Here is a 99613-nt window from a genome sequence, read left to right as displayed (position 1 = left end):
TCTTCAAATCCGATTGTTTTTTGGAGTAAAGTAATAATCGTTGCAATAGACATTAAAATAACAGGAAGCATTGCAGTAAATACACTGATACCAAATCCAGGTGTATCTTCTAATTTAAATTCTTTTTGTTCACCTAAAGAGGCAATATTACCCGTTTTCGTAAATGATGCAGGTACGAGTTTTTTGGCAAGCTTAGTAAATATAGGTCCAGCCAAAATAACTGTTGGAATTGCAATAATGAAACCGTAAAGTAAAACCTCACCAATGTCCGCGCCATATTCACCTGCAATAACTGTAGGTCCTGGGTGAGGAGGTAAGAACCCGTGTGTTACGGATAAGGCTGCAGCCATCGGAATACCGAGATAAAGAATAGAAACCTTCAATTGTCTTGAGATGGCGAATACAATTGGAATTAATAATACTAATCCTACTTCGAAAAATAACGCCACACCGATAATGAATGAAGCAGCTACGACCGCCCATTGAATATTTTTTTCACCAAATTTATGAACGAGAGTCATGGCAATTCTTTGAGCGCCACCTGAATCAGCGATCAACTTGCCTAACATCGCTCCAAGACCAAAGATTAACGCTAAGTGGCCAAGTGTTCCGCCTAATCCGGCTTCAATGGTTTTGACAATTTCATTCAAGGGCATTCCAAGTGCTAAAGCGACACCGAACGATACAATGATTAATGAAATAAAGGTGTTTAATTTCAAACCCATTATTAAACCTAATAATGCTAAAATTCCAATTGCTACAATAACTAATGGCATTGTAATTTCCCCCTGCTGTTTATCTTGTTAGTGTTTGATTAAGCTTCTTTGATAATTGGCAATCCGTTTATAATCATCTTCTAATACTCTAGATATGTTAATGAAGATCGGCAGTAATTTCCTATATTCTTTCGTTGCTTCTTCGTTTGGTGTGTGTTTGTAGGTACTGCCAACCATTTCAGAAACGACTTCAAATGATTCGATCTTTCCGGTGGCATATAAGCCTAAAATACAAGCACCTAGACAAGAACTTTCGTAGCTTTCTGGAACGGTTACTTCAGAGTCGAATATGTCTGACATCATTTGCCGCCAAACCTCTGATCTTGCGAAGCCCCCGGTAGCTTGAATTCGGGTCACAGGACCTTCCATGCATTCGGTTAATGCTAAGAATACGGTGTATAAATTGTAAATGACTCCTTCTAGGGCTGCGCGAATCATATGTTCCTTCTTATGTGACATCGTTAAACCGAAGAATGAGCCACGTACGTCTGGATTCCATAAAGGCGCACGTTCACCAGCGAGGTATGGATGGAATAACAATCCATCTGCTCCTGGTCTTACACGTTCAGCAATCTTAGTTAATACATCATATGGATCAATTCCTAGTCTTTTTGCTGTTTCTACTTCTGATGAGGCAAGTTCATCACGGATCCAGCGAAGGACCATCCCGCCATTGTTTACGGGCCCGCCAATGACCCAGTGCTTTTCCGTTAAGGAATAACAGAATATTCTTCCCTTTTCGTCTGTTTGCGGCTTGTCAATAATGGTTCGAATGGCACCGCTTGTCCCAATTGTGACGGCAATTTCGCCTTTTTTTATCGCATTTACACCTAGATTAGAAAGGACTCCGTCGCTGGCACCAATGACAAATGCTGTTTGTGGATCGATACCCATCTGTTTTGCTAAATCTGAATCACAGTTGGTAAATATCTTGGTAGTTGGAACGAGTTCAGATAATTGAGCAGGTGTTATACCAGCAATTTGTAATGCTTCTTCATCCCAATCTAGTGTTTTGAGATTCATCATGCCCATGGCTGAAGCCAGAGAATGATCAACAACATAGTGATTAAAGAACTTTTTGAAAATATATTCTTTAATTCCTATATATATTTTAACTTTGGAAGCGATTTCGGGAAGGTCATTCACAATCCAAGCTATTTTAGTTAATGGTGACATGGGGTGAATCGGTGTTCCCGTGCGTTTATAGACTTCATGGCCATTCAACTCATCTTTTATTTTATGTGCCCATGCTTCACTTCGGTTATCTGCCCAAGTAATACAAGGCGTCAGCGGCTGGTCATTTTCATCCATAGCAATGACACTATGCATGGCACTGCTAAATGAAACAAACGATAGCTTTTTGTGTGAATGATGTTTCATTATATTCGAAATGGCTTGTAGGACTGCCTGAAAAATCTCTTCGGGGTCTTGTTCAGCTGTCGACATATCCGGTGTATAAAGCGGATACCCCATATTTTCTTGTTGGATGACTTCGCCTTTTTCACTAAATAAAACTGCTTTCGTACTTGTGGTTCCGATATCTATACCTAACATATAGTTAGTCATTTTGCTGCACTACTCCTTTCGAGAGCATTTGTTGCGATATCCATAGGTCTTCTACTTTTCCTTGAACATCATCAAAATTGTCATGCAAGGACTTACTCATGAGGTCTCTATCTTTTGTGTGGATCGCTTCAATATAAAGCTCATGATTTTTTATAATCCGTGTAAAGTCTTCATATTTTTCTTTGAAACGCATGCGCATCGACAAAAGGATGAAGCTTTCCATAACGGGTTTTAAATTATTCCAGATCATCAGGATGTATGAATGATTAGCTGCACGAATAATCGTTTCATGAAACAAGACATCTTGATAGGAAAATTCATCAGCATCACTATATTTGATTGCGACCTTCATCATTTCTAGAATTTTACTAAGTTCCTTTATTAATTCATTAGTGTCTATCTTTACAATCCGTTCAAATACAAACGATTCTATGAGTAAACGGACATCATAAATCTCTTCTATTTCTTTTTCTGATAAACCAATCACAACGGCACCCATTCTTTCTAAACGGATGATATTTTCGGATGCCAGTATTTTTAACGCTTCACGGATCGGTGAGCGACTTACAGCAAAATCTGCAGCTAATCTATTTTCTGATAATATGGCACCGCTTTCAATCTCGCCGGAAATAATACGCATTCTAAGCTCGCAGGATACACGATCACCAGCAGAGGCTTTTGAAAGCCATTTGGAGGGATATAGAAATTCCCGTGATTCGGTCATAAATTCACCTTCTCAATCTAGTATACTTGTATACAAGTATTATAACTGATACTTTTGATTTTGCAAGCGCTTTTATTAGATTGGTGCCTGTCACTTCCAGATAGTTCTCAGAGCTTGATAGGTATTTAATTAGTTGCACTTAAAGGGCAAAGATAATGGGAATCAAGAGCATCTGCGGTGATAGTCTGAGTGTGGATTTTTTACTTGTTTGATTATTTCAGAACCAAAACAGAGCCAAGCCATTTGTTAAGATGGCTTGACTCTGTTTTGGTTTATACGAACAAGCACAACCGACTTTGGAAAGAGCGTTCGCTTTTTAGGTCTATTATTTTTAGCTGAGCAGTTCGATCATCTCTTCTTCTTGCCTTGCCCTTGCAATATCCAGCGGGGTTTGTCCATCGTTATCCTTAATGCTTTTGTCCGCCCCCTTGGCAAGAAGCATTCCAACTACGTCTAAACGTTCTTCACCGTCTGCGATTTGCGTATGTAAAGGCGTGCTTCCGTCTGAGGACTTTTTGTTGATCTCGGCTCCGCGATTCAGCAAGCATGTGACCACATCGGGATACAGAGCAATATGAATTGGGGTAATGCCTTCATCATTTAGAGCATTCACATCCGCACCCTGATCTAGCAGAAACTCAACCATCTTTGTATTTTCCGTCATAACTGCACCATGAAGCACGCTAAATTCATAATCATCTTTTCCAGTAATTAGCGTGGGATCCGCTTGTAGAATCTTTTTAACTTTTTTGAATTCATCCTCTTCAACTGCTTCATATAAATCGTCGAATGTATAGGCCATTGTTGATCCATCCCTCTCTTGAGTAGTCTCTAATATTATATTTTTATTCAGTAAAGTTTGAAACAGAGTTTTGATAAGATCGATCGAGAATGCCTCCAAAGAGCAAGAAAGATGTCGGTAAGCGCGAGGCCACTGAAAAAGTCAACTTTCTTAAAAACAACAAAATAGCTAAAGAAAAACGAGCCTCTAGAATCGCTTCTAAGGATCGCTTTTCACGTAGGACAGTGGTCAGGAGAGGAAACTTGAAGAATTCAACAAATCACTCCGATTGAAATGCTAAACCGTACCACAAATGACTTCGAAAAATTCTATTGGGAAAGTTCGGGGAGTGATGAATGTAATTTGAAATGGTGGGATTAATGAACTCTATCTATCGTTACAATTGATTTGTTTTACTCTCGTATATATGAGGATAATTGTGGTAAGGTAGGCAATCCAATATACTTATGTCTTGTCACATAAAACTGAAATGTACAGTATCGATAATGCATAAGTAGGGTATACGAACCTTGCCATGTATATGCCCATCAAGGATGCCAGCGGGCTGTCCTAATACAGGCCAAAGACCGAAATAATATTACATAAGAAGAGGCGCAGAGGCTTATGATTCTAAAAAAAATTGAGATCAACAAGTTTGATCCTAACGAGTAATCTGTTGTTGGCAATCATATTTATCGGTATCATCAGCTTAAACGTTGTATTCTCCTACCAAGGGTTGAGTGCCTGCGCTAAAGAAGAGGACGATGGAAGGGGACTTTAATTTAAAAAGAACCCTAAACTTTAGGTCTTAGGGTTCTAATTATGAACTACAAACGTAATCTATTTAGTCGCTTTTCGTCCTACGAATAACCAGTACAGAGATAAACTGAAAAGGGTAATGAATACGAGAATGAATAGGATATTACTAAACATCGAAGCATCCGAATTGCTCGTAATTCCTAGGAAGCTTCTTCGCATGGCGGAATGGTCCATCATAGCTGCTGTATAGGCAATTCCGATTGACATCGCGACATTCAGTGTTAAATTGAAAAATCCGACGGCTGTACCTGTTTTTTCTTTTTCAATCGTACGAATGCAAGAATCAAGTATTGGTGCATACATAAATGCAAATGAGCTAGAGAATAACACCATGGAGATCACGAATACAACAACCGAAGTTTGTATAAAGAATGCGCCTAATAATAAGCTTACCACAATACAAGACATCGCGATTGTAATGCATTGCTTGCTTCCTAAGAACTTCGCAAATTTTCCAGAAAGAGCCCCGACTAGAGTAGCTCCTATATAGCCTGGAATCAATAATAGTGAAATGGTATCTAGCTTCAGACCATAAATCTTTTCAAGCAAGAATGGAAATAAGAAAATATATGCTAACTGCACAGAGTAAATTACAAAAGCAACGCCAAGCAATGAGATAAACTGTTTATTTTTAAAGAATGATATTCCGATAAACGCTTTGGAGTTCTTACTGATATAAGTAAGGAATAATGTAATTGCAACAATAAACAAGAGAAGGTACATCCAATTGAAATCGGTAATATACAGTAGGAGGGATGCTGAAATGGTTCCCACTAGAAATAATCCTAATACATCAACATGACTATTCTTCGCTTCTTCCTTAGGAAGATATTTTAAAAGAAATGGAAGGGTGAGAAGTGTTACTAAAGAAACTAAAAACAGCATTGTCCAATGGAAATACGTAGAAATATAGCCTCCAGTTAATGCACCAATAAGTTGTGAAAGAGCAAAACTGCTTGTACTTAATCCCAGAAATTTCTTTTGTTCATTTGCAGGTAAATGTTTGGTTACAAATATAACATATAATGTTTCAGCTGATGCTAAACCTGCCGTTTGGATCATTCGTGAGATAACAACGAGTAAAAACGAATGTTGGAAAACATATCCCATGACTGAACCGACACATATTAAAATGATACCAGCGGTAAAAAGTTTTCTGAAACTAATGGAATCTGCCAAAGCTGCGTAAACAACCGCCCCAATCCCAATCACAAGGCCAGCTAGGGTTGCTTGCCAGCTGACTGTTGTCGCTGAAATGTTAAAATCCTTTGCCATATCAACAGAAATAATCTTAAACGAATTATCAATGATCAAGCATAGTAGAAATAATAGCAAGGTAATAGGTACTGCTTTCTTAAAATTATATTCCTGCGGTTTCTTCATGCACACATCTGCAGTTGTAGTAGACATAGGTATATTCTTCTCCTTTGTTGTTTCCTTCTAAATTGTTTAACAAGGTAGCGCTTCCATGAATAACCCAAAAATAATTACTCTTTGATTGCGATTTCATAGTCATGCATGATAAATATTTGAATCATACAACATTGTATAGTTGTCTAACAACTTGTATATTCTTTGACAATTAGAATATTACCACAGCTTAATCTCACTGACAACCTTTCGGAATTTGTCTTTTTTGTTACAGAAAGGGGTTTCCCCAAAAGTTGGTTTTTTTACGAATGAGTCAGCCTTGTCTTCATTCTAATGCTTCTAAAATTAAAAAAAATGGCAAGCCTCCGGTTTATTGAAGGCTTGCCATTTGACGTTTTCGGTCCATTGTGGCTTGCTTTAAAAGATGATGGGCAGTGCATGCCCTTCATTCGGTTATTTAGATGTTTTAATCCTAATTTGACTAAATTCTATGGGTATATAGTATTTATTATAAACAACAGGGTACTTGTCGCTGATATATACACTTTCTAAAATCAAATCACATTCCTCTCCGTAGGAAAGTTGGTATTTTAATGACGGAGTATTGACGGAATCAGAACGTTTAATTTCAATGGTGGAGGAATTAGCTAGTTCATATACCTTCTCTTCCAACATGTCCAGTACTTGCTTTTCGTTTTGTAAGTCAAGATTTAATTGAGAAACGGCTTCGATTGGCATCATCGTAAAAGCAAAAGCTACGATCTTATCGTTACTTTTATACCAGCGTTCCAACGCAACAACTGCAGTCATTTCTCGATTTAATACTTGCATGGCATAGTCCGTTAATAGGTCAATTCGGAAAATAAGTTCGATATCATCTATGTTTCCCGTATAGCATTTATATAGGGGATTCCCCAACTTCTCCAAGCCATCCATACTTTGATTCTGATGAAATTTGGTAATGAAATTTCCTTTTCCCTGGATATTTTTAACCAATCCATCTTCCTTCAAAAGTGCCAAAGCATGTCTCAATGTCATTCTGCTTACACCTAATTTTTTGGCCAATTCGGGTTCTGTTGGAAGCTGGCTGTCGGGAGGAAATATTCCTTCCATGATTAATTTATACAATTGGTCATACACAATGACGGATAGTGGTTTTTTTTGTTTATTGTGTTCATGAAGTTTATTGATCATTGTCTTTTACCCCTATAGTTTTTTATTCATGACTATAAATTCCATTATAAACTAGTATAGTGGAATTAAGAAGGGTGGTGGGCTCACCGATAATGGCAACCCAAAGCCGTAACCCTTGCAAGAAGCTGGGGTAAGGCCTTGTTAACAGAGTTGTCTCTCTATAATAGGCCCCTGAAAGCAGCCCGATATGGCTTTCGAGGTCTAGTTTCATTGGTGTTAATCCCTTTCTCCTCCAAAGTGGAGACGAGAGAGTAGCCATATTGCGGTTCGGATAGTTGACTGAGCAAGCCGATAATGATCGTTCCGCGGCGCATCTCCTGCGTCAATCCAGTGACTATCTCTTTTATATCCATGAAACATCAGCTCCTGACTCGCTATACTGTATGACACAGACTATTGTAAATAATACATTAAAAATTATTTTCAACTATATAATAATACCGCACAAAGGAGTCTATCCGTAAATGAGATAGAATTTAGTAATAAAGAGTAGTACTCTCTGGTACATCATAGTATTCTTACTTTGAAGCAGTGCAAATAAAGGGGTAAATCATGAAAGTTTTTGAAGAAGGTTATGCGAAAAAGTTGACTTATTTGATGTTAATTACGATTGTTATAGCCTTTGTCCTAACGGGAAACATTGTATTGTTACAAACAAACAAGATAATAAAGGATGAAATTGAGAGCAAGCTAACATTACAAAGTAAAGCTCTGGCAGATCAAATAAATGCTTTTTTTATGCAAAAGGGAGCTATGGTTCGGCAAATGAGTACGAACCAAACGATGATTAATTATTTGAAAACGGTACAATCAAGAAATGACGCGCTTACCAGTCCTTATTATGGGGAGGTATCTTCAGAATTGGATGCAATTAAGGCGCAGGATAAAACGGTGGAGTTTGTATGGGTTGTGAGCAAAAGAGCAAATTTTTATATTGGAAGTGAAGGTGCAAAGACAAGATCGGACTGGAACATTCAAGAACGTCCATGGTTTAAAGATGATCTAAGTTCAGAAGAGGTCATTTTTACTGAGCCGTACATAGATTATTTAACGGGAAAGCTTGTGACAAGTGGTGTTTTAGAAGTAGTAGAAAACGAAGCTGTACTTGGCGTAATTGCTGTTGATATATTACTGGATGACATTCCTGGCATCATGGAAACCTACGTGATGGGTCACACAGGTTATCCAATTTTACTTTCAAGAAATGGCACAATTATGTATCACCCCAGACCAGAGCTTATTGGCAAGGAAAAACTTTCGGAGCAACCAGGTGGTGTGGGCAGTATTGGAAAAAAGATGATTGCTGGCGAGAAGGGGTTAGAAATTGCATCTGTTAACGGTCACAAGGAATACATAGGGTATGCACCTATATCTTACTCAGGCTGGTCGGTTGCAACTGTACTTCTTACTAGCGAAGCTTTGGAACAATTGAAGTATGCCAAAAGGCTATCTCTTATCATAAATGTAATCTCTATATGCATTCTTGTAAGCATGCTGTATTTTTTACTAAATTACATGTTGAGGGGGCAAAGACGGATACAGGCTGAGCTGGTACAAGCAAAAGAAGAAGCTGAAGAGGCTAACAAGGCAAAGACGCATTTTCTTGCCAGGATGAGTCACGAGATTCGGACGCCAATGAATGGTATTATCGGCTTGTCAGAATTGATGCAAAAAACAAAAATGACGGTTAAGCAACAAGACTATCAAGGGAAAATTTTGACTTCGTCCCATGTATTATTGCGATTAATTAATGAATTATTGGACTTTTCCAAGATAGAAGCAGGCAAATTGGATATAGAGAAAGTAGCCTTTCATCCCGAGGAGATCGTACGACGGCTATCTGATATGCTAGGAATTTATTTGGGGACAAAGCAGTTGGAAATCATTATCGAGACTGAGTCTGAAATACCCATGGAATTAATTGGGGACCCACATCGTCTTGAGCAAGTATTGCTAAATTTGTGCAGCAACGCGATCAAGTTTACGGAGCGTGGATTTGTTTCTCTAAGCATAACGGTGGACTATCAACTACAGCATGAGATTTTTTTGCACTTTGTTGTTGAAGATACAGGGGTTGGATTGACGGCAGAACAGATGCTCACTCTATTTGAACCCTTTACTCAAGCAGATGGTTCAACGAGTAGAAGATATGGCGGAACAGGGCTTGGGCTGGTGATCTCACAAAATCTGATTAAGATGATGGGTGGTAGATTAGATGCTTCTAGTCGATTAGGCAAGGGAAGTGTTTTTTCATGTACTCTACCTTTTGAAATATCATCAAATCAGAGAGGAAATAACCTCTATCTGAGTCAAGGATATGAAGATATGCCAGTCTTGATCGTAGAGGACCATGAGAGGATGCGGAAAAATCTAGCTAATATGGTGAAATCCTTAGACCTATCTCCGACATGCTTGACTGGTTGGCAGGAGGCAATCCATCACTTGGAGCAGCAAGCGGGAGAAATTGCATATAGCATTATTTTTCTTGATATGGAAGCAGAGGATATGTATGGAGTAGAGACCTTAAGTCGTCTGGCAGCACTTGTGCGGGGGAGCCATAGTATAACTATTGCAATGACGACAGAATACGGAAGGGATGAATTAGCGAAGATTGAAGAGGCAGTACAGCCTAATGCGGTCCTGATAAAACCGATCAATCGAATTGATTTATTTAGGTCTCTTCAAGCGGCTTTTGAGCAAAAAAAAGAGTCATATTTTGTAACTAACCAGCTTGTCCACAAGGATGATTTTCTTATCCGTGGTTATAAAGGAAAGATACTCTTAGCAGAGGATCATGAGATTAATCAACAAGTAGCAGTGGAATTGTTACAAGACCATGGATTTTCGGCCACGATTGCTAGAAATGGGCATGAAGTATTGAAAAATCTGGACGGAACAAGATGGGATCTCATCTTAATGGACGTTCATATGCCAGAGATGGATGGTTATGAGGCGACTTTGCTTGTTCGCCAGGATAAACGGTATAAAAGCCTACCCATCGTGGCGATGACAGCAAGCGTCGTCAAAGAGGAGCACAACAATTGCTATCGCGTAGGGATGAATGGTGTGCTTACGAAGCCAATTGATCCTAAAGTACTGAAAGATATGCTAAGCGAATATGTCCCACTACCCTATCTAGATATTCTCAAGGCTATGGAGCGACTCGATGGGAAAATACCAATTTATCACCATATGCTCAAAACATTTGCATGGGAATATGTAAGTTTTGTTGATCGACTTCAGGAAACGATACGAACGGGGGATTACTCTACAGCTAAACGAATGATTCATACACTAAGCGGAGTTGCGGGGAATCTTTCAGCGGAAAGACTATTTATAGTTTCTAAACAGTTTGAAGAAAAGTTTAACAACTCAATAGATTTGAAAAGGTATCAAGAATGTATGAAGGAGCTTCGGCAACAATTAAATGATGTGTTAGCTCTAGTTCATGAAATTTATGATTAACATAGAAAATGCCTAACATTTTCCTGAATTAATGCTTATAATAGAGTATAAATATCTTATCATTCGACAAAACATGAGAAAAAATGCTAGAAAAGTATTAGGAAATATTTTCTGACAAATCGTTTATTAATATTTTTTCTCTGGGAAGAGAGGGGTTTATGTACAAAATATTAATAATAGAAGACGATCAGATCATGGGTGAAATGTTAGCGATGTATTTGTCTGAAGAGGGGTTTAATGTACAGACGGCAGACAACGGCTTCAAAGGAATGGACATTGCCAAGAAGTTCTCTCCTGATGTTATCCTATTGGATATGATGTTACCAGATACAACTGGAACTGAATTATGCAAAAAATTACGTGATTTTTCAACCGTACCAATTTTGGTCGTTTCAATGAAAACAGAGGTATCCGAACGTGTGGATGCTTTATTAGCAGGTGCAGATGATTATATTTGCAAACCATTCAGTATGAGAGAATTAACAGCAAAAATCGTTGCGATGATTAGACGAGCTACTCTTTATCAGTATTCGATATCGGAGAAGGAAGAGGCTGCAGCGGCGCTAAGTTGTAACGGCGATGTGATCATACTTGATGTCGATAGAAGAGCAATCTACGTGAATAGTTTCTTTGTGGAAACGACTTTTTCCGAATTTGAGATTATGCGATTGTTTATTACTAATGAAGAAAAGGTATTTAGTAGAGAAGAGCTACTCAATGAATTGAGGGGGGTTGATTCGTTTGTTACTGAGAGGGCGATGGATGTTCATATTGCCAATCTGCGCAAAAAAGTCGAGATTAACCCTAAAGAACCAAGATATATTAGGACCGTTTGGGGCGTAGGATATAAATTTGTCTCCAAGGGGTAGAAGAACGCGAAGAAAGTATCATTTCATGAGATGATGCTTTTTTTTTTCGTTTTTTCTGGTTGAAATTCATACTTTTCTGAAATTTACTCGCCAATTCTTTTAATGTCTTCTAGCTATAATGTAGCAAATAAAGTGGTAAAAGATTGGGTGGATAAAAATGTCATAAAAGATAGTGCGATTGAACAGAATCAGGGATATCTATTAAGTAAGCCGCTTTGTGAACAAGATATACCATCTTTTTTAGCAAATTTAAATGAAGAAAGGAGAAGAAAATTTATGTTTAAGTGGTTGAGTAGGTTAAGAGGAACGTTAAGGGTAAAGTTAATTGGTTCGTTTGCTATTGTTCTGCTAATGCCAAGTATATTAATTGGCGTACTTTCCTATCAAAGTGCGAAAGGGCAAGTGGAGGGGGAAATCCTTAGTAGTGCGAAGGATACGGTTCATTTTCTAAACAATACGATTGATCAGCAGGTTAGTCCTAAAATTCATCATATAACGTATCTCTCGAAAAGCCTGAAGGCACGGGAGGAGACAACAAGTGAACTGGAGCTAGTACAACTCCAGCTTGAGCAATATAAAAATCTTCAAACAGATGTTTTGTTCACCTATTTTGGATCGAAAACGGGTAGGTATATCGCGACTCCAGCTAGTCAACTGCCTGAGGGATTCGACCCGAGGGAACGAGACTGGTATCAACAAGCAATGGCTAGTAAAGGCCAAGTTGTCATTACGAATCCTTATGAAGATGCCAGTTCGAAAGAGGTTGTCGTTACTATCACAGCGGCATTAGCTGATGGATCGGGTGTTATTGGAATGGATCTTAGCCTTGAGAAGCTTCGTGAAGTGACTGGGAAATATACGATTGGCAAACAGGGATTTCCTTATATCGTAGACAAGACGGGTAAAATTATTGTTCATCCGCAATTAAGTAATGGTGTAGAAGCGAAAGGTAGTCTTTATGATCCTTTATTTAAGCAGGACACAGGTCAGTTTAAATATACAGAGAATGGAGAGGAGAAGCGAACCATTTTTGAAACAAGTAAACTAACAGGTTGGAAGCTAGCGGGTACAATGATGTACTCAGAAATAGAAGAAAAAGTCCAACCTATCTTTAACACAACACTATTGGTCGTCGTGATTTCCTTATTGTTAGGAGCAGCTCTGATCATATTTATAATTGCTTCCATTATGAAGCCGCTTCACGCTTTGATGGGAGTCACAGAAAAGATCAGTACAGGTAATCTGTCTGAGCGGGTCATCATTAAAACTAAAGATGAATTTGGGCAACTGGGTATTCGATTTAATCAGATGATAGATTCACTTTCCACTCTAATTATGGGGGTTTATCAAACGGTAGACCACTTAGCTTCATCCTCGGAAGAGCTCACGACCGGTGCGAAGCAAACGAGCCAGGCAGCCGAGCATATTGCTGAATCCATACAGGAAGTAGCTATAAGTGCAGAAACACAAGTTAAAAGTGTTCTGGAGAGTGAGCAATCCATCGAGCAATTCTCTGTGGGAGTCGGGCAAGTATCCAACAATGCTCAGAATGTAGCATCTACTGTTGCTCATACGTCTGAGTTAGCAGAACAAGGAAGCGTATCCCTGGAAACTGCTGTTCAACAGATGGGCAGAATTCATAATACGATCACTCATGTTTCCGAAGTGATACAAGTATTAGGGGTTAGTTCAGAGGAGATTGGTGAAATTGTAGGGGACATTACAAACATTGCTCAACAAACGAATCTACTTGCCTTAAATGCGGCAATTGAGGCTGCTAGAGCAGGGGAACATGGCCAAGGATTTGCCGTTGTTGCAGATGAAGTGAGAAAGTTGGCCGAGCAAACAGCTCATTCCACAGCCAAAGTTATTAAGCTGATTGATACGATTCAAGATGAGACCAATCAAGCGGTGGTCTCTATTGATCTGGGGACAAAGGAAGTCATGACGGGGATGGAAGTTGTGCATGCGGCAGAGGAGTCCTTTGATAGAATTAAACATTCTATCCAAGATGTGAATGGACAAATACAGGAAGTGTCTGCAGCTTCTCAACAAATGTCAGCTAGTACTGAACAATTGTTAAGCACTTCAATCCTGATTAAGGAAGCTTCCGTGAAGACAGCGGCTGGAGCAGAAGAAATTTCTGGGGCTAGTCAGCAGCAGTTGGCTTCAATGGAGGAGATTGCTGCATCTGCTACCTCACTCTCTACTGTGGCAGAAGAGTTGAAAGAAATGGTTAGCAAATTTCAATTGTAGAAAGATGATATAAGAGCTAGATTAAGCCTATATGCATAGTTTAGATCAATGATATGGGACCACTCAAAACTGACATGTAAAATAAAGAAACCACTCTGGTATCGGAGTGGTTTCTTGCCTTTGGAATGGAGCGAGATAAAAAGTCGGCCCATTTACTAATCGAAGTCAGGGTAAATACAACACCAGCTATAAAGACGGCAGCAGTGCTTGCTACCACGTAAGCCCAAAGGAGAATACCATTTCTGTTAAAAAAAGCTGGAGGTCCTAGACAAGCCAGCCCTGTACTATTACTTCTTGCTTTATCGCCAGTATAAAAGCGATCAAACACCGGAAAACTACTGCTTAATCCCGTCAACTGCGAAGGCCCCGCTTCTATTTTTGATTTTTTTGTAGTAAGCTCTATTATTATGTTTATTCCAGTAAAGAGAAGGCTTGAAGAGGCTGAGTCTGATTATGGAACGGTTCAGTTCAGGTTGATAAACTAATCATTAAATAATGGGGAGAATCCCTGCTCTTATATCTCACTAAAACATGATGGAAGCAGGGGAATCTGATGAATAATAGGCAAAAAGAGATTTTTCGCATTTTATTAACAGAATCGAACCGATTATTGTTAGTGCAGAATCTAGCTGATGAGATTAACTGCTCAGAGAAAACCATTCGGAGCGATCTGAAAATTATAGAAGAATATATAAGAAGGTACTCAAATACAAGCTTGGTGAAAAGGCCGGGACGGGGCATTTATCTGGAGATTGACGAAGCCGATCAGGCTGATTTATTCCACCGTCTTTATGCGGGAGAAAGTTCGGCTAGAAATGAATCCGACGAGGAAAGAGTTCTGCATCTCGCTTACCGGCTGCTGATGGATGCCAAGCCCGTAGCCATTCAGGAATTAGCGTCGCAGTATTTTGTGAACAAAGTGGTTATTCGTAAAGATGTAGAGAAAATTGAGGCGTGGTTGCAACCCTTTAATCTAGCCTTAATCTCTAAGCAGAGAGTTGGCCTTGCAATTGAAGGCTCCGAAAAAAACAAAAGATCGGCTTTGGTACGCTTGGACCAGTTGATAGACAGCCCGGAGTTGACGGGACAGATGATGATGAAACAGTTTGAGCAGCACGAGATTGATGGCGTATACAATGAATTAAGGGCACTGCAAAAGCGGCATTCGCTTTATTACACAGATGAAGCTTTTGAAAGTCTAATGCTACATATTTTGCTGATGGTCAAACGAACCAAACTTAAACAGCCGATCTCTCTCTCCGATCAAGAAATTGCTTTTTTGCAGAAAAAAGCGGAATTTACATGGGCCGAGGATTTTTTGCTGCGGTTGAAACGGCTGTTTGCCGTGTCTTTCCCCAGTAAAGAAGCGGCTTATTTAGCATTGCGCCTACTTGGCGGGAAATTCCGCTATCGTCAGGAGAGTGAGGGTTCTAGTGGGGACGATTTGGCGGACAGGCAGCCTCTCTTACAGGGTATTGTCGAGCAGCTGACGCACAGGATGTCGGTGCTTAACATGATTCAGTTTTCCCAAGATCAGGTACTGATGAATGGTTTGAAAGTTCATTTATATACTACCCTGAACCGTCTTGATTATGGTCTGGCCGTGTCCAATCCGATGCTGGCCGAGATCAAGAAAATGTATCCCTATATGTTCGACCGGGTCATTGTGGCGCTGGAAGAGATGGGCGAATCGCTTCATTTATCCATTCCCGAGGAAGAAGCGGCCTATTTGACGCTGCATTTCCAGGCATCTGTTGAAAGGCTTCATCAAGGCCAAAGTAATCCCAAAAAGGTGATTATCATATGTCACATGGGCATTGGCATGTCCCAACTTCTCCGAACGAAAATTGAACGTAAATTTCCGTCTGTGCATGTGGAAGCATCGATGGCCAAAGCAGAAGTCCATGACTATTTAGCTACCCATAAAGTGGATCTTGTCATTTCTACCGTCGCTCTTTCGGGGCTGAAGATCCCTCATATACATGTCTCCCCCTTGCTGGAGGTTAGAGACGAGCGAAAGCTGGAACATGAAATTAAACAGCTTGATGAGCCAAACAACAGACAAGAATCCATTTTTTTAAAGTACACAACGCCATTTCTGGTCTTTCTCCAGCAGGACGTGCAGCAGCCAGACCAGATTATAGCTAAGCTGGGGCAAGTATTGATGGACAAGGGATATGCGGAGGCAGGTTATTCGGAAAGCGCTCTGGGGAGAGAAATAATGTCGTCTACGACTATAGGGGGAGGGATTGCCATTCCGCATGGTAGCCCTCAATTGATCAAACAATCGGTGATTGCAATCGCCACCTTAAAGCAGCCACTCCTCTGGGGAACTGAAAAAGTGGAGCTCGTGTTTATGCTTGCGTTAAAAAGTGAAGAACGGGAAGAAGCGAGGCAAATGTTTAAGGAATTGTCCCTGATCAGTGAGCGTCCGGCTTTTGTCAGTGCTTTGTCCAAGGAAACTGACGTGATGAAATTTCTGAGTAGGCTGAAAGAGTAAATTAAAATTAAGCTATACACACGATAAAGAGTGACCTTTTAATATCGTTTTATTTGTTTGACAAGAATAAATTTAGTTTTTCCGGAAGTTTCGGTAAAATTTCAATAAGATAAGGGCATGGTTGGCGTTTATACTATGAATGTAAGCGGAAACATTTATAGCGAAGGAGAATGACCATGAAAATATTGGCGATTACCTCATGTCCTAATGGAATAGCACATACGTATATGGCCGCCGAAAATCTTCAAAAGGCGGCAGCTAAACTAGGCATCAAGATGAAGGTTGAAACTCAGGGTTCTATTGGAGTGGAGAATCAGTTAACCGAGCAGGATATCCGTGAAGCGGACGGCATAATTATCGCGGCGGACAAAACGGTGGTAAAGGATCGGTTTGTCGGCAAAAAGCTGCTTGTAGTTGGCGTACAGGAAGGCATCCGTCATCCGGAAGAGCTGATCAGACGGGTGATGAGCGATGATGTGAAGGTCTACCGAGCACAATTGCGGTCGGCTGAAGATATCAAGCAGGAGAAAAAATCGAAGCAAAATCCGATTTACCGCCATTTGATGAACGGGGTGTCCTATATGGTGCCGTTTATCGTTGTCGGCGGCTTACTGGTCGCAATAGCGCTGACCCTAGGTGGCGTGAAAACCCCGGGAGGTCTGGTCGTACCGGATGATTCATTCTGGAAGACGATATTGGATATCGGATCAGCCGCGTTTACCTTCATGGTGCCCATATTAGCCGGTTTTATCGCGATGAGTATTGCGGACAGGCCAGGTCTTGTTCCGGGTATGGTCGGCGGATTCATCGCCGCAAACGGAAGTTTTTACGGGAGTGAAGCGGGAGCCGGATTCATCGGCGGAATTATCGCCGGTTTCCTAGCGGGTTATGTAGCGCTTGGAATCAAGAAAATGAAGGTTCCTAAGGCGCTAAAACCTATCATGCCAATCATCATTATTCCAATATTGACCTCCCTGATTGTAGGTTTGATTTTTGTATTCTTGATTGGTTCTCCAATCGCGCAGCTGTTTGAATCCTTGACGGGGTGGCTCGCAGGTATGCAGGGTACAAGTTCGATTCTGCTAGCCCTGATCCTGGGTGCGATGATTTCTTTCGATATGGGCGGTCCAGTGAACAAGGTTGCATTCCTATTCGGTTCGGCCATGATCGGAGAAGGAAACTATGAAATTATGGGCCCAATCGCCGCCGCTATTTGTATCCCTCCAATTGGAATGGGACTTGCAACGATGATTAGCAAACGTAAATTTGAACCGGCGGAACGAGAGGCCGGCAAAGCATCATTTACAATGGGACTGTTTGGTATCACCGAAGGTGCAATCCCGTTTGCGGCACAAGATCCTCTGCGTGTCATTCCAAGTATCATGGTCGGTTCGATGGTCGGTTCGGTGATAGCGATGCTTGGCCATGTTGGAGACAGAGTAGCCCATGGCGGACCGATTGTAGCCGTGCTTGGCGCCGTTGACAATGTGCTGATGTTTTTTGTCGCCGTCATTGTCGGTTCGGCGGTAACGGCTGTCATGATCAGGCTGCTGAAAAAGGATGTTACAGCTGCAACCCAGGCTGTCCTGGGAGAAGCGGATCTTGAATATTCTGTCGTAGTAGCTGAGACAACTACCACAGACGTGTCGGCATCGGAACAGGCAAATGACCGGACCGCGACGGAAGCGCCAGCCATTCACATTGAGAAATTAACCGATATTCTTACGCCGGATTTGATTAACCTGGATCTGAATGGAGATACTAAGGACGCTATTATTAACGAAATGATTGGAGCGCTGGATAGAGCCGGAGCGGTAAGCTCTGCCGGTGATTTCAAAGAGGCTATATTGGCCCGGGAAGAAGAAAGCTCGACAGGCATCGGTCTGAATATAGCCATTCCCCACGGCAAATCGGACGCCGTACTAAAGCCAAGCATTGTATTTGGCATCAAGCAGAATGGAGTAGATTGGAAGAGCCTAGACGGAAGCGAAGCTAAACTGATCTTTATGATTGCGGTGCCGCGCAGCAGTAAGGGAAACGCCCATCTTAAAGTGCTGCAAATGTTGTCTCGCAAGCTGATGGATGATGATTTCAGGGAAAAGCTCTTGGTGGTTAAAACCAAGGAAGAAGCATACCAGTTGCTAGGTCAGGTGTATTGATCCATTACGCTGAGTTTAAAGTAAAATGACAAAAGAGGCTTTCTCGCTGTTACAGCGGAGAGCCTCTTTTTTGATTTCAGGGTAGGTCAAGGGGGAGGCAAAGAGCGAGCCGTTAGAATCGCATCGCTCTTTTGCAGTTTGCGATAGCTTTAAGCTATTTTGCAAAGCTGAGAAAATCTATTGATCTTGTACATATTTCTCTCCTTCTTAGAGTGATGGTATGCTTTAAAATTACAGTCTAATACGTATGGTACGACTGTGTAAAATTTATCTTTTCATTCCGAGCATAGGTTTAGGTAGGGATGTGATACATCGCGGAGAGCGGTATTATTAACAGAGCAAGTTTTTAGTCATAAAGAAACCCGAAAAGCAGCACTTGTCGAGCGTGTTTTCTCTCGGGTCATTTCGTCATATCAAGGACGATTCGACCATTGATTTTGCCTTCTAACATAAGATCGTAGATCTCATTAATATCTTCTAGTTTACGTGTCTCAATAATGGTTTTTATTTTTCCTTCTGCAGCGAATTGTAAAGTTTCTTGCAAATCTTTGCGAGTGCCGACAATTGAACCGACTACCTTTGTTCCGTTTAATACTGTATCAAAGATCGGAACATCCATGGATTCAGGAGGCAGCCCAACCATGACGCAGGTACCGCCGCGGCGAATGGCCCGGTAGGCTTGGTCGAATGCTTTTTTCGCAACCGCCGTACAAACGACACCATGCACTCCACCGATTTCTTTTTGAATCCAGTCTGCGGCATCTTCTTTTAATGCGTTTACGGTTTTGTCTGCACCAAGCTGTTTGGCAAGCTCCATCTTTTCATCCGACGTGTCGATGGCCACTACGTTCATTCCCATCACTTTTGCATATTGTACGCCAAGATGACCCAATCCTCCGATGCCGAAAATGGCTACCCACTCACCTGGTTTTACACCCGATACTTTCAAAGCTTTATAGGTCGTAACGCCAGCGCAAAATAAAGGTGCCGCTTCGATGAAGCTTAAATTATCAGGAACCTTCACTACATAATCGGCAGCTGCCACACAATATTCTGCATATCCGCCATCTACGGAATATCCAGAATTTTGCTGATCGAGACAAAGAGTCTCTCTTCCTGTAAGACAATACTCACAATGACCGCAGGCTGAGTACAGCCATGGAATTCCTACTCGGTCACCTACTTTTAAGTGTGTAACTCCTTCACCTATTTCTTCAATAATCCCAACGCCTTCATGCCCGGGAATAAGAGGGAGTTTCGGTTTGACGGGCCAATCCCCATGAGCAGCATGCAAATCAGTATGACACACTCCGCACGCCTGAATATGGACAAGGATTTCTTTGTGTCCGGGTTTTGGTTTAGGTACGTCTTGTAGTTCTAACTTTTCTTTAAATTGTTTTACTACAGCGGCTTTCATTAGCATACTCCTTTAGCTTTTTGTTTTTCAAAAAGTAGTATGTTCATGAGGCTTGCTTTAAATTCTTGAGACTTTTATCACTGATTAACACTCACATCACAAGTAATATGTTAGAATATCAGAACAGCTTTACTGCGTTACCGCTTTATCAACTTCATAATTCACGAGCTATGATGGCTAAGGATTACACTTTAGCTGGAGCAGCTTCTGGAGAGACCGCGGAAATTCCGCGGCGCCGAAGGGTTCACAATCTCAGGCAAAAGGACAGAAGAGTACTGAATATATATTTGTCATGCTGATCGACATCAGTAGGCAAATATTATTTGATATTCTTACGATCTGGGAGATTGGATGACATCCAATCTCTCTTTTTTTATTCCAATTTATTGTACTCACAAGGGGGAACTAGGTATGGCACAACCAGAATTAAAGAGAGAGCTAGCCAATCGGCATGTTCAACTTATTGCTATTGGCGGCACCATCGGTACAGGATTATTCTTGGGATCAGGCAAGGCGATAGAGAAGGCAGGCCCATCCATCATGATCACGTATCTAATCGTGGGTATTGCTGTGTTTTTTGTGATGAGAGCACTGGGAGAGCTCCTATTATCTAAAGCGGGCTATCAATCGTTTACGGATATTGCTGAAGACTACCTTGGATCACGAGTCGCGTTCATTACCGGTTGGACCTATTGGTTTTGCTGGATCATGACGGCTATGGCTGATGTCATCGCTGTTGGCGTATATGTACAATATTGGTTTGATATCCCGCAGTGGGTCCCTGCCATCGCCTGTCTAGTCGTGTTATTAGGACTTAATTTATTAACTGTAAAGAGCTTTGGGGAACTCGAATTTTGGTTTGCTTTAATTAAGGTAATTACGATTCTTGCCTTGATTGGTCTTGGAGTCATTTTGCTGATCATTGGGTTTAAGACGGATGCAGGATCGGTGACGGTACGAAACCTATGGGAGCATGGGGGATTTTTTCCGAACGGCATATCAGGCTTCTTATTTTCTTTTCAAATGGTTGTATTTGCTTACGTGGGTGTGGAATTGGTCGGGGTGTCGGCAGCGGAAACAGCGGATCCGGAGAAAAATATCCCATCGGCGATTAATAAAATTCCTTTACGGATTCTATTTTTCTATGTCGGTGCGCTTTTCGTCCTGCTATGCATTAACCCTTGGACGGAGCTCAGCCCGGCAGAGAGTCCTTTTGTAAAAACCTTTACTTTAGTAGGGATTCCAATTGCCGCAGGGATTATTAATTTTGTCGTATTAACTTCAGCCGCTTCCGCTTGTAATAGTGGGATGTTCTCGACCAGCCGAATTCTCTATAATTTGAGTAGAAATAACCAGGCATCACCTCATTTGGGCAAACTGAATAAAAACCATGTACCAGGTAACTCGTTATTCATTTCTACAATTGTTATATCTGTGGGTGCTCTTTTGAGTAAACTTATTCCGGAGCAGGCTTTTGGAATCGTGACAACGATTAGCGCCATTTGTTTTATATGGGTGTGGGGCATTGTTCTTATCTGCCATATTAAGTATAAGAAAACCCGGCCAGACTTACAGGCGAAATCCAAATTCAAAGCACCGTTCACACCGGCTATTAATTATATTGTCTTAACCTTGTTCGCTGGAATACTGATCATCATGCTGTTCGCTGGAGAAACACGCCCGGCTTTATTGTGTACTCCGTTATGGTTTATTTTATTATTTATCTTGTATTCGATTAGAAGTAAAAAGGGGAGAAGTAATCAAGCTTGAGTGAGGTCAACATCAACTAGCGGTAAGCCTAGTGTTAACTGCAACTTGGGGTTGCGGGGCTGCAACTAAAGCGTTCTTTACTTCTGCATACGATTAATCCAATATAGGCTTATGAATTGCAGAAAGGTAGTTGTTTGCTGCTATGATCTTTGGGGAGAAGTTAAAAGCGGAAAGAAATAAAAAAAGTTGGTCACAAGAAGAACTGGCCGAGAAGCTGTTTGTAAGCCGACAGTCGGTTTCGAAATGGGAGAATGGTCAAAACTACCCAAGCATTGAAATCATTATTAAAATAAGCGATCTTTTTGGGGTAACTATCGATGAGTTACTAAGAAGTGACGAGGAGTTGACCAAAAAGGTGATAGAAGAAGGAAAGAAATTGGCTCACCCGAAATTAAAGTTTGTATTTGATGTCTTCGTAATAGCAGGCATTGTGCTGTTAGTGATTAAACTCTGTGTTCTCTTTCTGAACAAAGTAACGGCGCTAGGGATTACCTTGAATGGCGGGTCATTCTTTTGGAACTTCGGTTCTTTGATTTTAATGGTTGTCGGGGGAATCGGCTCCAGCATCCTGAAAGAAAAATATAAACAAGAGTAAGCCGATGAGCCGGGAATAGCTATTAATAATGTAAAAGGACAGCTGATCGCTGTCCTTTTTACATTCCACTTTATGAGGTTATTTCTTGCTAACTAGGTTTGTTTTCTTTTCAATCGTGATCTTGCTCTTCATCGGCATAAATAATGTTATAACAAACGCGGCGACGGATAAAATCATCATAAAGTAATAGGCGTCACTTGCCCCAAGAATGGATGCAAGGGATTTAAGGATCTCAGGAGTAGTAGAGGGGTTGTTCTGCATCACTGTGGCCGCATGACTTGTTGCCTGTACTGTATAAATCGTAATTACGACAGCAGTACCGATGGCTCCGGCAATTTGGCGAACGGTATTGTTCACAGCTGTACCATGCGTGCCGAGTTGTTTGGGCAGTGCATTTAGTCCAGCCGTATTGAGAGGCATAGTGATGAAGCTTAATCCAATTCGCAGGCCTATGGTACGAATCATTAGATACGTATACGTTGTAGATTCAGATAGATCAGTTACCGCCCACATAGATGGAATAATAAACAGTAAACCAATAATGAACAGTGGTTTAGCACCAAAACGGTCATATAATTTACCGGTGACGGGTGACATGAACGCATTTACGAGAGCCCCCGGCAACAAGAGTAGTCCTGCATCAAATGCTGTAAAACCACGGCCATTCTGCAGATAAATAGGCAATAAAATCATATCTGCGTACATCATCATGGTAATTAACACGTTAATCAGAGAAGTCATCGTAAAAACTTTATTTTTGAAGACAGACAGGTTTAACAGTGGATCATCAGACTTGATTTGTCGAATACAAAATACGGCCGTTACAGCGATTCCAACTCCTAAGGATAGGATCACTATTAGATCGCCCCAGCCTTTACTGCCTGCACTGCTGAAGCCGTATAAAATTAAGCCAAATCCAACGGTCGATAAAAGAACACTTACTACATCAAGCTTAGACTTAGACGTCTCGGATACATTCACTAAATACTTGAATGCCAACGCTATAACAATGATGACGAGTGGAATGAGGCCGATAAATAACCAGCGCCAAGAGTGATATTCAACAATAAATCCCGCAAGCGTCGGCCCAATAGCAGGAGCAAATATCATCGCCAGTCCAAGCAGTCCCATAGCACTGCCGCGTTTTTCAACAGGGAAAATAGCGAGCACAACGCTCATCATGAGCGGCATTATAATACCGGCACCTGCAGCTTGAATCATCCGTCCGACTAAGAGTAGACTAAAGCTCGGCGCTGCTGCACAAATGATTGAGCCAATTAATAAAAATGACATGGCACTTAGAAATAATTGACGTGTTGTAAAACGTTTCATTAAATAGGCTGTAATCGGAATCAATATCCCGTTGACCAGCATAAAACCCGTTGAAATCCATTGTACAGTTGTTGCCGTGACATCAAATACATCCATCAGACTACTTAAGGCGACATTTAAAAGCGTCTGATTGAGTGTAGATAAGAAACAACCAAAAATTAGAATGGTTAGTAGGATTCCTTTATTTATTTTCTTAATATCTTCTTGCATGGTGCAGGCCTCTCTTCATTGCTTTTTCGACATAGTGTCGATAAAATAAATCATATCAGCATTTAAAAGGTATTCCTATTTGCAATTTTATTGAAAATGTCGACTAATCGACAGAATGGGTAAATTAGTTGATGAAATACTATATAAACGATAATAGAGGGATGAAATGTCCGAACATAAAAGAGTTGATCCACGAGCCATTCGATCAAAAAAGATGCTGAAAAATGCTGTTTTTTCATTATTGGCCGAGAATGTGGAGATTTCTCAATTGACTGTCCAAAAAATCGCCAACCGTGCTGAGCTGAATCGTGCAACGTTTTATTTGCATTATGAGGATATTAACGATTTATTGCGCCAGATCGTACATGAAATCTTTGATGACCTGTCCATGAAGGTTGAACCGTTATTACAAGTGAAGAGCAGTATCGAACAGGAGCAGTTGGTCATATTTTTAAGTTATTTTTATGAATACCGGCAAATCTTTGCTGTATTGGTAGAGCACAAAGGCTTCAAAAACCAATTAACCAACCTATTAAAAAATACTATCGAAAAACGAAGAAAAGTGAGAAACATTGATTCCACTAAGGAGGTTGTCTCCCTTGATATTATTGCAGCATCACTATTAGGGATTATTATGTGGTGGATTAAGGATGGCAGCCAATATAGTGCGGAATACATAGCGGGGCAAATTACCTTGATGTATAAAAGAAAGTATTTATAAGTGCTAGACTGCGCTACAGGAGGACATGGGTAAAAACCGCTGTATGATGTAGAGAGACAAATTTCAAGATAACGGATATTCTCCGCACCAACCTTAGGTAAAACTATAAAAAGCGGCAGTCTAGGACGCTAATTCTCGTCCAGAGGCTGTCCGCTTTTTTAAAAATCATATCATTTAAAATCAACCTTGATCTGGGCTATCTCACTATTCGTACCAATGCGTAATGGCGGTCCCCAGGTACCCACACCTGATGTAACAATAACTTGAGGACTGTCTAAATTCTTCTGATAGTGTCCGTAATCTACTGTGAACATAGCATTGGTGATTAGATTTGCAGGGAATACTTGTCCTTGATGCGTATGTCCGCTAAGTATTAAATCGACATCATCTCCGTACTGAATCATATTCGTGGGTTGATGATCCATTACGATAACGGGCATAGTTGTATCAATGTTACCCATCACTTCAGAAGTAACTGCTCTAGCATTTCCTTGATCACCAATCGGTGATGAATCTCTCCTGCCAACTACAACGAATTGATTATCAATAACGACATGCTCATCATTTAGAAGTTTAATATTACTCTTATCTATAAAGTTCACAATCTCATCGTATGATCGTCCTGCATCATGGTTACCTAAACAAGCATAAACCCCATAGGTGGACTGAATAGTATTTAATAACTCTATTCCTTTGGAAGGATTAGAGAGCGCATAGTAGTTACCATTAAATATATCTCCTGACATCAACACAATATCCGGTTGCATGTTATTAATACGATCAACAACGTCTTCAATAAACTTTACATCATTTACGTAGCCTAAATGTAAGTCGCTGATCAGAACAATATTTAAATGATCTAACGACGTGCTTTTATGTATTTGGATCGGATAAGTAACTTCTTTTATCTGATTCGCATTATAAATCCCATAGGACACCAACCCTATGACTAGAATTAATACTACTGACCTTGTATGAAAAATAACACGTTTTGGCGCAGGGGAGGGGATGATTTTGATCCATTTACTAATAAGTAAGATTACATCGGAAAGGAGTAACAGCAAGAACAAATAGAAGTAGATCCCCATCCAATAGTCCCCGAATTGACCAATAAAATTAACAATACTTGAATCGGTCGTCATAGCTGAAGAGGACAATAGTAAATTAATAATGATTGTTACCGCACACAAGCTGTAGATGACTCCGTATATAATCCCATTAATATTTGGAAATACATGTTGTAACCATTTAAAAATTTTTCTCGCGATGTAATAGTTACTTGCCGCGTACATAGCGAATATAAACAGAAATGCAAATACCATATGATGCACCGTCCTATTTTTTTAGATTTCAGAGAGCAATCGTTTATAATCAATAATAATGAACACATGGTCAGGTACTCATTAACAGTAACATATTTTTTCATGTTGGAAGAGGAGATTGTTGATTTTGAATAAGAAGAAAAATGGATCAGATCAAATCGTACTGGCCGCAATCGAAACGATTGAGGAAGTGGATTTTCTACTTATGACGGAGTTAACGGCATGGTTTGTTCTTTCTGGTTATCTGGAAATTATGCGAAACGGTTCGGATATTTTGATTCGGACAGGCGATATTTTCGTTTTTAATAAAGGTGATATTGTTCGTGTAATTGGCAGTGAAGAGAATGCGACGCTCTCGGTAAAGTTTCTAACCAATGAGTATCAAGAGGAGTTTCCAGCATTTAAGCTTAACATTCCACTATCGATGGTGTACAAAAAAGATGGATATGAGCTTGTGAAGAATTGTATGGCGTACTTGTACGTCGAAAGGATATATCCGGGAGCCGGTTCTGATTATATCATCGAAGGGTATTCGAAACGTTTAATCGGATTGCTGTATCGTTATCTTGGGCCAGAAGATGAAAAGAAGCAAGTTCATACTGCTTCGGATAAGGTAAAAGAAATTGTATCATATATTAATGTTAATTATGCGGACAAACTTAGCCTGGATGAGATTGCTGAAAAGTCTTATAGTAGCAAATACTACTTGGCGCATTCCTTTAAAAATCAGCTAGGGATTTCAATCGGAAATTACATCAAAGAAGTGCGATTGTTTCATAGCTTACGTATGCTGGAAAATACGAATGATAAGATTGTCACGATTGCTTTAGCCAACGGCTTTCCCAATGTACGATCATTTAACGAGGCATTTAAAATAAGGTATGAGCTTTCACCTGCTGAATTTCGTGAACAGCGTCAAATAAGAGCGGTGCAGAATCGTGTCGATGCGGAGCTGTCCCAAGATGTATTAGCTCTACTATCGCCGTATGTGCCGTTAGGTGAATTACCGGCTGGCCCGTCTATTTCCCCCGATCGCATCGAGGTTCAATTAGATTTGCATAAAACGATCGGCCAGTACTCAAAGGTCAATCATGTTCTTAAAGTAAAAGGTGAACTTATGGATAGCCGTTTGCTCGAAGTACGTCAACGCCTTAGGGTGAAGTGGGTAGCGGTCACTCGTATTTTTAAAACAGTAGATGTACGTTTGAGCGAAGGGAAGCTGTTTTGTTCATTTCGTGAGTTGGATCGAATGTTGCAGCAGATCGTGTCTGTTGGCATGTTTCCCTACCTTCAATTTCAATCTATAGATTTGGATGATTGGGAGGAGCGGGGATTTCATAACAATGAATGGTTTCAAACGGTAATGACTGAATTAAATCTTCATCTGCAACAAAATTATATGACAAGTCAGGATTGGATGTACGAGTTCCGCTGCTTCTATGAAATGAAAAATAGCAGGGAATTACGTTTGCCGTTAGTGAATACCATTTCAATCTTTAAAAACTATAAGAACGTGGTCATTCATTTTCCTATCCCGCCAGAAGATGCGGTGTTGCTCGATATGACTTGCCATAATGCCGTTTATTGCATTGATGACTGGACCCGTATGCGCAAGATTCCACTTGAAACTGCGCTTAATTATCTATTTGATGAAGAATACATTCGGGTCATTGGTGAGAACACAAACATGCAAGACCAAAACCGTATTTTGGATCGAATGCTGGTTTACGATCAGGATGATTATCTACACGCATATTCAGATCTAGCGCAAGCAAATGCAAGCATTTGGCAATATATAAACCTAATGAATCAAAACGAAATTGCAGGTCACTATTTTCCCCCATTATCACTCGATTCAGCGAAGCTGTTTGAGTATTTTCCAGATGAGCTGGCAAGTAAGCTTTCATTACTTACACCGGATGGTCGTTACAAGGACAATTGGTATGCGACAGAGTTTGTGAGTCGCTTGTTTGATGAGATTGTGTTCAAAAACAACTCAAGTATCGTGACAAAACAGCAAGATAATTACCGCATTTTAACTGTTTATCCAGAAGAAGAGCAACATCTGTTTATCAATGAAAATAAGGAAAAACTAGAATTAGCTTGGCATAAGGCAAAAAGTCCCTATGTTTTTATAAAGATGGAACTTACAAACCTTGAAGGGACATACCGATTGATCAAGCAACGATTAACTACTGAGCAAATAGATCAGCGATTAGACCTTGCTGATTTAAGGAAATGCAAAAAGTTGTCTTTCGAAGATATTGCGTATTGGAATGCAATTAATCGACCTTCGAGAAGCGTAGAACAACTGAAAATAAAGGGGAATCATACACTTGAGTTCGAAGTTCCGCTATTCGGGATTGTTATGATCGACTTAGAAAAAACCAACGATTAATGCTAAATGTTGCTCACTCGATTTCTTGATAAATCAAATGAACGCAATATTTAGCTTTTTTTTCGACAAGATCCTGATAGTTAAAATGTAAGCGCTATATTATGATTGTGAAAAAGAAAGACGATACCGGAGGGGGTCGCCGTGGTGGACAATTTTAATACTAAACGCGTTAAGAAAAGTGAAATCGTGCAAAAGGTGAAGGAAGATAAAGCTAAGCTGCGAGCGCGAAAGCAAGAAATTAAAGCGCTACCGGAAGCGGAACGAACAGCAGCGATTGAACAGGACAAACAATTACGAAAAGAGCAAAAGCAACAAATAAAAATGGAGTTGAAAGCTCTAAGTCGCAAAGATCGTAGAGCGATGAAAAAAGAAGCGAAACGCTACAAGAAAATTAAAAATAGACCAAGACGTTTCACCGGCTGGTCGATCGTAGCGCTTGTTGTCATATTATTGTTCGTACAATTCGGTGCAACCGCTTCTAGCATCATCGATGCGCTGACAGGAAAACACATTACAGCCGTAACCGATTCACCTGAGGCGCTTGCAGCACGTGAACAAGGTGGGAAAATAGCTGAAGAAATTGCGAATGAAGGCATTGTTCTATTGAAGAATGATGATAAACAGCTGCCTTTGAAAGATAAAAAGGTTAACGTCTTTGGATTAGCTGCATTTGAGCTACGTTATGGCGGTGGAGGATCTGGTGCGGGGGATACTTCCCGTGCGGTTAATTTATTTAAAGGTCTAGAAAATGCAGGTATTTCGTACAATACCGAGCTTCATGACTTGTATCAAGAGGTTGGTGCAAAAGCAGGAGTGGGCAGCAAGGCGAGTACCGGAGTCATTCAAGTTGTAAAAGGCATGTTAGGCGGAAACTCTAGCGATGAACCTAAAATCGATTATTTATCGGACGAAGCAATAGCACAAGCGAAATCTTATTCGGAAAATGCAATTATTGTCATTGCTAGTGAGAGTACAGAAGCTAGTGATGCGACCGCTGAACAGTTGAAATTGACAGCAAATAAACGCGCTTTGATTGAAAAGGTTGCACAGTCATTTGAAAATGTCACAATCGTTGTAAATGCGGGGAATGCCTTAGAGCTTGGTTTCGTAAATGAATTTAAATCCATTAAATCTGTATTGTGGATAGGAACACCTGGCCCTTACGGTGCCAACGCATTAGGAAATATTCTTGCAGGAAATATCAATCCATCAGGCCGTATCACGGATACGTACGTGTATGACAATTCATCGGCTCCAGCAAGTGAGAACTTTGGAGACTACAAATACGATAATTTGAAGTATTCATTCCTCAATTATCAAGAAGGGATCTATGTCGGCTACCGTTTCTATGAAACCTTCTTTTTAAATGATGAAGCAGGCTATCGAGATACCGTGTTATATCCTTACGGACATGGATTAAGCTACACGGATTTCGAGTGGAAGGTTCTGAATCAGTCATTGTCGGAAGACAAGATTGAACTACAAGTCGAAGTGAAAAATGTTGGCGACAGAGCCGGGAAAGATGTTGTTCAAGTTTATTATTCAGCTCCGTATATTGCAGGCGGCATTGAAAAATCGGCCATCGAACTGGCGACTTATGCAAAGACGTCTCTGCTGGAAGCAGGTCAATCCGAGGTGCTTACTCTTTCGTTTGCTACCGAAGAGATGGCTTCTTATGATATGAACGTAGAGGAAGCGTATGTATTAGACCCAGGCACATATACGATTAAAGTGGCTCGCAACGTCCATGATATCGTAGCAAGTTATAACCTTGAGCTCGCTGAGAAAAAGATTTTCAAAGAGGATAAGGATACTGGAACACCTTACGAGAATCGCTTTGAGCTAGCAAATGGCGATTTAACGTATTTGTCCCGGAATGATTGGGAGAAGACATACCCTTCGGATGAAAATATTAGTCATAAAGCACCGCAAAATGTGGTCGACGCATTCTCAAAAGAGCCGGAAGCTTCAAAGATGGAAATGCCAACGGTTGGCGCTGATAATGGCTTAGTACTGGAGGATTTGAAAGGTTTAGCCTTTGATGATCCGAAATGGAATGAATTCATGGATCAGTTTACATTGGACGAAATGATTGATTATGTAGCAAACGGCGCCTATAGAACAATGGCGGTAGAACGTTTGGGTGTTCCTAAAACGTTGTTGATGGATGGACCTGCTGGATTTAGTTTCTTCTTTAAGCATATTGAAGCAGCGTCATATCCGTCTGAAATCGTCATTGCTGCAACATGGAACAATGATCTAGCCTATCAAATGGGAGAAGCGGTTGGTAAAGAAGCGCGTGCGTATGGCATTCAAGGCTGGTATGCACCGGGGATGAATATTCACCGTACAGCACAAGGCGGCCGTAACTTCGAATACTTCTCAGAAGATCCTGTGCTTTCAGGAAAAATGGCGGCATCTATGATAAATGGCGCAGAAGACCAAGGCATTATTGCCTTTATGAAGCACTTCGCGTTAAACGATCAAGAAACCAATGCTCGTTCAGGAAATCTGATCTGGGCCAACGAGCAAGCGATTCGCGAAATCTACTTGAAGCCGTTTGAGATTACGGTTAAAGAAAGCAGCCCTCTAGGCGCAATGTCTAGCTTTTCGATCATCGGGACAAAGTGGGCAGGAGCGAATTCCGTCTTGTTAAATGATGTTCTGCGTAAGGAATGGGGCTTTGATGGATTTGTTTCCAGCGATGCAGTCTTTGGGTTTATGAAAGCGCCGGATGCGGTTGTAGCTGGCAATGACCTCATGCTCGATATTATGACACCAAGTAAAAACGAGAAATTATTAAAACAAGCATACAAGAAGGATCCTGCAGGAATCACAAACGGAGTTCGCACAAGTGTTCAGCATGTGTTGTACACGATCCTGCAAACCTACTTATTCGAAAAATAGGCGTAAGCATGCGGGGTGAAGAGATTGAAGTATAGAGCGTTAATCGAAAGTATGACCGTAGAAGAAAAGGCATCTTTAATGTCTGGCGCAAACTTTTGGAATACAAAAGCAATCGACCGAGTGAAGATTCCCAGCATTATGCTGACAGATGGACCGCATGGTTTGAGGAAGCAAGGCGGAAAGGCAGACCACTTAGGCTTAAATAAAAGTCTGCCTGCCACTTGTTTCCCGACGGCGGCAACCTTGGCTAATAGCTGGGACAGACAATTGATCTATGAGGTTGGTCAAACGATTGGAAAAGAAGCAGCTAGCGAAAAAGTGAGCGTGTTGCTTGGTCCTGGATTGAACATTAAGCGGAATCCGTTATGTGGACGAAATTTTGAGTATTTTTCCGAGGACCCTTATTTAACGGGAGAATTAGCGAGTGAGATGGTCAAAGGCATTCAGGTGAACGGCATCTCTGCATGTCCTAAACACTTTGCGGTCAATAGCCAAGAACATATGCGAATGACGATTGACGAAGTCGTGGATGAACGCTCGTTAAGAGAATTGTATTTAGAAGGATTTAGACGTGTAGTTGAGAAGGGTCAACCGAAAACCATCATGACCTCTTACAACAAAGTCAACGGCACGTTCGCCAATGAAAATAACGATTTGTTACAGGATATTCTGTACGGTGAATGGGATTTTAATGGCGTAGTCGTTACGGATTGGGGCGGGAATAATGACCGTGTTGCAGGATTGAAAGCAGGCAATCAATTGGAGATGCCTTCAACCAATGGAATTACGGATCAAGAAATCGTGCAAGCCATTAAAAACAATGAGCTAGACGAAGAAGTGTTGGATGACGCCGTCGATCGTCTGCTCGGATTAGTCTTTACTACCCAGCTGCATGATCAAGACACACCGCGCATTGATTATGAGGAGCACCACAATAAAGCGATAGAAGCTGCCAAACGTTCGATTGTGTTATTGAAAAATGACGATAAGATATTACCGCTTAAACACGGCAATAAAGTTGCGATTATTGGTGATTTCGCCAGTAATCCTCGCTACCAGGGTGCTGGAAGCTCGCTTATTAATCCTGCCAAGCTATCCAATGCCTGCGATGTGCTGGGTCAATCTGGCTTATCGATTGTGGGATATGCGAAAGGCTTCAAGCGAATGGGTGGAAAAAATGACCGTCTACTAAAGGAAGCTGTTACGTTAGCTCAGAAAGCAGATACCATTTTGCTGTTCTTGGGGCTGGACGAAGGCAGCGAAGCCGAAGGTGTTGACCGCGTAAACCTTAGCTTACGTGACAACCAGCTCGAACTGCTTCGTTCATTAACAGAAGTCAATTCCAATATTGTGGTGATTCTCGCTGGCGGTGGTGCCATTGAAATGCCGTTTATAAAGAATGTCAAAGCTATCGTTCATACCTATTTATCTGGACAAGGAAGCGCTGAAGCGTTAAAGAGTGTTTTGCTTGGAGAGTACAACCCAAGTGGTAAGCTCAGCGAGACATTCCCGATCAAGTATAGTGATGTCTCTTCTGCTCCTTATTATCCAGGTAAGGAGGCAACCGCAGAACATATCGAAGGCATTTTTATCGGTTACCGTTATTTTGATACCGTGAATAAACCTGTGTTATTTCCGTTTGGTTATGGGCTGTCCTATACAACCTTTGCATATACGGATTTAACGGTTGATCAGCATCAGGTTTCATTTACCATCACCAATACAGGGGCAGTCGCAGGGGAAGAAGTTGCGCAGCTCTACATCCAGAAACAAGATTCATCGATATTTAGAGCCAAACGAGAATTAAAAGGTTTTGAAAAGGTGAGCTTAGAGCCGGGTGAAAGCAAATGTGTCACAATGATTCTGGAGGAACGTGATTTTTCGTATTATAATCCGACGATTCACGATTGGGCGGTCGAGCCTGGCGCTTACGACATTCAAATCGGAAGTTCAATCCAGTCTATTCTTTTGCAGGAACGTGTTATGCTTACGGGCGATTCCGTTTCTTGTGAACATACAGAGGAGCAATTCCCACATTATTTTAGCGGACATGTTCATGAAGTAACGGCAGCGGAATATAAGGGGCTCTTGGGTTATGAACCTCCTTCTCCTTATTGGGATCCAAAGCAGGACTTGGGGTTAAACGACACCATTGCTCAAGCTAAATATAAGAACGCACTTGGAAAAACAATCTATCATATTGTCCTTTTCTTTAACAAGTTTTTTGAAGCAGTCAATAAACCTCTGCTAGCGAATAATGTCTACTTTGTTCTGAATATGCCTTTTCGTCAAATCGACCGTTTTACTGGCGGGAAAATTAGTCGAAAGCAAATCTTGAAGGTATTGAAATGGATAAACCGATAGGAAAATAGTAAGCGAGGAAAAGGGGATACTACGGTATCTCCTTTTTCTAGGCTTCAAAGGAGAAATAGAAGAGTATGAGCGAAGTGAATATCGAGAAAAATACAGGAATAATGGGTGTTTGGAATAAATTCAAGGGACAACATCCGAATATTGCACAATTCATAGTATTTTTTATACTGAGTGCTGGAATGACGGTATTACAACTTGTTCTAATGCCTTTATTTAAACTCATATTTGCACAGACATCATTACTATCTACAAGCTTTCAAGTTTTTCAGTTGGGACATAACTTTGATGGAAGTGCTTATTATGTATTCGATTATGCCGCTGGTTCACTTGCATCAGGAGGTGGAGGAGGACTTGGCTATTTTCTTGCTGTTCAAATCACGCTCGGCATTGCACAGATCATTAACTTTTTTGCACAGAGAAGCATTACATTTAAATCAAACAGTAACGTTTGGAAGGCTGCTTTCTGGTATGTATTAGCGTATATTCTTATAACCGTTGGTGCTGCCGCGGCGCAAGGATTTTACAAGGCTCCTATCTATAACTTATTAATTAACACATGGGGAATGGGTTCAATGGGGGAGACAACAGCGGATATTATTACAATGATTATCAATAGTACAATTTCGTTCTTGATATTCTACCCTATTTTTAAAATCATTTTTAAACAGGAGCCTGCAAAATAAGCCTAGTAAAGGCACACCTTTCCTGATTTACGGGGGAGGTGTTTTTTTTATTTAAAACGTTTATTTATCTGAAAGCTTTATAAAAATGTAAACAATAACATTTTACGACAATATTCACCTTACTTTTACATGGGAGGTATGATATATTCTGGTGGAAAATGGATAATAGGAAAAATGAAAGGAAGAATGCGTATGGAAGCGCTGGTGTGGACATCCAATGATAAGCTAGAGCTCTGCGAATGGGAAGAGCCACAGATTGTAACCCCGGATGAAGTTAAGATTCGGATTGAGATGACAGGCATTTGTGGAACAGATCTAGCGGTCATAACCGGTAAAGAGGAAGGAGTTCCAGGAATCATTCGCGGTCATGAGGCTGTAGGGACCGTAATCGAAATTGGCAGTAATGTTGACCGTGTTAAGGTGGGGGACCGTGTAGTTATCGATCCGAATCAAAGCTGCAATGAGTGTTATTTTTGCTTGAAAGAACAGCCGCACTTATGTATAGGCTCCGATGGAAATGGGATGCCTATTGCTGGTTTGAATCGAAATGGGACATTCACTTTTTTTTTCTCAACTGTACAAACGTTTGCACACCCTTTACCTGATCATATGAGCTGGGAGACGGGGGTATTAATCGAGCCGCTTGCCTGTGTGCTGCACAGTTTCAAAGAAGCTAATGTCACGGCTGACGATAAGGTGCTCATTCTTGGATCGGGTCCAATGGGACTGTTAAGTCAGATGGTGAGTAAATCAAAAGCTGCGCTCACGGTAGCGACGGAAATTAATCCCTATCGGCTGGCATTTGCCAGAGAAATCTCGGATTTTGCTCTAACACCATCCCAATTAAATCAAGCTACCGTAGATGAAATCTGCGCGGGACATAAGTTTGATGTGATTATCGATACGGTGGGCACTCAGCTCGAAGTAGCGGAGGAATGGATTGAGCGTGGAGGGCGCATCGTTCCTTTTGGAATTAATGCGAAGTATCGGTACACCTTTTCCCCTACCAAATTCGTACAGCATGCAATCAAAATTATCGCAGCAGGCGAATACCGCTACATGTTCGAGGAAGCTTTGCGTTTTGGCGCTGAGACACCTGAACTGGAGAAATTGGTGACCAGAAAAGTTAAGCTCAATCAGCACGAGGCAGCAATAAACGAGTTGATCGGCTATGAATTGAACTCTTTGAAGGTGGTTGGGAGTGACACCGTAAAGACGGTTTTTGTTCCCTAAACGTAGAACTGCATCAACGAGAGGTGGATCTGTTAATGAGCAAAGAAAGCAAATTTAGACTTGTTCAGGATTACTTGTCTACACACAAAGATAAAGACGTCGCGCCAATTTGGATTCCTGCTGTGTGGAATGAGTGCAAATATGAGCGTGTTCTTTTCGAAAAAGACGGTGAAATTTGTGTACATCCGTATGATTTTTTGACAGAGCATTTGAAGTATGTAGACAAGCTATCGTGGAGATATTCGCTCAAGGAACGCACGAATTTAGACGACAGCGCGATCTATTCTTCATTAATTCGTTATTCGACGGCTTGGGATTACAACCATGATGGAACAATTGAATCCGGCACTTTTTTAAGATTCCTTATTCTTCTGCCGCTGTTAAAAAAAATGGGCATCAATATTCTGTATATGCTTCCAGTGAACCAGTACAGCAAGTTGAATCTGAAAGGAGATATCGGGTCACCTTACGCTGTGCAATCGTTATTCCACTTGGATCAGAACCTACACGACAGCCTGCTGGATGGTATGGAGGAGTTTACGATCCACGATGAGCTCAGCGCTTTGGTAGAAGCTTGTCATTTGCTTGATATTAAGACTGTTGTTGATTTCATTCCCCGTGTAACGGCGAAAAACAGTGCGTTCATTACCGACCATCCCGAATGGGTGTATTGGATCAAAATGCAGGAATTAGAAGGCTTTGCACCGCCATCGATTCCTGAGCTTGGATTCTTTGAGGAGTGTACGCCTGACAAATTGGAGACGATCTACCACAGCCAGGAAACCGCAGCATTTCTGCGGAAGTTCTCGCCGCCGCCCAATGAACTTCATCCAATCCTTTGGCAGCAGTTAAAAGAGAGAGCTGCTAAAACTGGAGATGAGCTATTAACTTTGGTGGAGCAAGAGATGGGGATAACGACTGCTCCCGCGCATTCGGATTGGATTAACGATGTACAGCCGATTTGGACAGACATTACGTTCTTGCGCCTCTACAAGGACTTTTCTCCGCAAGTGAGACATCTTATAAGTTCGGATCAGGCACCATATGTTCTTTTTGATACGATTAAATGCAATGACTACCCGGGTGAGGAGCCGAATCTGGAGCTGTGGGATGTGCTGGAGGAGGCCGTACGGTTTAATCTCGAAAAGTATGGGATTGATGGCTTCCGCATCGATATCGGACATGTACTTCCTATTCCGCTGTTGACTCGTATTTTTGACACGATTAAAGAGTTGAATCCGAATGCAATCTTGATCAGCGAAGATTTGTTCAATCGTAATCACAAGAAGGCGGCGAGCACCGGCTACAACATTATGCTTGGCAGCGGATGGAATGTCATGACGCAAATCAATAAGGACAATCTCGTTTCATTCTTAGAGGAGCTGCCTGAGTTAAACATTCATGTGTTCGCCTGTGCAGAAACAGCAGATACGCCTCGGATCACGAGCCGTGGCGGTGTTGAGGTGGCTCGGATGATTGCGGTATTTAATCAATTTCTTCCGAATGCAATTCCATACGTGACGACTGGCTATGAAATGAATGAGGAGCAGCCCCTCAACTGTGGTCTTGGCGACAACACGAACGGAGAGGAGATTTGCCGCGCTTTTTTTAACGTCATGCAAATTAATTGGACTAATCCTGCACCGATGCTGCCGCTGCTGACGGAGCTGAGTGAATTCAAAAAAGATTGGCCTCAGCTAGTGAAGCCAGAAAACTTTTTCGTGGCTCAATCACCGGAAGGTACAGTTCTTTACGGGTATATGCATGGCGAACAGACGCTGCTCTGCTGCTTTAACTTGAGTGCTGATGCTTCCTGCCAAGTTGATTTGAAGGCTGCGGTACCTGGGCGGTGCCCAATGACCGTGACGCTGGATAGTTCCTTAACGGGGAGCATCGTAGGTCAGAAGTTAGACAGCTTACTACTTGCACCTAATCAGGCTTTAGTGCTCGTAAACAATCATAGACAAGTTAGTTAAGGGAGAGAGGCAGCGATGGAAAAGAAGAACAAAGAAATTGTGTTATGGCATGAGTTTAACGGTCCGGGAGATACCTCGATTGAGGTGTTGGAGGGAATTTGCAAGCTGTATACAGAGCGCTTCGGCGTACAAATTACGCCACAAGTGATGAACATTACGGAGTTGACTGCGCGCCTGAACCAAATTAAGGACACCCATCAAGGTCCGCATCTGGCGATGGTTCCTGCGGATATGTCCTCCTATGTTGAGAATGGTCTTTACTCTGAGGTACCGGGCTGGCTATTTGATGATGCATTGACTGAAGGGGCACTTTCAACGATGCAACTGGATGGTGTTCAGTATGGTATTCCGGTATTACGGGGCAATCATCTGGTGGTGTATTACAATCCGGAGATTTACGCCAGTGCGCCGACGACATGGGAAGTGTTCGAAGAGGCAGCAGAGAGGTTGTCCGCTCAAGGCATCATACCGATTGGAGCAGATTTACAGCAGGGTTATTGGTTTATTCCGTTTCTTACAGCTTTCGGTGGTTGGCCTGTTCAGGATGGAAAGCCGAATATCGTAACCCCTGAAATGAAGCGAGCACTTGAGTTCATCCATGACAAGATGGATCAAGGCGTGCTCGTCAGTCTCGACGGTTCCACAGGACTGCTAGAGCAGTTTATTGACGGTAAGATTGGCGCCATTATTTGTGGAGAGTGGATTTATAACCATCTGGACAAGCAGATGAACAACAGGCTTGCGGTCTGCCAGCTTCCGGTCATAGAAGGCCAGCAATCGCTATCCATGTCTTCTTCTATCGGCCTGATTTACCCGAATCATTCGTTAACGTCGGAGGAACGGGAAGATATCTTGTCGTTCACGCATTTTATGCTGAGTGATGAATGCCAGACCATGTGGACGCTGGGTGTGCAGCGGATTCCAGCTCAGGAAGAGGTGCTGAACCGTCTAGCTGCCTCTGCTACGCCTAACAAACAGATGATTATATCGCTGTTGGAGCACGCACGGCCGATGCCGACTTACCCCTTCATGATTCATGTATGGGAGGCGCTAAATGCGGGTCTAACCGAGCTGCCCTTAAGCAATCCTGAACAAGCATTAAAAAAAATAGAACAGACTATCCAAGCATTCTGGGGCGCATATAAAAGCTAAAAAGAGACGGGGAGAAGAAACATGAAAACAACGATATTCAGCCAAATTTCGATTGACGGTAAGCTTACTATGGGAGCTGGTAATTCGAGTAAGGAGCTTTTTTCTTTGTTTTCCAGTGAGGATATGGAATTTATTCATCTATTCCGGGGGAATGTGCAGGGCATTATGGTCGGCAAAAATACAATTTTGACGGACAATCCCTTTCTTACTAATCGGTATGAGGAGAACAAAAATCCAATCCGGATCATTCCGACGACCACCTTGGATATTCCGCTGGATAGCAATGTGCTCTCGGATGAGGGGAGGACGATTATTGTCACAACCGAGAAAGGACGGGATGAATATAAAATCAAGCAGATCCGGGAAAGAGGGAAGGAGTGCCTCATCTGCGGTGAGGATAAAGTCGATTTCGTGGAGCTTGAACGTCAGTTGGAAGACAACTTCGGGATTACCAGCTTGATGGTCGAGGGCGGCGGCTTTTTGAACTGGCATATCTTCGATCAGGACATCGTCGATGAAATTATTCTGATGCAGCTTCCGATCATCATAGGCGGTTCCACGAACATTACTTTAGTGGATGGAGACGGATATCAGCAATTGTGCTTTGCGAAAAAGTTCAAGGTTGTAGAAATTCAGCCAAAAGATAATTATACGCTCATGCGCTACAAAAAAGTGATATAACCTCACACGAAGTCATAGACTGCGAATGGCTATGGACGCGGTAAAATCGAGAATATGGGGGTTGTGAATGATCCATGTCAGAGAAAGAGAACTTCTACAAAAGTGTGTATAAAATCGCTGTACCCGTTACGCTTCAAAGCTTACTGATGGCATTGCTCAATTTGACGGATCAGTTGATGGTCGGGCAGCTTGGAGATGTGGCGATTGCCTCGGTGGGGATGTCCACCAAAATATATGGGATCATCGCGGTTGTCTTGGCTGGTTTATCGACGGGTGTGTCTATTTATGCAGCCCAGTTTTGGGGGAACAAAGATTCCAAAAGCGTCTCCCAGGTGCTGGGCCTTGGACTAATCGTCGGCTTCGCGTTCTCGTTCTTATTTTCTGCGGCTGTCTTCATCGATTCGCCGCTTTTCCTGAGCATGTTCACGACAGATGCGAATGTAATAGATAATGGGTATATTTTTCTGCAGATCATGTCGATCGGCTTTGTACCTGTCATGCTCACGATGATGTATTCCGCCATTTTGCGTAGTACGGGCCATGCCAAATGGCCGATGTATGTAAGCTTAATTGCTGTTGTGTTGAATATTATACTGAATTACGTACTTATTTACGGGAACTTCGGCGCTCCAGCGCTTGGTCTGAAGGGTGCGGCTATTGCTACCCTTATTTCCAGGGTAATAGAATGTTTGTTGATCATTGGTGCCGTGTACCGATATCGTTTACCGGGCGCTGTTGGGTTAAAGAACTTGTTCATCATTCCTAAACCGCTCATCCGCAAGTTTTTTGGAACGACGTATCCGCTGCTGCTGACTGAGTTGATTTGGGTATTGGGTGAAACGGCATATGCGATCATCTATAGCCGTATGGGGACGATGGAGATGACGGCGATGACCATTACCTTCCCATTGCAAGGGCTTTGCATTGGCTTATTGTCCGGTCTGGCTAGTGCAGCTGGGGTTTTGGTTGGCAACCGTTTGGGCGCGAACGAAACGGATATCGCACTCGATCATGCGAAAAAGTTCATTCGTCTTGGCATTATCATCTCTCTAATTGTCGGGGTTATCATTGCGGCAGGCTCGAAGCTGTATGTCTCCGCGTTCAATATCTCCGAGGATGCTAAACAGATGAGCATATATATCGTTATCGTATTCGCTGGATTTCTTTGGGCCAAAGTTTCCAATATGATTATAGCAGGCGGCATTCTAAACAGTGGGGGAGACAGCAAGTTCGTGTTCAGCATGGAATCGACCGCGACATGGCTGATCGGTGTACCCTCCGGACTGTTGCTGTCATACGTCTGGAAGCAGCCAGTCTACCTTGTATATCTCGTCATATCACTTGAGGAGGTTGTCCGTTTTGGCTTCGGTTACGCCCGGATTTACTCGCGGAAGTGGATGAGGAATTTAGTTAACGATTTGGCTGAAAAAGCGATGTAAGGGCTGATTGGATCGCTCAAGGCTCCCGTGTATTTCCGCTTAAGGGAATGTCACGGGAGTCTTTTTATAACTAATGATATGATTGTCGTATGGGGTGGCTTTGAACGGGTGATAATTAATTAAATATGTCTAGTCAGAAAGGAACTGCTATGCAAGAAACTTCTAGAAACCATAGGTTCAATTATTTTTTTGAAATGATTCTCTACCTCATTTGCGGAGTATCAATTGTTTATTTTGGCCTGAATGGAAATGATGATAAAACATTTCAAGCGGCCCTTATCATTCTAGTCCTGTTACTCTTTAAGGGCTTAATCACAAGGACCAACAGCGAACTGCCTCCCGCACTTCAATTTTCGGTGCTGGTCTTTATCACAATCACGATGATGCTCGCCAATTTATTCAATTTGTATGGTGTCATCCCTTATTTAGATAAGATTGAACATCTGCTGTCTGGAATTATTTTATTCTTCGTAGGACGATTCATCTTGATCAAGATGGCTAAGCGTAAAGGGCTGGGCGGTCTGCCTTCCAACATCATCATTTGGTTCGCGTTCCTGTTTGCTGTTGCAATGGCTGGAATGTGGGAGATTTATGAGTTTACGGTGGATCATCTCTTTGAGCTTCATTCGCAAAATGGTAGTTTGACCGACACGATGATGGATATGATTTGCGGAACATTGGGCGCTCTCGTCGCCTCCTTCTATTTATTCGTAGAAGCACGCAGAAAAACGTAGCTTTGATCGACGTTAATTTTCATGTTCACTAGTAGACTTCTTAGGAATTCTAATCTGAAAAATGGTTTCCGTCACAGCTTCGTCCAGCAAACGCACGCTGCCATGGTGCAATTCCGCGATTTCCTTGACGATCGAGAGCCCGATGCCAAGTCCCTCGCCTTTTCTTCCACCGTCGGCGCGGTAGAAACGCTCGAAGATACGCTCGCGATCCTCTCGTGCGATCCCTTTACCCCGGTTTTTGACCGTGAGAACCACTTCCTCTTGTTCCTCCGTCAATCCAATTCCCAGATAATGTCCTTCTTCACCGTAACGAACGGCATTGTCCAGCAAGTTGCGCAAAGCACGTTCGATCAGCGGTGCGTCGATCATAACCTCGATATCTGTATCTTGGATGTCTGCCTCCAACACGATGTTCTTATCGTCCAGGAATAAGAGGTACTCGGCTGCAATCTTTCGCATTAATTCCGACAGGTTATGTGGAGCGAGCTGAAGCCGAAGTAGATGCTCTTCTTGACGGGTAATGTCGAGTAACTGATCAAGCAGCTTATCCATGTAGCGAGAGCGCTGCAGGATGATTTTGGCCCCGGACTGAAGCTCATTCTCATTCTTGTACGCGCCGGTACGGATCAACTCGGCATAACCCAAAATCATAGTTAACGGCGTTCGCAAATCGTGGGACAGGTCCGATAAGAGCAGTCTTCGCCGATGTTCTAACTGTTTGATTTGGGCAGACTGGCTCTGGATACGCATTGCCATTGAATTGTAGTGATGGGTCAGCTGAGCGATCTCGTCCCTCGACGTATCTTCCAGCACGATGACATCGCTTCGGATTCCGACTTGGTTCAGCGCGTTGTTCAGTTTTGTAATGCGACGATCGGTGGAAGAGAAGAACCATAAGGAAAGGAGATAGGGAAGCAACAACGCCAGTAACAGAGGTAAAATAAATGTTAGTAAAGCCTTATACGTTCGGAGAAAAAAATATATTTGTCCAGATGTCATGTCTTCGCTGGATAAACTCAATAACATGTAATAGGATCGATGATCATGGGCAACGGAATAAGTAAGAGTGATCGGAGTATTTTCACCCCAAAGATTATTTGGCATATGGTCAACACGGTCGGCTAATTTGCGGAAGTCGTAGGAATTATTCTCGCCGGCGGAATCATACAGCGTCGAACCGTCCTCAGCGAGCCACTCTAGGCGGATCTTGGAATGCGGGCGTAGTACTTCTTCCAGAATGGGTTGAACCTCTGGTCCCGAGTAGGCGTCTTGCCGTTCTATAGCCGTAAGTACTTCTTGTGAGATGGCGTTTAACGTCTTCAGATCATATCCCGGGGTCCAAGTCTTCCCGGTCATTAGGGTAATCGTAATAAACAAGACGATGCTTCCTGCGGCACTGGATAGCATCATCAGCCATAGCTTAGTTCGTCTCTTCATCGTCCGTCACCTGAGAGGCGGTAGCCGATGCCGCGAATGGTATGAAGATTAGATTGGGACCCGGGTGCGCTTTCAAGTATTTTTCGGATGCGGCTGATGAAGACGCTGAGGTTGTTGGCGTCATAGTTTTCATGCTGCCAGACTTGTTTGTAGATTTCTCCTTTTGTTAGTACGCGATCAGGATTGAGCATGAACACTTGCAGTAGATGGCATTCGACTGGAGTCAGTCCATGTTGTTGCCCATCATTATGTAGTACATAATTGTCGATATCCAGAATAAGTTTATTCAATTGAATCACATGGGGCCGGTTGGAGGTCTCAGGATGGCGCCTGCGGAAATGGGCCTGTATCCGCGCCAGCAGCTCCATTGGACTGAAGGGCTTGGTCATGTAATCGTCGGCTCCCAGTCCAAGTGCGTCGATTCTGTCTTCCACTTCTCTTCTCGCACTAAGCGCAATGACCAGCGTTTCCGGACGATGTTCCCGCAAGTAGCGTAGAACTTCGAAACCGTTACCGTCGTCCATCATGATGTCCAGAACGATCAGTGAGAAAGGCTGCGCTTGTAGCTGTAAGATCGCCTGCCGCCCAGACTCCGCTTCGGCGATGTCCCATCCGGCGCGTTCCAGATGTAAGCGAATAAGCTCACGAATGTCGGGTTCATCATCGACGATCAGAATCCGGTCCATGTTTTCATCACTCTCCATTTTTTGCTAACTATGATTTCATTATTATAGCAAAATTAGGTAAAATTAGGATTAGAATATCGGCTGGGGATTTTGATAAGTAGAAGTCGGTTCTTAGATAAACGTATAATGGGTACATTGAAAAGGACAAAAGAGGGAGCTACATACATCTTAACTTAGGTCATAACTGAGGAGTGGTAGGCATGGCACGTGTCTTATTTATTAATGCTGGATCAGAGGGACATATCAATCCAACGATTGGCGTTGTACAGGAGCTTATTTCTCGTGGAGAAGAGGTAGTGTACTTCACTATAGAAGCTTTTCGGGAGCGTATGGAGGAGACAGGTGCTATAGTACGGACATTGGACGCTCAACAATTTATAAAGGCCTTTATTTCAGGTGGGAGAGATTATCTGCTTGAAAGAATCAATGGGCTTTTACTTACGGCGGATATCGTTATACCAAGCGTTCTTGAACAGATTAAGGGGGAGCATTTCGATTACATCATCCATGATTCGATGTTTGGTTGTGGACATTTACTGGCTCAAATTCTTAATCTTCCTGCAATCAACTCTTGTACTTCTTTTGCACAGACAAAGGAATCATTTGATCAAGTCATGGAACGATTCTACACAGAAGCCCCTGCAGAAATAGTAAAAGCTGTAGACGATAGATTTCAAAGTCTGACCATAAAAATAAAGGAACAGTATGGTGTGCAGATTCACTCTCCTTACGAAGTGTTCTGTAATCCTGCACCACTTACAATCGTGTATACGACAAGGGAGTTTCAACCTTATGGAGAAGCCTTCGACCCATCGTATAAATTCGTTGGTCCTTCCATCTCTTCACGATTAACGCCAGATCATTTTGATTTTTCTGCAATCAAGGGGAAGGACCTAATTTACATTTCAATGGGTACGGTCTTCAACCAAGCAAGTGATTTCTATAAGCTTTGTTTTGAGGCATTCGGGAATACGGAGCATACGATTGTTATGTCCATTGGGAACAAAGTGCAAATCTATGATTTGGGAGAAATTCCTCCCAACTTCATAGTTAAAAACTATGTTCCACAGACGGATATATTACAGTACACAAAAATATTCATTACACATGGTGGAATGAATAGTGCGCATGAGGGTCTCTACTATGGGGTTCCGCTAATTGTAATCCCACAAAGTGCGGATCAGCCGATCATTGCGGAGCAAGTGGTCAATATTGGAGCGGGCATTAAATTACAAATGCAAGGATTAACTGCAACTGAACTGCGTGAAGCTGTAGAGCGTGTGCTCACCCTTCCGTCATTCCAAAAAGCTGTTGCAACGACTAAAGATTCCTTTCGGACATCCGGTGGACCTCATCAAGCTGTTGATGAGATTTTCGAATGGAAGTGTCAATATCTTGGTTAGTGTGCATGGCCATCCGTTGAAGGATGGCCATATTTGTTTAACTTTCGAGACAAGCCTATCGCGTACTCTCCACATAATTAAAAATAGCATCTCTCAACTCAAACTCGTACGTCAAACCATTCACAAGTCCCACCACATGATTGCTGTCATACAGATCGAGCATGAAGCCAGCCATTTCCTTTGCGGTATGGAATTTCCGCACAGCGCCGTGATATTCGAAATTCGTGACATCGAAAGCACGTTTCGCGAATTCTGTTTCTGTTGCGGCAGGTGCCAACACTTTAGCCTGCATAGGTGCACCTTGACTCTTCAACTCATGAGATAGTCCTTCAGTAAATGCACTTACATAAAACTTGCTCGCACAGTACGTTATAGCATTGCCCACAATCGTATAACCGCCACCAGATGAAACGTTAATTAATTGCGTGCCTTCAATAGTGGAGTAGTCTCGAACGAATAAAGAGGAGAGTATAGTCAACGCTTCTATGTTCAGATGTAGCATTGTAGTTATTTTATTTAAATCTTGCTCGGCCACTGAAGCAAAGTTCCCAAATCCGGCATTGTTGATCCAGGTTTCGATGGAATATCCTTGCAGGCTTTCATACAATGTATAAGCATTCTCGATAACGGATAAGTCAATCGTTTGAATGACAACCTCTACATTAGGATGAATAGCAGCGATTTTAGACTGTAATTCCTCTAGCTGTTCCTTTCTGCGGGCCACAAGGATTAAGTTTTTTCCACGAGAAGCAAAAGCTAGGGCAGTTTCATAACCTATCCCTGAACTAGCGCCGGTAATTACAGTGTACTTCATGTGATTTCCTCCTATTTTTTCTACGAGAATGTAATTCGATCTTACAGCGATTTGATTATATAGGTTAGAGTTTACTCTAAGGCAAATGTTTTTTATAATCAGGGTGACTTTCAAAATAAAATAGATTAGAGGATTTGCATGTACACGATTAGCGAGGTATCCAAGTTATTGGAGATAACCACATATACACTGAGATATTATGAAAAAGAAGGGATCGTTGCTCCGATACGCAATGCCAATGGAGAGAGGGTATATGATGATACTCATGTTGCTTGGCTGCGATTTGTACTGAGGTTGAAACAAACCCAAATGCCCATTTCACAAATCAGGCAATATGCCCAGTTATATTTAGAAGGAGAACATACAAGCCAAGCCCGCTTGAATCTTCTGGAAGATCATAGAAGCTCAGTTCAGGATCAAATCAGACATTTAACAGAGACAGAGAAGATGCTAAACGACAAAATTGCTAATTACAAGGTCTTCATTAGTAAAGGGAATACACTGGATTTGTCTATGGATGATTAATTGTAAAATTACGCTTCATCCATGAAAAAGGGGATTGCCTCAGGCCTTACGGCCAACAGGTAATCCCCTTTTCCTCATACATATGGATCTGTTGCAGCGATAACGATTATTATTTCAGAGGAATTTTGATCTCTAGTTGCTTGTTGTAATTTTTAACTACATTACCTTTGGCATCTACTTTATAAGCCCCTGCAGTGCCTTTTTCAAACACCGCTTGATAAGGTCTGATAATGAGATATTCTGCGGCCGGGCGAAGCGCCTCGAACAATAAATCTTCAGAAACAGTATTCTGGGTTGTTGCAACAGATTCCCGTGCAATATATTCTAATTCATTTCCCAGATTATCATAAATATCATATCCTAAAGCCTGTGCTTGGGTAGCAATCCCTTTAACTGCTAAAGCAATGCGCACAGAAGTCTCTCCCACAGCAACACGATTGGTTTTGATTTCAAATTGGTTGTCTTTCTTTAAAGCTGGTAGCTGAATGTTACGCGCTACTCCTGCTTGCTTAAGAGAAAATTTTAGTACATACGGATCTTCGATTCCGTTAAGCTTCACATGGATGCTCAATTCAGAGGAAGCCAGGCTTGCCTTTTGCTGCTCAGTTAGCCATCCGGTCTGCAATACAACAACCGCCTTGTTGGCATCACCATCACTGATCCAGCGTGGTGATTTAAAATCAATTCCACCTGAATTAGTGAGCTTGGCGTCTACTGCCATAATGGTTCCTTCTGCAAGGTAAGGCTCACCTTTATCGTTCAAGGTTACTCCTGCGAGCATTCCTGAGAACAGGGATCCCTCACGGCTCAGATCGATCTTAATATAATTACCGTTAAACTGTGCACTGCCCTTTAAAGTAAGCTGATCGTGTGAATCGGCGACTTTTGTTGTATTCAGGGAAGCTTCAGCGGCGGTTTGAACACTGGCTGCTTGGGTTAAAGCCGGCATTCCCAACGCTCCAAGGCATACAGCAGCACTTAAAATTACAGACAATTTAGTTGTCATTTTCTTCATGATATCATTCTCCTTAGTGTTTATTTAACTAGCACGTTTATTTCCAGACCATCGATATAATACTTCACAGGATTTCCGGAACTGTCTGTTTTGAATGCGCCACTCTTACTTTTTGGATCCTCGAACTCATAAAGATAGCCACGGATTGTGAGCATATTGGGATGTTTCTCGAACGGCTCTACAAGCAGATTCAGATCCCGTGATCTATTGGAAGAAAGGACTGATTTTTGCGATATATTTTCCAAAACCAGTCCCTGTTCATCCTTCACTTCAAAGCCCAATGTATTAAAATCTGCATAATCCCCGTTAGTCTCTTGTTCAATGTTGATTAACAGACGCGTGGTTAATGGGCTATATTCCAGCTTTTGCAGCGTCAGACTCCATCCCTCTGCTTGTGCGCGTATATCAGGTACGGCAATGCTATTTTCTGTAACCTTACGTGCAGGAATCTCCAGAATGTATGGTGTATCTATACCGTTTAAGAGAAGGGTTACAGTCAGTTCAAATTGATCAGGGAAAGGCTTGGTGATCCCCAAATTCGAAGAATCCACCAGTTGAAAAATAGCTGTACTCTGCTCCGTGCCTTCCATCCAGCTTAGAAACGGCATAGCTTTCCAGAGACCATCTGAAAATTGCTCTAGGGAAGCCCCGTCGATCAATACTTCTGCAGACATTATCGAACCTTTCCCTAGGAAAGGCTTCCCATCCTCTCCAATCGTCACTCCGGCGAGCTTACCGTCCAGCCCTTCTCCCTCACGCTTCACTGAGAATGCCAATCGGTTGCCATCAAATACAGCCTCTTCGGCAGACAAGGTGATTCCATCATGCGTATCACTGCTATTCGGTCGGGTAATCAGACCCAGACGCTGAGCAGCTTGTAATCCTATATCATCTGCCCGTTCAAAAATTCCGCCTATCCATGGAAGCTGCTTGAGCGCATTTGCCAACGTTGGCGGATATACAGCCGTTAGCATAACACTTAGCACTATCGCTGCAGATACAACAGCTACGATTTTTGGATATATCCGTTTTTTCTTTTCCTTTTCCACAGGATCCTGGACAATTGTGGCGAGTGATGCATAAATCGAATCCTGCCGCGACCGCAGTAAAGGTGGAAGCTCCTGTATATTAGCCTTTCCTAGCTCCCTGATCTGCTTTTCTAAATTGTTATTATTCATTAGCAAGACCCTCCTCCCGCACAGGATGTATCTGTTTGGACAACAATCTCCGTGCGCGATGAAGTCGTGCCCTGACCGCTCCTTCGGAGATGTCGAGCACATCTGCAATCTGCTTAATGGATAAATCGTCATAATAAAAAAGCACGATAGCAAGCCGCAGGGATTCGTCCAACTGATTAATGAAGCTTTGCAGGTCTACGTTGCCTGAATCTTCAAAATGCACATAGGAATCGACCGGTTCTTCGGGAATTTCCGCCACAGCTATAGTTCGCTCTCGCATACGAAGTAACTGATTGCATTCATTAATCAGGATGCGTATAACCCAGGTTTTAAAAAACTTAGGCTGTTTAAGGTTGGCCAACCCTTTATACACCTTCAGTGTCGTCTCCTGAAGAGCATCCGCGCAATCTTCATCTTTTAGCAGAATGGTTTTGGCTAATCTGTACAACTGGGATTCCAGTTGCCTAAAAAGACGGGTAAACGCCTCGTGGTCGCCTTTCTGCGCTTTTTTGATATCCAGTTCGTTTTCCAGCAAATGATTTTTCCTCCTTGAGGGCCCTCTGTATGATTAGATGGAGAAGGCATACAAAAAGTTATATTTGGATAAAAAAATCTGAAATCTATTTAATATCATCTATTCCAGAATAATGGAAAATGAAGATTAAAGCCTATAAAGCTTGCTTAAGCATACAAAATGTTATCTTTTCATCCGTTACTAAATATTTTAACTATTGGTATATTGATTTGTAAGTGCTTACATAACTTGGGACGCACATATGCATCTGAAAATTTAGAATGGAAGGTGATCAGAACGTGAGAGTTAATCAAAAGGGTATCTCTGCATTTTTAGCAGTGTTGTTGCTGCTAAGTTCATTCTCATTCAACATGAGGAGTGCTTTGGCTGCAGATTCGAACAGTTCTTTAATAGTAAATGGCGGTTTCGAGGACAATTTCTGGGATGATGGATCATGGAGTGTCGATACGGCAGATTGGAATCAAGTAGAAATTAAGCATTTTGCATATGCCGATGATACTTGGCTAAATCCAGATGAAGGAGCTCATGCTTTCAAATATTGGATTAACAAAGTCGCTACTGGAAACCAGACCATCTCGCTTAAGCAGACTATAACGAACCTCCCTGCGGGAAGTTATGAGCTCTCAGTCAAGTCGATGGGCGGTACTGACAAAGAAACGGGGAATGTTGAATTGTTTGCGGGTGACGAGACGGCATCCGCTGTTGCTACCACTGGCTATAATGCTTGGGGAACGCTCAGCCTGAAATTTATCTTGAAGCAGGATACCCCGAGTCTTGAGGTTGGTGCGAACATAAGCGGCGCTCCAAGCGCATATGGATTTCTGGACAGCTTTGAGTTGAAACAGTTGAGTACGGATACGACCCAGCCGGTGGCTGCGGATATTTTTGTGAAGAAGGTGGAAGGACTCCAGCCTGATTTTATTAAGGGCGTGGACATCTCCAGTATTATTTCTTTAGAGAATAGCGGAGTCGAGTTTTACAATGAAAACGGAGAGGTGCAGGATATTTTTACAACCGTACATGAAGCCGGGGTTAATTACGTTCGGGTACGGATATGGAATGATCCTTTTGATACAGCTGGAAAAGGTTATGGTGGTGGCAATAATGATCTGTCCACCGCGATTGAAATTGGGAAAAGGGCGACCGCAAACGGCATGAAGCTGCTGGTGGACTTCCATTATTCCGACTTTTGGGCCGATCCGGCCAAGCAGCATACGCCTAAGGCATGGGCCAATCTGAGTCTCGAAGATAAGAAGACCGCACTTTACGAATATACCAAAGTAAGCCTGCAAGCCCTTGTTGATGCAGGTATTGATATTGGCATGGTTCAAGTAGGCAATGAAACGAATGGACAATTCGTTGGTGAATCTAATTGGACGAAGATGAGCCAATTGTTCAATGAGGGAAGCAAAGCCATTCGGGAGATCGATCCTAATATTCTGGTTGCTCTGCATTTTACAAATCCGGAGTCGGCAGGCAGATATGCCACTATAGCGAAGAATTTGCAAGATAACAATGTAGACTATGATGTGTTTGCAAGTTCTTATTATCCGTTCTGGCACGGTACATTAAGCAATTTGACATCCGTGTTGAAGCAAGTAGCTGATACTTATGGTAAAAAAGTAATGGTAGCTGAAACCTCTTACGCATATACCGCAGAAGACGGGGATGGGCACGGAAATACAGCACCTCAGAGCTCAGGTCAAACTTTAAACTACCCTATCAGCGTTCAAGGTCAGGCTAACTCGGTTAGAGACGTGATCGAAGCGGTTGCGAATGTGGGTAAAGCGGGAATTGGCGTGTTTTATTGGGAGCCTGCTTGGCTTCCGGTAGGTCCGAAAGACAATCTGGAGCAGAATAAGTTGATATGGGAACAGTACGGTTCCGGTTGGGCATCCAGCTATGCGAAGGAATATGACCCTGATGATGCAGGGGAATGGTATGGCGGAAGTGCCGTTGATAACCAGGCTTTGTTTGATTTTAACGGACATCCGCTTGCCTCGCTGAATGTGTTCAAATATGTGAATACAGGCGCAGTGGCCCCTATTGCTGTAGATGAAATTAAGGATGTTTCGATAACGGCGATTGCTGGGGAGCCAATCCATCTGCCAACAGACGTAAGTGTTACTTACAATGATGGAAGTTCCGGCAAGATGTCAGTGGTTTGGGATCAAGTTGCGCTTGAGCAAGCCATTAGCAAGGGTGCGGGCAGCTATGTGATCGGTGGAACGGCGGAAGGCGGTCAGGTGGTAAAAGCCTTTCTAGTTATTAAAAAAGAGAACTTTATCGTCAACGCAGGCTTTGAAAATAGCGATAGAAGCATGTGGAAAATCACCTATGCTGACGTTAATGCTCCACATACAGACTACCAAAATAAAGTTACAGATGCCAAAACAGGCAACTATTCACTACATTTCTACTCTGCGAAAGCAGTGGATTTTAGAGTAGAGCAGACTATTTCTGGTCTGAAGCCGGGATATTATAATCTTTCGATGTTTATTCAAGGGGGAGATGCTGCCAACCCCAATATGAATCTATTTGCTGTAACGGATGGTAAGGAAATAAAAGTAAACACCGGTGTGAAAGGATGGGCACAGTGGAACAATCCTGAGATCCAGGATATTCTCGTTACCGATGGAACCCTTACAATCGGAGCTAATGTCAAAGCAGACGGCGGCGCATGGGGATCGATTGATGATTTCTATCTAAGCTTTGTCAAAGGTATTGAGGAACCTGCTATTGTTGTTACGGATGCAGAAGTACAAAATATCACTTCTATGACAGCTACGGTTGGAGGAAATATCACTTCGGACGGTGGCGCTAAGGTTACAGAGCGAGGAATCGTATATTCTACTAGTGCCAATCCGACAATTGAGGATGGTAAAGTTATAGCTGAATCAGGTGGAACAGGAGCCTTTTCAGTAAGTCTTGCAGGACTTCAATCTCGATCTACCTATCATGTACGTGCCTACGCAGTGAATGCAACCGGAGTAAGCTACGGACAAGAGATTACGTTTACAACATTAAGTTCTAGTGCAAGCTTGAATAGCTTGGATTTGAGCGGCATAACATTGGATCAAACAGTGAGCGGAAGTGTATACGGCTATACAGCGAGTGTACCGTATTCTTTATCTAACTTCACAGTGACGGCAACGGCCAGCGATGCTGTCTATGGTACCTTGACAGTGAGTATGTACAATAGTGCCAATACACTTGTGGCCGGTCCGATAAGTTTGGCAAGTGGGGCAACTAGCATAGAGCTTCCCCTTGAAGTAGGTAGTAACCGATTGGAGTTATTCGTAATTGCCCAAGATGGCACAGGTACGAGATACACAGCAACAATAACGAGAGCTGAGCAAGATAACGGTTCTGATGGTAATGGAAACGGTGGTAATGATGGTGGTAGTACCTCTAATGTCGTACTTCCGGTTATCTCCTCCAATGGGAAACTGACGCTTCCTGCAGGTCAAGCGGGTGAAGTCAGATTGGATAATGGGCTTGTGATTTCAATTCCAGCTAATGCTTCAGGCAAGCAGTTGGTATTAACGATTGAGAAAGTGCTCGATTCGCAGAATCTTCTCAGCAATCATGAGATTCTCGTAAGCCCGATCTATGAAGTTCTAAAAAACTTCGCGGAGAACTTTAGTAAACCAGTCACACTAACCTTTGTGTTCGATTCAGGACAAGTGAAGAGCGGCCAAACTGTAGCGATCTTTTATTATGATGAAGTGAAGAAGAGCTGGGTGAAAGTTAATGGCGGCAAAATAGATGGAAATCGCATTGCTGCAGATGTGGATCACTTTACGAAGTTTGCTGTACTCTTAGTGGATCAAGCGACTGGATTACCGGTAACCAATGCATCTACTGAACCGACAACAGAGGCTCAATTTAGCGATATCTCGGGACATTGGGCACAGGCTAATATTAAGAAAGCGGTGAGCGAAGGGATCGTCAAGGGTTATACCGACGGAACGTTCAAACCGAATGCTGCGGTGACACGCGCTGAATTTGCGGTGATGCTGATGAATGCGCTGAAGCCAACTGGAAACGGTGTGGAACTGGGCTTTACAGATACAATCCCTGCTTGGGCTGATAAGTCCATTGCACAAGCTTTAGAGGCGAAGATTATACGCGGTTATGAGGATGTTACCTTCCGTCCGGCAGCGAGCATAACACGTTCGGAGCTAGCAGTTATGATCGCTAGAGCAGCAGGGGGAGATTTAACAACGGCGGCATCAACAGGCTTTGCTGATGATAGCCAAATTCCTGCATGGGCAAAGGATGCGGTTGCAGCCGTGAAGAAATCAGGCATTGTGAGCGGGCGTAACGGCAATGTATTTGCACCAAACGAGACGGCAACAAGAGCAGAGGCAGTGACCATCATTATGAATCTGCTGCAAACTAAATAGTAAACTTACTGTAGTAAGAAAAAAGACCGTCCTAAGGACGGTCTTTTTGTCTATTCTCTATGTGCGCCCAAGCTTGGCATTCAAAAAAAGAAGAACCAGCAGAGACTGCTGGTTCTTCTAACTTATATAAATAATTTGCATGCAAAGAAAGTTCGTGATATTATAAAATAATCGCTGTTTATTTCACATATTTGAACATAAATGTAACATCTTATCTACACTATTATAATACCATGTGGATTAACAGTTTGTCAAATTTTAATTTTTGCTTCTTTATAACAAGAATGAAAAGGAGCGTGTTCGTGAAGATGGTAAACGTAATGGATTGGCAGCAAGAACAAGATCGGCTTGATTTGGTTACGGAAAAGCTGCAATCAAGAATCGCAGAACTAGAACCAGAAGTGACTGGGCTACGTGATCAAGTGGTGGACATTCGCAAGCGGTTTTGGGAAGAAGTCACGGTCAATACGAGCACAGACGAAGATTTCGAAGAGACCTTCTACAGTATAAAGCAGCAAGAAGCATTGTTGTCCGAGCGAGAGCGCAGCCACCGGCAGCGGGTGCAGCGTTTTAAGAATATGAAACGGCTACTGCCGTCTCCCTATTTTGGGCGAATGGATTTTCAAGAAGATGGTTTGGGCTTGAGTGAGGAACTTTATATCGGAGTGGCTTCTTTCGTTGATGCAGACGGTGTGGACTTTCTGGTGTATGACTGGCGAACGCCTATTGCAAGCATGTATTATGATCATTCCCCAGGGCCATCTACTTACGAAACGCCGGGAGGACAGATTACAGGTGAGATGATGCTGAAGCGGCAATATCAGATCCGTTACGGTCAGCTCCAGAACGTGTTCGATACGAGCTTAACGATCGGGGACGAATTGCTTCAGCAGGTGCTTGGTAAAGGCGCAGATTCACAAATGAAGAGCATTGTGGCGACCATCCAGAAGGAACAGAACGCCATCATCCGCAATGACAAAAGCCGTATGCTTATTGTGCAAGGAGCGGCTGGCAGCGGAAAAACGTCCGCAGCGCTGCAACGGGTAGCGTATTTATTATATAAACACCGCGATAGGCTCAAGGCAGATCAGATCGTTCTTTTTTCGCCAAATCCGATGTTTAACAGTTATGTATCGACGGTGCTCCCTGAGCTCGGCGAAGAGAATATGCAGCAAACGACCTTTCAGGAGTACCTTGCCTATTGGCTCGGATCCACGATGAATTTGGAGGACCCCTTCGAGCAGATTGAATATGTACTGACATCACAATCCTCGCAGGGGTATGAGGCACGGTTAACGGGGATGCAATATAAGGCTTCTGAGGCTTTCCTGCATGCTCTTCAAAGCTACGCGTTATGGCTAGGGAAAGAAGGTATGCTGTTCCACAGTATCCGTTTTCGGGACCGCGAGTTGATTACTGCGGAGCAGATGAAGTCGCAATTTTATAGCTATGACAGCTCTATCCGATTGGCTAATCGTGTCGCTTTACTACGTGAATGGCTGCTGCGCGAGCTGACTAAACTAGAGCGTCAGGAAATGGAGGCGCCCTGGGTTCAAGACGAGGTCGATTACCTCGACAACGATCAATATGCCGAAGCTTACAGTGAGGTGCTTAAGAAGTACCGGCGAGAAGAAGCTGTCTTCGATTTTACAGAGCAGTATCTTGAAATCTATGGCGATTTTCGTACTCAGAAGGACGGGGAAGAGAATGTCTTTGATTTTAGTTCTCAGGAAGATGAGCTGCTGCGTCGCATGATCGTGAAGGAGCACTTCAAACCGCTGAGACGAGATGCCAAACGGTTGAAGTTCATAGATATGGTTGGTTTATACGAGCAGTTATTTAGTGATGAAGTCACTTATCAGAAAATGACGGGTGAAGCCGAAGTGCCCGAGCAGTGGCAGGAAATCTGTAAGCAAACGAAGGAAAAGTTGAGCCGTACCGAGCTGTTTTATGAGGATGAGACCCCATTCCTATATTTAAAAGAGCTTATCGAGGGTTCGCGTACGAATACAATGGTGCGGCATTTATTTATTGATGAAGGACAGGATTATTCGCCGTTCCAATTCGCGTTCCTCAAGCAATTGTTTCCCCGCGCCAGCATGACAGTTCTCGGCGATTTCAGTCAAGCGATTTTCCCGCAAGCGACGAATCTGCAAGAGGTGAATTCTCCTTTGATCCGGCTTTATGGTGAAGAGGAAACGAACCTATTTCGTCTAATCCGAAGCTATCGCTCCACTCGCGAGATTGTGGAGTTTACGAAGGCGCTGCTACCTCGTGAAGAGATCGTGCCTTTTGAAAGGGGCGGCGAGAAGCCGTACCTAGTGAAGGCTAGCAATGATGTGGAGCGGGCGGTGCGGATAAAAGAGGAGCTTGCGGCGCTTATGGCCGAAGGTCTCGACTCCATCGCCGTTATTACTAAGACTGCTGAGGAAAGCCGCGAAGCCTATGAAGCATTGGCTGCACAAGGGGGCGAGAATCTGCGGCTTATTACGAAGGAGACGCTCACCTTTGAGAAGGGAACGCTAGTTATTCCCGCGTATCTTGCTAAGGGCGTAGAATTCGACGCCGTGCTAATTTACGATGCTTCTACTCAGACTTATCATCGGGAGAGCGAACGTAAACTCTTTTATACAGCTTGTACGCGCGCGATGCATCGACTTCTGCTGTACACGACAGGCAATTGGTCGCACTTTATTCAAGCCTTGGATACCTCTTTGTATGAGGAAGTGTAATTAGACATATCAAAATCAACCTCTTCAAGAAATTCGATAACTTCCCCATTGGGGCTGTGAACGATCGCGTTCTTGATCAGAAGAGGTGGTTCACCAAGAGAAATAGAATCTGGTTCTATAAAAGCCTTTGCTCCATGAGCAAGGGCTTTTTGGTACATTTCATCTACATTATCCACATAGAAGGCGAAATGTAAGAGTGCTCCGTGAGCTATATCCTCTTCAGACAAGGCTTTTTTTCCTTGGGCGGCAATGACTGCATCGTTATCAAAAATCTCTATGCAAGTTCTTTGATCAGGTGAAATAAGCATCGAAGCTTCTTTGATTTGAAAGGAGGGCAGACTCCAATGATGACCTAACTTAAATCCTAAGACGTCAATGTAAAATGAAATTGTTGCTTTATAGTCTTTGGCTTGAATCGCTATATGTGCAAGACCTTTTACGCTCATTATTAATCACTCCTATATCTAATGTACTATTTATTATAGTTGGATTAAAATAGGAGATACATATATAAGATAAGTGTTTTATCCTGACATGGTTATTGAATATAAGGTATTTTAGTTGAATGGGTTTATTTATTAAAAAGAGCTAGGAGGCGCTTGATATGGAACATCTTATGGATGATATTGATAAAAAGATTATGCAATTATTGCAGTACAATGCTCGAATGCCCATTTCACAAATCAGCAAAGAGGTTTCGATGTCACAACCATCCGTTAAAGAAAGAATCATTAAGTTGGAGGAAAGGAACATCATATCGGGGTATCATACAGCTTTTAATTTGCGGGATCTGAACCGGGGTACGACTACTTTTATTCTAATCAAAACAGAACATTGCCAAGAGCTCACCGATTTTTGCAACGATGCTATGGAAGTTACCGATTTGTTCCGCATTAGTGGAGAATATAATTATCTCATTAAGGTACAGACCTCAACGATTGAGGCGCTTGCTGAATTTCAAGATCACCTTATAAAGTTCGGACCTTCCAAATCGCATATCAGCTTAAAAAATATTTTGGAGAACAGAGTGCTACTCTAAAGCGAAGTTTCCAAATACAAGATGTAGTAACCGCTTTCTTTTCATTGTAAAATGGGTCAAAATAGCAGTCGTATTGATACGTATATAAGGGAGCATGCGCATGGAGAGGAAACTGTCTAGTAAAAAGTATATTCCATTCACATACAAGATGATGATTCCGTATCTCATTCTTGTATTGCTGACAGATGTGCTGGTTGGCTATATAGCCTATACAATGCTCGTAGAGTCCAGGACTGAAATGGCGGAAACGAATGTCCGGACCGCATTAAAGCAGACGAGGAACAACATCGAATACCAGACAGATGAAATCAAACGTATGACCAACTCGCTGTTTCTAAATACGAATTTTCAGAATGCTCTTCAGTTCAGGGGAGATCCTTTGGAAAACATGCTCAAAATGAGAGATGATATCGTTCCTTATATGAAGGCTCCTCTGCAACTGTATGGGAACAAGCTGAGACTTGCGCTTTTTACGGTCAATGAGACGATGCTTGAAATTACAGGTGATGATATGTCGACACCTATCGGTCGAAGTGATTATTATGTTCTTTCTGATCAGGTGATCGAGAATACGGAGTGGTTTAAGTCGATTGTTGCGAATAATCAAGACAGTTTGTGGCTTCAAGCGGATACCGACCGTGAGCTAGGTAATATTTCATATTTCCGCAAGCTTGTTTCTTCCAAGGCAGCACCTGCGATTATCGGATATATTCGCGTTACGGCGAGGATTGATGAGCTATTTGGTAACTTTGATACTTTTCCGATTGAACAGGGGATTGAACTTCGTCTGTTGGATAGGGCTACAGGAATGACTTTGTATGAACAAGGTGTTGCTGCTGAAGATACGAAACAAGATGATTATTTAATTATTAGTGAAGATATTCCGGTATCAAGCTATGTCATTGAGGCGCGCGTACCTCACTCTTATTTGAACAAAGATGCTAGTAGAATGCGGAAGGTGATTAGTACCGTTTGTTCCATCAGTTTTTTGGTGATGGCTATTATCGGTTTTCTAGTTGCACGTATATCTGGCAAGAAGATCAAGCGGATTGTGTATTTGGTTCGATCTTTTCAGGAGGGTAATTTTTATAAAAGAATCGGATTTCCGGGGAACGATGAATTTGTCTATATCGCTAATAGCTTCAACCAAATGGCGACCAGCATTCAGGAACTCATCCGGAACGTCTATGTGCAGGGCATTCAGAAAAAGCAAGCGGAGCTGGATGTGCTTCAAGCCCAGATCAGTCCACATTTCTTGTACAATACGCTGTCGACCATCGGCAGTCTGGCCAATTTGGGGGAAGTGGAGAAGGTTACGCAGATGGTACAAGGTCTCTCCAAATTTTATCGACTCACATTAAACGATGGACATGTATATATCTCCCTTGAAAATGAGCTGGAGCAGGTGAGGATGTATCTGGAAATTCAGAGAGTGAAGTATGCGGACGCCTTTGAGGTTTATTATGATGTCGATCCGGAAATTTTACAGGTGCCTATTATTAAGCTGATTTTACAGCCGTTTGTGGAGAATATATTCAAGCACGCCTGGTTCGGGGAGACTATTGCGATTCGTATTACTGGAAAGCGGCTGGGTGACCGCATCGAACTCAAGGTCATTGATAACGGGATCGGCATGCGGCCGGAGACACTTCAAAACATGCGATCAAGCGCATATCAACCAGGCAGCTACGGTCTGAGAAACGTGGAAGAACGAATTAAACTGCGATACGGCAGCGATTTCGGTATTCAAATCGGTAGCTATTTTGGAGCGGGAACGACAGTTCAAATTATTTTACCGGTGGAAAATGCAGAAATCAGGGAAGTGATGGGGGAGTGAGGAGTATGGCGATGGAGATCAATGTTCTGCTGGTGGATGATGAAGTAATCGATTTGGAATGGCTTAGACGGCGTGTAGCCGGCAGTGATCATTTGCCTTTGCATAGCGTGAGAACGGCAACGAGCGGGTTTGCCGCTCTGAAAATGATGGAGCAGCACCCTGTTGATATTATTCTCTCTGATATCGGTATGCCGATTATGTCAGGTGTGGAATTTGCACGGAAAGCGAAGGAGATTAACCCAGAGGTCCATATTCTATTTATTAGCGGACACCAGGATTTCAATTATGCCAAGGAAGCGATTCAATTGAACGCATACAGTTATTTGCTTAAGCCTGTGGATGATGACGAGCTGAACGAGACGCTGACCGAACTCTGCACAAAGATTGAGAAAGAGAGGACGCAGCGTACTTCCTTGTCGGAAACGCTGACGCTTGTTAATCAGGAGTTACTGCTGCGTTGGTTTAACGAGGCTGCACCGGGACAGGTTGAGACGCACATTCACAACGTTCTCACGCCATACTTACAAGGTGCATCAGCGGTTGCCATCATTGAGATCGACGACATGGCGCGAAAAATCCAAACTTGGACGGAAGAAGAGCGGAGTTTATGGAGCAGCACTGCCAATCAGTTTATCCGAAAGTTTGCTCAGGATCAAAATTTGGGCATGGTGATTACGACTTATGACTATCACTTTGTGATCCTTGCTGCGGTTCAGGAACAATATTTTACAGCTTTGCTGGAAGAGTTGATTCGGGCGTTCTATCAGGAGTTCTCCTGTTCGATTACGATCGGAAGAGGAATGTACACAACCGACCCGGTCAAGCTACATGATTCCTATCGGCAGGCACAGGCCGCTCTAAGCATTAAATGGATCGTAGGGAAGAATAGGTTGATCCAAGATGCCTCGGAATGGTCACCAAAGGAAAAGATGGCTTCGGACTTAGAGGTTATTGTGGATCGTATGCTTAAAGCTATGATCGACTACGACCTTACCACTATTGATGATTGCTTGCTTCAGCTATTTGCCGGAGACAGTCCGATCTCCCAGAAAAACGACATCTACGATATCATTATCCGGATTACCTCTAAGCTTCATGCTGATCTGCAGCAAATGAATGAGCATTTGTACGAGATTTTGAATTGGGATTCTCATCATCCTTTTGTGCTGTTTCAGTTCGAAACGGTGCATGATATCCTTTCGTGGCTGAGAAGAAGATTCTTTGAACTGTCGGAGCTGCTTTATTTGAAACGCCAAAGGCAAAAGCGCAAGTTAATTGATGAAATCACGGAGTATGTGAAAGAAAGATTAGATCAAAAAATAACGCTAAACGAGGTCGCTGCACATTTCGACTTTACCCCTAACTATCTGGGGCATCTGTTCAAGGTCGAAACCAATAGTCTCTTCAGCGATTTTCTAAGTGAATTGCGTATGAAGCGGGTATGCGAGCTACTCGAGGATCCAACGAAAAAAGTATATGAGATTGCGGAACAAGCCGGATATAAAAATATTATTTATTTCAATAGGCAGTTCAAGCAATATATGGGCATGTCGCCCGGCGAGTACCGGAAGAAAAATAAAATCTGAATCGATTACTTATTGGGGAGGCTCATGTTCTATATGGAACAGGGGCTTCTTTTTTATCGAAATTGTTTATGAATCGTTGAATTAGTATTATGTTTAGTTGTTTCGCTGAATTATCTCGCCGCCGCCGTCCTTTTATAATGAGAGATATAGAGAAGAAAGGGGTGCAAAGATGAAAGGGCATACATTTTGGAGCGATTTAAAAAACTATAGGGTTCTGTTGCTGATGCTGGCTCCGGCGGTTGCTTTTTTTCTTTTGTTTGCCTATGTCCCAATGGCGGGCATTATTATTGCCTTCAAGCATTATGATTACGCGGGCGGTATTTTTGGAAGTGCCTGGAACGGGCTCGATAACTTCCGCTTTTTCTTTGAATCAGGAGATGCCTGGCGGGTAACACGGAATACAGCATTGTACAATATTGCATTCATCGTTGTAAATAACTCTTTGCAAATTTTTGCAGCCATTATGTTGTTTGAGGTCGGTGGCAAATGGTTCCGCAAAATTACGCAATCGGCGTTGTTTCTTCCCTACTTTATTTCATGGGTAGTTGTCGGCGCGATTGCCTATAACCTGCTCAATTATGATATTGGTACTGTGAACGCACTCCTTAGAGGACTCGGGCTAGAACCTATTGATATTTATAATACGCCTGCCTACTGGCCGTATATCCTAGTTCTCGTTTCCGCCTGGAAAGGCCTTGGATACGGAACAGTAATGTACTTGGCCGCGATTACGGGCATAGATACTGAACAGTATGAGGCAGCTGAAATCGATGGCGCCAATATTTTTCAGCGGATCCGGAAAGTGACGATTCCAAATCTTTACCCGACGATTATTATTTTGGTGCTGCTGGCGGTCGGGAATATTTTCCGCGGTGATTTCGGGATGTTTTATAACATGATCGGCAATAACGGTTTGTTGTTCTCTTCGACGGACGTTATCGATACTTTCGTGTTCAGATCGCTGATTACTTCGAATGATATCGGCATGTCGGCTGCGGCTGGCGTTTTCCAGTCCGTTCTTGGCTTCGCAACGATCATGACTGTGAACTATGCTGTTCGTAAATACGATAAAGACCGCGCCTTATTCTAACCGCATCAGAGGTACAGTTTTCATAATGGAGGTAACGATATGAAGCAGCTCGATCGTAAAATATTCTCGGGTATTGGTTATGTATCCCTAATCTTTCTCGCAATTTTATGTATATTCCCGTTTATACTTGTCGTATCTTCATCGCTGACGGAAGAGTCAAAAATATTAACTGATGGCTATCAATTTATACCTACGGCCTTCTCAACAGAAGCCTACAGCATTTTGTTTAAGTATCCCGACCAGATGATTCAAGCCTATATGGTGACCATAGGCGTTACTATAATAGGCACACTGTTTGGTTTGTTTCTGACTTCGATGACGGCTTATGCGCTATCCAGAAAAGATTTTAAATGGCGTAATAAATTTTCGTTCTTCTTTTTCTTTACAACTTTATTTAACGGGGGTCTGGTTCCTTGGTATCTGCTTATGGTCAATTACCTCCATATCAAAGATACATTGCTGGCTTTAGTGATTCCGATGATGCTCAACGTCTTCTACATCATTGTTATGAAGTCGTTTATGGGCAGCATTCCGGAAGCAATCGTAGAATCAGCTAAAATTGACGGTGCAGGCGATTTTAAGATCTACGCTCGTCTAATTCTGCCTCTTTCCAAGCCGGCGCTAGCGACTATTGGTTTGTTTCTGGCTCTTGCCTATTGGAACGACTGGTACAATGCCCTTCTATTTATTTCCGATGAGAAGCTGATGCCGCTTCAATATTATTTGTACAAAATGCTTGGCAATATGGATGGCATGCGAAAAGCCATGATGGGTGCAGGAGCAGTCGTAACCACATCGATCCCAAGCGAGAGCTTGAAGATGGCAATGACGGTTGTAGCTACAGGTCCGATTCTGCTCGCTTATCCATTCGTTCAGAGATATTTCGTTCAAGGCTTGACGATTGGCGCTGTAAAAGGATGAACCCGGGGAAATCCGGTTTATCAATATAATGAATACAAGGGGGAAGGCTTGAAATGCTGAGAAAAAATAGATTCATTATGCTCGCACTCGTTTTAACCTTCGTAATGATTTTGAGCGCATGTGGTGGTGGCAACAACAACGCCAATACACCCGCTAAGGCTACCAATAATGCCGCTGAGGTAACAAGTGAGCCTACAGAAACAGCGAGTGCAACGAATGCCGCCGAAACTTCAGATACCATAGACACCTCTAAAGAAGTAAAGCTGAAAATGATCTTCGTTGGGCCTAAACCGATAGACTATGATAGTGTTTTTGCTGAAATTAATAAGAAACTGAAAGAAAAAATTAATGCGACCCTTGAGGGCGAGTTCTTGGACTGGTCTGACTGGGCTCAAAAATATCCACTGAAGCTGGCGGCAAATGAAGATTTTGATCTCATCTATTCGGCAAACTGGGCTGGTTATAATGATCAGGCGCTGAAAGGCGGATTTCTAGAATTGACCGACGAGCTGCTTACCAAATATATGCCGCAAACTAAGGAAGCTATGTCAGATGTGAGCTGGGATCAGGCAAAAGTAAACGGTAAGCTGTATATGGTTCCGCAAAACAGAGGAGAGTCTGTTGAAAAGCTGATTCTATATCGTGAAGATTTGCGTAAGAAATACAATCTTCCTGAAATCAACAGCCCGGAAGCATATGCTACCTATTTGAAGACGATAGCTGAGAAGGAAAAAGGAATTACACCTTTCACTCCGGAAACGGGAGACTGGAAGTATCATAATTTGGACCGTGTATTACTGAAGCAGCAAAACGAATGGAATATGTTTGACCTAGATCTTCCGTTTGCCTTCAAACTGACCGATGAAACAGGTAAAGTCTTTAACGTCTATGAAACGCAAGAGTTCAAGGATCTACTCGTGTATTATAAAGATCTTGCTGATAACAATGCCTGGTCGAAAAACGTTCTGAACAGTAAAAATGATCATCAGGCGGATTTTAAAGCAGGTAAAACCGCCTCAATTACGCACAATAACGGAACACTTGGGGCACTCATGGCCTTGATGCGCCAAGAAAATTCTCCTTATGAAGTAGCATTGGCTGATATTAACCAAGGGAAGAAAAAATCAGTGGCGATCTCTACACAAAACGGTACGTCGATTCATGCGACTTCCAAAAATGTAGAACGTTCCTTGATGCTGATCGATCTGATGCAGAATGATAAAGAACTGCACGACCTGATGATGTACGGAATTAGTGGCGTGCACTATGAACCGGTTGGCGACACCAAATATAAAGCACTCGACAAAAATCCGAACTTTACCGGCTTCTCTAATTGGAACTTCAACTCGCCACTCAACCTTGACAATGAAGCATTCCCTCAAGAAGCTAACGATCTGGCTAAGGGCTGGGAAGCTAACGTCTACCACTATGCCCTTGAAACCTTTGTATTCGACAATAGCAAAGTGAAGACGGAAATTGCCAATGTGGGCAATGTAATGCTCCGCTATGCCATTCCGCTGGAGTACGGCGTAATTAAAGATATCGACAAAGGCCTTGCAGATTTGAACAAACAGCTGAAATCAGCTGGCATTGATAAAATCCAGGCTGAGCTGCAAGCGCAAATCGATGCTTTCTTAGCGAACAAGTAAGATACAGGATAAGGGAGGCCCAACAGTCATGAAATGGCTGTTGGGCCTCCCTGTTTTGGGGGATCGTCCGAATATGAGGCTCACTAGTGGACACAGCTGTGCGGCGTATGAAGAGTTGAAAGGTTGGATTTGTCTTTGTATGAGCTAGTATAATAAGGCAAGAAGCTCCCTCTCGGGAGCCTAAATAGCTTCAAGCGCATCATAAGCGGGCCATTAGCTTCGGAAGATTGGAGAGATATATGAAAAAAATATTGTATAAGTATATGAGTAAATTTACATCTCTTAACGAAGAAGAACAGCAGGATATTGTTGAAGGTATCCTTATAGAGGAATTTAAAAAGGGGACAGTGCTCCTTAGACAAGGAGATGTTCCCACAAAATGTTTTTTCGTGCTAAGAGGTTGTGTTAGGCAGTACTCGATAGATGAATCGGGAAAAGAAGTCACATCTAATTTCTACACGGAAGAGCAAGCGGCTTCGATTTTTAATCGGCATCAAGAAAGCAAGCCCTCTGCGTACACCTTAATCTGCCTGGAAGATAGCACATTGGTGGTTGGTGAACTTAATGCGGAACAAGACATGCTTCACAAACACTCGCAATTGGAAACGATGATCCGCAAAATGGTAGAGGAAAACTTAGGTGAGGTACAGGACGAATTAACTTCATTTATCGCTTCCAATCCTGAAGAACGTTACAAAGCTTTGTTGCGAAAAAGACCTCACTTACTCACTCGCGTACCTCAGCATCAATTGGCCAGCTATCTGGGGATGACACCAGAGTCATTAAGTAGAATTAAGAAGCGGGTTCATTCCAGTGATAACTAAAAAGAAAGTCATACACTTTTGTGGAGTTTTCCTCCTCTAAGCAGCAGCCATATCCCAAAGCCTAGTTCTCCTACAATCATAGGAATAGTGAAAACGTAATTTAATGTTGTAATGACCCCTTCGTATTGTGGAAGAAATATTTTGCTTAGATGAATGATCATATAACCTATTGAAGCAAGCAGCAATAAGATGCCGATTACTTTAGGGATGATGTCAGACTTTAAAGCCACACAGCCCACAATTAACAGATGCCCGCCAAAAACGACTAACCCCATAGACCAAATCCATTGAAATGCTTCCAGAAATAACATCATAATTGCTTGAGTCTGTTCGATTTTTAATGAGGAAAAGTCGATTGTATTTCCCGTGAGCAGCAGCACAACGATTAAGTTTAGTATAGCGATTCCCAATATAGCGGAATAAGTTAGACGAAGCCATGCGCCGAGTAATGAAAGCTTTTGGTTAATCGGTTCTAGAAACACATAAAACGCCCAGGCGACCAGGATGTCAGTAATCATAATGATGATCCAACCCAAAATTTCACCTTTGAAAAGGTTAGTGGATGACACGAGGTTATTGAATGTAACGCTGGCATCGCCCTGAACAACAAGGTTCCCATGGACAAAGCCATACGAAAAAAATGAGGCAAGGGTCATGATAATAAGTGAGATTCCAGCAATTAAAGCGGACTTTCGCTGATTCGATAGATCTTTTTCTGAGATAGCCATAGATAGCCTCCTAAAGGACTTTTTATTTTCATTGTAATTAGGAGTAGTATGGCGGGCATTGACTTAAATCAAGAGTGCATCATCAGACAGGAACAAATGCTTGTTATCACAATAACGGAAGTTCATCCAGCCGTTCGTAAATCAACAATCCTTTCTCTTGCGCAACCTGTACCATTTCATCGGCACCCTGAGATGATCCTCCAACTCGAAGCACGGCATCACAGTAATTAAGCAGGCGAATGGAAGACGGATGGAAAATCCGGTTGAAAACGTCGTCTCCTAGATTAGTGGAACCGGCTGTAGCAATAAGAGGCAAAGCATACCACTCCCCCAGCACTGGCATATGCCCAGCCTCGTAAACTTGAAGAGCAATTTTATTCATGTATTTGACATTTTCCTCAATTAATACTTGATCATCATTGGTTCCAGAACGATACGGGCCAGCGATAAGGATATGCAGCGGTTTTGATTTTACCTTCAAGAGACCTTGGATCTGAGCGTATTGGAGCAGCATTACCGTCTTAGCATCACGAATCTCGCCGCTTTGGACCATGTCAAGCGCTTGTGCAAACGGAAGTTCCACTACTTCAATATTTTCCTGTTCCTCCTCAAGTCCCCCACCCGGACCTTTTGTCATGACATCACTATACTCAGCTACAAAGAAGTGCAGGGTTTCGGTAACAGATCCTGGTGACATATAGACCTCGCCAACTTTCTGCACTCGGTCGATACGGTACCCCGTCTCTTCCTCCGTTTCCCTCAGAATACTTTCTTCTGGTGTTTCTTTATCGAGTAGCCCCGCGCAGGTTTCGATAAGCATTCCAGTCACATTGCCGTTTAGATAAGTAGGCATTCGGAATTGTCTCGTAAGTACGATGGTTTGTTTGTGTCGATTATAGAGTAGAATGGTCGCTCCGTTGCCTCGATCATACACTTCACGGGATTGTGTCTCCCATTGTCCATTTTCTTTTTCATACTTGAATGTGATCTTCTTTAAGGTGTACCAGTTATCCGATAGAAGTTCCTCTTTTACGATCCGTACTCTTGGGTTGTAATGCTGTGCCTTCATCTCATTTCCTCCCTAGGAAAATCCCATTTTCTTTAGTCATTTCGAGGGCTCCATTCTCCTGTAGAAGCCGATTGACGTGTTTTCGAAATTCGTCTATAGCCGCACCGACAAGTCGCTCTTTTGCGTTCATCGGGGTCGATATCATATATTCAATCAGGGGTTCAGCTTCGTCGACTAACAGACGGTCGTCGTAACGTAGTAACCGAAGATCGGAGAAGCAAGAAGACAGCAGGTCTCCTCCGTTACCCAGATTAAATCGTTTAATAGCTTGATCCAATACATGAAGGTCGGGGTCAAACGAGACCGCCAAGTGTTCAATCTCTTGTAGGTGTTGAGTGCTCATTGTAGAGGTGCATATTATACCCCCTCGCTTTAGTACGCGGTGTATCTCGTAGATCGCTTTAGCGATGTCCGGCACGTGATACAGCATGTTGTTAGCGATAACCACATCGAAATGCTCATCGTGAAAGGGGATTTGTTGCGCGTCAACAGATAAGAGCTTAAACTGTGAACTTTTACTTCCTAAGCGGCAACGTGCTTCTTCTACCATCCCGCTCGAAATATCAGTAAGTGTGATGCGCCAGCTGCTTGGAATTCGTTCGGCGTTTCTTATCCAAAAGGTCCCATCGCCGCCACCTAACTCTAGAATGTGGGCTCCAGGGTGCACCTCCAGTTGTTCAAACACCCAATTATGCCAGCCTTGCGGATTTGTACTGAACTTGTCATAAAGATGTATCCGCGTTTGCAAGCGGCTCGCCGTCCGATACTGTTCCCCCCAATCTTGCTTACTCTGCAAGGTTTGAATAACATTTGCTAAGTGGTTCCAATCAGACCGATTGACCGACATTTGCATAGCATCTCGTATTGCATGAACTACATGCTCCGTATGAGTGATTTTTCTCTGTAGAACATCGAGCTGTGCTTGTAATGAATGTCTGATCTCCCCTATGGATAGCGACTCTGCATCTAAGATGTCTTTTATTTCTTGAAGTGATAGCCCTAAGTATTTCAACGTTTGAATTTGCTGCAATTTTTCTAGGTCTTTCATGTTATAAGATCTTATCGATCCCGCGTGATGATCTTCTGGAATTAGAAGCCCAATCTGATCGTAATATCGCAATGTCCTGACCGTTATTCCTGTACGCTTTGCAAGCTGCCCTGTCGTTAAATAGTTCTCTTTGTACATCCTTTCTCACATCCAATCGATTGCTCCAGCGTGTTGTTCTCAGTTAGTATAGCAGGTGACGTAACGTCACCTTCAAGCAAAATTTATGCATAAGAAACAGAGGGCAAGCACCCTGACAGCAGTTGGCCTTTCAGCGCCCTCTTGGAAATAATCGGAGCAAATCAACAGGGGTGGAGGTTCCGATTTTCGGGCATGTTACTTAAAACATGTTTAGGAGGGGATAAGGGATGTCCAGAAGAAACAGGAAATATGCCGTGCCGGGAGTCAATCGCGGCATGCAAACGTTTAAAGCCGAGGTGATGCGGCGCGAGGGTTATGATGTAGATCCGGAGCGGCCTGATGATGTGAAATATGAAGTCGCAAAAGAACTAGGTATCCCATTAGAACACGGTGAGAATGGACATTTGAGTACAGAATCAGTGGGTCAGATTGGTGGAAAAATTGGTGGATCGATGGTCCGCGAGATGATTCGTCTTGCGCAGCAGCAATTGGTGGATCAGGAAAGGGAGTAGCATTTTTTCTAAATCATAAAGTTGCAGAAAATGTAGGAGGCGGCTTTAGTCCTGAATTGCCTGGGACTGAGACCGTTTTCTTTGCGTTTTCCCAAAACAACCTAATTAATGGTAGAATTTTACCGATGTTCCACGGTATAGTGAAGAAGGTTATAACGCCATTCAATTCTGTATTGGGAGAGGAATCGTCGGATGAATCAGAGGTATCGTAAACGCAACACAGCTGCTTTCACAGGGGTATCGTATTTTGCATTGGCTGCAGGTCTTTTTCTATTCTGTTTGGGGGTGTACAACGACGATTGGGAATTGAACGTGAAAGGGTATTATTTGCTTTGCATGGTGTTAATTACGATTAGCTGTATCGTTGTGCAAAAGGTCGTTAGAGACAATTCAGAGGATAAAGAAATTAAGCTAGAAAATCCGAAACACAGGATGAGAAATACAGGGGCTTTCACAATTATGGCTTTTGCAGGCTTGGTTATTGGGTATGTAATGTTCTTTATTGGTCTGTACAATGCTCCATTTCAATTGAATGTAAAGGGGTATTATATAGCTGTTATTCTGTTGATTTCATATAGCGCCGTTGGCGTTCAGAAAGTGACGAGAGATAACGCGGAGGACAAAGAGATTCTCGCCGAGCAAGATGCCAGAAGGGACATTCAAGGGTAAAGAGGACCTAGATAAGGAGCAGTGAGATGAACTTTTTAAAAGAAAATCTTTTTTGGCAGTATCCAGTAAGCACTTTTTCTATTACAGATGAGAAGATTGAAATTGTAACTGAGCCTAATACTGATTTTTGGCAACGTACCTATTATGGATTCAGAAATGATACTGCACCTGCGCTGCTAATGAGGACTGACGAGAAATACTTTTCTTTAATAGTGAAAACTGATTTTGACAGCGCTCATAGATTTGACCAGTGTGGAGTCATTATTTATCAGGACAGTGACAATTGGTTCAAGGCATCGATTGAATATGAGAATGAAGAATATCAAAGATTGGGTAGTGTAGTTACGAATCACGGATATTCGGATTGGGCAACAACAGATATCGACGCAACAATAAAAACAATGTATTACAGATTAAGTCGGCGTGAGAGTGACTTCTGTGTTGAAAATTCTCTTGATGGGATTACATTTAAGCAGATGCGTATTTTTCATTTGTTTGAAGGGAGTGAGCATATCAACTTTGGTTTATATGCTTGTAGCCCAGAGGATTCGTCATTTAAAGCAACATTTACAGAAATAGAAATCACAGAATGTCAGTGGTTGGAACATAAATAAAGTTAAGGAACTAAGAATAAGCTAAAGGAGCCTCGTGAGTAGTGACGAAGCTCCTTTTTATTTTAAAATCTTTGTATTTAAAAAAGTTTTGAATGAACTAACTAGGTTCGCGTAGGCACTCTTTTTTTAAATAAGCAGCAAAGCTCTTGATATTCATCCGTATATGCCGATTATTGCCCTCGAGCTTACTCATCATGATGCCGCCTTCCATGATGGAAAGGGAGAAGGTAGCTAGTGCCTCAATGTCGAGATCCGCTTTGAATTCACCACTTTGTACACCTTCAGAAATGATTTTCTTTTTGGATTCCAGTGTGCCTATAAGGGCTTGCTGGGCTTTTTCACGTAAGCCTGGATGACTGTCGTCGCTTTCAATAGCCGTGTTGAGGAGCGGGCACCCCCCAATAAAGGGTGGCGCTTCAACTACTTTCTCGTACACATGTAAATAAGCTAATAGCTTGCCAGAGGCCGTTTCTTGCTGACTAATGGCATGAGCTAGTTGGGCCCCCACAATACTACCCGCATAGCTAAAGGCTTCATATGCAATCTCATCCTTACTTGAAAAATGACGATAAATGCCACCTTTCTTAATGCCTGTCAATTCAGTTATATCAGATAAGGATGAGCCCGAATATCCTTTCTGGTTAAACAGTTCAGCGGCTTTAGCTATGATGTAATTGCGAGTCTTCTCACCCTTTTCCATTGTCATCCTCCGTCCTTAATTGTATATGTACACGTAGTATATCAAATGAAATTATTCTGTTGCAAAAAAAAGCATCTATGCTATTATAAAAGATACCAATCGGTATCTTTTATAATAGACAGGGGTGGAAACCATAATGGAAACGACATGGTTTAAGGAATCCAGGTATGCATGGATTGGATTAGGATCTCTCTGGGTTATTGGATTTATTGGTGCATTGACTCGCTTCAGCTTGTCTTTTTTTCAGGTGCAAATATCGACGGATTTACAGATTAGCAGGGGATTCATCTCAATGGCATGGTCCACCAATTTATTCATCGTAGCCGTATGCGCGCCTTTGGGGGGCTGGCTCGTGGATCGTTATGGCACAAAGAAGATACTAATGTTAAGTGCAATCATGAGTACTTTGGGTACTGGTATTGTCGTGTTAGGCCACCATCCTATTGTCTTTTTTATTGGATACGGTGTTATCTCTGGTTTAGCAGGTATTGGGGCGACGACGAATTATATATTGATGTTTGAATGGTTTCGGCATCATCGGGCTAAAGCAATGGCCTTGCTGGCGAGTGCCTCTTCTGTAGGATTAGCGATTATTACACCCATTTTCGTATCCATGGACTGGCTGACTTGGAAAAACGCCTTTATGGCTTCTTTTATCCTAGGTGTTTGTGTAACACTTCCCGTAATTTGGTTAGGAATTAAGAGTTCACAACAGAAAAATACGGAGAGAGCTCCTTCGGATCGTTCAATAGAAGTCGAAGGTCAAGATACATCACCTAGAGTAACTCCACCGTCGAAGAAATTTATTTCTCTTCCTATTTTTGTCGTAGTCGCGATTGCGCTGTTCACCTGCGGTATCAATATGGGATCCGTCGAGATGAATTTGGTAGCCATACATCAGTTGGCAGTTGTATCACCAAGCATGATCGCCTTATCTATGAGCATCCTTGGTATTATGGAAATCACGGGGGCACTCATTTGCGGCTATTTTCTGGACCGATACAATAAATTAATGATGATGTCTCTATTGTATGGCATTCGTATTATAGGTTTTGCTTTCCTCTTTATGCACTTGGGAAGTTCACCTATTCTTTTTGCTATAGCGTTCGGAATTACCTACTTAAGTGCATTACCAGGTGGAATGCTTGTCATTAATGAGTTTGCAAAGGGTAAAGGAAAACATACCGGTGTTCTACTTCTCATGCACCAGGGCGGCGGTATAGTAGGTGTATTAATCGGAGGCCTATCCTTCGATTATTTTGGGAATTATCAGAACTTAATTGTAGTTGATGTTATAATCTGTATCCTCGTAACGCTAGGGTACTTCGGATTATTCACGACACATAGAAGGAATCTTCGGATTCAAAATAAGAAGGTTGCAGTAAGTGAGGCACTTTGACTTAGATATGGAGGGATGTAAATATAACTGCGTGCATAATTGGCTATCTTGTCCTTCATATTATAGAGGGTACTCATCTAAGAACAAAGGAGAATATAATTTGCAGCAGCAACCACAGTTAGGAAGTATAACGATGGGCGGACAGCAGCTAGGTCACGGCGCCCACGAAATGTTCGATGTGCACGAGGTATTGTCCTGCCAGATCAATTTACTGGACCAGTTCATGATGTTCAGAACCTTTGTACAGGATCAAGAGCTACTGTCTATCTTGGATCGGCAGTACAATTTCATGCTGGATCAGTACAACTTGACCTGCCAATGCTTTAAGACAGGGCAAAAGCCAAGCCAGGAAACGGCTACCTATCTTATCCCGAATATGACACAGCCGGTTTACGGCCTCCAACCGGCCCCGCCCAAGAAGCCTAACTCGTCACTGGCGGATGTGAAAGATGCGGGCGTCAGCGGGTATATGCTGGGTCTAATCAAATCCCATGCCTCACTGCTGGCCATGTCTTCACCGGAAGTGACGAACCCAGCGCTGCGTCGGGTGCTGGCTTCACAGGTGCAGCATTTTATTGAAATGGGATATGAGTTGTTCCTTTATCAGAACAAACATGCCTATTATCAGGTTCCGCAGCTTCAGGTTTCAGTAATACAGCAGATGCTGGATGCCTATGTTCCCGCTGTCGGATCTCCTCAGATGCCCGTAAATAACTAGGGCGCTGACCATTCTAACTGTAGAAGACCCGACTCGCTTGTTGTTGAACAGGAAGTCGGGTCTTCTTTTGCCTGCCTAAGCCTATACCAGAATAAAATAACACCCGATAACGCATAGTAACACCAGACGGAGGGGATATACATATGGGTACTCCAACTGGCAAGCTACCTTGGTGGCAGCTTACTTTATTTGGTGTAGGCTGCACGATTGGCACGGGATTCTTTCTTGGTTCCAGCATCGCTATCCGTAAGAGCGGATTATTGGTGTTGGTTATTTTTGTGTTGGCGGCTGTGGCAACTCTGTTCGTCTATGAGGCGCTGGCCCAAATGACTATACAGAATCCTCAAAAGGGCTCTTTTCGTAGTTATGCCAAAGAGGCTTTTGGCCGCTGGGCCGGGTTTGGCATGGGCTGGATCTATTGGTGTTCAGAAATTCTAATACTTGGCAGTACCTTGACTGCTTTGGGCCTGTTCTCGCGGGTCTGGTTTCCGAGTTGGCCGCTTTGGATTTTCACTGCCATTTATGCCGTGCTAGGTCTGCTGGTCATTATTCTAGGTAGCCAGGGGATTAACAAAGCGGAAAATCTATTCGCCATGATCAAAATCGCCGCGGTACTGATGTTCATCGTGGTCGCCATGGTTGCCCTTTTGAGAGGGAGGGGGAACTTGAAGCGATGGGACTACCTATTTTTGTATATGTACTGAATGGGGTAATGATCGTGGCCGGGTTCTCTATCTTAGTGGCTTCATTGTATGCGGTCTCGACTATGCTGGTAACCTTGGCCGAGGATAAAGATGCTCCTTCTTGGCTGGCGGTGACCAAAGGAAAAAGGAAGATGCCGCTCTACGCGCTTGGTATTAATATGCTGGGTCTCTGCGTGACAATTGTACTGAGCTTGTTTCTGCCAAAGCAAATTTTTGAGCATATCACCACGGCGGCCGGTCTAGTTATTTTGTACACATGGCTATTTATCCTTGCCTCTTTCCTTAAGTTATTGAGACCAAAGATGGGCGGTTGGATTAGATCCATGGTCGCTATGGCGCTGATCATTACTGCCGTGGCAGGTACACTTTTTGAAAAAGGGGGCCGTCCCGGCTTCTGGTCCAGCCTTCTGATCATCTGTGTCATTGCGTTGATTACCTGGTTTAGGGAGCACCTCTTGAAAAAACGCGGACAAACCTCATAAGCGCTTAAGAGTGAAATTTAATTCCTATTGCTTTGAACTTGTTCTTCATATAAGTATATGGACATTTAGACGGCGCACTTTCGTCATCTCGCAGAAAATATTGCTTCCATTCCAGACTGTCCTCCTGCCCATACCATTGAAGGGAAGGATGTGCGGGAACACTGTCGTAGTCAGCGAGCTTCTTGCGGATCTGCTTCTTCATATTGCGGCCAAATGCGGTAGAATCATTAATATTCTCGAACACCCAACGCGGCTGAAAAGCAATGAAAAAATAAGGGGTATGGCGGCTTCTCCGCAGCTCATGTGCCGGGGTTGCGCAGAACGCGAAATATGGGTGCCCATCAAAGCAGAACTCCCAAGAAGGATGGGAGGGATCTGTAGAAATTTCATTCGGCCAAGGCACCGTGTCTACCGCGCTGACGCGGCCCAGAATGGACCAGAATAAATTCTCATATTCCTCAATGGAGAAACCTTCCGCCAAATCTTCCGGAGTTTCAAAAAATAGAACAAGGGAAGCATATTTGCCGGTATCCCGCGAGCATTCCCCATATTGACGAAGTAATTGTGCGACCTCTATTGCAGACTCTTCACTTCGTGGATCAGCTACGAAGCCAAAACGCAAATGATTGGACAGAAATCCCTGACGTCCTGGAATACAGGGATATTTGCCTTCGGGATCTGCAATCATAGATGTAAATTGACGAAAAGCATCCTGCTGCCAGTACGGCAGCTCAGCCAGATGTTCATCCAGCCAGACCTTTGTGTTCAAATGGGCCATCCAAAAACACCCTCCTCGTTAAGTTCAAAACATCCTATGCGAAGGGAGGGGGATAGGTGAAGGCCTAGGAAAGCTCTTGCTGGTTGAACCTATTAGCCAAACAACTGTATAAATGCCTGAGAACCGAAGTAGATGCCAAAACCAAGAAGGCAAATCCCCGCGGCAAGGGAAATGAACCGGAGCATAGAAGGGCCGGTGAACCGATGAAAGAAGCTAGACAGCATCGCCATCACTACATCCCAGAGTAGGATACCGACAAAAATACCCATGCTGTTCCACAGCACCTGATCGAAATGTTGATTTTCTATGCTTTTGGCCAGAATGGAGCCGTAGATACCTAACCAGAACAGAATGCTGAGTGGGTTCATTAGTGCCATCAAAAAGCCTGAACGGAAGGCGCTAGTGCCGGTCTGTGCACCTCGTGAGGCGGATCCAGGCACGGCATTGATATTTTTCAAAGTGTCAATTCCGATATAAAGGAGAACGAAGCTGCCAAATGTCCACAGGAAGGTTTTCATAAACGGGGTATTCAGAAAGTGGGCTAGTCCAAAATAAATGAGTAGCATATACACTAAATCCGCACACATAGCCCCCAGTCCGATCATCCAGGATTGGAAGAATCCCATCCGCGCTCCCCGGTCGAGCTGGGCTGCATTGATGGGACCAATCGGTGCAGATAACGAAATGCCGAGTACTATATAGGTAATAAAGCTATTCATGGTCATCGCTCCTTGAAGGAGATGTTAACTTATACAAGTCATTCTATTCAAGAAGTAGGTAAGTTAGAAGACGAACCTCTTTGCGACATACTCTAAAGGATCTCCACGGCAATCGGTGTACATTTATACCCGTTGCAGACACTTTCGGAGCAGGGACAAGCCGATATGGCAATGATCAGATCCATCTCAGCCCGCAACTCAATATAATCCCCGGCTTTAGAAAGCGGTCGCTCCACGCTGACTTTTCCAGAAGGATCAATGACAGTATTCATAAAAAGGTTAAACGTATAATGCTGATCGGGAGCGGGCAGGCCAAACTCCTCCAGCGCCTCATTCAGGTTATTGTAGCAGCTGGCGTGATCCTTTTTGTTATACAGCACCTCATACATCTCGGGACGGCAGGCAGAGTTAATGAAATCATGGCGGCCCACAGTATCCTTAATAATCGTAAGCAGTGGTCTGTATTGGTTGGAATAGAGGATGTCCCCCGGAAGAACATTCATCTTGCCTAGAGCATCTATCGTCACACCAGGGTCGATTCGCTCATTAGGGCGAACGGCGTTATAAGCAGCGAAATCTGCTACCTGCTTTCCTTCTACATCGGTTACCCGGACGATCTGCCCTTTGTCCAACTTGAAGCCCAATCCCTTGGTTGCTGGAATCAGCCATTGTTGTTCGCTCATCAGTACTCTCCTTCGGGATAGTCATAGTCTGTGAGGGTTAGTATGGCTCTTTGCCAAAAAAGTCATACAAAGTATAGAGCTGTCTGGCGGCATCATAGAAAGAGTTCGTATTCGATTTGATGACAGTCTTTGAGGATCAGAATGACATTTATTTTGAAGGAAAACTCATTCGAAAGATAGCTCCACCCTGCTCTCCGTTATGAGCGGATATAGTACCGTCGCACCGTTCAACAATTGCACGTGAAATGGCGAGTCCAAGTCCCGTTTCTCCATTCTTACCTTTAATAAAACGCTGAAATAGCTGAGGCAGTAATTGATCAGGAATACCTTGACCATCATCAATGACATCAATCTGCACTTGTCCATCCCGCTCCGAAATTTCTATATCCACGGCTTGTGATGCATGTCTGATCGCATTGCTCATAATATTTAGTACTGCTTGTAAGAGTTTTTCTGAATCTCCATGAATATGAAGTTTTCTCGGGTTATCTACCTCGTAATTTATTTTGATGTCAACTCTCTCATTTATAGCTAATGGACGTATTCGATCGGCGGTTTTATCGATTAATTGTTCTACTGACACTTCTTCTTGATCAAAAATACCATCTTCACTTTCAAGCTTGGCTAACAAGATCATCTCTGTAACAATTCCCTTAAGTCGTTCACATTCGCTTGAGATGACATCAAGACCATTGTCAGCACGATCCCCGGTGAAAATACCATCTCGGATTCCCTCAGCATAACCTTGAATCGTCATTAGTGGGGTCTTAAGTTCATGAGAAGCATTCTGGAAAAATTGTCTTTGAGCATGATGGTATTGTTTAAGTTCTCCTGCGAGATGATGGACACTTTGGGCTACCTCACCAATTTCCCCGCCAGTTTGAATGAGCTGCACCTCATCGAATTGGCGTTTTTCAACTTTTTTGAGCTCAAGCTTTAATTTCTCAAGAGGAGTAACGAGACGTTTGGTAATAAATAAACTTAGGCCAAAGGCAATAATGCCCCCAATCACCATAATGAACATCATTCTTGTAAAAAGCTCTGATTGATATGATTTCACTTTGCTTAGCGGTGTAGACAAGACAAGGGTGGCTGCGGTTACAGCACTAGCTGGATCAAGATTCTGTGGATTAGAAGTTAAGGTCTCAACAATATATTTCTCCTGTCCATTTTCCCATAAACCCGGCTGATTGTGACTTGAGTGCTGTTCAATGAGCGGTAGCCATGTCTGTGTCTGCGCTTCAGTCATTGTACTAAATAATATATTACGATTCGGCTCTATGAGTAACGCATCGACGGATCTATTAATTTCTTGAGCCGGCTGTACGATAGCTGCTGCTGACTGAGAAGGTGTTAGGTCTTGAACAGGTAACGAATTGACCAACTCCATCATTGCACTGCCTTGTGATCTTAGCTCTTCTCTTTGATTATTGATTAGTGTGTCCATTAGTAGAGGATAAACGAATGTAGCTGTAAGCACGAGTACGCATACCAGTAATATTCCAAATGATAAATGAAGCTTATAGATTAGTTTCATGTTATGTCTTCACTCCATCCACGCGCATTCGATAACCATAGCCCCAAACGGTTTCAAGAGGCAGGTCTTCCATTTTACGACGAAGTCTTTTGACTAAATCGTCAATTGCCCGATCGCTACCGAAATAGTCATCCCCCCACACTAATGTTAACAACTCATTGCGAGAAAAAGCACGATTCGGTTGCGCTGCTAAGGTATGAAGCAATGAAAATTCCTTCACCGTCATTTCAATTTCTTTAGACCTCCAGTAAACCAGACGACTGTCTAATACTAGACGAAGCTCATCGATGATGAGGTCGTTTGATTTAGAAGAGACTATACTCTGTTCTGATCTTTCTGCAAGGGAGTTAAGCCGATGGAATAAACGATTTACTCGTGCGACCAGCTCACGTGGGCTGAAAGGCTTAGTTAAATAATCATCGCTTCCAAGCTCAAGTCCAAGTATCTTATCTACTTCCTCATCACGAGCAGAGATCATAATAATAGGAACTTCGGCTTCCTTGCGAATTTGTTTGCAGAATTCATAGCCATTCATACCTGGAAGCATGATGTCTAGAATCCACATATCCGGGCGCTCTGTGTTCCATAACATGAGCGCTTCTTCTGCTGAACCTAACGATAGGGTGCTATAGCCTTCCTTCTGTAAATAATTCTCAACGATATCTCTTATATGACAATCATCTTCAACGATTGCGATTTGATAGTTCTTCATCAACAGACCTCCTGACCAATACATCTATTATTCTAACAAAGTTGTCCTTTCAAGCGGGCTTTTCCATACTTTTTCCACAATTGCTCCAAATTAATACCGAAGCTGATCTATAGAATAGTTATTTGTACGGTAAACATGTTGCTTGTATGGAACAAGCTCGAAAGGGGGTTGAGGCTGTGAGAATTTCATATTTGGCTCGCAAGGAGATTCTTGTAGCGTTCTGCTTTCTTGCTCCCAGTTTGATCGGGTTTGCGCTATTTTATTTGATTCCGTTTGGTCAAAGTGTTGTATTTTCATTTGAGAATCCAAGTGGTGAGGCAGGGTTATCGTTTGCCAATTATCAGAGCCTATTAGCTAGCTCGTCCTTTCAAAAGGCGGCAGGGAATACATTCTGGTTCACAATAATTGGTGTTCCGATCCTTATTCTGTTGTCACTTGCTCTTGCCATGCAGCTTAACAAACGAGTCTACCTTCGGAATTGGCTGCGTACCTCTTATGTACTGCCACTGGTTGTTCCAGTAGCGTCAATTGTGCTCGTATGGCAGATCCTATTCGACTGGAATGGTTTTTTCAATCATGCATTAGAGTGGATTGGAATTGAGCGGATCGATTGGATGAAATCAGAGTGGGCGCAAGGGGTCATTATTTTTATCTATGTATGGAAAAACATTGGCTATAATGTGGTTCTATTCTTGGCTGGACTGCAAAATATCCCAGATCAATATTATGAGATAGCAAACCTGGAAGGTGCAAGCTGGGCTCGTAAGCACCAGATCACCTTGATTTATTTAATACCGACAGGATTTTTAGTGATGCTGATGTCGATTCTAAACTCATTCAAGGTATTTCGGGAAATTTATTTAGTTGCGGGTGACTATCCTCATGACAGTATCTATATGCTTCAGCACTATATGAACAATATGTTCTTATCGCTCGATATTCAGAAGCTGTCGGCTGCAGCTTTCTTAATGGTGCTCTGCATTTTAGTCATTGTCTTGATGCTCTTCCGAGTTGAACATAAGTTCCGTTCATTTATGGAGTAAAGGGAGGGGTGTAGATGAACAAGAAACCGATAAGAACACTGCTACTTACTATTTTCTTAGCCGTAATCGCGCTGGTAATGCTATTTCCAGTTGTACTCACAATGGTAAGCTCCTTGATGACGGAGAAGGAAATTATGCTGAATTACGGCATGTTAGGTAATACACAGATGAACGATTTTGTGAATTTGAAGCTGATTCCAGATTGGGTTTCGCTGGAGCAATTTTATAAGGTGCTTATTTCAACCTCGCAATTTCTTCGTATGTTTTGGAATTCTGTATTTATGGTGTTTCCAATCATTATAGGCCAGGTCGTGGTGGCAACATTAGCGGCATTTGCATTTGCCAAGCTGCGATTTCCTGGCAGAGAGCCCTTATTTATTGTGTATCTGATCACGATGCTCATGCCGTTCCAGGTCACGCTTGTGCCGAACTATATCATGTCCGATCGACTAGGGCTGATTAATAGTCCAAGCTCCATTATTTTACCAGGGATATTTGCGGCGTTTGGTGTGTTCCTGCTCAGACAATTTATGCTCCAAATTCCAACGGCATATATGGAAGCAGCCCAAATGGATGGGGCGGGTTATTTTCGATCCTTTATCAGGATTGTCCTGCCTATGGTTAAACCTGGAATGGCAGCGCTTGTTGTTCTGCTGTTTGCAGATTACTGGAATATGGTGGAGCAGCCCCTGATCTTTCTGCAGGATGCCAATTTGCAGCCCTTGTCCATTTTTCTATCTCGTCTACAGGAAGATGCGCTTGGGGTATCCTTTGCGGCTGCAGTCTTGTATATGACGCCTATGATTCTCTTGTTTCTTTTGGCGGAACGGTATTTTATTGAGGGTATAGAGCTTTCTGGAATTAAAGGATAGGGGAAATGAGATGACAAGCACATCTAAGCGACAACGATTAACGGCTGCTTTGTTTGTATTGTTCTTTGCGATATTGGCTGGCCTGACTTTCTTTAGCAGCACACTCGAAACGATGACGCTGCCCAAAGTAGTTACGGAGAAACTTACCTCGAAATCATTAGTTCATCAGTTTAAAGGGAGTGGAGTCTTAACACCTCGAAAGCAGGTGGATTTGTTGAATGAGACTGGCTCAAAAATTGTGAAGGTACATGTAAAAGAGAATGATGAGGTTAAGAAGGGGCAAAAGCTCGTGACATTTGATAGCTCTGATCTGGATGAGCAGATCTATCAAGAGGAAACGGCGCTGAAGAAACAACAGTTAAATCGGGAGATTCTGGAGGAGGATATGCTTAATGCTTTGATAGATGGTGATGAGCAGGTGATTGCCAAGGCAGAGCGAGCTCTTGAACTGGATAATATGGATCTTGAACTGGCGCAAAGAAAGATGAATAAGCTGCGCAAAGATAAAGCGGATAAACAGACACTGACAGCCCCCTTTGATGGAAAAGTCACAAAGATTACAGCAGAGGATAGTATGAATGCTTCACAAGGGGGGACAATCCTGACCTTAATGGATAGTGATAAGGGCTTCGAGTTTTCATTTGCTGTCGAGTCGGATAATACGGCATTATTCGAGATTGGATCTAAGGTTTCTGTTCGATTGCAGAAAGACAATACACTGGTTAACGGTGTAATTGAAGAGATTAAAGCTGCATCCCAAGAGAGCAGTGAAGAAGATTCATCCGATAAATCCAGTTATCAGGTTGTCGTTTCTGTCTCCGATGATGGTATTAAAGGTGGCGAACAAGTCAGTCTGGATATAAAGAAGGAGTCAAATGAAAAAGGTTATGTGTTACCAAAGAAATGGGTTCATAAAGATACAACAGGGAGCTATGTCTTTGTAATTGATGAGAAGAAAAGCTCACTCGGCAATACGTTTAATGCACGCAAGGCTTATATTGTAACGGGTGATTCAACCGAAGATGAGATTGTAGTTGTGAGCGGCTTAAGTCCTGATGATGAGATCATTATTGAATCAAGTGAACCACTTCAGGAAGGTAATCGAATCCGAGTATATTGAAGGGAATGAATGAATTTGAAAAGAAGATGGTTTTTGTCCTTATTAGCAATGATAGTCGTATTATCGGGATGCTCTAGCAGCAGCGTGGGATCAGGTACAGAAGGATCAACTAATGAACAATCAGTCCAGAATGGCAATAAGATTGAGATTGCGACCATGGCGGTAACTCCTTATTTAGATGAGGCGGTTAAGCAATATAAAAAAATTCGCCCAGATATACAAATTGAAATCAAAGAGTATCTAGCCAGACCTCAAACGGAGGAAATGACATCGAGCGAATCATTCTCAAAGAGCGATGTTGAGAAATATATACAAACGGTTAGCACACAGATGATGTCCGGCAAAGGGGCAGACATCATCGTAATGAACGATCTGCCGCAGGACAAATATGTCGCCAAAAACATGCTGACTAATTTCTATGATCTGATGGATAAGGACTCAGAATTTGATCGAAATCAGTACTATCAAAATATCTTTAAGAACTCCCAGGATGGGGACGGATTGTATGCAATGCCATTCTCATTTGTCATCGACGCGCTTACTGGGAATACAGAGTTGTTAGAAAAAGCTAATATTAAAATCGATGATAAGACCTGGACATGGGATGGATTTAAAGAAATTTCTAAGAAGCTTAAGGAACAAGTTGGTGAGGATTATGTAGCATTTGTTAATCTATTTCCGATTCAAATGTTAGCGGAGTATATAGAAGCGAATTATGATAAGCTCATTGATCAAGGTCAAGCTAATTTTGATTCCGATCTGTTTCGAGACATGATGAAGCAAATCAAATCGATGTATGATGAAGGCGTACTTAAAGAGGAGTTTTCTTACGATTATTCCAAAACTTTGTTCAGCAAAGCTAACCTTTTCGATCCAATGTCAGGCCTCTCCCAAGTCCTTGATCCAAAGCTTAAACTATATCAAAATCCAACAGTCAATGGAAAATATAATGGAACTCCATTTAAGTCATACTTTACTTTAGGCATTAACAGCAAGTCCAAGGTTCAAGAGGAAGCTTGGAACTTTATTAAGTTCATGCTTTCCGAAGATATGCAATCTTCACCAGTGGTACAAGGCTTTCCGCTGCATAAGGGAGTTGTGGAGAAACAGCTTAATGATGCTAAGCAGCAGGCAGTAGCGGGAACACTACCTCTTCTAGAACAGAAGTTTGATGCTGAGACTGTAGAAAGTAAAATCCAAGAATTACATCAGCTTCTAGATGGAGCAAGTAGGAATTTATCTAGTGATCATAAGGTCGTTTCAATTGCAATTGAAGAATTTGATTCATATATGAGTGGTCAGAAATCCGCTGAAGATGTCAGCAAGCTGATTCAAAATCGAGTCAACACTTACATTAACGAGTAAAGTAAGAGAGATAGAAATACAAATAAGATATGAAAAGATGAAAAGCAAATGATGCTCGAAAGTTGAGGAACAAAAGGCGTTCAATCATTCAATGGTGATTGAACGCCTTTTGTTATTTGAAGTAAGCTTGCAATCATTACTTAATTTGATGACTATATAGAAAAATAAGAAGTTTACTCTGGATGGAGTCCAGAAAGATTTCTTTTTCGTTCAGCCGGTTAAAGTTCTGACTCTCGTAAAAACCGTAATTACATCTATTATCTGTATAAACGTAGATCGAATCTACATCCAGACTTCTCATGTAATTGGACACATGATGCATCAGCGCTTTTCCCACGCCAAGACCTCTCGATTCCTCGGATACAATGAACAACTCGATATAACCTTGAAAATCGTCTTTTTTTCCTTGAATAATCTCTTTATATGTCTGTTGAACCTTCGCCAGTTCTTTAGCGGATTTTCTATTTTCTTTATTCGCCGTGATGATTTTGATGAAGGCAATCGCAAGACTTAAGTAATTATGGGTTTTGGCTAAGCGATGTTTATCTTTGTAGGCCTTGCCCAGAATAATACCAATGACCCTATTGTCTTTTACAGCGACTTTGCTGAAAGAACTGTCTAAAATGCAGCTTTGCAAATAAAGATTCAATATGACATCTAAAAATATGTTGTCTTGAATAAAGTCATGGATACCGAATGCTTCATCTATTAATTCTTTAATGCGGTCATAATCGTCTTTCATAATCTCTCTATAGATAACCTCAGGCATGTGGATACACTTTCCTTTCTTAGGGTGACTTTCTTTATAATGAGCATAAGGTCTCCCCTTAGGAGAGAGTCAAGGATGGGTATGGACCATTAACGAAGGAGGGACTTAAATGAACAAGCTGTTCTCGATCGGAGAAGTTACTGAAATAAAAGAGGTATCTATAAAAGCCCTGAGATATTATCACAAAATGGGCATTCTGATTCCAAGATATATCGATCCCGAGACAGGTTATCGGTATTACTCAATAGATCAATTTATTTATATAGACGTCATTAAAGGCTGCCGTTCTTTTGGTACCAGTATTAAAGAACTTCAGGAGATTTTTAAAGAAAGCAACACGGACAAATTAATCGAATTTCTACAACTGAAAAGACAGGAAGCGGAAGAAAAACTGAAACAAGTGACAGAGGTTATTCAAAATATTGATAATTTAAACAAGAGTGTCGAGTCCTCAAAAGAAATCTTGAATCAGGATCAGGTCGTTATTCAGTTTTTCGAGAAGCGTTATGTGTTGACGGCTCCATACAGAGAAGCGGGAAGCCTTAAGGAGCTGTTGTATTATTCAGAGTTGGAGAAGACCATACGGAATCAGCAAAAGAAAATGACCATGGAGAGAGGCATTCTGTACATGCTGAATACAGAAGGTAAACTCGAGCCCCGATATGTGTTTCATGGTTTTGAAGGGGATGAAAGCATAGGAGCAGATTCACATGTGCAAATCCTTCCGGAAGGAAGGTATGTAACTTTGGCATATCGTAAAGAAAACGAAGTGGAACGCGTAAAAAGAGTACTAGACTATATAGAAAAAAACAGTCTGAACGCTAAAAAATATATCGAGATCGAATTATATAACGATTTATTTGATTCTGAATCCTACAGTTGTCAAATCCAAATACTGATCGAAAATGATGAATGTTTGGTGTAAATAACATATAAGGCTTGCAGGCTAATAGTAGCGTTATTGCAGGAATCATTCCGTTCTTCGTTGAATATATCCCGTTAACCGTATTGCGTATTCGAGATACGCAGCCACAGGAGGGAACAACATTGAAATCGACTACCGTTCAAAGCCTTACAGAGACGTTTAAGCTGGAAGTGCTTGCAGGTGCTAGCTACATGGATCGTGAAATCACTCGTTCAAAGGCGCATAGACCTGGTCTGGAGTTCGTGGGTTACTTTGATTTTTTCCCAACGAAGCGGGTACAAGTATTGGGCTGCAAGGAAATCAATTATCTGTTAACCCTAAGCGTTGAAGAGCGCAAGTTACATATTGGTAATATCGTCAAGTATCATCCACCATGCTTTATTGTGACGACAGGTCAGCAGGAGATTCCTTATTTAACTCTATTCTGCGAAGAAGAGGGCATCCCGTTGCTTCGGACGCAGGAGACGACGACAGAGATCATCGCAAAGATTGACACCTATCTGGTGAAGGCGCTGGCGCCAGAGCTTTCAATTCATGGGGTATGTGTAAACGTGTCTGGTATAGGTGTCCTACTCAGGGGCAAGTCAGGGATTGGAAAAAGCGAAACCGCGCATACGCTTATTAGAAGAGGCCATCGGTTTGTGGCGGATGATATCGTGGTGCTGAAGAAGCTGGGACCGGCGACGCTTCTCGGCACACATAACGAGACGACCCGCGAATTCCTAGCGCTGCGCAGTATTGGTCTGATCAATGTTGTACGCCAGTACGGGCGTAGAGCTTTTCAGGATGAGACGCGAATTGTACTCGACATCGAGTTGTCTCCTTGGCGAGAAAATTCCTTGAATAATGAGCTCGAAGTGGAGCCGAAGTTCACAGACTATCTCGGTGTCCTAATTCCGCATATTGAAATCCAGCTTCAGCCCGGCCGTGACGTAGCCGGCCTAATCGAAGCTGCCGCCAACAACTGGTATCTGAAGCAGCTTGGCTATAGCGCCGTAGAAGAGTTTATGCAGAGGATTGAAAACAAGCAATGAGGGGTGCTCATGAATTTGTGTATACGTAACAGACCGCAGAAGAGCTATGTGGTCTGTTTTTTTAACTAAATTTCGCCTTTAATGCGTGATTGGCTGGGCATAGGCTATAAATGGTATAATTTCTAATAGGTATTTTGAGTGATCGTTACTAGGAGGTATTAATGATGAGTGATGAGCTATTGGAAAAATTGGATACTTGGCATGAAGAGGATGAATTTCAAGAAATCGTGGATGCAATAACGGAAATTCCTGAAGAGGAAAGAGATTATGTTCTAACTAGTCATTTGGGCAGAGCGCTTAATAATCTCGGGCAATATGAAGAAGCTTTAGAGCAGTATTTGAGCATTGAAGAAGAGGGTGAAGGTGACCCGCTTTGGCATTACCGTATCGGAGTTTCCTATTATTATCTGAAGCGGTACGACGAAGCTTTAAAAGCATTTACAATTGCAGACGAGCTAGAGCCTGATGATGAGGACACCTTGGAGTTTTTGGGATGGATCAAAAGAAAATTGGCTAAGAAAGCTACGAAAAAGCCTGTGAATAAACCTGCAAAGAAGCCTGTAGTAGCGATCGACACCACCAACTTTTGGGATGACAGCGAGTATGCGTTCTCAGAATATATCTCTGAATCGCCTACAGATGCATTGATTGCTTCAGTAGAAGAAGAGCTGGTTTTTAAGCTGCCAAAATACTACGTTGAAATGATGAAGCTACATAATGGGGGAATTCCTCATAACAATCGGTACCCAATTCCGGGATCAGAAGAATTTATTACGATTTCAGGGATCCTTGGAATTGGACGAGATAAGAATAAGTCGCTGTGTGGAGCTTCAGGCAGCCGGACTGTGATTGAAAATGGACGTTATCCTGAGGTTGGTGTGGTGATTTGTGATTGTCCTTCTGAGAATGAAGTAATCATGCTGGATTACCGTGAGTTTGGAAATGATGGCGAACCCGAGGTTATTCATGTTGATCGTGATAACAAATACAAGATTACTCGCTTGGCTGATAATTTCGAGTCCTTTATCGGCGGACTGGTGAAATAGTGGATTTGCTGATTTAGCTGAATGTGGGGCTAATAAATCAGCCAAATAAACGACCGAAAAAAACAGAGCAACGGTTCTCCTATAATGGAGGCAGCTGCTCTGTTTTTTAATCTGCTCAATTGTCGCTATTAAACACCTTGGACTGAAGCACATCGAGTGCTCGGTTGATTTCTTCTAGTTCTTCAGTAGAAGAATCCTTGATCCGGTCCAGGAAACGTTCGCCGATCTGCCCAAAAGCTTTGTTCATCATCGCTTGTCCAGCGTCAGACAACCGAATCATTTGCTTACGCCGATCTTCTGCGACATCCAGCTTTTCGCAAAGATTCTTTTCTGTTAATTTCTTGAGCTCACGGCTCGTGTTCGGCATAGAGATATTCTTACAATCACTAATTTGACTGAGAGTAACAGGCTGGCTGACCGCAATATACTCCAGAATACTATATTGAACGGGTGTAATACCTTCCGGTCTAACATCTTTGGTTAAGTCGAATGTTACTTCATGGACTGCCGTCGTAAAGGTCACTAATTTATGAAAAAACGCTTCTTTGTCCATAACGATCACCTCTTAGTGTAAACTTTAACAAAATAATTATCATAATACAATTATCATTTGACAACTAAATAAAGGTTGTGATACGATTTTGTTATCAAATGATAATTAAAGAGGTGGACCAATGAACGTTCTAGTCATCTATACTCATCCGAATCATAAAAGTTTAAGTTATGCTTTTCTCAATAAGGTCATTCAAGGAAGTAATGAAAATCGAAAGATCACGAACATCGAGGTGCTTGATCTATATGAGGAGCAATTTGATCCGGTGCTGGTCTTTAACGAAAATAAACGTAGAAGAGATATGCATATCGATCCCAAGTTTGAGAAATATCGTGAGCAGATTCGTCAGGCTGACAAAATTGTGTTTGTGTATCCGATCTGGTGGGGCCGGCCTCCCGCCATGCTACTCGGTTATATTGATCAAATGTTTGCCTCTAATTTTGCTTATAGAGAAAAGGGCGGTCTTATCCCGGAGGGGCTGCTGAAAGGGAAGTCAGTAGTTTGTATTTCCAGCATGAAGGGGCCAACCCTTTATCCTTTATATTGGTTAAACAATTCCCATAAGGTACTGATGAGAAAAGCATTATTTCAATATTGCGGTATGAAAAAAGTGAAGTTTTTCGAGTTTGGGAATATGGAGAGTCCAAAAGGTAAACATGACAAAAAGCTAAATCAGGTCTACCAATATTTTAAATCTGTAGCTAATTGATGCCTCAAAGATAATAGCTCGATGATCATTTGGACTCGTTATAAAGATAGGCAACATAATCCTGCAGCACTGAGGTGTGGTCCATTTGTCGCAGCATAGTCCCGATATTTCCACGGTGATAGCTGCCATGGTTTACGATGTGGAAGATAGCCCCGGAAATGGATGTCTCAAGTGATCCCATAGTTGGATGATCTAACACAACGGTGGGGTCCTTATCTATTTGACTAGCCAGCACCATCTTATTTTTGCTGGTTAGCTCACGATAGAGGACATCCATTTCTTCAATATCTTTTATAGCTAATAAGGGCTCTAATTGGGCAGCTGATGCTTTAGCTTCATTCCTAGTTCGCCCTTCAATCAAGTCAAACCAAATGTTCTCCACGACATAAATATGCGTCACAACCTTCGCTACCGAAGAAAAACCGCTCTGGATATCCTTATGATAAATGTCTTTAGGCAGCTCCTTTAAGCGATGGATGATCGTTTGATTAGCCCATACATTGTAGTCATACATTTCTAACGTTGGATGTTTCTCCATGAGTTTCTCCCCCTAAGATTATAGATGCTTTAATTATACCCATTCCAAAAATGTTCGGTACAATTTAGAGATGTTTATTATAGGATCCTTTGCCCAAGATAAACCAAAATACAGACGACAGCGATAAAGCAGAGGAGTAACCAATTCGCTAGCTTCATTCCCATCTAAACCTTACCTACCTTAATCATTGTTAAATCCTCGCCGCTTACTTGTTTGATTAAATTCATTACCTTATAGGCTCCTCTGCCGTTCTCATAAGGCTTCATCTTATCTTTGTAAGTAGAGCGGTGCTCGTATAGCGTCATAATCGAATGAACAAAGGTTTGATTAGTCATCTCTTCTTCAAGTAATATTTCAGCGAGTCCAGTTTGTTGAAAATACTGCGCTTGGGCAAGTTGACCAGAGCGGCTGCCACCATTCGTGTGAGGAATTAATAACATTGGCTTTTGCATAGAAAGAAGCTCCATCATAGAATTTGAGCCTGCACGGGATACGACAACATCTGCCATAGCTAATAAATGCGGCAGCTCACAGTTTGTAATGAATTCATAAGATTTGTAGCCTGACATCGAGAGGTGATAATCAACTTTTCCCTCCCCGCAAATATGAACCACTTGAAATTTATCTATCAACTCAGCGAGAACATTGTTCACCATTTGGTTAATGCTGTGTGCCCCTTGGCTTCCTCCCATAATAAGAAGAACGGGCTTAGCAGAGGTGAATCCGCAAAAGGCTAAACCACGCTGTTTATCAGCTAATTTGAATTGCTCCTTCAAGAGCGGTCCCGCATGAACGGCCTTGAGAGAAGCAGATTTGGTTACAGTATCCAGAAAATTTGTACACAGATGAGTGGCAAACGGAAGTGAGATTTTATTAGCTAGTCCAAGATTTAAGTCTGGTTCATAAATAATGATGGGCACTTTGTTAAGTTTGGCTCCAATCACGACCGGTACAGAAACAAATCCACCTTTAGAAAAAATCACACTTGGTTTGATGGTTCGTAGGAGTCGGTAAGATTGAAAGATACCCTTCATGATTTTGAATACATCAGTTACATTCTTCCAATCGAAGTAGCGTCTCAATTTCCCTGTGGAAATGGGATGGTAGGTCACTTCCTCCTTGTAGTCAGACAAAAGCTTACGCTCAATCCCTTGTTCGGAGCCTATATAATGGACGTCCCAGTCCTCTGCTAAACACTTAGGGATCAACACGAGGTTGCCGGATACATGCCCTGCGGAGCCCCCACCTGTAAATACGATCGAGGTACTCATGCTAGAAACCCACCTTGTTGTAACATTTCTTTTATCGCAGGTTTGCTCATCAACACATGATTCGAATCATAGCTCTGGAAGTCCACAGGCGGGCAAGAGGCATAGGCTTCTTGTAAACCTTCTATAGGAAAAGGAGGGAGAATCACATAATAGTGATCATCCAGATGAATAGAAGAAGCACTCTCAAATTCCGATATCAGGGCCTCACTTAAGCTTTCACCGGGACGTATCCCCGTTTCCTTGATTTGGATCGTGCTAGTTGATAAGTCGTCAATTAAGACCTGGGCAAGATCCTTAATGCTGCAAGCAGGCATTTTGGTCACAAAGACTTCTCCGCCTCTGCTTTCTTCTGTTGCTTTAAGGAGTAGGGTAATTGCATCATCTATGGTTAAGAAAAAACGAGTCATTCTAGCATCTGTAAGGGAAATGTCTACTCCATCCACAATACTTTGTTTGAAAATAGGCACCACGCTACCCGTTGAGCCAAGTACATTGCCACTTCTCACACATACAAACTGAGTTTTGGTTTGTCTGAGGTTGGCATGGACCATTAGCTTTTCACCGAGTGATTTTGTCATTCCGTAGGTGCTCGATGGTTGCGCTGCTTTATCGGTTGAGACATAGACTACTTTTTTTACGCCATGTTTAATAGCGGCTTGAATCACATGCTGAGTTCCGAGTACGTTAGTCTTCATCGCACTGTCAGGTTGTTGTTCGCAGATCGGAACATGCTTCAAGGCCGCTAAATGATAGATATAATCTACCTGATGGCAAGCTTGCATCAGTTCTTGCTTATCACGTATATCACCGATGATGAACGTTAGTTTGGGATTATGATGATATTCCTGTTGTAGTTCTACTTGAAGTGACTCATTGCGGGAAAATATTCTGATTTCTTTTGGGTCTCTTTCCAATAACCGTTTCACGAGTTGTCGTCCCCAAGATCCGGTTCCACCGGTAATTAATATGGTTGTATTTTGCACGGTTTGTTCCTCCTATGATCTTAGCTACACAATCATCATAGTGTTCATATGTTACGTGAATATGGCAAAGCGAAAGCTCTTAAAATCAAAAAAAGGTTAAAGAACCCTTATAACAGGTCCCTTAACCCTTCATTTAACTTCTAATAGCCATCGGTTTGTTTACCGGATTGCTCCGCAATTTCCGCGCCGTCTCGATTCTCTGAAGTACCTAGATGATTGTGGTCGGCTTTGGCTTGAGCAAGACCTTCAGCCACTCGGCGACCATAGTCTGGATCAGCTTTTGTAAAATGTTCAATCATATTGTTTTGAATCACAGGCGCACATATTTTTAGGGCATCGACCAGGTTATGAATCAATTCATCCCGTTCCCAATCCTCGAACTTGCGATAGGTATCACCAGCTTGCCCGAAGTCATTTGTCCGACTAATTTTGTCGCGAACTAGTCGATCATTATACATCGGTTGATGTTCTTTGCCAGAAGGAGCTGCCTCCTTTAACCCGCCAAGCGAGGAAGGTTCGTAATTCACATGTGGGTTTTGCTCAGGAGCCTTATCCACATGATAAGTCATTTGCCCATCCCGCTGATTCGTCGCTACCCTTGTCTTTGGAGCATTGATCGGTAATTGAATGTAGTTGGCGCCCACCCGGTGCCGCTGAGTATCCGAATAGGAGAACGTCCGGCCTTGCAGCAGCTTGTCATCCGAGAAATCCAGACCGTCTACTAGAACTCCAGTCCCGAAAGCGACCTGTTCGACCTCGGCAAAATAATTGTCTGGGTTTCGATCCAGAACCATCTTCCCTACAGGTAAAAATGGAAAACGTTCATGATCCCAAAGCTTAGTAGGATCGAGTGGATCAAAATCGAGCTCAGGATGCTCATCGTCACTTAGGATTTGCACACAAAGCTCCCATTCAGGGTAATCCTTACGCGCAATAGCCTCATATAGATCCTGCGTAGCATGGCTGACGTTATTGGCTTGTATATCCTCAGCGGCTTGCTGAGTTAGATTCTTAATGCCATGTTTCAGCGGCTCCCAATGGTATTTGATTAAGACGGCTTCGCCGTTTTCATTCACCCATTTATAAGTATTAACTCCAGACCCCTGCATCTGCCGATAGTTGGCTGGAATCCCCCAAGGAGAGAACAGGAATGTAATCATATGAGTAGCTTCAGGAGAGTTCGATACGAAATCAAACATCCGCTCTGGGTTTTGCAGATTGGTCACGGGATCTGGTTTGAAAGCATGCACCATGTCAGGAAATTTCAGCGGATCACGGATAAAGAAAATCTTCAGATTGTTGCCGACCAAGTCCCAGTTGCCATCCTCTGTATAGAACTTTGTGGCGAAGCCACGTGGATCACGAAAGGTCTCCGGAGAGTACATGCCATGAACCACTGTTGAAAACCTTACGAATACAGGTGTTTTTTTGCCTGCTTCTTGAAAAAGCTTAGCACGCGTATACTTCGAGACGGGTTCATCGCCTACTTTTCCATAAGCTTCAAAATACCCGTGGGCTCCTGCACCCCTAGCATGCACAACACGTTCCGGAATACGCTCTCGATCAAAATGAGATATTTTCTCGATAAAGTGGTAGTTTTCGAGCGTCGACGGTCCGCGATTCCCTACCGTTCGTATATTTTGATTATCTGTAATGGGATGACCTTGTCGATCCGTTAAAATCATATCTTCTTTTTCCTTATCCATATGACAAAGCTCCACCTCTTTTCAGATATGAATAGTATTTTCTACCAGAATTCTGAAAAGTATGCGAAACCCACTGACAAGAGATGTTATGAAAGTTACAATTTTTATTGGCATTTGAAATAATGACTGTTATATTTGAAAATACTATGTGTTATAAGCTTAGCAACTTGGTATCGACAGAATGGAGAGGCGGAATTACATGCAACAATTTTTAGATAGTATGATTAGCGTAACAAATGATTTTTTGTGGTCGAAAATATTGGTGATCCTTCTTATTGCTTGTGGACTTTATTTCACCGTAAGATCGAAATTTGTACAGTTTGGTATGTTCAAAGAAATGTTTCGGGTTCTTAAAGGATCCAATGAAAGGTCAAAAGATAGTATTTCATCCTTCCAGGCCTTCTGCATCAGTATGGCGGCGAGGGTAGGGACAGGTAATATAACGGGAATCGCAATTGCTATTGCCATAGGTGGTCCAGGGGCTATTTTCTGGATGTGGGTGATTGCCATTATTGGATCAGCGTCCGGTTTTATAGAAAGCACTTTGGCACAGGTATATAAAGTGAAGGATAAGACCGGATTTCGCGGTGGGCCTGCCTATTATATGGAGAAAGGCCTGAACAAGCGCTGGATGGGTGCGATATTCGCGGTTCTGATTACATTATCCTTCGGGCTTGTATTTAACGCGGTCCAATCGAATACGGTCACAGTGGCCTTTGAGAATTCATTTGGCACCAATCGGGCCATTCTTGGGCTTGTAATGGCTGCTGCCTTTGCGCTGGTTATCTTTGGCGGTGTTAAGCGTATCGCAAGAATGTCCGAATATATTGTAGTGGTAATGGCAGGAATCTACATTGGGGCTGCTCTTATTATTATGCTGATTAATATTACAGAACTCCCAGGAGTTTTCGCACTCATTGTGAAAAGTGCCTTCGGATTTGAACAAGTCGCTGGTGGCTCTCTTGGTGCAGTAATTCTACAGGGCGTGAAGCGTGGTTTGTTCTCTAACGAAGCGGGTATGGGTAGTGCGCCTAATGCTGCGGCAACGGCAACTACGAGTCATCCGGTGAAGCAAGGGCTAATGCAAGCGCTAGGCGTACTCACAGATACGTTACTTATTTGTTCGAGTACGGCGTTCATTATCTTGTTGTCTGATGCCTATAAGCAGCCAGGGCTGGACGGAATCAAGCTGACACAAGCCGCATTAAGCGAGCATATTGGTTCGTGGGCATCCGGATCACTAGCGATTATGATTTTTTTGTTTGCTTTCAGCACGTTAATTGGAAATTATTATTACGGTGAAACCAATATAGAATTTTTGAATTCCAACAAAAAGGTATTACTATTCTATAGATACAGTGTTTTAGCAATGATTATTTTTGGTTCCGTAGCAAAGGTTCAATTGGTATGGGATTTGGCCGACTTATTTATGGGCTTCATGGTTATCGTGAATTTGATTGCCATCCTGCTATTATCTAAAGTGGCCTTTGCCGCCTTGAAGGATTATAAAAAGCAGAAACGTGAAGGGAAGGATCCTGTTTTCTATAAAGACAGCATTCCGGGGCTCGAGAACGTTGAAGGTTGGGACAATTCTTCAGATATAAAAAGATAGAAATGTATTTGAAGGGCTCAGGAGACTGAGCTCTTTTTGCTGTCAGATTACAAAAACGAGCCTTTAGAATTGCTTCTAAGGCTCGTTTTGCGTACAGTATTTTAAATTAGTCCTGCTTAATATAGTTTATCCTGCAGCCCAAACATCTAATTCGATTTTCAATTCAGGTAAACCTAATCCTTTAACATAAGCAATGGTCATTGAAGGAGGCGTCATCCCGAATACTTTATTCCAAATTCCATAGAAATGATCCCAATCGATTTCTTCTGTGGCCCAAATGTTGATTTTGATTACGTTATCGGGAGTCAACTTTTGAGAAGAGAGGACTTCCACAATATTACTCATCGTGTTTGTTACTTGTTGATTAAAATCTGTAGGGATATTACTGTTTTGATCGATTCCAATTTGACCAGAAAATACATACATTTCCGCGTTTCTGCTTATTTTTGTTACATGACTGTAGTTACCAACGGGTTTCGCAATATTTTCTGGATTATATCTTGTGATCACATTATTATTTAAATTCATTTTTATGAAGTCTCCTTTAAATAGAAGATACATAACGATAGCTAGGTTATATATCTCCACTGTTTTTTAGTTTTAATTTTTGACAGACTTATCCTATCAATCATTAATTCTAGAAAAAAACAGCAGTAGAATACCCAATACCAAAAGATAAATATTTAAGGGATCTCTTTTTCATCAGGTATTCCTCCTTCATATTTAAAGTAAGATAACTTCATCAGAATGATAACATTAATCCATGTGCGACGGCAACTTTGCCTCCTCCGGCACAACATGATTAGGGTCTTTTTTTTTGCTGTATTTCATGAAAACTTCAATGCTTTTTTGAAAAAAAGCAAAAAACACTTACATTAACGGATATTATATTGTTATAATTACAAACAGACCGGTTGGTATGTTAGGGGGAAATACGTAATTATGGATACAAAATCACTAATGATTGAGAAGGCGACACTCCTTTTTCAACAAAAAGGTTATAAGAGTGTAGGCGTTAGTGAAATTTTAAAAGCTTGTGATGTTACCAAAGGAGCGCTCTATCATCATTTTTCAAATGGAAAAGAAGAGCTATTAATTGCTTGTTTAAAAAGCCTAAAGGAAGCAATAACAATAGATATGGAGGACATTTTCAAAAAGCATTCTTCTACGCAAGAGGCCACGCAATTCATGCTTAATAAGTTAATTCACAACTTGGAAACCGAGGGCAAGCTTACAGGCTATACATTTAGCAGTATTGTCAGTGAAATGGCTACGGTCAGTGAGCCTGTCCGCCAAGCATGTAACTCACTTTATGAGAACATTCAGACTATTTACTACACGAAACTTGCAACTGAAGGCTTCTCGAATGAACTAGCTTCTGATATTGCTTTATTGATGACAACCTCGATTGAGGGTGCGATCATGCTGTGTCAAACGCAGCGATCTACTGCACCTTTAAAGATTATTGCGAAACTATTACCGACAATTTTGAAAGGAAGAACATCATGAATCTAGAAACAAGATTACCGAGAAACGGCAAAGAGGGCGCATTATACGGTGCAATTATTTGTACACTAACCGTTCTGTTTATGTCTTCATTAAATATCATTTTAGCGGTTGGAGAATTCAATGGGGAAGTTGCTTTATCGATCCTTAAGGTGTTTCCGATCATTTGGGTCATTGTTATGATTATAGAGCCTGTTGTTATTGGGCGTATCGCAGAAAAGCTGACAGCTAAATTCACACAACCTAGCGATAGCTTCAACGCCAAAATTCTATTTCGTATTCTTTTCACCGTACTAGGAATGTCATTTGTGATGACCTTTATTGGAGACATCATCGGAAACGGATTGAGTTCTGAATCGTTCAATCACTTCTTAGCGAATTGGCCAAGAAATTTCCTAATTGTACTGATCGCTGAAAGTATAGTGATCCAACCTTTTGCACGATTTGTGATGGTAAAGCTACATGCTTCTCAGGATAAAAAGAAGTCCAGCGCCGCTGGTATAACTGTAAATGGATTATCGGAACAAAACTCATAACATAAATATGCTCTCAGGCGAAGCATTTCGTTTGAGTCCTTTTCTATTACCGTATATAATGATATTTTAGTTGAATCATTGAAACCCTCCTATATAACAAAGAAAACTTAACAATGAAAGGTAATATCGAACATGATGATCTATAGTCGTCTTGCCATAATGATGCCCCCATTTCCCTAGCTAGGCTCATATTCTTGTTGTTGTTCGAGGATATAAGCTTGTAGGAGGGCGAATTTAATATGAAAAAATATGCAGCACCATCTTTGCTTTTAATGATTGTTCTTGTGGCTTTTCCGCAAATTAGTGAGACGATCTACACTCCATCGTTGCCGGATATTGCGGTAGCACTTGGGGTCTCTAATAGTTCTGTACAGTTAACATTAAGTATATATTTTATCGGATTTGCTTTAGGTGTTTTGTGTTGGGGTTGGCTCTCTGATTTCATCGGACGGAGACCTGCCATGCTGGGTGGCCTCATTGTATATGGTGTTGGAAGCTTGATGTGTTTTTACTCGGAATCCATTACTCTACTTCTGGTCAGCCGTTTCATTCAAGCATTTGGAGCAGCAACTGGCTCTATCATTACGCAAACCATTCTTCGAGAGAGTGTATCCGGGAATAAGCGGCATGCCATGTTTGCCCAAATCTCGGCGGTGATCGCTTTTACTCCAGCAGTAGGGCCGCTTATTGGCGGATGGGTGGATCAAGCTTTTGGTTTTCGAGCGGTTTTCTTTACATTAGTGATGATGAGTGTGTTGTTATTTGTGTATGCTTTTTGGAAGCTGCCAGAAACGACTGATGTTTCCGTGAGAAAAAAGGTGGCTATTCTACCTATCGTTAAAAGAATGCTCTCATTGCCACGTGTACTAGTGTTTGGGTTACTGATCGGGGGCATCAATGGAGTTTTATTTAGCTACTATGCGGAAGCACCCTTTATATTTATTGAACACTTTAACATTTCACCGGGAGTATATGGTTTTCTAGGCATTGTTGTGGCTTTGGCATCGATAGTGGGAGCAATGATGTCCAAGAGATTATTGAGTCTCTATGCCGCAGAAAAAATAATTCACATCGGCTGTTTAGTGATGACCAGTGGGGCTTTGCTATTAACAATCGTAAGCAGCCTTGTCTCGTTGCCGAATATGATGTTGATGGTATGCATTCTAATAACCCTTTTTGTCATGTTAATGGGGGCCGGTATCGCTTTACCTAATTGTCTAAGTCTTGCGCTTGTCAATTTTCAGGATGTTGTGGGAACAGCAGGTGCGATCTTCAGTTTGGGATATTACTTATTAGTTAGTTTGGCGACATGGGGAATGAGCGCCCTGCATAATGGTTCATTACTGACGATGCCCATCTATTTCTTAGGAATTAGCGGTGGAATGTGGTTATTAAGTAAAAAGTTTATTGTAGCGGAATAGAATTTACTTCTTAGTTATTTGATCAGAAGGAGATATGGAACGGGGTATCCATAAATGAATGGCAGTCTGGAACTTTTTGAGTTCCGGACTGCTTTTTATTTGTTAGTCCACTTCCGGCACAATGACTTGGATATGACGAGGGAGAACACTTAGCGTAATGGGTAAAATCGGACCTTCTTCACCATCCACATTGGTTCTTACGGCTTCTGGAGAGCTCACAGTCACATTTTGGGCCGTGAAATAGACAACGTCTTTATGATCCTTAAGGCTGCCAAGTAGTAAAGAAATACTGGCTGTAATGGTATTGAGTATACTGAGGTCTTGAATAATAAAACAGTGAAGCAGACCATCGTCAACCGCAGCATCAGGTATCAGATTCTCGAATCCGCCAACGGAGTTGGTTAACACGGCGAGAAAAAGCGGGGAATCGCCTTGCCATGTCTTCTCGTCATAATGAATGACAAGAGGGTGGGGGGAAGTGCTTGTAAGTTGTTTTAGGCCTTCTTTCAAATATGCCAATGAGCCGAGCTTGGTTTTCTCTTCGATTGATACGGAGGATAAGGATCCGGCGATTGAACCTACAGCAACAACATTTCCGAATAAGCGGTCATTCAAGCAACCAATATCAACTGTCTTTACGTTAGAGGAAGCAAGGGTTTGAATGGCTATTTCGGGATTCAATGGAATCTGTAACGCGCGGGCAAAATCATTAACCGTTCCTAAAGGGACTACACCTAACTTTGGGTGTTGTTTCTGATTCATAAGACCATTAATAGTCTCGTGAAGCGTGCCATCCCCGCCAATGGAGACGACTAGATCGTAACACTCCTCACAGGCAGTGATACAATAACGAGTTGCATCTAGTTCTTTTGCCGTCTCCTTAATCGTAACCAAGTAGCCTTGATCAGCTAGAACTCTTTCTGCATATCTGACATATTCGCCAGCTTCTTCTTTACCAGATGAGGGGTTAATAATAATCATAGCTTGCCGCATAGGGATTATCCTCTCTTGTTCAATCTAATAGCCTATTAGATGATTACCCCAAAGTGGTATAGCAGAAATCATAACAACTTAAAAAAGGTGAGCAAGAACGACCTAAGTCGTCTTACTCACCTCTTTCTTAAGATATAAGAAAGTATAAGTTTCACACGGTACTTTCTTATATTTCTCGCTTAAACGCTTGCCGTCCTTATAAGGACGCCGAAGGCGTTTATGCTTGTTAATAGACCTTGTCACCATTAAAAATGGAATTCTTAACGATAACATAATCTACTTTACGAATGGCTTCCAATTTATTGCCTCCAGCATAAGAAATCGAGGACTGAAGATCTTGCTCCATCTCTCTCAAGGTTTCTGCTAAAGCACCTTTGTGCTCGACAACAATTTTTTTGCCCTCAACATTCTTCTTTTCACCTTTTTGGTATTCAGAAGCGGAGCCGAAGTACTCTTTATACAGCTTTCCATCGATCTCGATGGTGTCACCAGGAGATTCTTCATGCCCAGCAAATAGGGAACCGATCATGACCATGGAAGCACCAAATCTAATGGACTTGGCGATATCTCCGTGTGTCCGAATGCCTCCGTCAGCGATAATAGGCTTACTTGCAGCCTTGGCACACAAGCGTAGTGCGGCTAATTGCCAGCCACCTGTTCCGAATCCTGTCTTAATCTTCGTGATACATACTTTCCCTGGTCCAATTCCCACTTTAGTAGCGTCGGCCCCAGCGTTCTCTAATTCTCTAACGCCTTCAGGAGTTCCCACGTTTCCAGCAATAACGAAACTAGCAGGTAAATACTGTTTAATATGTTTGATCATTCGAATGACAGCCTCGGAATGACCATGTGCAATATCGATCGTAATGAATTCCGGAATCAACTGTTCGTTAGCTAATTGTTCAACGAAATCGTATTCTTCTTCTTTGACTCCGACACTAATGGATGCGATTAATCCGCGGGTGTGCATGTCCTTGATGAAAGACGTACGCTTCTCCGGTTCAAAACGATGCATAATGTAGAAGTAGCCATTTTGGGCTAAGAAGCTGGCGATTTTCTCATCTATGATGGTTTGCATATTTGCGGGTACCACAGGTAATTTAAAAGTATGACCACCTAAGGTGACTGTTGTATCACACTCAGAACGGCTATTTACGATACATTTTGCAGGAATTAACTGAATATCTTCATAATCGAATACTTTTTTCATTATATACACCTCTAAATGCGAACATTATAGTATTTTGGTTTGATTATTGTTCGTCCACTTTGTAATGTACAGCATTCCGAACAAGAAG

Annotated in this window: 81 protein-coding genes, 5 pseudogenes and 1 riboswitch; of the genes and pseudogenes, 48 read left to right on the top strand and 38 right to left on the bottom strand. The window is 42.4% G+C overall.

Translation table 11 applies throughout. The features are described 5' to 3' along the window. The 7 genes and pseudogenes from PAENI_RS13215 to PAENI_RS13185 form a co-directional block, all read right to left on the bottom strand. Nucleotides 1-776: gluconate:H+ symporter (locus PAENI_RS13215; RefSeq protein ID WP_223178943.1), on the bottom strand; the 776-nt coding region annotated here is incomplete at its 3' end. A 27-nt stretch (nucleotides 777-803) separates the two neighbouring features. Continuing rightward, nucleotides 804-2342 (bottom strand): gluconokinase, encoded by a 1539-nt coding sequence (gene gntK, locus PAENI_RS13210; protein WP_149645553.1) that lies wholly within the window; start codon nucleotides 2340-2342, stop codon nucleotides 804-806. Continuing rightward, the gene (locus PAENI_RS13205; protein ID WP_149645552.1) at nucleotides 2335-3066 is read right to left on the bottom strand and encodes a GntR family transcriptional regulator; all 732 of its coding nucleotides are present in this window, start codon (nucleotides 3064-3066) and stop codon (nucleotides 2335-2337) included. The genes gntK and PAENI_RS13205 overlap by 8 nt, the downstream gene beginning before the upstream one ends. A gap of 331 nt (nucleotides 3067-3397) precedes the next feature. Further along, nucleotides 3398-3868 (bottom strand): ankyrin repeat domain-containing protein, encoded by a 471-nt coding sequence (locus PAENI_RS13200; RefSeq protein WP_149645551.1) that lies wholly within the window; start codon nucleotides 3866-3868, stop codon nucleotides 3398-3400. An 819-nt stretch (nucleotides 3869-4687) separates the two neighbouring features. Beyond that, a complete protein-coding gene (locus tag PAENI_RS13195) occupies nucleotides 4688-6076 on the bottom strand; it encodes an MFS transporter (RefSeq protein WP_149645550.1) in 1389 nt (462 codons plus the stop codon). 414 nt (nucleotides 6077-6490) lie between these two features. Beyond that, nucleotides 6491-7231, bottom strand: coding sequence for a GntR family transcriptional regulator (locus PAENI_RS13190; protein WP_149645549.1), 741 nt, complete (start codon nucleotides 7229-7231; stop codon nucleotides 6491-6493). 185 nt (nucleotides 7232-7416) lie between these two features. Next, a pseudogene (locus PAENI_RS13185) lies at nucleotides 7417-7584 on the bottom strand (PadR family transcriptional regulator); the annotation flags it as partial. A gap of 199 nt (nucleotides 7585-7783) precedes the next feature. Between PAENI_RS13185 and PAENI_RS13180 the strand changes: the two are divergent. From PAENI_RS13180 to PAENI_RS13170, 3 genes are all read left to right on the top strand, one after another. Next, entirely contained in the window at nucleotides 7784-10696 is a 2913-nt protein-coding gene (locus tag PAENI_RS13180; protein ID WP_149645548.1) for a response regulator, read from the top strand. Between the two features lie 158 nt (nucleotides 10697-10854). After that, on the top strand, nucleotides 10855-11565 hold the full coding sequence (locus PAENI_RS13175; RefSeq protein WP_149645547.1) for a response regulator transcription factor: 711 nt from the start codon (nucleotides 10855-10857) through the stop codon (nucleotides 11563-11565). A 276-nt stretch (nucleotides 11566-11841) separates the two neighbouring features. Then, nucleotides 11842-13821, top strand: coding sequence for a methyl-accepting chemotaxis protein (locus tag PAENI_RS13170; RefSeq protein ID WP_188114547.1), 1980 nt, complete (start codon nucleotides 11842-11844; stop codon nucleotides 13819-13821). Nucleotides 13822-13861: 40 nt separating this feature from the next. On the opposite strand, the gene PAENI_RS13165 is transcribed toward PAENI_RS13170, so the two are convergent. Beyond that, nucleotides 13862-14176 (bottom strand): cell wall metabolism sensor histidine kinase WalK, encoded by a 315-nt coding sequence (locus PAENI_RS13165; RefSeq protein ID WP_149645545.1) that lies wholly within the window; start codon nucleotides 14174-14176, stop codon nucleotides 13862-13864. A gap of 198 nt (nucleotides 14177-14374) precedes the next feature. Between PAENI_RS13165 and PAENI_RS13160 the strand changes: the two genes are divergently transcribed. Then, a complete protein-coding gene (locus PAENI_RS13160; protein WP_149645544.1) occupies nucleotides 14375-16321 on the top strand; it encodes a BglG family transcription antiterminator in 1947 nt (648 codons plus the stop codon). A 176-nt stretch (nucleotides 16322-16497) separates the two neighbouring features. After that, nucleotides 16498-18480: a PTS fructose transporter subunit IIABC gene (locus PAENI_RS13155; RefSeq protein ID WP_149645543.1), complete on the top strand. Its 1983-nt coding sequence runs from the start codon at nucleotides 16498-16500 to the stop codon at nucleotides 18478-18480. A gap of 400 nt (nucleotides 18481-18880) precedes the next feature. On the opposite strand, the gene adhP is transcribed toward PAENI_RS13155, so the two are convergent. Then, the gene (adhP, locus tag PAENI_RS13150; protein ID WP_149645542.1) at nucleotides 18881-19897 is read right to left on the bottom strand and encodes an alcohol dehydrogenase AdhP; all 1017 of its coding nucleotides are present in this window, start codon (nucleotides 19895-19897) and stop codon (nucleotides 18881-18883) included. 197 nt (nucleotides 19898-20094) lie between these two features. Further along, nucleotides 20095-20175: riboswitch (glycine riboswitch) on the top strand. 133 nt (nucleotides 20176-20308) lie between these two features. On the opposite strand from adhP, the gene PAENI_RS13145 reads away from it, so the two are divergent. Next, entirely contained in the window at nucleotides 20309-21667 is a 1359-nt protein-coding gene (locus PAENI_RS13145) for an amino acid permease (protein ID WP_149645541.1), read from the top strand. Nucleotides 21668-21809: 142 nt separating this feature from the next. Next, nucleotides 21810-22262 (top strand): helix-turn-helix domain-containing protein, encoded by a 453-nt coding sequence (locus PAENI_RS13140; RefSeq protein WP_076298088.1) that lies wholly within the window; start codon nucleotides 21810-21812, stop codon nucleotides 22260-22262. 78 nt (nucleotides 22263-22340) lie between these two features. On the opposite strand, the gene PAENI_RS13135 is transcribed toward PAENI_RS13140, so the two are convergent. After that, nucleotides 22341-23804 (bottom strand): DHA2 family efflux MFS transporter permease subunit, encoded by a 1464-nt coding sequence (locus PAENI_RS13135; protein WP_149645540.1) that lies wholly within the window; start codon nucleotides 23802-23804, stop codon nucleotides 22341-22343. Between the two features lie 166 nt (nucleotides 23805-23970). Here PAENI_RS13135 and PAENI_RS13130 point away from each other — a divergent pair, with 166 nt between their 5' ends. Beyond that, a complete protein-coding gene (locus tag PAENI_RS13130; protein WP_149645539.1) occupies nucleotides 23971-24525 on the top strand; it encodes a TetR/AcrR family transcriptional regulator in 555 nt (184 codons plus the stop codon). Nucleotides 24526-24695: 170 nt separating this feature from the next. Here the strand turns inward: PAENI_RS13130 and PAENI_RS13125 are convergent, their stop codons facing one another. Continuing rightward, on the bottom strand, nucleotides 24696-25847 hold the full coding sequence (locus PAENI_RS13125) for a metallophosphoesterase (protein ID WP_149645538.1): 1152 nt from the start codon (nucleotides 25845-25847) through the stop codon (nucleotides 24696-24698). A 127-nt stretch (nucleotides 25848-25974) separates the two neighbouring features. Between PAENI_RS13125 and PAENI_RS13120 the strand changes: the two genes are divergently transcribed. The 10 genes from PAENI_RS13120 to PAENI_RS13075 all read left to right on the top strand — a co-directional run bounded on the left by PAENI_RS13120 (nucleotide 25975) and on the right by PAENI_RS13075 (nucleotide 41423). Continuing rightward, a complete protein-coding gene (locus PAENI_RS13120) occupies nucleotides 25975-28245 on the top strand; it encodes a helix-turn-helix transcriptional regulator (RefSeq protein WP_149645537.1) in 2271 nt (756 codons plus the stop codon). Nucleotides 28246-28389: 144 nt separating this feature from the next. Next, complete coding sequence (locus PAENI_RS13115; RefSeq protein WP_149645536.1) at nucleotides 28390-31152, top strand: glycoside hydrolase family 3 N-terminal domain-containing protein; 2763 nt, start codon at nucleotides 28390-28392, stop codon at nucleotides 31150-31152. A gap of 15 nt (nucleotides 31153-31167) precedes the next feature. Then, on the top strand, nucleotides 31168-33516 hold the full coding sequence (locus PAENI_RS13110; protein WP_223178942.1) for a beta-glucosidase: 2349 nt from the start codon (nucleotides 31168-31170) through the stop codon (nucleotides 33514-33516). Between the two features lie 74 nt (nucleotides 33517-33590). Beyond that, nucleotides 33591-34208 (top strand): hypothetical protein, encoded by a 618-nt coding sequence (locus tag PAENI_RS13105; RefSeq protein ID WP_188114546.1) that lies wholly within the window; start codon nucleotides 33591-33593, stop codon nucleotides 34206-34208. A gap of 186 nt (nucleotides 34209-34394) precedes the next feature. Further along, nucleotides 34395-35441, top strand: a complete 1047-nt coding sequence (locus PAENI_RS13100; protein ID WP_262495593.1) for a zinc-dependent alcohol dehydrogenase — start codon at nucleotides 34395-34397, stop codon at nucleotides 35439-35441. Between the two features lie 35 nt (nucleotides 35442-35476). Continuing rightward, nucleotides 35477-37417 (top strand): alpha-amylase family protein, encoded by a 1941-nt coding sequence (locus PAENI_RS13095; RefSeq protein ID WP_149645534.1) that lies wholly within the window; start codon nucleotides 35477-35479, stop codon nucleotides 37415-37417. 15 nt (nucleotides 37418-37432) lie between these two features. Next, nucleotides 37433-38569, top strand: coding sequence for a sugar ABC transporter substrate-binding protein (locus PAENI_RS13090; RefSeq protein WP_149645533.1), 1137 nt, complete (start codon nucleotides 37433-37435; stop codon nucleotides 38567-38569). Between the two features lie 21 nt (nucleotides 38570-38590). Further along, entirely contained in the window at nucleotides 38591-39250 is a 660-nt protein-coding gene (locus PAENI_RS13085; protein WP_042193005.1) for a dihydrofolate reductase family protein, read from the top strand. 74 nt (nucleotides 39251-39324) lie between these two features. Then, complete coding sequence (locus tag PAENI_RS13080) at nucleotides 39325-40689, top strand: MATE family efflux transporter (RefSeq protein WP_076298081.1); 1365 nt, start codon at nucleotides 39325-39327, stop codon at nucleotides 40687-40689. A 125-nt stretch (nucleotides 40690-40814) separates the two neighbouring features. Further along, a complete protein-coding gene (locus tag PAENI_RS13075; protein ID WP_149645532.1) occupies nucleotides 40815-41423 on the top strand; it encodes a DUF2238 domain-containing protein in 609 nt (202 codons plus the stop codon). Nucleotides 41424-41435: 12 nt separating this feature from the next. Here PAENI_RS13075 and PAENI_RS13070 read toward each other — a convergent pair whose 3' ends face one another. The 4 genes and pseudogenes from PAENI_RS13070 to PAENI_RS33030 form a co-directional block, all read right to left on the bottom strand. Next, nucleotides 41436-42860, bottom strand: a complete 1425-nt coding sequence (locus tag PAENI_RS13070; protein WP_149645531.1) for a HAMP domain-containing sensor histidine kinase — start codon at nucleotides 42858-42860, stop codon at nucleotides 41436-41438. Continuing rightward, nucleotides 42857-43159 carry a winged helix-turn-helix domain-containing protein gene (locus tag PAENI_RS33040; RefSeq protein ID WP_410477466.1) on the bottom strand — a complete coding sequence of 101 codons (303 nt, stop codon included), beginning with the start codon at nucleotides 43157-43159 and terminating at the stop codon, nucleotides 42857-42859. Before PAENI_RS33040 ends, PAENI_RS13070 begins: the two co-directional genes overlap by 4 nt. A gap of 29 nt (nucleotides 43160-43188) precedes the next feature. Then, a pseudogene (locus PAENI_RS33035) lies at nucleotides 43189-43288 on the bottom strand (DNA-binding response regulator); the annotation flags it as partial. Then, nucleotides 43265-43546, bottom strand: a pseudogene (locus tag PAENI_RS33030) (response regulator); the annotation flags it as partial. The pseudogenes PAENI_RS33030 and PAENI_RS33035, both read right to left, overlap by 24 nt. Before the next feature lie 200 nt (nucleotides 43547-43746). Here PAENI_RS33030 and PAENI_RS13060 point away from each other — a divergent pair. Beyond that, entirely contained in the window at nucleotides 43747-44949 is a 1203-nt protein-coding gene (locus PAENI_RS13060) for a macrolide family glycosyltransferase (protein ID WP_149645529.1), read from the top strand. Nucleotides 44950-45004: 55 nt separating this feature from the next. On the opposite strand, the gene PAENI_RS13055 is transcribed toward PAENI_RS13060, so the two are convergent. Next, on the bottom strand, nucleotides 45005-45763 hold the full coding sequence (locus PAENI_RS13055; RefSeq protein WP_149645528.1) for an SDR family NAD(P)-dependent oxidoreductase: 759 nt from the start codon (nucleotides 45761-45763) through the stop codon (nucleotides 45005-45007). 138 nt (nucleotides 45764-45901) lie between these two features. On the opposite strand from PAENI_RS13055, the gene PAENI_RS13050 reads away from it, so the two are divergent. Continuing rightward, nucleotides 45902-46288 (top strand): MerR family transcriptional regulator, encoded by a 387-nt coding sequence (locus PAENI_RS13050; protein WP_149645527.1) that lies wholly within the window; start codon nucleotides 45902-45904, stop codon nucleotides 46286-46288. A 109-nt stretch (nucleotides 46289-46397) separates the two neighbouring features. Here the strand turns inward: PAENI_RS13050 and PAENI_RS13045 are convergent, their stop codons facing one another. The 3 genes from PAENI_RS13045 to PAENI_RS13035 are packed head-to-tail and all read right to left on the bottom strand — an operon-like array spanning nucleotide 46398 to nucleotide 49016. Next, nucleotides 46398-47303 (bottom strand): DUF5643 domain-containing protein, encoded by a 906-nt coding sequence (locus PAENI_RS13045; protein ID WP_149645526.1) that lies wholly within the window; start codon nucleotides 47301-47303, stop codon nucleotides 46398-46400. A 20-nt stretch (nucleotides 47304-47323) separates the two neighbouring features. Then, the gene (locus PAENI_RS13040) at nucleotides 47324-48481 is read right to left on the bottom strand and encodes a DUF4179 domain-containing protein (RefSeq protein WP_188114544.1); all 1158 of its coding nucleotides are present in this window, start codon (nucleotides 48479-48481) and stop codon (nucleotides 47324-47326) included. Beyond that, on the bottom strand, nucleotides 48474-49016 hold the full coding sequence (locus PAENI_RS13035; protein WP_231573368.1) for a sigma-70 family RNA polymerase sigma factor: 543 nt from the start codon (nucleotides 49014-49016) through the stop codon (nucleotides 48474-48476). Before PAENI_RS13035 ends, PAENI_RS13040 begins: the two co-directional genes overlap by 8 nt. Nucleotides 49017-49366: 350 nt before the next feature. Here PAENI_RS13035 and PAENI_RS13030 point away from each other — a divergent pair, with 350 nt between their 5' ends. After that, nucleotides 49367-53425: a glycosyl hydrolase 53 family protein gene (locus PAENI_RS13030; RefSeq protein WP_262495597.1), complete on the top strand. Its 4059-nt coding sequence runs from the start codon at nucleotides 49367-49369 to the stop codon at nucleotides 53423-53425. A gap of 308 nt (nucleotides 53426-53733) precedes the next feature. Then, nucleotides 53734-56157, top strand: coding sequence for an RNA polymerase recycling motor HelD (gene helD, locus PAENI_RS13025; protein WP_149645580.1), 2424 nt, complete (start codon nucleotides 53734-53736; stop codon nucleotides 56155-56157). Here helD and PAENI_RS13020 read toward each other — a convergent pair. Continuing rightward, on the bottom strand, nucleotides 56121-56603 hold the full coding sequence (locus PAENI_RS13020; protein WP_149645523.1) for a VOC family protein: 483 nt from the start codon (nucleotides 56601-56603) through the stop codon (nucleotides 56121-56123). The two genes, helD and PAENI_RS13020, sit on opposite strands and share 37 nt — an antisense overlap. Before the next feature lie 158 nt (nucleotides 56604-56761). Here PAENI_RS13020 and PAENI_RS13015 point away from each other — a divergent pair, with 158 nt between their 5' ends. The 7 genes from PAENI_RS13015 to PAENI_RS12985 all read left to right on the top strand — a co-directional run bounded on the left by PAENI_RS13015 (nucleotide 56762) and on the right by PAENI_RS12985 (nucleotide 65103). Further along, on the top strand, nucleotides 56762-57196 hold the full coding sequence (locus PAENI_RS13015; protein WP_076285015.1) for an Lrp/AsnC family transcriptional regulator: 435 nt from the start codon (nucleotides 56762-56764) through the stop codon (nucleotides 57194-57196). A 100-nt stretch (nucleotides 57197-57296) separates the two neighbouring features. Continuing rightward, nucleotides 57297-59033 (top strand): sensor histidine kinase, encoded by a 1737-nt coding sequence (locus tag PAENI_RS13010; protein ID WP_149645521.1) that lies wholly within the window; start codon nucleotides 57297-57299, stop codon nucleotides 59031-59033. A gap of 11 nt (nucleotides 59034-59044) precedes the next feature. Then, nucleotides 59045-60619 (top strand): response regulator, encoded by a 1575-nt coding sequence (locus PAENI_RS13005; protein WP_149645519.1) that lies wholly within the window; start codon nucleotides 59045-59047, stop codon nucleotides 60617-60619. Nucleotides 60620-60788: 169 nt separating this feature from the next. Further along, nucleotides 60789-61709: an ABC transporter permease gene (locus PAENI_RS13000; RefSeq protein ID WP_042192982.1), complete on the top strand. Its 921-nt coding sequence runs from the start codon at nucleotides 60789-60791 to the stop codon at nucleotides 61707-61709. A gap of 39 nt (nucleotides 61710-61748) precedes the next feature. Continuing rightward, complete coding sequence (locus PAENI_RS12995) at nucleotides 61749-62630, top strand: carbohydrate ABC transporter permease (protein WP_076285013.1); 882 nt, start codon at nucleotides 61749-61751, stop codon at nucleotides 62628-62630. 53 nt (nucleotides 62631-62683) lie between these two features. After that, nucleotides 62684-64279, top strand: a complete 1596-nt coding sequence (locus PAENI_RS12990) for an ABC transporter substrate-binding protein (protein WP_076285012.1) — start codon at nucleotides 62684-62686, stop codon at nucleotides 64277-64279. A 239-nt stretch (nucleotides 64280-64518) separates the two neighbouring features. Further along, the gene (locus tag PAENI_RS12985; RefSeq protein ID WP_149645517.1) at nucleotides 64519-65103 is read left to right on the top strand and encodes a Crp/Fnr family transcriptional regulator; all 585 of its coding nucleotides are present in this window, start codon (nucleotides 64519-64521) and stop codon (nucleotides 65101-65103) included. Nucleotides 65104-65111: 8 nt separating this feature from the next. On the opposite strand, the gene PAENI_RS12980 is transcribed toward PAENI_RS12985, so the two are convergent. The 3 genes from PAENI_RS12980 to PAENI_RS12970 all read right to left on the bottom strand — a co-directional run bounded on the left by PAENI_RS12980 (nucleotide 65112) and on the right by PAENI_RS12970 (nucleotide 68086). Further along, nucleotides 65112-65831: a DUF4386 domain-containing protein gene (locus tag PAENI_RS12980; RefSeq protein WP_149645516.1), complete on the bottom strand. Its 720-nt coding sequence runs from the start codon at nucleotides 65829-65831 to the stop codon at nucleotides 65112-65114. 106 nt (nucleotides 65832-65937) lie between these two features. Further along, the gene (gene nudK / locus PAENI_RS12975) at nucleotides 65938-66900 is read right to left on the bottom strand and encodes a GDP-mannose pyrophosphatase NudK (RefSeq protein WP_149645515.1); all 963 of its coding nucleotides are present in this window, start codon (nucleotides 66898-66900) and stop codon (nucleotides 65938-65940) included. Between the two features lies 1 nt (nucleotide 66901). Continuing rightward, nucleotides 66902-68086: a MerR family transcriptional regulator gene (locus PAENI_RS12970; protein WP_149645514.1), complete on the bottom strand. Its 1185-nt coding sequence runs from the start codon at nucleotides 68084-68086 to the stop codon at nucleotides 66902-66904. A 227-nt stretch (nucleotides 68087-68313) separates the two neighbouring features. Here PAENI_RS12970 and PAENI_RS12965 point away from each other — a divergent pair, with 227 nt between their 5' ends. The 4 genes and pseudogenes from PAENI_RS12965 to PAENI_RS12955 all read left to right on the top strand — a co-directional run bounded on the left by PAENI_RS12965 (nucleotide 68314) and on the right by PAENI_RS12955 (nucleotide 69881). Beyond that, nucleotides 68314-68598 carry an alpha/beta-type small acid-soluble spore protein gene (locus PAENI_RS12965; RefSeq protein ID WP_076285007.1) on the top strand — a complete coding sequence of 95 codons (285 nt, stop codon included), beginning with the start codon at nucleotides 68314-68316 and terminating at the stop codon, nucleotides 68596-68598. 192 nt (nucleotides 68599-68790) lie between these two features. Then, nucleotides 68791-68973 (top strand): annotated as a pseudogene (locus PAENI_RS32955) (YiaA/YiaB family inner membrane protein); the annotation flags it as partial. A gap of 57 nt (nucleotides 68974-69030) precedes the next feature. Then, complete coding sequence (locus PAENI_RS32950) at nucleotides 69031-69267, top strand: YiaA/YiaB family inner membrane protein (protein ID WP_306035596.1); 237 nt, start codon at nucleotides 69031-69033, stop codon at nucleotides 69265-69267. A gap of 26 nt (nucleotides 69268-69293) precedes the next feature. Next, nucleotides 69294-69881, top strand: coding sequence for a DUF1349 domain-containing protein (locus tag PAENI_RS12955; protein WP_149645513.1), 588 nt, complete (start codon nucleotides 69294-69296; stop codon nucleotides 69879-69881). A 97-nt stretch (nucleotides 69882-69978) separates the two neighbouring features. On the opposite strand, the gene PAENI_RS12950 is transcribed toward PAENI_RS12955, so the two are convergent. Continuing rightward, nucleotides 69979-70581, bottom strand: a complete 603-nt coding sequence (locus PAENI_RS12950) for a TetR/AcrR family transcriptional regulator (protein ID WP_149645512.1) — start codon at nucleotides 70579-70581, stop codon at nucleotides 69979-69981. A 136-nt stretch (nucleotides 70582-70717) separates the two neighbouring features. Between PAENI_RS12950 and PAENI_RS12945 the strand changes: the two genes are divergently transcribed. The 3 genes and pseudogenes from PAENI_RS12945 to PAENI_RS12935 all read left to right on the top strand — a co-directional run bounded on the left by PAENI_RS12945 (nucleotide 70718) and on the right by PAENI_RS12935 (nucleotide 73884). Continuing rightward, nucleotides 70718-71980 (top strand): MFS transporter, encoded by a 1263-nt coding sequence (locus tag PAENI_RS12945; protein ID WP_149645511.1) that lies wholly within the window; start codon nucleotides 70718-70720, stop codon nucleotides 71978-71980. Nucleotides 71981-72113: 133 nt separating this feature from the next. Continuing rightward, nucleotides 72114-72698, top strand: a complete 585-nt coding sequence (locus PAENI_RS12940) for a spore coat protein (protein WP_262495596.1) — start codon at nucleotides 72114-72116, stop codon at nucleotides 72696-72698. A gap of 143 nt (nucleotides 72699-72841) precedes the next feature. Beyond that, a pseudogene (locus PAENI_RS12935) lies at nucleotides 72842-73884 on the top strand (amino acid permease). A gap of 4 nt (nucleotides 73885-73888) precedes the next feature. Here PAENI_RS12935 and PAENI_RS12930 read toward each other — a convergent pair. The 5 genes from PAENI_RS12930 to PAENI_RS12910 form a co-directional block, all read right to left on the bottom strand. Continuing rightward, nucleotides 73889-74662: a YqcI/YcgG family protein gene (locus tag PAENI_RS12930; protein ID WP_149645510.1), complete on the bottom strand. Its 774-nt coding sequence runs from the start codon at nucleotides 74660-74662 to the stop codon at nucleotides 73889-73891. Between the two features lie 92 nt (nucleotides 74663-74754). Then, complete coding sequence (locus PAENI_RS12925) at nucleotides 74755-75381, bottom strand: LysE family transporter (RefSeq protein ID WP_149645509.1); 627 nt, start codon at nucleotides 75379-75381, stop codon at nucleotides 74755-74757. A gap of 92 nt (nucleotides 75382-75473) precedes the next feature. Continuing rightward, on the bottom strand, nucleotides 75474-76064 hold the full coding sequence (locus tag PAENI_RS12920) for a DUF1989 domain-containing protein (protein WP_149645508.1): 591 nt from the start codon (nucleotides 76062-76064) through the stop codon (nucleotides 75474-75476). Between the two features lie 148 nt (nucleotides 76065-76212). Next, the gene (locus PAENI_RS12915; RefSeq protein ID WP_149645507.1) at nucleotides 76213-77601 is read right to left on the bottom strand and encodes a sensor histidine kinase; all 1389 of its coding nucleotides are present in this window, start codon (nucleotides 77599-77601) and stop codon (nucleotides 76213-76215) included. A gap of 1 nt (nucleotide 77602) precedes the next feature. Continuing rightward, complete coding sequence (locus PAENI_RS12910; RefSeq protein WP_149645506.1) at nucleotides 77603-78313, bottom strand: response regulator transcription factor; 711 nt, start codon at nucleotides 78311-78313, stop codon at nucleotides 77603-77605. Nucleotides 78314-78459: 146 nt separating this feature from the next. Between PAENI_RS12910 and PAENI_RS12905 the strand changes: the two genes are divergently transcribed. From PAENI_RS12905 to PAENI_RS12890, 4 genes are read left to right on the top strand one after another with little or no spacing between them, the layout of a single operon-like run. Beyond that, nucleotides 78460-79356, top strand: coding sequence for a carbohydrate ABC transporter permease (locus tag PAENI_RS12905; protein WP_149645505.1), 897 nt, complete (start codon nucleotides 78460-78462; stop codon nucleotides 79354-79356). Between the two features lie 14 nt (nucleotides 79357-79370). Next, the gene (locus tag PAENI_RS12900) at nucleotides 79371-80228 is read left to right on the top strand and encodes a carbohydrate ABC transporter permease (RefSeq protein WP_149645504.1); all 858 of its coding nucleotides are present in this window, start codon (nucleotides 79371-79373) and stop codon (nucleotides 80226-80228) included. A 10-nt stretch (nucleotides 80229-80238) separates the two neighbouring features. Beyond that, nucleotides 80239-81348 (top strand): efflux RND transporter periplasmic adaptor subunit, encoded by a 1110-nt coding sequence (locus tag PAENI_RS12895; protein ID WP_149645503.1) that lies wholly within the window; start codon nucleotides 80239-80241, stop codon nucleotides 81346-81348. A gap of 33 nt (nucleotides 81349-81381) precedes the next feature. Then, the gene (locus PAENI_RS12890) at nucleotides 81382-82713 is read left to right on the top strand and encodes an ABC transporter substrate-binding protein (RefSeq protein WP_223178941.1); all 1332 of its coding nucleotides are present in this window, start codon (nucleotides 81382-81384) and stop codon (nucleotides 82711-82713) included. Nucleotides 82714-82849: 136 nt separating this feature from the next. Here PAENI_RS12890 and PAENI_RS12885 read toward each other — a convergent pair whose 3' ends face one another. Next, nucleotides 82850-83482, bottom strand: coding sequence for a GNAT family N-acetyltransferase (locus tag PAENI_RS12885; RefSeq protein ID WP_149645501.1), 633 nt, complete (start codon nucleotides 83480-83482; stop codon nucleotides 82850-82852). Between the two features lie 109 nt (nucleotides 83483-83591). On the opposite strand from PAENI_RS12885, the gene PAENI_RS12880 reads away from it, so the two are divergent. The 3 genes from PAENI_RS12880 to PAENI_RS12870 all read left to right on the top strand — a co-directional run bounded on the left by PAENI_RS12880 (nucleotide 83592) and on the right by PAENI_RS12870 (nucleotide 86487). Further along, complete coding sequence (locus PAENI_RS12880) at nucleotides 83592-84407, top strand: MerR family transcriptional regulator (RefSeq protein ID WP_149645500.1); 816 nt, start codon at nucleotides 83592-83594, stop codon at nucleotides 84405-84407. A 122-nt stretch (nucleotides 84408-84529) separates the two neighbouring features. Continuing rightward, on the top strand, nucleotides 84530-85441 hold the full coding sequence (hprK, locus tag PAENI_RS12875; RefSeq protein WP_149645499.1) for an HPr(Ser) kinase/phosphatase: 912 nt from the start codon (nucleotides 84530-84532) through the stop codon (nucleotides 85439-85441). Nucleotides 85442-85605: 164 nt separating this feature from the next. Continuing rightward, entirely contained in the window at nucleotides 85606-86487 is an 882-nt protein-coding gene (locus PAENI_RS12870) for an SMI1/KNR4 family protein (RefSeq protein ID WP_149645578.1), read from the top strand. A gap of 115 nt (nucleotides 86488-86602) precedes the next feature. On the opposite strand, the gene PAENI_RS12865 is transcribed toward PAENI_RS12870, so the two are convergent. Continuing rightward, a complete protein-coding gene (locus PAENI_RS12865) occupies nucleotides 86603-87040 on the bottom strand; it encodes a MarR family winged helix-turn-helix transcriptional regulator (RefSeq protein ID WP_076284992.1) in 438 nt (145 codons plus the stop codon). A gap of 121 nt (nucleotides 87041-87161) precedes the next feature. Between PAENI_RS12865 and PAENI_RS12860 the strand changes: the two genes are divergently transcribed. Further along, on the top strand, nucleotides 87162-87749 hold the full coding sequence (locus PAENI_RS12860; protein WP_149645498.1) for an NAD(P)H-dependent oxidoreductase: 588 nt from the start codon (nucleotides 87162-87164) through the stop codon (nucleotides 87747-87749). 25 nt (nucleotides 87750-87774) lie between these two features. Here PAENI_RS12860 and PAENI_RS12855 read toward each other — a convergent pair whose 3' ends face one another. The 4 genes from PAENI_RS12855 to PAENI_RS12840 form a co-directional block, all read right to left on the bottom strand. Then, a complete protein-coding gene (locus tag PAENI_RS12855; RefSeq protein WP_262495591.1) occupies nucleotides 87775-88287 on the bottom strand; it encodes a DinB family protein in 513 nt (170 codons plus the stop codon). Between the two features lie 164 nt (nucleotides 88288-88451). Beyond that, nucleotides 88452-89558: an undecaprenyldiphospho-muramoylpentapeptide beta-N-acetylglucosaminyltransferase gene (locus tag PAENI_RS12850; protein WP_149645497.1), complete on the bottom strand. Its 1107-nt coding sequence runs from the start codon at nucleotides 89556-89558 to the stop codon at nucleotides 88452-88454. Beyond that, nucleotides 89555-90541 carry an SDR family NAD(P)-dependent oxidoreductase gene (locus PAENI_RS12845; RefSeq protein WP_042192925.1) on the bottom strand — a complete coding sequence of 329 codons (987 nt, stop codon included), beginning with the start codon at nucleotides 90539-90541 and terminating at the stop codon, nucleotides 89555-89557. The genes PAENI_RS12850 and PAENI_RS12845 overlap by 4 nt, the downstream gene beginning before the upstream one ends. A 140-nt stretch (nucleotides 90542-90681) precedes the next feature. Beyond that, complete coding sequence (locus PAENI_RS12840; RefSeq protein WP_149645496.1) at nucleotides 90682-92247, bottom strand: catalase; 1566 nt, start codon at nucleotides 92245-92247, stop codon at nucleotides 90682-90684. Nucleotides 92248-92446: 199 nt separating this feature from the next. On the opposite strand from PAENI_RS12840, the gene PAENI_RS12835 reads away from it, so the two are divergent. Continuing rightward, nucleotides 92447-93859 (top strand): alanine/glycine:cation symporter family protein, encoded by a 1413-nt coding sequence (locus PAENI_RS12835; protein ID WP_076284987.1) that lies wholly within the window; start codon nucleotides 92447-92449, stop codon nucleotides 93857-93859. Between the two features lie 126 nt (nucleotides 93860-93985). Here the strand turns inward: PAENI_RS12835 and PAENI_RS12830 are convergent, their stop codons facing one another. Next, nucleotides 93986-94387, bottom strand: coding sequence for a RidA family protein (locus PAENI_RS12830; protein WP_076284986.1), 402 nt, complete (start codon nucleotides 94385-94387; stop codon nucleotides 93986-93988). 414 nt (nucleotides 94388-94801) lie between these two features. Here PAENI_RS12830 and PAENI_RS12825 point away from each other — a divergent pair, with 414 nt between their 5' ends. From PAENI_RS12825 to PAENI_RS12815, 3 genes are all read left to right on the top strand, one after another. Beyond that, nucleotides 94802-95368, top strand: coding sequence for a TetR/AcrR family transcriptional regulator (locus tag PAENI_RS12825; RefSeq protein WP_149645495.1), 567 nt, complete (start codon nucleotides 94802-94804; stop codon nucleotides 95366-95368). Continuing rightward, entirely contained in the window at nucleotides 95365-95901 is a 537-nt protein-coding gene (locus tag PAENI_RS12820) for a DUF2798 domain-containing protein (protein WP_223178940.1), read from the top strand. Before PAENI_RS12825 ends, PAENI_RS12820 begins: the two co-directional genes overlap by 4 nt. A 239-nt stretch (nucleotides 95902-96140) precedes the next feature. Beyond that, nucleotides 96141-97322, top strand: coding sequence for a multidrug effflux MFS transporter (locus PAENI_RS12815; RefSeq protein WP_076284983.1), 1182 nt, complete (start codon nucleotides 96141-96143; stop codon nucleotides 97320-97322). Nucleotides 97323-97424: 102 nt separating this feature from the next. On the opposite strand, the gene PAENI_RS12810 is transcribed toward PAENI_RS12815, so the two are convergent. Continuing rightward, nucleotides 97425-98315 (bottom strand): diacylglycerol/lipid kinase family protein, encoded by an 891-nt coding sequence (locus PAENI_RS12810; RefSeq protein ID WP_076120369.1) that lies wholly within the window; start codon nucleotides 98313-98315, stop codon nucleotides 97425-97427. A 226-nt stretch (nucleotides 98316-98541) separates the two neighbouring features. Next, the gene (gene guaC, locus PAENI_RS12805; RefSeq protein WP_042192907.1) at nucleotides 98542-99525 is read right to left on the bottom strand and encodes a GMP reductase; all 984 of its coding nucleotides are present in this window, start codon (nucleotides 99523-99525) and stop codon (nucleotides 98542-98544) included. Nucleotides 99526-99613: the final 88 nt, after the last annotated feature.

It is taken from the genome of Paenibacillus sp. B2(2019) (assembly GCF_008370385.1).
Lineage (GTDB): Bacteria > Bacillota > Bacilli > Paenibacillales > Paenibacillaceae > Paenibacillus_AQ.
The sequence above is the reverse complement of the archived record's forward strand: the minus strand, read 5'-3'. Positions and strand labels throughout refer to the sequence as shown.

Coding starts and splice junctions, on each gene's coding strand:
- gntK (WP_149645553.1), bottom strand. CDS start 2,342: ATGACTAACTATATGTTAGGTATAGATATCGGAACCACAAGTACGAAA.
- PAENI_RS13205 (WP_149645552.1), bottom strand. CDS start 3,066: ATGACCGAATCACGGGAATTTCTATATCCCTCCAAATGGCTTTCAAAA.
- PAENI_RS13200 (WP_149645551.1), bottom strand. CDS start 3,868: ATGGCCTATACATTCGACGATTTATATGAAGCAGTTGAAGAGGATGAA.
- PAENI_RS13195 (WP_149645550.1), bottom strand. CDS start 6,076: ATGTCTACTACAACTGCAGATGTGTGCATGAAGAAACCGCAGGAATAT.
- PAENI_RS13190 (WP_149645549.1), bottom strand. CDS start 7,231: ATGATCAATAAACTTCATGAACACAATAAACAAAAAAAACCACTATCC.
- PAENI_RS13180 (WP_149645548.1), top strand. CDS start 7,784: ATGAAAGTTTTTGAAGAAGGTTATGCGAAAAAGTTGACTTATTTGATG.
- PAENI_RS13175 (WP_149645547.1), top strand. CDS start 10,855: ATGTACAAAATATTAATAATAGAAGACGATCAGATCATGGGTGAAATG.
- PAENI_RS13170 (WP_188114547.1), top strand. CDS start 11,842: ATGTTTAAGTGGTTGAGTAGGTTAAGAGGAACGTTAAGGGTAAAGTTA.
- PAENI_RS13160 (WP_149645544.1), top strand. CDS start 14,375: ATGAATAATAGGCAAAAAGAGATTTTTCGCATTTTATTAACAGAATCG.
- PAENI_RS13155 (WP_149645543.1), top strand. CDS start 16,498: ATGAAAATATTGGCGATTACCTCATGTCCTAATGGAATAGCACATACG.
- adhP (WP_149645542.1), bottom strand. CDS start 19,897: ATGAAAGCCGCTGTAGTAAAACAATTTAAAGAAAAGTTAGAACTACAA.
- PAENI_RS13145 (WP_149645541.1), top strand. CDS start 20,309: ATGGCACAACCAGAATTAAAGAGAGAGCTAGCCAATCGGCATGTTCAA.
- PAENI_RS13140 (WP_076298088.1), top strand. CDS start 21,810: ATGATCTTTGGGGAGAAGTTAAAAGCGGAAAGAAATAAAAAAAGTTGG.
- PAENI_RS13135 (WP_149645540.1), bottom strand. CDS start 23,804: ATGCAAGAAGATATTAAGAAAATAAATAAAGGAATCCTACTAACCATT.
- PAENI_RS13130 (WP_149645539.1), top strand. CDS start 23,971: ATGTCCGAACATAAAAGAGTTGATCCACGAGCCATTCGATCAAAAAAG.
- PAENI_RS13125 (WP_149645538.1), bottom strand. CDS start 25,847: ATGGTATTTGCATTTCTGTTTATATTCGCTATGTACGCGGCAAGTAAC.
- PAENI_RS13105 (WP_188114546.1), top strand. CDS start 33,591: ATGAGCGAAGTGAATATCGAGAAAAATACAGGAATAATGGGTGTTTGG.
- PAENI_RS13100 (WP_262495593.1), top strand. CDS start 34,395: ATGCGTATGGAAGCGCTGGTGTGGACATCCAATGATAAGCTAGAGCTC.
- PAENI_RS13095 (WP_149645534.1), top strand. CDS start 35,477: ATGAGCAAAGAAAGCAAATTTAGACTTGTTCAGGATTACTTGTCTACA.
- PAENI_RS13090 (WP_149645533.1), top strand. CDS start 37,433: ATGGAAAAGAAGAACAAAGAAATTGTGTTATGGCATGAGTTTAACGGT.
- PAENI_RS13085 (WP_042193005.1), top strand. CDS start 38,591: ATGAAAACAACGATATTCAGCCAAATTTCGATTGACGGTAAGCTTACT.
- PAENI_RS13080 (WP_076298081.1), top strand. CDS start 39,325: ATGTCAGAGAAAGAGAACTTCTACAAAAGTGTGTATAAAATCGCTGTA.
- PAENI_RS13075 (WP_149645532.1), top strand. CDS start 40,815: ATGTCTAGTCAGAAAGGAACTGCTATGCAAGAAACTTCTAGAAACCAT.
- PAENI_RS13070 (WP_149645531.1), bottom strand. CDS start 42,860: ATGAAGAGACGAACTAAGCTATGGCTGATGATGCTATCCAGTGCCGCA.
- PAENI_RS13060 (WP_149645529.1), top strand. CDS start 43,747: ATGGCACGTGTCTTATTTATTAATGCTGGATCAGAGGGACATATCAAT.
- PAENI_RS13055 (WP_149645528.1), bottom strand. CDS start 45,763: ATGAAGTACACTGTAATTACCGGCGCTAGTTCAGGGATAGGTTATGAA.
- PAENI_RS13050 (WP_149645527.1), top strand. CDS start 45,902: ATGTACACGATTAGCGAGGTATCCAAGTTATTGGAGATAACCACATAT.
- PAENI_RS13045 (WP_149645526.1), bottom strand. CDS start 47,303: ATGAAGAAAATGACAACTAAATTGTCTGTAATTTTAAGTGCTGCTGTA.
- PAENI_RS13040 (WP_188114544.1), bottom strand. CDS start 48,481: ATGAATAATAACAATTTAGAAAAGCAGATCAGGGAGCTAGGAAAGGCT.
- PAENI_RS13030 (WP_262495597.1), top strand. CDS start 49,367: ATGAGGAGTGCTTTGGCTGCAGATTCGAACAGTTCTTTAATAGTAAAT.
- helD (WP_149645580.1), top strand. CDS start 53,734: ATGGTAAACGTAATGGATTGGCAGCAAGAACAAGATCGGCTTGATTTG.
- PAENI_RS13020 (WP_149645523.1), bottom strand. CDS start 56,603: ATGAGCGTAAAAGGTCTTGCACATATAGCGATTCAAGCCAAAGACTAT.
- PAENI_RS13015 (WP_076285015.1), top strand. CDS start 56,762: ATGGAACATCTTATGGATGATATTGATAAAAAGATTATGCAATTATTG.
- PAENI_RS13010 (WP_149645521.1), top strand. CDS start 57,297: ATGGAGAGGAAACTGTCTAGTAAAAAGTATATTCCATTCACATACAAG.
- PAENI_RS13005 (WP_149645519.1), top strand. CDS start 59,045: ATGGAGATCAATGTTCTGCTGGTGGATGATGAAGTAATCGATTTGGAA.
- PAENI_RS13000 (WP_042192982.1), top strand. CDS start 60,789: ATGAAAGGGCATACATTTTGGAGCGATTTAAAAAACTATAGGGTTCTG.
- PAENI_RS12995 (WP_076285013.1), top strand. CDS start 61,749: ATGAAGCAGCTCGATCGTAAAATATTCTCGGGTATTGGTTATGTATCC.
- PAENI_RS12990 (WP_076285012.1), top strand. CDS start 62,684: ATGCTGAGAAAAAATAGATTCATTATGCTCGCACTCGTTTTAACCTTC.
- PAENI_RS12985 (WP_149645517.1), top strand. CDS start 64,519: ATGAAAAAAATATTGTATAAGTATATGAGTAAATTTACATCTCTTAAC.
- PAENI_RS12980 (WP_149645516.1), bottom strand. CDS start 65,831: ATGGCTATCTCAGAAAAAGATCTATCGAATCAGCGAAAGTCCGCTTTA.
- nudK (WP_149645515.1), bottom strand. CDS start 66,900: ATGAAGGCACAGCATTACAACCCAAGAGTACGGATCGTAAAAGAGGAA.
- PAENI_RS12970 (WP_149645514.1), bottom strand. CDS start 68,086: ATGTACAAAGAGAACTATTTAACGACAGGGCAGCTTGCAAAGCGTACA.
- PAENI_RS12965 (WP_076285007.1), top strand. CDS start 68,314: ATGTCCAGAAGAAACAGGAAATATGCCGTGCCGGGAGTCAATCGCGGC.
- PAENI_RS32950 (WP_306035596.1), top strand. CDS start 69,031: ATGAGAAATACAGGGGCTTTCACAATTATGGCTTTTGCAGGCTTGGTT.
- PAENI_RS12955 (WP_149645513.1), top strand. CDS start 69,294: ATGAACTTTTTAAAAGAAAATCTTTTTTGGCAGTATCCAGTAAGCACT.
- PAENI_RS12950 (WP_149645512.1), bottom strand. CDS start 70,581: ATGGAAAAGGGTGAGAAGACTCGCAATTACATCATAGCTAAAGCCGCT.
- PAENI_RS12945 (WP_149645511.1), top strand. CDS start 70,718: ATGGAAACGACATGGTTTAAGGAATCCAGGTATGCATGGATTGGATTA.
- PAENI_RS12940 (WP_262495596.1), top strand. CDS start 72,114: ATGGGCGGACAGCAGCTAGGTCACGGCGCCCACGAAATGTTCGATGTG.
- PAENI_RS12930 (WP_149645510.1), bottom strand. CDS start 74,662: ATGGCCCATTTGAACACAAAGGTCTGGCTGGATGAACATCTGGCTGAG.
- PAENI_RS12925 (WP_149645509.1), bottom strand. CDS start 75,381: ATGAATAGCTTTATTACCTATATAGTACTCGGCATTTCGTTATCTGCA.
- PAENI_RS12920 (WP_149645508.1), bottom strand. CDS start 76,064: ATGAGCGAACAACAATGGCTGATTCCAGCAACCAAGGGATTGGGCTTC.
- PAENI_RS12915 (WP_149645507.1), bottom strand. CDS start 77,601: ATGAAACTAATCTATAAGCTTCATTTATCATTTGGAATATTACTGGTA.
- PAENI_RS12910 (WP_149645506.1), bottom strand. CDS start 78,313: ATGAAGAACTATCAAATCGCAATCGTTGAAGATGATTGTCATATAAGA.
- PAENI_RS12905 (WP_149645505.1), top strand. CDS start 78,460: ATGGAACAAGCTCGAAAGGGGGTTGAGGCTGTGAGAATTTCATATTTG.
- PAENI_RS12900 (WP_149645504.1), top strand. CDS start 79,371: ATGAACAAGAAACCGATAAGAACACTGCTACTTACTATTTTCTTAGCC.
- PAENI_RS12895 (WP_149645503.1), top strand. CDS start 80,239: ATGACAAGCACATCTAAGCGACAACGATTAACGGCTGCTTTGTTTGTA.
- PAENI_RS12885 (WP_149645501.1), bottom strand. CDS start 83,482: ATGCCTGAGGTTATCTATAGAGAGATTATGAAAGACGATTATGACCGC.
- PAENI_RS12880 (WP_149645500.1), top strand. CDS start 83,592: ATGAACAAGCTGTTCTCGATCGGAGAAGTTACTGAAATAAAAGAGGTA.
- PAENI_RS12870 (WP_149645578.1), top strand. CDS start 85,606: ATGAGTGATGAGCTATTGGAAAAATTGGATACTTGGCATGAAGAGGAT.
- PAENI_RS12865 (WP_076284992.1), bottom strand. CDS start 87,040: ATGGACAAAGAAGCGTTTTTTCATAAATTAGTGACCTTTACGACGGCA.
- PAENI_RS12860 (WP_149645498.1), top strand. CDS start 87,162: ATGAACGTTCTAGTCATCTATACTCATCCGAATCATAAAAGTTTAAGT.
- PAENI_RS12855 (WP_262495591.1), bottom strand. CDS start 88,287: ATGGAGAAACATCCAACGTTAGAAATGTATGACTACAATGTATGGGCT.
- PAENI_RS12850 (WP_149645497.1), bottom strand. CDS start 89,558: ATGAGTACCTCGATCGTATTTACAGGTGGGGGCTCCGCAGGGCATGTA.
- PAENI_RS12840 (WP_149645496.1), bottom strand. CDS start 92,247: ATGGATAAGGAAAAAGAAGATATGATTTTAACGGATCGACAAGGTCAT.
- PAENI_RS12835 (WP_076284987.1), top strand. CDS start 92,447: ATGCAACAATTTTTAGATAGTATGATTAGCGTAACAAATGATTTTTTG.
- PAENI_RS12830 (WP_076284986.1), bottom strand. CDS start 94,387: ATGAATTTAAATAATAATGTGATCACAAGATATAATCCAGAAAATATT.
- PAENI_RS12825 (WP_149645495.1), top strand. CDS start 94,802: ATGGATACAAAATCACTAATGATTGAGAAGGCGACACTCCTTTTTCAA.
- PAENI_RS12820 (WP_223178940.1), top strand. CDS start 95,365: ATGAATCTAGAAACAAGATTACCGAGAAACGGCAAAGAGGGCGCATTA.
- PAENI_RS12815 (WP_076284983.1), top strand. CDS start 96,141: ATGAAAAAATATGCAGCACCATCTTTGCTTTTAATGATTGTTCTTGTG.
- PAENI_RS12810 (WP_076120369.1), bottom strand. CDS start 98,315: ATGCGGCAAGCTATGATTATTATTAACCCCTCATCTGGTAAAGAAGAA.
- guaC (WP_042192907.1), bottom strand. CDS start 99,525: ATGAAAAAAGTATTCGATTATGAAGATATTCAGTTAATTCCTGCAAAA.